The organism is Streptomyces lydicamycinicus (assembly GCF_000829715.2).
In the GTDB taxonomy this organism is placed as follows: domain Bacteria; phylum Actinomycetota; class Actinomycetes; order Streptomycetales; family Streptomycetaceae; genus Streptomyces; species Streptomyces lydicamycinicus.
In genome coordinates, this window is sequence record NZ_BBNO01000006.1 from 398,400 (window position 1) to 485,565 (window position 87,166).

Genomic DNA, 87,166 nt, shown 5'->3' on the forward strand with positions numbered 1-87,166 from the left:
ACCCGGTCCGCGCGGCGCACCTGCGGGAGCTGGGCTTCCACTCACTGATGGTGGTTCCGCTCCGGGCGCGGGGCGCCTTCCTGGGGGCGGCCGCGTTCGCCCGCTGGCAGCACACCGGGCCGTTCCAGCCCGACGACCTGGTGCTCGCCGAGGAATTCGTCACCCGCGCCGCGATCTCCATCGACAACGCCCGCAGATACACCCGCGAGCACAACACGGCCCTCACCCTCCAGCACAGCCTGCTGCCGCACGATCTGCCCGAACAGTGCGCGGTGGAGGCCGCCTACCGCTATCTGCCGGCCGATTCGCTCAGCGGCGTCGGCGGGGACTGGTTCGATGTGATCCCGCTGTCCGGCGCCCGGGTCGCGCTGGTGGTCGGCGATGTCGTCGGCCACGGGGTGCACGCCGCGGCCACCATGGGGCGGCTGCGGGCCGCGGTGCAGGCGCTCGCCGACCTGGACCTGTCCCCGGAAGAGGTGCTGGCGCACCTGGACGACATGGTCAACCGGGTCGGCCACGACACCAGCTCCGACGACGGGGTCATCGGAGCCACCTGTCTGTACGCGGTCTACGACCCGGCCGGCTGCCGCTGCACGCTGGCCCGCGCCGGTCACCCCGCACCGCTGCTCATCAGCCCCGCGGGCGAAGGGCAGCTGCTGGAGCTGCCGACCGGACCACCGCTGGGACTGGGCGGGATGCCCTTCGAATCCGTCGAACTGCCGTTGCCGGAAGGCAGTCTGCTGGCCCTCTACACCAACGGTCTGCTGCTGGGGAAGGCCCTCGATCTCGACGGCGGGATCACCAGGCTGCGTAGCGCCCTGGCCGATCCGCAGGCCCCGCTGGAGGATCTCTGCGACACGGTGATCGGCGGTCTGCCGGGCGGACGGCCGGTCGATGACGTGGCGTTGCTGCTGGCCCGCACCCGGGCCCTGGCGCCGGCCCAGCTGGCGACCTGGGAGATCCCCGCCGATCCGTCCGCGGTCGGCCAGGCCCGCCGGTCCGCCGCCGGCCGGCTGGCGGAGTGGGGGCTGGAGGACCTCGCGTTCTCCACCGAGCTGATCGTCAGCGAACTGGTCACCAACGCCATCCGGCACGCCTCCGGGCCGATCAGCCTGCGGATGATCCGGGCGCGGACGCTGATCTGCGAGGTGTCGGACAGCAGCAGCACCTCGCCGCACCTCCGCCATGCGCGCACCACCGACGAGGGCGGCCGGGGGCTGTTCCTGATCGCCCGGTACGCCGAGCGCTGGGGCACCCGGTACACCGCCCAGGGAAAGATCATCTGGGCCGAGCAGCCGCTGCGTTCGGTGGCCGGGTCCGTACCGGCGCACGACGTGGACGCGCTCCTCGACGGACTCGGCGACCTCGACGGCCCGGCCGGCGGCACCGGCACCGAAGGCCACTGAGGGCGCCTCCCGCCGGGCACAACTCCCGCTGTACGCACGGCCCGAGAGCCGCGCGCGGCACCGGCACCGGTTGCCTCCGGTACGTACCGGCCGCCGGTCCGGACGGCGCTCACCACCCGGCGATGCCCGTTTCCTCCCCGCCTGTATGAGCCCCCGCTTAGCGGCTCCTTAAAGCGACCATAAGGATCTCCAGGATCGCCCGTCAGCCCCCAAAACCGCTGTTCAGCGCGGCTAGCGTGCTTCTCGTAGGCGGGTCACGGACCGCCGGCGCCGGTCACCGGGGGCGGCGTCGCGTGCTGTGTCCCTGCCCCCCACCACTCCCCCGCCCCCCCGCTCGACGCACTTGATGAAGGAGACCCCCACCATGACCGCTCGTCGCAAGGCCACCGGCATCGCCCTGGTCGGTATCGCCCCGCTCGCGCTCACCGCACTGGCCGCGAGCCCGGCCGCCGCTCACGGTTCGATGACGGACCCGGTCAGCCGGGTGTCGGCCTGTTACGCGGAGGGCCCCGAGAGCCCGCGGTCCGCGGCGTGCAAGGCCGCCGTGCAGGCCGGCGGGGCCCAGGCGTTCTACGACTGGAACGGCGTACGGGACGGCAACGCGGGCGGCCAGTCCCGGACCCGCATCCCGGACGGCAAGCTGTGCAGCGCCAACAGCCCCGAGTTCAAGGGCCTGGACCTGCCCCGCGCCGACTGGCCGTCGTCCCCGATGAAGGCGGGCGGCCACACCTTCCGCTACAAGGCCACCGCGCCGCACAAGGGTTACTTCGAGCTGTACCTCACCAAGGCCGGCTACGACCCGAAGAAGCCGCTGAAGTGGTCCGACCTGGGGGCGAAGCCGTTCGCCAAGGTCAACGACCCGAAGCTGGTCAACGGGGAGTACGTCTTCGACGCCAAGGTGCCGGCGCGGTCCGGGCGCCACCTGATCTACAGCGTCTGGCAGCGGTCGGACAGCCCCGAGGCCTTCTACACCTGCTCCGATGTCGTCTTCGGCAAGAAGGCCGCCGGCGGCACCGTCGCCAAGTCCGCGGCGGCACCCGCACCGACTGCCTCCGCGCCGACCGACGCCCAGATCGCGGCGGGCGCCCCCAAGTCGTCGGTGGGCACGGGTCACCACCACGGCGGTGGTCACCACGGCGGCGGCCAGCACACCGGCACGGACCGGCCGGCAAAGGCCGCGGCCCCGGCGCGCGCCGACGCCGCGCAGGCCAACGCCCCGCACACCAACGGCGGTTCCCGTCCGGTCGACGGCCGGCGGCTGGCGGAGACCGGTGGCGACAGCTCCACGGCCCCGCTCGCCGTCAGCGGCGCCGCCGTGCTCGCCCTGGGTGCCGGCGTCGTGTTCACCACCACCCGCCGCAGGGCCGCCCGGCACCGCGGCTGAGTCCGGCGGCCCGGGCCACCCGGGAAGCGACGCCGCCCCCTGCTTCACCGCGGGGGCGGCGTCGCCGTATCAGGAGCCGGCCGGCGGCAGCGCCTCGATGATGTCGTTGGCGACATGCTGGTAGATGACCGAGCTCCGGCAGTCGACGACCTCCCGGCGCTTGAAGACCTGGTCCATCAGGAGCGCGTGCAGCCGGTCGACATCGGGGACGGCCACATGGACGAGGAAGTCGTCGCCGCCCGCGACGACATAGATGCTGAGCACCTCGGGCAGCGAGGTCAGAAAGGCCTTGAAGCGCTCGATGACCTCGCGGTTCATCGGGCGGATACGGACCGTGAGCAGCGCCTGCACGGGCCGGTTGAGGGCGCGCAGGTCCACGGTCGCGCGATAGCCGGTGATCACTCCCCGGGCGCGCAGGGCCCGGACCCGCTCCAGGCAGGTGGAGGGCGCGATGTTCAGCCGGCGCGCCAGGTCGCGGTTGGTCTGCCGTGCATCGCGCTGTAGTTCGCGGACAATCGCCGAATCAATGTCGTCCATGACCCCCATGGTGCCGCAGTCACCGAATTATCTTCGGCGAGAGGCCGCATTGATCAATCCAACGGTTACGTTCTGCGACTGTGACCGTACAACAAACATCCCTCCCGGCATCCGAACGACCGGATGTACGGCGGCTGGGCGTCGGCAGCGGTACCGCGCTGTGCGCCGGGGCCGTCCTCGGGCCCGGCGTCCTGACGCTGCCGTCCCTGGCCGCCGCCGCGGCCGGCCCCGCCTCGATCCTGGCCTGGGTGGTCCTGCTCGCCCTGTGCGTGCCGGTGGCCGCCTCCTTCGCGGCGCTCGGCGCGCGCTTCCCCGACGGCGGGGGCGTCGCCACCTATGTGCACCGGGCGACCGGGCCGCGGGCGGCGGCCGTGGTGGGGTGGTGGTTCTACGGGGCGGTGCCGATCGGCGTGGTCTCGGCGGCCTGGATCGGCGGGAAGTACGTGGCCGACGCGGCCGGTTGGGGCGGCACGGGCGCGGCCGTCGTGGCCGGGGCGGTGGTCGTCGTGGCGCTGGTCTCCAACGCGGTGGGGCTGCGGCTGTCGGGCCGGGTGCAGCTGCTGCTCGGCGGGCTGCTGGCGGTGGTGCTGCTGGGCACGGTGCTGGCGGCCGCCCCACAGGTGTCCGCCGCCCACTTCACCCCGTTCATGCCGGGCGGCTGGGCCTCGGTCGGGTCGGCGGCCGGGGTGCTGTTCTTCGCGTTCGCCGGCTGGGAGGCGGCCAGCCATCTGTCGGGCGAGTTCGCCGACCCGGGACGGGATCTGCCGCGGGTGACGCGCCGTACGCTCGCCGTCATCACCGTGCTCTACCTGGGGCTCGCGGTCGCCACGATCGGTGCGCTGGGGCCGGCCGCGGCCGGGACCGAGACCCCGCTGACCGAGTTGCTCGCCCGGAGCGTGGGCGGCGCCGCCCGCCCCGTGGCCGCGGTGGCGGCGCTCTTCCTGACCTTCGGCGCGGTCAACTCGTATCTGGCCGGGGCCTCCCGGCTCGGTGCGGCGCTCGCCCGGGACGGGGCGGCGCCGCGGGCGCTGGCCAAGGGCGGCGCGCCGGGCGAGGTGCCGCGGCGGTCGCTGGCGGTGCTCGGCGGGGCGGCCGTACTCGTGGGGCTGGCGGCGGGCTTCGGCGGCGCCGATCTGGATCTCCTGATGAGGGCCACCGCCACCTGTCTGGCGGCGGTGACCCTCGCCGGCCTGGCCGCCGCGCTGGTGCTGCTGCCCCGCCGCACTCCCCTGTGGTGCGGCGGATGCGTGAGCGCCCTGCTGACGGCGGCCGTGCTGGCCTTCTCCGGATGGCTGCTGCTGATCCCGGCGGGACTCGCCTGCGCAGCCGTCGGCTTTCTGACGCTGCGCCGGATCACCCGATGAGGCGGCGCAGCAGCCGCACATAGCGGCTCCAGCGGGCGGGCCGGGCGACGGTGCCCGTACAGGCCCGTTCGGCGCGGTCCAGGCTGTCCTCCAGAACGGCGTCGTGGAGGGGCCGGAAGGCCAGCGGCCAGCTGAGCCGGGCCCCGCCGCGGGCGTGCATGGCCAGGGTGTGGCGCAGCAGCGCGCGGTCCGGGCCGAGCGGGTGGACGGTGTATTCGTGGAAGCCGTGGAAGCCGCGCGGGGCGGTGAAGCGGAACCGCACCCATCGGCCCGGGACGTAGTCCGCCACGGTGTAGTGGACCGGGCCGTGGCCGCCCGCCGCGCCCGGCGCCAGCGGGCCGTCGAGCAGCATCGGGGGCCAGTCGTGGCGCGGCCAGAGCGCGTCGGCGCCGCCGGACAGGCCGTCGATCAGCAGTCCGGCCTCGGCCCCGGACACCGGCAGCTCCCGCTCGTGCACGTTGTAAACGCCCATCGCGCCCTTCCTCACCTGGTCCGCACCCGTTCTAGAGGCGCATCTCCAATATAGTGGAGAGTACCCTCTAGAACATGGCCAGGCCACCCCGGTTCGACACCGCACAGCTCCTCGACGCCGCCGTACGGCTGGCGGCCGAGTCCGGGCCCTCGGGCGTCACCATGTCCGCGGTCGCGGCCGCCGCCGGCGCCCCCAGCGGCTCGCTCTACCACCGTTTCGCCGGCCGCTCGGCGCTGCTCGCCGAGGTGTGGCTGCGTACGGTCGAGGGCTTCCAGGCGGGCTACTTCGAGGCCCTCGAATCCTCGGACGACCCGCGCGCCGGGGGCCGGGCGGCCGCCCGGCACATCGTGGCGTGGAGCCGCACCCACCCGGCGGAGGCCGCGCTGCTCCTGTACGGGGCCCAGGAGTTCGGGCGGGACGACTGGTCCGACGAGCATCTGCTGCGCGCGGAAGAGGGGAACATGCGGGTACGGGCCGCCCTGGCGGCGCTCGCGGGGGCCCTGGGGCTGCACGGCAGAGAGGGCTTCGACCGGGTGACGCTCGCCGCCGTCGACCTCCCGCTGTCGCTGGTCCGCCGCCATCTGCGCGGCGGCACCCCGCTGCCCCCGCACGCCGAGGACCTGGCGGAGCGGTGCACGGACGCCCTGCTGGCCGCCGACTGACCCTCGCGGCCGGTACGGAGCGCGGCCCGGCCGCGCGGCTGCGGGCCGGGCCGGCTCCCGGTCAGCCCGGCAGACAGGTCGTCCGGGTGGCGTGCGCCGGGTCGAGGGCGTTGGCCGTCTCGTGGAAGGCGACACGGTCGACGAGCCCGATGGCCACATGCTCGGAGAGGTCGAGCCCGCACAGGTCCTGGACCACCACATTGCGTACGTCGGGGCCGTTGAGGAAGGCGCTCCGGTAGGGAGTGACGACCTCGTCGTACTTGGTCGCGATCACCGTGTAGTGCACCCCGGGGAGCGTGTCACCGCCCTCGTTGAGGCGGTTGAGGACGTCGGAGCCGGCGATCTGGTCGGCCAGCCCGGGGGTCAGCTTGCCGATGTAGTCCTTGGCGCCGGGAAAGTGGTCGAGCAGACGGGTCAGACCGTTCAGATCGGTGCCGTGGTTGTCAGGGGCCAGCCCGACCAGCGTGTTCACCTTGTCCGCGCCGCCGTGGAACTTCAGGTACACCCGCGACATCATGCCGCCCTGTGAGTGGCCGACGAGATCGACCTTCTCGGTGCCGGTGGCGGCCAGCACCCGGTCGACGTAGGCGGCGAGCTGTCGGGCGGACGCCTCGACCGGGCCCAGCCCGTGGAAGAACGGGACACCGGGCAGCTGACCGTAGTCCAGGGAGAAGACGCAGTAGCCGCGGGCCACCAAGTAGGGCGCCAGGCCGAGCCAGTTGTCGATGGAGTTGCCGAGGGTGCCGTGCACCAGGACCACCGGCCGCGGGTGGGCGGCGGAGGGCTTGCAGGAGTAGTTGTTCCAGCCACTGGCGGCGGCCGTCCGCGCGGCGCTTCCGGCCGGGGTGGTGGCGGGCGACGGGTCGGCGGCCGCGGCGGGGACGGTGGTGACGCCGAGGGCCAGGGCGAGGGCGGGGAGGAGGGTGAGCGTTCTTGACCAGCGCAGCTTCATACGATGCTCCTTGCGGGGTGAGGGGACTCCGAAGTGCTCGGTGAGCCGTTCACCTGCGATCCGGATCGCAAGGGCCAACGCAGTTGACTGGCAAGTAAGTTACGGCTGGGTAAGCAGCGTGGGCCAGCCGTGTGACGGTGAAGGAAGCAGCACACAATCCTCACCGGACGTCCGAGGCGCAGCGGACCGTTTCCGTGCCTGTGTGACGCCCCGTCCGTCGCGACCGGCCCGGATGTCAGACCCGTCCCGTAGAGTCGTCAACCGCGTGACCAGGTACGAGACTTGACCAGGTACGAGACGTGGTCATGGACCGAGACGTGAGGGGCGACCGATGGAAACGGCCGGGACGGCGGATCTGACCGGGATCGTGGAGATCACCTCGAAGGCGGAGCTGCGCGGGCTGATCGGTGAGCCCAGCTCCCATGCGGCGCACAAGACCCGGCACCGGCTGCACGACCTCGACCGGCAGTGGCTGGCCCGCTCGCCGTTCTGCGTGATAGCCACCGCGGACGCGCAGGGCCGGTGCGACGTCTCGCCCAAGGGCGACCCCGCGGGCTTCACCCATGTCCTGGACGACACCACCCTGGTGATCCCGGACCGCCCCGGCAACAAGCGCATGGACGGCTGGATGAATGTCCTCGACAATCCGCATGTCGGGCTGAACTACCTCCTCCCCGGGCGCGGTGACACCCTGCGCATCAACGGCCGCGCCCGGCTGCTGCGCGACGCCCCGTTCTTCGACGCACTGACCGTCAAGGGCCACCGGCCGCAACTGGCGCTCCTGGTGGAGGTCGAGGAGATCTTCTACCACTGCTCCAAGGCGTTCCTCCGCTCGGACCTGTGGAAGCCGGAGACCTGGCACCCGGACGCGCTGCCCTCCCGGGCCCGCATCGTCAAGGGCCTGGAGGCCCCGGACCTCCCCCTGGAGCAGCTGGAACAGCACTACGGCCCCCGGTACGCGGAGCGGCTCTACGGCTGAGGCGGGGGCCGGGGGCCGGCCGGGCGATCCGAACGGCAGGCCGCGCCCGCCGTGCGGCCTCCGGCTCGTGCCGTGATCGCCGTAATTGAGGTGACGCGGCCGGGGAGTCCGGCCAGGCTGGTTCCATGCCGCACGACGAAGAACAGCCGCTGGCCGGCGGAAACGTCAGCGCCGGCGTCGTCCGGGTCGGGGACACCGTCCGCCGTCCCACCGGGCCGTGGACCCCCGCGGTGCACGCCCTGCTCACGCATCTGCACGAGGTGGGTTTCCGGGCCGCCCCGCGCCCCCTCGGCATCGACGAGAAGGGCCGGGAGGTACTGACCTTCATGCCGGGCCAGGTGGTCTGGCCCGACCGGTTCTCCCTGCTGGAGCCCGCTCGGCGGCTGGCCCGGGTGGCACGTCTCATCAGGGACTTCCACGACGCCGTGCAGGGCTTCACGCCACCGCCCGACCCGCACTGGCAGGTGCTCCTCCCGGCGGAGGGAAGCGAGATCATCGCCCACCAGGACCTGGCTCCCTGGAACCTCGTGGCCGGCCCGGAGGACGAATGGGCCTTCATCGACTGGGACGCGGCCGCCCCGGGGACCCGGCTGGGCGATGTCGCGTATGCCGCGCACGGCTTCCTCCCGCTGTCGGCGGATCCCGGCCGGCAGCGCGCCGATGCCGGAGACCGGCTGCGGATCTTCGCCGACGCCTACGGTCTCGACGAGGCCGAGCGGCGTCGCCTGGTCCCGCTGCTGGGACGCCGCACCCGTGCCGTGCATGACTTCCTGCGGGAGCAGGCCGCCCTGGGCACGCAGCCCTGGGCAACGCTGTGGGCGCAAGGACACGGCGAGGTCTGGCGCAGTGACGCCGCATATATCGAGCAGCGGGCGGACCAGTGGGAGAAGGCCCTGCTCACCGGCTGACCGGCTGACCGACGGCTGGCTAAGGCCGGTTGACCCCGGGGCCGAGGGGCTTCGAACCCGGGGGTGGCGGGGTCCAGCCTGTCTGGCCGAGGGTTGCGGCGGGCCGTACGCTCCCGGTGCCGAAGCGCGCCCTGGCGCGGTCGACGGCGGCCTCGATGCGGTGCGCCTTGTCGTCGGACGGGTCGAAGGTCAGCTGGCGCGCGGCGCGTTCGGCACGGCAGAGGTCCTCCGCGCGCAGTGCCACGGACCGCACCCGCGCCCGCTGAAGCCCGAGCGCGGCATGCAGCGCATAGGCCGCCTCGGTCAGCGCGGGCCCGTGCGCGGTCGGCCCGTCCAGCCGCCGGGTGCGGGTCGTGGTGGAGCGGTCGGCATAGCGGACGGTGAGGGTGAGCGCGCGGGCCACCTGCCCGCTCGCACGCATCCGGGCACCGAGTTCGTCGGCGAGCGAGAGCAGCGCCCGGCGGCGCCTTGCCGGGTCCAACTCGTCGCGGTGGAAGCGGTGTTCGGCGCCCATCGAGCGGGCCGCGGCGTTGGGCGTCACCGGCGTCGGATCGATACCGCGGGCCCGCTCGTACACGATCCGGCCCGTCCTGGCGCCGAGGATCCGCTGGAGGGTCGCGGGCGGGGCGGCGGCGATCCGGCCGACGCTGTCGAGCCCGTACGCACACAGGGCGCGCGCGGTCGCCGGGCCGACACCGTGCAGCGCCGAGACCGGCCGGCGGTCGAGGAACGCGGCGACGGCCGGGGCGCCCTCGGGGACGGCCCGGATCTCCCCGGGCGCCGCCCCCTGAGCCGCCATCCGGGCGAGCAGCGGGTTGGCGCCGATCCCGATCGTGCACCGTACGCCGTGCCAGGCCAGGGCGCGCAGCCGCACGAGTTCGGCGAGGCCCACCGCGTCCCGGTCGAAGTAGCGCAGCGCACCGCGCACGTCCACCAGCGCGGCGTCCGGCGGCAGCGCCTCGATCACCGGGGTGAACTGCGCCAGCAGCCCCAGCAGTTGCTCAAAGCACCCGGCGCTCACGGGGGTGCCGTCGACGGTCCGGAACCGTACATGGAGCATGCCCGGCTGCCGCGGGGCCCCGGACGGCTCCGGCGGCGCGGCGGGCGGCACCGAGCGGGGGGTCATCCTGCGCTCCCCGGGCTGGAGTGCCACAACTTGCGTCCGGTGGCGGCGCGTTCGCCGGGAGGCTGGAGATCGGCCCACGCGTGCAGCTCATAGCCGGTCGTCAGCCGGATGGTGCGGCCCGGGGCGGTGGCCGGCTCGGGCTCCCGGTCCGTCCCGGACTCCTTGCCCGGACCCCGGCCCGGCTCCGCCGACGGGGCGTCCGCCTCGGCCGCCCCCCTGCCCGCCTCGGCCGCGCCCCTGTCCGGCACCTCAGCGAGCCGGGCGGCGACCGCCTCCAGCCCGCCCTCACGGCGCAGTTCGGCCAGCTCGGCGAGGTTCCAGGCGGCGGCGCCGACCACGCTGAGGCTGCGCGGACCGCGCCGCTGGACCGTGCCGCGCACCAGCAGCAGCCAGGAGTGGAAGATCGTGTGCGCACAGGCCGCATGGCTGTCGTCGAAGAAGGCGCAGTCGACCAGCCCGGTGCTGTCGTCCAGGGTGGTGAAGATGACCCGGCGGCCGGAGCGGATCGGCGGCGTCTGGGTGGCCGCCTTGGCCCCGGCGACCAGCACCGTCTCACCGTGCCGGGCATCGCGCAGCAGTCGGGCCGGCAACGCGCCCAGCTCCGCGAGGAACTCCCGGTGGTCGGCCATCAGATGACGGGAGGCGTCCATACCGAGGACGCCCAGCTCGGCGCTGAGCCGTTCGACCTCGCTGAGGTCGGGCAGCCCGGCCGGCTCGACCGGATCAACCGGTTCCGTGTCCGCGCCGTCGAGGGCCCGGCCGGGCAGCGTCAGCTGGCCGCCGGGCGCCTGACGCCCGCGGTGGTGCAGCTCGGCGATGTGCAGCAGCAGGTCCCGCCGGTTCGCCCCGAAGGCGTCCAACGCGCCCACCCGGGCGAGGCGTTCGGCCACCGGGCGGCCCGGCCTGGCCCGCTGCCACAGGTCCTGTAGCGAGTGGTAGGGCTGCCCGGCCTCGATCCGCTGCGCCTCGACCTCACTCATCCCGTGCACATCGCAGAGCGCGAGCCGCAGCCCCCAGACCGCGGAGTCCCCCGGGCCGTCGCCACGGGAAGCCACACCGGACACCAGTTCGATTCGATGGGCGACCGCCGACCGGTTCACATCCAGCGGCAGCACCGGCACCCCGCGCCGCCGCGCGTCCGCGAGCAGCAGCCGCTTCGGATACATCCCCGGGTCATGGGTGAGCAGCCCGGCGTAGAAGGCCGCGGGGTGGTGCGCCTTGAGCCAGGCGGACTGGTAGGTCGGCACCGCGAAGGCCACCGCGTGCGCCTTGCAGAAGCCGTACGAACCGAAGGCCTCGACGATCTCCCAGGTACGCGCGATCACTTCGGGCGCATATCCGCGCCGCTCGGCGCGCTGCGCGAACCAGGCGCGCACCCGGCCCTGGAGCTCGGGATGCGACAGCGCCCGCCGCTTCTCGTCGCCCTCGTCCCGCCCACAGCCCGTCATGATCCGCAGCAGCTCGATGATCTGCTCGTGGAACACCACCACCCCATAGGTCTCGCGCAGCGGCTCCTCCAGGTCGGGGTGCGGATAGCGGATCGCCTTACGGCCGTGCCGGGCCTCGATGAAGGGCCGCACCATATCGGCGGCGACCGGCCCGGGACGGAACAGGGAGATATCGACGACCAGGTCGTGGAAGGTGGCGGGCTGCAACCGCCCGACCAGATCGCGCTGGCCCGGCGACTCGATCTGGAAGCAGCCGAGCGTCTCGGTCGAACGGATCAGGTCGTAGGTGGCCGGGTCCCCGGGCGGCACCTGTGCGGGGTCGTCGAGATCGAGCCGGTGCCCTGTGGCCCGGCCGATCTCGGCGACCGCATGCGCCATCGCGGACTGCATCCGCACGCCCAGCACATCGAGCTTGAGCAGGCCCATCTCCTCCACGTCGTCCTTGTCGAACTGCGACATGGCGAAGCCCTCGCCGCTGGTCGGGACGACCGGCGTACGGTCCAGCAGGGTGGCGTCGGAGAGCAGCACCCCGCACGGGTGCATGGCGATACCGCGCGGCAGCGCGTCCAGCGCCTCGACCAGCGGCCACAGCTGCTCGCCGCCGGCCTCCCGCACCCCGCGCAGCTCCGGCAGCTCGGCCAGCGCGGCCCGGGCGTCCCGGGCGCGGATGTGCGGGAAGGCCTTGGCCAGCCGGTCCACCTGCGCCGGGTCCATGCCCAGGGCGGCGCCCACGTCCCGTACGGCGTGCCGGACGCGATAGGTCTCGGGCATCGAGACCGTGGCGACCCGCTCCGCGCCGAACCGGTCGAAGATCGCGCGGTAGACCTCCAGCCGGCGGGCGGACTCGACGTCGATGTCGATGTCCGGCAGCGCCGCCCGCCGTTCGGACAGAAAACGCTCCATCAGCAGTCCGTGCTCGACCGGATCGGCGTGTGCGATGCCCAGGAGGTGGTTGACCAGGGAACCGGCGCCGGACCCACGGGCCGCGACCCGGATGCCCATCTCCCGTATGTCGTCCACCACTTGAGCGACCGTCAGGAAGTACGAGGGGTAGCCGAGCCGTTCGATCGTGCGCAGCTCGTCGTGCAGCCGCGCCCAGCGCTCACGGTCGTGGTCGTAGCCGCGCAGCACCATCCCGGCGGCGCAGCGCGAGCGCAGCACCCGGGCGGCGGTGCGGTGGCCCGCGCCGACCAGCCGCGGTTCGGGGAAGTGGATCCGGCCGAGCCCGATGTCGTCCTGCGGGTCGACCAGGCACTCCCCGGCGGTCTCCTCGGTCATGGCGAGCAGCCGGTGGGCCAGGCCGCGCCGGAAGCCGGCCGCCTCGGCGATCCGCTCGGCGGTGTGGCTCATCGTGGCGCCGTCCTTGAGCCAGCGTTCCCCGCTGTCCCGGGCCTCGGGCCGGTGCCGGTCCACCGGCACCAGACGGCGGGCGGAGTCCAGGACATCGGCGACCGGGCCCTGGCCGGGGTCGGCATAGCGGACCGCGTTGGTCAGGACGGCACGGAGGCCCTGGTCTACGGCGAAGCCGAGGGTACGGGCGGCCAGCCGCGGGGAGCCGGGGCCGCTGCCGGGCCGGCCGTGGTCGACGACCTCCAGGCGCAGCGCCTCGCCGTACAGCTCCCGCCAGGGGCCGAGGAGTCGCGCGGCGCGGTCCGGGCGGCCGGCGGCCAGCGCCCGGCCGACCTCGGAGTCCGGTCCGAGCAGCACGGTCAGTCCGTCCGTGGCGGCTTCCAGGGCACTCCACGGGAGAACGGGCTGCTCCCCTTGCCCGGCGTGGGCGGCCGAGACCAGCCGGCACAGGGCGGCCCAGCCGGCCGCACCCTCGCGGGCCAGGAAGACGGCGCGGGCGGCGGACTCGTCGAGGAAGGCACCGCCGCGCACCGGGGTGCGGCGGCGCGCGGTGGGCGTGGGTGCCGACGCGCGCTCCGCCACGGCGAGTTCACTGCCGAACAGCGGGCGGATACCGGCTTCGGCCGCGGCCTTGGCGAACCGTACGGCCCCGGAGAGCCCGTCCCGGTCGGTCAGTGCGAGGGCGTCCATGCCGCGCTCGGCGGCGCGCTCGGCGAGCCGCTCCGGATGGGAGGCGCCGTAGCGCAGGGAGAACCCCGAAGCGGTGTGCAGATGCGTGAACCCTGGCATCCGCACCTCCTGCACCTCATCCGCCCCCCGGCTGACCTTGCGTCCCCCGTTCCTCCTCTCCACCATAACCCGCGCATCGAACATTCGTACGAAGACATGCCGGGAGGCCGGCCACCGATCCGCCGATCAGCCCCACCGATCTGCACACCTCTACCGTCAACCGGAAGATAAGGGAACAAAAGCACCGGACCGGCAGCCGAAGTGTGGCGAGGAGCGAGCCATGGCCACGACGGACGACGGCACCCGCACCACCTTCCTCGGGGAGGTGAAGAGCGCGGTGACACCCCATGCCTCGCTGCTGGTGCTCGGCGTCCTGGGGCTGATGATCGCGTTCATCACGTCGTACACCGGCGCCTTCCACCACCCCGCACCGGCCGATGTACCGCTCGGCGTCGTCGCTCCCCCGCAGGTCAGGGGGCAACTGGTGGGCAAACTGGACCGGCTGCCGGGCTCTCCCCTGGACCCGCGCGCGCTGCCCTCCGAACGGGCCGCCCGGCAGCAGCTCGCGGACCGGACGATCGACGGCGCACTGATCGTCAACCCGCGCGGGAGCACCGACCGGCTGCTGGTGGCCGGCGGTGGCGGCGCCTCCCTCGCCCAGGCGGTCGAACTGGTCGTCCGCTCGGCCGAGAAGGCCGAACACCGCACCGTACGCACGGTCGAGGTGGCCCCCGCCGCCGCGGGCGACAGCCGCAGTCTGTCGTCCTTCTACCTCGTCGTCGGCTGGTGCGTCGGCGGCTATCTGTGTGCCGCGATCCTCGCGATCAGCGCCGGGGCGCGCCCCTCGAACGGACACCGGGCGGTCATCCGGCTGGCCGCGCTCACCGTCTACGCGCTCGCCGCCGGGCTGGCCGGCGCGATCATCGTCGGACCGGTCCTCGGCGCCCTGCCCGGCACCTTCTTCGGGCTGTGGGGGCTGGGCGCCCTGACCGTCTTCGCAGTGGGCGCCACCACCCTGGCCTGCCAGGCCCTGCTGGGCATCCTCGGCATCGGCCTGGCGATCCTGCTGATCGTCATCCTCGGCAACCCGAGTGCGGGCGGCGCCTACCCCTACCCGCTGCTGCCCCCGTTCTGGCGCGCCATCGGCCCCGCCCTCCCACCGGGCGCGGGCACCTGGACGGCACGCTCCCTCGCCTACTTCCGCGGCAACGCGATCACCGGCCCGCTCCTGGTACTCGCCGCCTGGGCTGCGGGCGGCACCCTGCTCACCCTGGCCCTGTCGATCTTCCGCAAGAAGGGCGAGACCCCCTCATGACCCTCCCCGCCGGCCGGCCGTGGTGCCGGCCATGCGGGCCTGACGGCATGGCTGCCGGAAATGACCGGGGCATACGAGGTGAACAGGCGGGAAAACAAGGAGGACCCGGGCCGGCGAGGCGACGGGGAGGGCGCCGCGACGGGCGGCCGGAGCCGGTGAGGGAGGGCACCGCGACGGGCACACCGGGCCGGTAAGGCGACCGGCGGGCGGCCGGTTCTTACCTTTACGCGCACCCAGGGCAGCACGGAGGCACCCTCCGGCCCCCCTCTTCAGCCAATCGCCGGAGATCGAACCCCGCCCGAACGACCGGTCGGCGGCCGAATCCCTTCGTTACGTGGCCGAGTGGCGCTTGCCCGGGGCATGCCAACGGTGGCATCCGCGCTGGCCGCACACCGCTTCGCCCCGGCCGTCCGGCACCGCCTCCGGCCGGTTCGCGCCATTACTCTCAGCTTTCATCTAACGACTCAAAGCGATCGCTCCTTGCCCACTCAAGATGCTTTCGAGGTGCGGTTGGGCCAGACTCCCGTCCGGTATCTGCACCTTCGAGCAAGGGAGTGTTCGTCATGCGGTACATCACTGGGGCGGTCGCGCTCGGCGCGGCACTGGTCCTGGGCACGCTCGCCACCACCGCGCAGGCCGCCGCACCGGCGCAGCCCACGCGGACCGGCGGGCTCTACGCCCCCACGGCACTGGTGCTGACGGCCGGCCAGGGCGAAAGCCGCGCGACCGCCACGGTGCAGCGCGCCGTGACGCTCAGCTGTATGCCCGGGGCGACCGGCAGCCACCCGAACCCGAAAGCCGCCTGCGCCGAACTGCGCACGGTGGCCGGTGACTTCAACGCGGTGACCACTGCCCCGTCCGACCGGCTGTGCACCAAGGAGTGGAACCCCTTCGTGGTCACCGCCGACGGCGTGTGGCAGGGCAAGCGGGTCTCGTACACCTACACCTTCGCCAACTCCTGCGCGATGGCCGACGGCATGGGCGCGGTCTTCGACTTCTGACCGCTCCCTCACACAGGAAATCCCCGGGCACCGGACAGTGGTGCCCGGGGATTTCCCGTGTGAGGGAGCGTCGACGGTCCCTACGCTCGGCGCATGGACACTTCCCCCACCGGCGCGGCCGTCGCCGTGCTCTCCGATATCCATGCCGTGCTGCCGGCGCTGGAGGCGGTGCTCGCCGAGCCGGATGTCCGTGCCGCCGACCGCATCGTGCTGACCGGTGATCTGCTCGCCGGGCCGCTCCCCCGCCAGACCCTGGCGCGGCTGCGCACCCTCGGCGACCGGGCGGTGTGGATCAGCGGCAACGCCGACCGTGAGATGGCCGCCGCCCGGCCCGGGAACGAACCGGCGGATCCGATGGATGCCTGGGCGGCGGGTCAACTCGGCCCGGAAGAGCGGGAGTTCCTGCGGTCGCTGCCCGCCACCGTGACGCTGGAGGTGGCCGGGCTCGGGCCGGTCCTCTTCTGCCACGCCACCCCGCGCGACGACACCGAGATCGCACTGGTCGACTCCCGGCCGGAGCGCTGGGCGGAGGTGCTGGAGGGGGTGCCCGAGGCCGTACGGACGGTGGTCTGCGGGCACACCCATATGCCGTTCGTGCGGTTCACCCACGGGCGACTGGTGGTCAATCCGGGCAGCGTCGGCATGCCGTACGGCCGGCCGGGCGCCCACTGGGCGCTGCTGGGGCCGGGCGGCGGAGCGGTCACACTGCGGCATACGGCCTTCGATCACGAGGCGGCCTGCGCCCGGATCGCCCGGGAATCGGACTCTCCGTCGGCGGCCGCGTGGGCGGATACCTATGTCCGGGCCCGGCATTCCGCCGAGGAGGCACTGGCGGCGTTCGGGCCGGGCGACGGCCGGAACGCGGCCCCGGGCACGGACGGCTGAGCGCCGCGGGACGGTGCCGGCCCCCGGAGGACGAGCGGATCCGGGGCCCGGCACCGTGCGCCGAGCTGCGCGGGGTGTGCCGTGGGTCAGCCGATTTCCGCGCCGTAGGCCTTCAGGGCCTCGGTGACCGGCTGGAAGAAGGTTTCGCCGCCGTTGGTGCAGTCGCCGCTGCCGCCGGAGGTGAGACCGAGGGCGGACTCGCCGTCGAAGAGCGCGCCACCGCTGTCACCGGGCTCGGCGCAGACATCGGTCTGGATCAGACCCTCGACCGTGCCCTCCTGGTAGTTGACGCTGGCGTTCAGCGCCTTGACCGTGCCGTCGTGCACCTGCGTGGTGCTGCCGCTGCGCTGCACCTTCTCGCCGACGGTGGCCTCCGCGGCCTTGGTGATCTTCTGGGTGCTGCCGTTGTAGAGGTCGACCTCGCTCGGGTGCGCGGTGTCGCCGGTGTACTTGGCGAGCGAGTAGTCGTCACCGGGGAACTTGGAGTCCTCGGTGGTGGCGATCGCCGAGCCGCCCTGCTTGTCGGACCAGCTCTTGATCTCGTTGCCGCAGTGGCCGGCCGTCAGGAAGTGCGGCTGGCCGTCCTTGACGACGTTGAAGCCGAGCGAGCAGCGGGCACCGCTCCCCCAGATCGCGTCGCCGCCGCCGATGAAGGGCTTGAACTGCCCCTTGCTGTGGCGGACCTCGACCTTGTCGCCGAGGCTCTTGGCGACCTTGGTGAGCCGGTCCAGCTTGGTGCCCTTGACCGTGCGGTCGGCGGTCACCACGACCTTGTTGCTCTGCGGGTCGATGCCCCAGGACGTGCCGGGAATGGTCGCCTTCGACTTCAGCGTCTGCCGGGCCGAGTCGAGCTGGGCGAAGGTGTGCTTGACGAGTCTGGCTTCCGCCCCCTTCGCCCGCACGGCCTTGGCCGCCGCCTGGTTCACGACGTTGACCACCAGCTTCTTGGCCTTGGCGTCATAGAACGCACCGGCGGTGTCCGTCTTGAGGTGGGAGGCGAGAGTGCTCGCCGCCGCCGAGGTCAGCTTGGCGAGCGTCGGCTTGGGCGTGGGGGCCTGGGACGCGTTGGCGTTGGCGAGGGTGACGGTGGCGGTGGCGGCGAGGGCGAGCGCACCGGCGCCCGCGATGACGGCGCGCCGGTTGGGTATGCGACGGTGCTTCAACTCAGAGCCTCCCGTGGGGGGAAGAGCCCGGAAACTGTGGGGAGTTGCCCGGGCCCGGAGAGTGAGGGATCAGGACTGGCACGGGTCCGCCCCGAGGAGCGACGGCTCGGGGAGTCGCGTCCATGCCAAGGTGCAGCCGAGTATTCCCATCCGCCTCACTCGCGCACAAGACCGAGTTCCGGTCTCACATGCGGGAGTTCACCACTTCGCCACACGAAGAGCACACCGATATCCGCGCACCTCGGCCCGAGTGCGGACATCAGCGGGCACGCGGAGCGCGCGGCGGACGGCAACGTGTGAGGACTATAGCTGGCCGGAAAACACCGGCCGGGAACCGCCCCCCGGGCCACCGAAAAGGCCGTATATACCCGCACCAAGGGGTACATACGGCATTCGGTGGCACATCAGAAAGGCAGCCGGCGCCCGCCTCAGGCCCTCATGCGCGAGGGAGGTCTACGGGAGATCCTCCACCGGCGGGAGGTCCGCCAGCTCCGGCGGCAGCGAGTCCTCCGCACCGTGCTCGACGGCCGTACGCGGCGCCCGGGGCGCCTTCGGGGCACGCCGCTGCACGCCGTCCCGCTCCGCCTCGGCGGCCGCGGTCTGCGCCTGGGCCTGGAGCCCGGAGCGCTCCAGGAACCGCAGCAGCTCGACCGGGAAAGGCAGGACAAGGGTGGAATTCTTCTCGGCGGCGACCGCCACCACGGTCTGCAGCAGTCGCAGTTGCAGCGCCGCGGGCTGGTCGGACATCGCCTCGGCCGCCTCGGCGAGCTTCCTCGACGCCTGGAGCTCGGCGTCCGCGTTGATCACCCGGGCCCGCCGGTCGCGGGTGGCCTCCGCCTGGCGGGCCATCGACCGCTTCATCGTCTCCGGCAGCGAGACATCCTTGATCTCCACCCGGTCGACGGTCACACCCCAGCCGATGGCCGGGCTGTCCATCATCAGCTCCAGCCCCTGATTGAGCTTCTCGCGGTTCGACAGCAGATCGTCCAGCTCGCTCTTGCCGATGATCGACCGCAGCGAGGTCTGCGCCATCTGGGAGACCGCGAAGCGGTAGTCCTCGACCCGGATGACCGCGTCGGCGGCGTCCACGACCTTGAAATAGACGACCGCGTCGACCCGCACCGTGACGTTGTCGCGGGTGATGCCCTCCTGCGCGGGCACCGGCATCGTGACGATCTGCATATTGACCTTGCGCATCCGGTCGATGATCGGAACGATCATGGTGAACCCGGGGCCACGCACCTCGGATGCCAGCCTCCCCAGCCGCAGCACCACACCGCGTTCGTACTGCTTGACCACCCGCGCCGCCGCCATGAGATACACCGTGCCCGTGCAGGCCAGCGCCACCCCGGCGGTCACCAGTTCTTCGACCATCACGGCTCCCTGAAGATGTGCCGCACGCGTCCGAATCGCGCTGTTTACCATGGTATGCCCGGCCCGGGAAGGCGGTCGAGGCTCATGGCGGACACGGCCGGACCCCCGTCCGCCGGCGGACGGGGGCCGTCATACCGCCGGAGCCGGCTCCGGCGTTCGTGCGGGGACCTGGCCGTACGGACCCGGGCCGCGCGATCCCGGGCCGTACGGACTCAGCCGGCCGGCGTCAGTAGACGCTCACGCCGTACGCGCTCAGCGCCTCGGTGACCGGCTGGAAGAACGTGGTGCCACCGGAGGTGCAGTCACCGCTGCCACCCGAGGTGAGGCCCAGCGCCTTGGTCCCGGAGTAGAGGGGACCGCCGCTGTCACCGGGCTCGGCGCAGACCGTGGTCTGGATGAGGCCGGAGACGATGTCGCCGCCGCCGTAGTTCACCGTGGCGTTCAGTGCGGTGACCTTGCCGCTGTGGGTGCCGGTGGTGGAGCCCCGGCGGGTGACCGACTGGCCGACGCTCGGGGTGCCGGCGCTGGTGATGTCCTGGCTGCCGACCGTGCCGGCGTGGGCCACGGAGGAGTTCGTGTACTTCACGATGCCGTAGTCGTTGCCAGGGAAGCTGGAGCCGGCGGTCGGACCGATGCTCGTGGTGTGCGAGGAGTTGGTGTACCACGGCGGGTTGCCGTCGGTGCAGTGACCGGCCGTCAGGAAGTAATAGGTGCTGCCGCTGCGGACGTTGAAGCCGAGCGAGCAGCGCCAGCTGGGTGCGTAGATGGCGTCGCCGCCGGAGATGAACTTGCGGAAGGTGCCCGCGATGCGGTCGATACGGACCGCGTCGGCGTTGCTGCCCGCGGCCCGCTCGATCTTGGCGATCTCGGCCCGGGAGACCGTGCGGTCGGCGGTGACGACCAGAGTGCCGGTCGCGCTGTCGACCCGCCAGGCGGTGCCCGGGACATCCGCGGCACGTACCGCGTTCCCGGCGGCGGAGAGCTGGGCGGCGCTGAACTTCTGTGCGGGAGCGGGGTTCTGTGCGTTGGCGGTCGGGATGGTGATGGCACCGATGGCCACCAGTCCGGACGCCACGGCGATCAGCCGGGTGCGTCTCGCCACGCCGCTGCGGGGGGTGGTGCGCTCGTTCCTCACTGATTCCTCCGAGGGGATCGGGAGCCGCCGGTGGGCGGCCGGTGAGGCGCAGCCATAGGGCACACAAGAATCCGCACGTTCATTTTCGGCGTGCCCCTGACAAGCGCTGAGCGGAGTCTCGGGCGCACCACCCCCACGGCGCAAGAGGTCCGCACCGATGTCTCACGCCCGACACACGGCCGCAATCTCACCGCCGCCCCCAACACTCCGCCCCGGCAGCCACATTGGCGGCTGCCGGGGCGGCGCTGACCCCCTCGGTCGCGGATGGGACGGATCAGCGGACGATGCGGTTCCGCCCCGCCCGCCGGACCTCTTCGCCACCAAGATCCAGGGAGGTGGCGAAACGTGGCGCGAATCATGCGCCCGACCCCCGGCCGGGGGGCGTGAAACCCACCCGGAACGCCGCACTCCGGCCGCCATCGTCGGACAATCGGCTCGCTCAACTTTCGAGGGAAGCGGGTCCGGTGGACACAGGTCGGAATCCGCCCCGGCGTCAACACCCCTCCGATGGGCCAGTCTCCCGATCATCGGGCTATCCCGGGGCCCTCCGCCGATCCCATTGGCATTTGCCCTGGTCCCGTGCACGAACCGACTCGGGAGTCCGCTCCGTTTTCTTGCCCTCACGGGCCCCACTCACCCGATAGAGTACCGACCGTGATGTTCGTCGTACTGTCAGTTTCCTTACGGGGCGCGTAAGCTGATGCTGCGCCACCCTCTTTGCACCAGATGTGTCACGAACCCCCCGTGCGGCGGCTATCCACTTGGCACACCCTCCGCCTCATGAACGACGATAGGGGCGGACACGCAGAGACCGCGGGTGAGAGGAGGCGTCAATGGGATCGGTGCGCAAGGCGAGTGCCTGGCTTGGCCTCGTCGACGACAGTGATGACGAGCGCTACTACGACGACGACTACGCCGAGGGACCCGATGCCGGTGACTCGGGCGACAGCCCCTGGGTCACCGACCCCCGGGTCCGAGTGGCCGACGAGGCCGCCCAGGACCAGGGCACCCGCATCGCCACGGTCTCCCCGGAGAGCTTCCGGGACGCCCGTGGCATCGGCGAACTGTTCCGGGACGGCGTCCCGGTGATCGTCAATCTGACGGCCATGGAGCCCTCCGACGCCAAGCGGGTGGTGGACTTCGCGGCCGGCCTGACGTTCGGTCTGCGCGGTTCGATCGAGCGGGTCGCCACCCGTGTGTTCCTGCTGACCCCCGCCGACTACAAGGTGGTCAGCGGGGAGGCCCGCGGCCACCGCAACGGCGGTTTCTTCAACCAGAGTTGAGCCCGGCCCTCGGGTGTCCGGCCGGAGGTCCGGGGGCCCGCGGCGGCAGCCACCGGCGCGCCGGCCCCCGGCTGAGGCATCGCCCCGTTCAACGGGCGAGGCCGCTCACCGGAAGGCGTCCAGGCCGGTGAGCGCCTTGCCCAGCACCAGCTGGTGCATCTCGACGGTGCCCTCGTAGGTGAGCACCGATTCGAGATTCGTCGCATGCCGCATGACGGGGTACTCCAGCGAGATCCCGTTGGCACCGAGAATCGTCCGGGCCGTGCGGCAGATCTCGATCGCCTCCCGTACGTTGTTCAGCTTGCCGAAGCTGATCTGCTCGGGGCGCAGTCGCCCCGCGTCCATCCGCTGCCCCAGATGATGGGCCAGCAGGATCCCCTTGTGCAGTTCGACCGCCATGTCGGCGAGCTTGGCCTGGGTGAGCTGGAAGCCGCCGATCGGCTTGCCGAACTGTTCCCGTGTCTTCGCGTAGTCCAGTGCCGCCTCGAAGCTGACGCGCGCGGCTCCCATGGAGCCCCAGACGATGCCGTAGCGGGCGTGGCTGAGGCAGCCGAGGGGGCCGCGCAGCCCGGTGACCTCCGGGAGCACCGCGTCGGCCGGCAGCCGTACGTCGTCCATGACGAGTTCGCTGGTCACCGAGGCACGCAGGGACCACTTATGGGTGATCTCGGGGGCCGAGAAACCGGGGCTGCCGGTGGGGACCACGAAGCCGCGGATGCCCTCTTCCGTCTGCGCCCAGACGACCGCGACACCGGCGACCGAGCCATTGGTGATCCACATCTTGCGCCCGTTGAGCACCCAGTCCCCGCCGTCGCGCTTGGCGTACGTCCGCATCGCCGCGGGGTCGGAGCCGTGGTCGGGTTCGGTCAGGCCGAAGCAGCCGATGATCTCGCCGGCCGCCATCCGGGGCAGCCACTGCTGCTTCTGCTCCTCGGAGCCGAAGCGCCAGATCGCGTACATGGCGAGCGAGCCCTGGACGGAGACCAGCGAGCGGATACCGGAGTCGGCGGCCTCCAGCTCCAGACAGGCCAGGCCGTACTGGACGGCGGAGGCGCCCGCGCAGCCGTAGCCGGTCAGGGACATTCCGAGCGCGCCGAGGGAGCCGAGCTCACGGGCAAGTTCGCGGATGCCGGGCAGTTCGCCGCGCTCGTACCAGTCGGCGATCTGCGGCAGCACCCGGTCGGCGGCCCACCGGCGGACGGTGTCCCGTACGGCGCGGTCCTCATCGGTCAGCAGATCGTCGAGGCCCAGGGGGTCGCTGGGGTCGAACGGCGGAAGCGTCGAGGACGGCGGTGCGGACATGGCGGGGCCTCCGGCGGATCGGCGCGAAAAACTAGCAGTGGTAGTTATTTGCGCTTCCGACGGTACGGGCCGCGGTGCCGCGCGGCAAGGGTCACCGCCGCGCGGCGGGGCAGGGACGCCCGGGAGGAGAGCCGGGGGTCAGCGGCCGGAGCTCGCCGGGGCGGGCTCGCTGCTGCCGCGGCCGGCGCCCTCGCCCGGGGCGGGCTCGCCGTCCGCCTCCGCCCGCTCCGTGGAGTCCGCCGCCCGGCGCGGCAGCCGCAGCGCGATCCCGGCGCCGACCAGCAGCAGCACGGCGCTGGCGACGAGGGTGACATGCAGCCCGCGGACGAAGGAGTCCCGGGCGGCCTCCCGCAGGGCGGCGCGGGCGGCTCCGCCCAGGCCGGCGGCGACCTTGTAGGCCTCGCCGAGGGAGTGCGCCGCCGACGCGGAGGCCCGCGCGGGGACGCCGTCGACGTGGTTCAGGCCCGGGGCGTAGGCGGCGTTCATGACGCTGCCGAGCAGGGCGACACCGATACCGGCGCCGAGCTGGTAGGAGGTCTCCCCGATCGCGGCGGCGCCGCCGGACTGCTCGGCGGGCGCCTCGCTGAGCATCGACTCGTAGGCACCGAACAGCGTGGACTGGAAACCGAAGCCGAGCAGCACAAAGCCCAGGGACAGCAGCCAGGGGCGGTCCTGACTGCTCATCGCGGTCAGACAGAGCACCGCGACGGCGGTCAGCACGAAGCCGAGGGAGACCATCGCGCGCGGCCCCAGGGCCTGGAGCATCTTCGAGCCGGTGAGGCCGGCGGCCATCGCGGCGAAGACCAGCGGCAGCATCCGCAGCCCGGTCTCCAGCGGGCTCAGCCCGAGGACCAGCTGGAGGTACTGCACGGCGATCAGCTGAAGGCCCACCAGGGCGAGCATGGCCAGCACGATGCAGCCGACGGAGGTGCCGAACGCGGGCCGGGCGAACAGCCGCATGTCGATCAGCGGGGCCTTGAGGCGGTGCTGGCGGCGGACGAAGAGGATCAGCAGCAGGACACCGAGGACGATGGGCAGCAGCGTGGTCGGGCCGACCACGGCCGCACCACTGCCGATCCGCTTCACACCGAGGACGATCCCCAGCACACCGAGCGCCGCGACGATCGCACCGATCACGTCCCAGGGGCCGTTGCGCTCACCGCGCGACTCCGGCAGCAGCCACCGTCCTATCAGCAGCATCGCGGCCATCATCGGGATGTTGATGAGGAAGACCGAGCCCCACCAGAAGTTCTCGACGAGGAAGCCGCCGAGGACCGGGCCGACCGCGGCACCGACCGCGGCCACCGCGCTCCACACGCCGATGGCGACCGCGCGCTCGCGCCGGTCGGGGAAGACCTGCCGCAGGATCGACAGCGTGGCCGGCATGATCATGGCGCCGCCAATGCCGAGCAGGGCGCGGGCGACCATCAGGATCTGCGGATTGGGCGCGAGTGCGGCGGCGGCCGAGGCCAGGCCGAAGAGGCCGTAGCCGAGGAGGAGGACGCGGCGGCGCCCGACGCGGTCGCCGAGGGTGCCGAAGAGGATCAGCAGGGAGGCCGCGATCAGCGGATAGACGTCGACGATCCAGAGGAGCTCCACGGGCCCCGGCCGCAGGTCCTCGGTGACCGAGGGCACGGCGACGTACAGGATCGTGGTGTCCAGCGCGACGAAGAGCAGGCTGACGCAGAGCACGATCAGCACGGTCCAGCGGTTCGCACCACCACGTGAAAGCCGGGGAACACCAGCCGTCCGTCCACTGCCGGACGCGGTCGTCCCGGACATGCAGCACCTCCAGTCATGCTCTCGCGGCCACGGAACAGGGCGCGAAAACGCCCCGGGGCGAACCGGCGGCACGGGCGAGTTGAGACGCTCAGACTACGCGAGTCCCGTGGCGTGCCGCGTGGCTCACCTCACGATGAGACGCTCATCGCAGCGCCATGCGTTCCCCCACCCGCCGTCGGCAGTCGTTCTTCGGCCACCTGGATAATCGTCCCGATGAACGATCTTGCCTCCGCCGCCGTTCCCGGCCGGACCCCGTACGACGGATCCGTCGTACGGGCCGCGCTGCGCCGGGCCGCGCCCGCGCTGCTGGCGTACGCGGCGATCCGGCTGCTGGGCATCGTGACCCTCGCCCTCTGGTCGACGGCCGACGGCAAGAACTGGCACACCCTGCTGGCCGCCCGCTGGGACGCGCTCTGGTACACCCGGGTCGCCGAGCAGGGCTACGGCTACACCGTCGCGCTGCCCAACGGCGAGGTGCACTCCAACCTGGCCTTCTTCCCGCTGCTCCCCTGGCTGGAGCGCGGACTGTCGGCGCTCACGACGCTGTCGCCCGCCGACGCGGGACTGCTGGTGGCCTGGCTGACGTCGCTGGGTGCGGCCTGGGCGCTGTACGCGACCGGGGAGCGGCTGCACGGGCCGCGGGCCGGGGTCGCGCTCGCGGCGCTGTGGGCCGCGCTGCCCGTCGGGATCGTGCAGTCGATGGCGTACTCGGAGGCGCTGTTCACCGCGCTCGCGGCCTGGAGTCTGTACGCCGTGCTGGCCGGGCGCTGGCTGTGGGCGGGGGTGCCGGCCTCGCTGGCCGGGCTGACCCGGCCGGTGGGCGCGGCGGTGGTGGCGGCCGTGTGGCTCACCGCGGCGGTGACGCTGTGGCGGGAGCGGGCCGGCGGGGCAGGGCTGTGCGCGGGGCTGCGCCGGCACCCGGGGATGCTGTCCGGTGTGCTGCTCGCACCGCTCGGCTGGTGCGGCTTCTTCCTGTGGGTCGGGGCGCGGCAGGGCTCGTTCACCGGCTATCTGGACGTCCAGGAAGGCTGGGGCAACGGCTTCGACGGGGGGATCGCGTTCGGCTCCTTCGTCTGGCACCAGTTGTCGGGGCCCACGTTCGCGGCCGGACTCGCACTGGTCGTCGGCGTCGGGCTGGTGATCTGGCTCCACGTGCACGGGGTGCGGCAGGGGCAGCCGCTGCCGCTGGCCGTCTACGGCGGGGCGGTGCTGCTGCTCGCGCTGACCGCCAAGGGGTACTTCGGGTCCAAGCCCCGGCTGATGCTGCCGGCCTATCCGCTGCTGCTGCCCCTGGCGGTGGCGCTGACGCGCGGGCGTCCGGTGTGGACCTGGCTGGTCGTCGGGGCGGCGGCGGTGGGCTCCGCGGTCTACGGGGCGTTCTGGCTGAACGGCTCGGGCCCGCCCTGACCTCGCGGTCGGCACTCCACGTGACCGATCGAGCCCGCTGCGTGAGCACCGTCGCGAGGAAACGTCACGCTACCCGTGAGCGAATAGCCGATAAACCCCGGAGGGGAAAAGAAGATAAGGCGCTCAGGGTGACGACACGCGCATGCGGGGGGCCGATTGAGAATCGCTGGGAATTCGCTTCCAAATCCCTGCGGCGAAGCCTCGATTGAGACACATTCCACATCACATCGTCATTACAAAGCGCACAGTTTGACCAAGCACCTACATCACACGCGGTAACGTCGATTGAGTGCGTACCGATGACAAGCTCGACCAGATGGAGGAGCGCCCCACCGATCGCGTCCGACCGCCCAGCATGACCCCGACCCGTATGTGGCTGTTCTGGGGCACCCTGGCGGTCTATTTCGCGATCGTGGCCGGGGTGCTGGCCACTTCATGGCTGGTCACGTTCGACTGGCAGGTCATGTTCTTCCGGCCCTACAAGCAGTGGCCGGAGATCCATGCCTTCCTCGACTACTTCGTGGTGCTGGGGCAGCGCGGACCGACCGCGGTGGCGGTGGCCGCCTGGCTGGGCTGGCGCTGCTGGCGGCAGCGCAACCTCCACCCGCTGCTGGTGCTCGGCGCCTCACTGCTGCTACTGAACATCACCGTGGGCGCCGCCAAGCTCGGCATGGGCCGGCTCGGCCCGCATTACGCGACCGTGGTCGGCGCCAACGAGATGTGGCTCGACGGCGACATATTCCCCTCGGGTCACACCGCGAACGCCGTGGTCACCTGGGGTGTGCTGGCCTACCTGGCGACCACCTCGCTGCGCCGCCGCACGCTGTCGGTGATCGCCGCGCTGGGCGCGCTGGGCGTCGGCATGACCACCGTCTACCTCGGGACGCACTGGGTCAGCGATGTGCTGCTCGGCTGGGCCGCGGGGCTGCTGGTGCTGCTGGCGATGCCCTGGCTGGAGCCCGCGATCACCTGGTTCGAGGACCGTCTGATGGGCATCCTGCTGCGGCTGTGGCTGCGACTGCGCCCCGATTCGCTGCGCGGCCCGCTGCCGGCCGGCGCGCCGGCGCCGGGAGTCTCCCGGCAGCGCCTCGCCTCCGACGGCGAGGTCCTCGTACGCGAGACGATCTCCGCCGGGACGGGCGGCCGCTCGGCCACCGGGCACACCCCGGACGGCTGGCCACACCACCCCTCGCGCCCGTATTCCATCCGCTCGGAGCGCACGCCTGCCACTCCGGCGGGCAGCCGGCGGCCGCCGCACGCGGACCGCGTCCCGCGCACCACGCCGCTGAGCCCGACGTCCGGGCGCGGCCGCAACGGGAGCGGCTGACCGCCCCACGAGCCGCGGGGCCGGTACGCACACACCCTCACCCCGCACCGAAGGCCCCGGCCGCTCTGAGAGCGGCCGGGGCCTTCGTCGTCGACAGTGGCGGTCAGCCCTGCCAGCTGCGGTGCACCTCACCGTCCTTGACCTCGAAGTTGAGCCGGCCGGCCAGGTACTCCATGGTGATGATCGCGCCCGGCGGCAGCGAGCGGACGGTGGTCCAGCCACGCGCTCTCGCCTGCTCCTCGGCGTCCTGCTGCGCGAGACCGACATACGCCTCGATGTCGTCCTGGGGGTTGTCGGGGAGGTTCGGTACGTCCATGACAGCCACCGTAGGCGCCCGCGACGGCCCGTGGAAGGCCCGCCCTCGCATGCCCCGGTGACTTCCCTGTCCGGCATTGGTCACACTTGTGTCACAGCGAACGTGCGCGCGTTTGCCGGAACTTCCGTCACCCGTACGCGCCGCGTGACGGCGCAACCGGGTGGAAAATTAATCGGCCGGAATTCCGCCTTGATCGAAGACGGAACGGACGCAGTCGGTCCGGTCAACGCGACGCGCCGTCCGAAAACAATCCCCTGTCAGTTCCGGATTCGCATTACCCGACGCCCTTTATCGGCCGACCGGAAATTGGCCAACGAGACACACTCCACACACATTTTCCGCACATCGCCCATCACCCCGCTTACCGGGCCCCGCGCCTCCCGGCCCCGGCGTCCACCGCCCCGCCGGATGCCACCGGAACGGACCGGAGCGCCCTCTCGCCCTGCGTCCCCCGCGCGAGCATCATGTCCCGGGCCCCAGTCCACCTTCGACGAACGAGGTGCAGCGGATGGTTACGGAGACCGACCGGGCGCACATCCCGCCCCCCGGGGCGCGGCACCCCGGCTCGGTGCTGGTGGACTGGCTGACCACCACCGACCACAAGAAGATCGGGCACCTCTACCTGATCACCGCGTTCGGGTTCTTCCTGGTGGGCGGTCTGCTGGCGCTGGTGATGCGCGCCGAGCTGGCCCGTCCCGGGCTCCAGATCATCAACGCCGAGCAGTTCAACCAGGCGGTGACGATGCACGGCACGATCATGCTGCTGCTGTTCGCCACCCCCGCGTTCGCCGGTTTCGCGAACGAGATCATGCCGCTTCAGATCGGCTCGCCCGATGTGGCCTTCCCGCGGCTGAACATGCTCTCGTACTGGCTCTTCCTCTTCGGCGGGCTGATCGTGCTGGGCAGCTTCCTCACGCCGTTCGGCGGTCCGGCCTTCGGGTGGACGGCCTACGCCCCGCTCAACTCGATGGTCCGCTCCCCCGGCATCGGCGCCGATATGTGGATCATGGGGCTGGCGCTCGCCGGATTCGGCACGATTCTCGGTGCCGTCAACTTCATCACCACGGTCATCGTGCTGCGGGCGCCCGGCATGACGATGTTCCGGATGCCGGTGTTCACCTGGAACGTGCTCTTCACGTCGATCCTGGTGCTGATGGCCTTCCCCGTGCTGGCGGCCGCGCTGCTGGTGCTGGAGGCGGACCGGCAGTTCGGGGCGGTGGTCTTCGACGCGCAGTGGGGCGGGGCGCTGCTGTGGCAGCACCTGTTCTGGTTCTTCGGCCATCCCGAGGTCTACATCATCGCGCTGCCGTTCTTCGGCATCATCACGGAGATCATCCCGGTCTTCTCCCGCAAGCCGATCTTCGGCTACGTCATGCTGATCGGCGCGACGATGGCCATCACGGCGCTGTCGGTGATGGTCTGGGCGCACCACATGTTCGTGACCGGGGCGGTGCTGCTGCCGTTCTTCTCCATCATGTCGTTCCTGATCGCGGCGCCGACCGGGGTGAAGTTCTTCAACTGGATCGGCACGATGTGGCACGGCTCGGTGTCGTTCGAGACGCCGATGCTCTGGTCGATCGGGTTCCTGGTGAGCTTTCTGTTCGGCGGGCTGACCGGCGTCATCCTGGCCTCACCGCCGCTGGACTTCCACGTCACCGACTCGTACTTCGTGGTCGGCCACTTCCACTACGTCGTCTTCGGGACGGTCGTCTTCGCCACCTACGCGGGCTTCTACTTCTGGTGGCCGAAATTCACCGGCAAGATGCTCGACGAGCGCCTGGGAAAGATCCATTTCTGGACGCTGTTCGTCGGCTTTCACACCACCTTCCTCGTCCAGCACTGGCTGGGCGTGGAGGGCATGCCCCGGCGGTACGCCGACTATCTGGCCGCCGACGGCTTCACGGCCCTGAACACCTTCTCCACCGTCGGCTCCTTCCTGCTCGGGCTCTCCACGCTGCCCTTCCTCTACAACGTCTGGAAGACCACCCACTACGGCGCCAGGGTCACCGTGGACGACCCGTGGGGCTTCGGCCGGTCCCTGGAGTGGGCGACCTCCTCTCCGCCGCCCCGGCACAACTTCACGACCCTGCCGAGGATCCGCTCCGAGTCCCCCGCGTTCGATCTGCACCACCCGGAGGTGGGGAAACAGCCGGTGGTGGTATCAGCGCCCGATCCAGCCGGTCCCTGACCTCCCGTACCTTGCCGAGCAGCTCCGGCGGCTCACGGACCTCGAAGTCGAAGCCCGTCAGCACGATGTGCAGCACCATCAGGTCGAGGCTGTGCGCCCCGGTGCGCAGCAGACAGTGCTGCTCGTCGACCGCTTCGAGCACCCCGGCCGCCGGGCTGATGCGCGCCGCGGCCTGCTCCAGCGAGGCATGCAGCAGCACGGTGGCCCGGGTCGCGTAGGCCCGGGTGGAGATGCCCCGGGAGACATAGGCGGCCAGGTCCTCGGCCGGTGGCGTACGGGGGTCAAAGCGCGGCCCGTGCGGCGGGGTGGGGGTGATGCGGTCGGCGCGGTAGGTGCGCCAGTCGTCACGGTCCACGTCCCAGGCGACGAGGTACCAGTGGCGCCGGGCGCAGACCAGGCGGAGCGGTTCCACGGTACGGCGGGAGACCGTGCCGTCATGGGTGGTGTAGTCGAAGCGGAGCCGCCGGCTGTCCCGGCAGGCGTGCGCGAGCTCGGTGAGGGTGTGCGGGTCCACCCGGGGGCCGCCCGTGTCGAGGATCGGCACGGTGAAGGCGGTCAGCGCCCCGACCCGGCGCCGCAGCCGGTGCGGCAGCACCTGCTCCAGCTTCGCCAGCGCCCGTACGGAGGCCTCCTCGATGCCGTCGACACCACCGGCCGCTGCGGTGCGCAGCCCGACCGCGACCGCCACCGCCTCGTCGTCGTCCAGCAGCAGCGGCGGGAGTTCGGCGCCCGCGCCGAGCCGGTAGCCGCCGGCCGTCCCCGGCGCGGAGTGGACGGGGTAGCCCAGCTCGCGCAGCCGGTCGATGTCCCGGCGCACCGTGCGCGGGGTGACATCGAGCCGGTCGGCGAGCTCCGCGCCGGACCACTCACGGTGGGCCTGTAGCAGGGAGAGCAGGCGGAGCAGACGTGCCGAGGTCTCCAACATGGCCCGAGTTTCGCAGCCTTTGCGGACAGCTGCGGTCCTCGATACCGGACCGGGACCGCAGCCGCTGCTCCGTCAGCTCCCGTCCGGCCCGGCGACCCGTAGGGCCAGGTCGTTGTCGAGCGTGTAATACGGGCCGATCCTGAGCTCTCCGGCGGCGGCCGGTACCGGCAGCGCGGGGTAGCTGAACACCTGCTTCTTGTCGGCGACATCGTCCAGGAGGCGGGCGATCCGCACCGGCCGGGCGCCGTCGGCGAGGCGCAGCCACAGGTCCCACGGCTCGCTGCCCTGCTCCCACCGGCCGGCCAGCTCCGCATAGGGCAGCGTGAAGGTGAAGTCCGCGCCCTCGACGGTCAGCGGGACGGTGACGGCGGCCGGTGCCGTCTCCGGGGACTTCGGATTGCGGCGCGCACGGGCCTCCACACGGGCGCCGGCGGCCGGGACGGCACCGTAGAGCCGGCCGGAGACCGTCATACCGTCGGGCGCGACAAGGATGTCACCGGCCTCCGCGTGCGGGCCGCGCAGCCAGCTGCGCAGGGCGAGGTTGCCGAACTTCGTCGCGTACGGGATGCGCACACCGAGCCGGCCGATGCCCGCCAGCGGCCGGCGGTCCACCAGCGACCGCAGATCGTTGACGCCGGGCAGCAGGCGCCGGGGGATCTGGCCGTCGCCGAGGTCGGCGTAGGCGTTCCAGCGGCCCTCGGCGAGCGCGACGGTGCTGGGCAGGACGGCGCGCAGCCGTCCGGCGCCGTTCGGCCCGAGCGGCAGCCGTACCTCGTCGTCCGCGCCGTCGCCGCCGCGCAGCCGCAGGACCAGCGCCGCGCTCCAGGTGATGTGGGTGTCCTGAGGGGCGTTCAGGTCGAAGGTGAGGCCGCCCGCGGAGTCCGCGATGCAGTCGGCCCGCAGCTCCACCGGAGCCGCTTCGCCGCCCCGCTCGCCCGGCCGCCCGGGGCCCTCGGGCCCGGTGCTCGCCGGAACCATGGGTTCCTGATCGATGGCGGAGGACTCCTTCGTCTCGTGTCCGGTCACGGTCAACTGGCTCGACGCCGTCATACCGTCCGCACCCCTCTCATGGCGGCGCGGGCCGCGTCCTTGGTGGCGTAAGCGCCGCTGAGCAGGGCTCCGCGGGCGCGATGCAGGCTGCTGTGCCATCGGCTGTCGCGCCTGCGGGCGAGCAGCTCCCCGAAGAGCGCCTCGTAGCGCCCGGCGACCGTGGCGGGGTCGAAGCGCGCCGACGAGGCCAGCGCGGCCACACCCATCCGCTTGCGGGCGGCGTCGTCGTTGATCAGCGTCAGCAGCGCGCCGGCCATCGCCTCCGGATTGCCCACCGGCACCAGCTTGCCGTCCACCCCGTCGTCGATGATCTCGCCCGGCCCGTGCGGGCAGTTGGTGGCAACGACCGGCAGACCGCAGCGCATGGCCTCGACGATGGTCATCCCGAAGGACTCCAGGCTGGAGGAGACCGCGGCGATCGAGCCCTTGGCCCACTCCGGCTCCAGAGGGTTGGCCGGGCCCATCAGGAAGACGTGGTTGTACAGGCCGAGTTCGTCGATCAGGGCGCGCAGCGTGGCCTTCTCGGCGCCGCCGCCGTAGATCCGCAGCCGCCAGTCGGGACGCTCGGCGGCGACCTGGGCGAAGGCGCGTATGAGCACGTCATAGCGCTTGACGCGGGCGAGCCGGCCGGCTGCGACGACCCACTTGCCGCTGCCGTCGGCAGGCGCGAGAGCGGGCGCCGGCACGCTGTTGGGCACCGCCTCGATGCGCACGCCGGGCAGCCGCAGCGCCCGGCGGTAGGCGCCGGCATCGGCCTCGGTGACGGTGGTGACCGCGTCCAGGCGCGGATAGGCGCCGCGCAGCGCCAGCTTGAGCGCCCGGTTGTGGGTGTCCAGGGTGAGGTGCTCCTGGCCTATCCGCACCGGGCCGCGGCGCGCCTGCTTGGCGATGTGCACATTGAGGCCGGGCCGGGTGCCGACCAGCACGTCCGCCTCCGTCCGGCGCAGATGCTCGGCGATCCGGCGGTCGGTGAGCTCGCTGTACTGGCCGTAGCGCCCCTCGGCGGCGGGGAAGACCTTGGCGGGACGGGCATGCTCGGGATCCGCTCCGTCGTGGCCGGGACTGCTCTCCCGGAGGTCCACGAGATGCCGCAGTGCGACCCGGGGACCCAGGTCGAAGACCGGGTCGTCGCGGTGGCGCAGCACGGACACGATCTCGACGTCATGCCGTTCGGCGAGCGTCCGGGCCAGATTGAACGTCGTGCGGATCGTCCCCCCGATACCGTAGGCATTGTGAATCAGGAATGAGATGTGCATCCGTCCCCGTGTCCCCTGGTCTTCCAGTCCTGCCTGGTCTCCCCCGGGGCCACTTCGCACTCCCCTCCTGATGGTGCGAGGCGGCCCCCTGCTCTAGGGAAGGACCGCGAAACGGGGGTCCTGGTTGGGCCTTTCGCCAACTTGTTCCACAAGAGTTAGTTCATCGGTAGCCGCCTCCTGGAACCCTTGGGCCGCAAATCCCCTCCGCCCCACAGGAGCTGGAGGCGTCCGCCGAGCGCCGCGCACCCCGGCCCGGCGCCCTCGCCCGCTCCCGCTCCCGCACCAACGGCGCACCCGGAAAATCGCTGGTAACCGCCTGTCCCTCGCGTCACGCTGGCCCCATGAACGGATCAACTATCGATGACACCGCCTTGTCCGCATTCGTGGAGCAGGGCTTTCTCCATGTGGAGGGCGCGTTCCCGCCCGAGGTCGCGGCGGAGTGCCGGAAGATCATGTGGCGGGACATCCCGGGTGAGCCCGGCGATCCGGCGACATGGAAGGACCCCGTCGTACGGCTCGGCTTCTACGGGCAGGAACCCTTCCGGGCCGCCGTCAACTCGCCCCGGCTGCACGCCGCGTACGACGCCCTCGCCGGACCGGGGCGCTGGGCACCGCGCGGCGACCTCGGCACGTTCCCGGTGCGGTTCCGCAGCGACGACGCACCGGGCGACGACGGCTGGCACATCGACGCGAGCTTCCCGGGCGACGATCCCACCGACTTCCTGTCCTACCGGGTGAACGCCGCGTCCAAGGGCCGCTGGCTGCTGATGCTGTTCCTGATGTCCGACGTGGGGGAGGACGACGCGCCCACCCGCATCCGGGTCGGCTCCCACCTGGACGTCGCCGTGCTCCTCGGACCGGAGGGCGAGGCCGGGCTGTCCTTCATGGACCTCGCAGGGCGCGCCGTGCCCGCCACCGAGCACCGGCCGCTCGCGCTGGCCACCGGCCGCGCCGGTGACGTCTACCTCTGCCACCCGTTCCTCGTGCACGCCGCACAGCCGCACCGCGGCACCGAGCCCCGCTTCATGGCCCAGCCGCCGCTGCTCCCCAGGCCGGGTGCGGACCCCAGGACCGAACGGCCCGACGGGGACTACTCACCGGTGGAGCTCGCCATTCGGCGCGGTCTCGGATACTGACGCCGTCGAGCCGGCCGCTCAGGGCTCCCCTGGGCCCGCCTAGGGCAGCCGCAGCCGGGTGCCGATCGACAGCCGGTTCGGGTTCTGGCCGATGGCCGACCGGTTGGCGTCATAGAGCGCCTGCCAGCCGCCCTTCACCCGGTACTTGCGGGCGATCTCGCCGAGCGTCTCCCCGCGCCGTACGACATGGGTCCGGCTCTTGGCGGTCAGCCCGAAACGCCGGGCGCACTCGGGCCAGGCGCCCCAGCCCTGGGCGGCCTGCACCTTCTTCGCGATCTCGATCTGCTCCTCACGGGAGGCGAGGTCGGCCCGCCGCGCGAAGGCGAGGCCGCCGAACTCCTCCCAGGTGGGCTGGTGGAACTGGAGCCCGCCGTAGAAGGAGTTACCGGTGTTGATGTGCCAGTCACCGCTGCTCTCGCACTCGGCGAGGCAGCCCCATGGCCACTGGTCATCGGCGCAGGCGTGCGAGGACTTGCCGACGCCGTCCGGCCCGTCGGCGGCGGCGCCCCCGGGCAGGCCCAGGACCAGGGCAGCGGCCGCCGCGGTGAGCAGCCCGACGGATCCCACGAGGCGCCGTGGCGCCGAAGAGTTGTCCGACATAGCCGGTGACGGTAAGCAGCCCCCCGGCGCCGGCCAGCGTGCCACGCCCTCGGCGTCCCGGTCCCACCCGGTCCGGCGTACGGAACGCCGCCGACTGCGCCAAGTTCTGCGCAAGAGTTGGCGCTACGTGACCACTTGTGGGGCGGCTTTCCGTGATTTTCCGCTGTGCGGCGATTGGTTCGATTCTGTTCCCGTCCTCGCGTGACTCCTGCCGCAGGTCACCCGTTGTCCTTGTACGAGCCGGGAGACCACCCGGCAGACGCACAGAGATCGAGGAGCCACCCGTGCCGCGCATGCTCGACGTCAGCGACGACGTTCGCGCCGAGATCGGCGACGAAGAAGCCGACCGCCTGCTGGCCGGTGGCGACGCCCCCGGCAGCTATGACTGCACCTCCTGCCGGACCCCCGGAGATAGCGACCAGGAGCGCACCAGCACCGTCCTGTTCGTGGGCGAGGAGACCGCGGTACTCGCGTTCGCCCATGCCACCTGCATTCCCTCGCAGGTCGTCCCGGTCTCGGAGGAGCAGCTCCAGGGAGCCGTGCGCTCCATCACCGGAGAGGACGCCGCCCCGCGCACGCCCGGATCGCAGCCGTCCCCGGCCGTCCCGGTTCCCACCGCGCCCCGCCAGGCGACCCTCGGGATCACCTGCGGTCTGGTGCTCGTCGAAGCCGACCTGCGCCCGGCCCTGGTGGTCGAGCCCGACGGTCCGATCGCCCGTCCCGGCTCGACCGGCCCGGACGACGACTTCCTTCCGCTGCTCCTGGAGCAGGGCTTCCACCCGGTGACGGACATGAACCAGCTCCCCGCCCCGAACCCGGGCTGGTCCGCACTGCTGGCCATGGGCAAACTGCACGCCGTCCTCCAGCCGGGCAACTCCGGCCAGCAGTCCGCCTGGTGGCAGGCCCACCAGCCGCTGGCCGTCTCGGACGGCTGGCGCGCCGCGGCCAACAAGGCGCAGTCCGTGGTGCTGTACGCCGCGCCCGCGGGCACCATCGGACACCAGCCCCGTGAGGACCTGATGCGGCAGGCCCTGGAGGACGCCGCGGCGAAGGGCGCCCTGGTCGCCGCGGAGATCCCGCTGGCCGGCACCTGATATTCCAGCAGTCCCGATCGCGGGGGCAGGACCGCCGATCCGGCCGGTCATGCCCCCGCGATCAGCCATTTCCGCAGGAAAGCCGCATCCCGCGGCCACCGGGGTCGTTGGCACATACGTGCACGCATACGACCCCTCCGTTCCCGCCCAGTACACCCACCCGATCCCCGGCATGCGCCCGTCGCGCGAACACGGCACGACGCACACCGCGGACCACGGCTCGGCCACGCCGATCTATGACGCGCTGTACGCCGAGTGGCGCCGCAGCTTCCGGGCGCTGCCCGGGGACCGTACGGACGAGCCGGAGATCCCGGAGGCGCTGCGCGGGAGCTGGAGCCGTACGCCGGGCTCCGCGGGCCACTGGGAGGTCGTGAGCCGGCAGCCCTACCACCCCCGGGGGCAGGGCCCGGCGGCGCTGCCACCCGCACAGCGGGACTCCCGGCCGCGCGGACACTGAGCCGTCCGCACGGCCGGAGGGCGCCGCTACTTCTTCTTGCTGCGCTTCTCGCGCACCCGCACGGAGATGTGGATCGGCGTCCCGTCGAAGCTGAACTCCTCCCGCAGCCGCCGCTCGACGAAGCGGCGGTAGCCGGCCTCCAGGAAGCCGGAGGCGAAGAGGACGAAGCGCGGCGGCTTGGTGCCCGCCTGGGTGCCGAAGAGGATGCGGGGCTGCTTGCCGCCGCGGATCGGGTGCGGGTGGGAGGCGACGATCTCACCGAGGAAGGCGTTCAGCCGCCCGGTGGGGATCCGGGTCTCCCAGCCGGCCAGCGCGGTCTCGATCGCCGGGACCAGCTTCTCCATGTGGCGGCCGGTGCGCGCGGAGACGTTCACCCGCATCGCCCAGGGGATCTGCACGAGGTCCCGCTCGATCTCCCGCTCCAGGTAGAAGCGGCGCTCCTCGTCGAGGGTGTCCCACTTGTTGTAGGCGATGACCAGGGCGCGTCCGGCCTCCACGGCCATCGTGATGATGCGCTGGTCCTGGACGCTGATGGACTCGGACGCGTCGATCAGGACGACGGCGACCTCGGCCTTCTCGACGGCCGCCGCGGTGCGCAGCGAGGCGTAGTAGTCGGCGCCTTCCTGGAGGTGCACCCGGCGGCGGATACCGGCGGTGTCCACGAACTTCCAGGTCTTGCCGGCCAGTTCGATGATCTCGTCGACCGGGTCACGGGTGGTGCCGGCCTGCTCGTTGACGACCACCCGCTCCTCGCCGGCGACCTTGTTCAGCAGCGACGACTTGCCGACGTTCGGCCGGCCGATCAGCGCGATCCGGCGGGGGCCGCCGAGGGCCGTGCCGAAGGTCTGCGCGGGGGCCTCGGGCAGCGCCTCCAGCGCGGCGTCGAGCATGTCGCCGGTGCCCCGGCCGTGCAGCGCGGAGACCGGGTGCGGCTCACCGAGGCCCAGCGACCACAGCATGGCGGCGTCGGCCTCACCGGACGGGCCGTCGACCTTGTTGGCGACCAGGACGACGGGCTTGCCGGCGCGGCGCAGCAGCTTGACGACGGCCTCGTCGGTGTCGGTCGCGCCGACCTTGGCGTCGACGACGAAGACGACCGCGTCCGCGGCCTCGATGGCGAACTCGGCCTGCATCGCCACGGAGGCGTCGATGCCGAGGACGTCCTGCTCCCAGCCGCCGGTGTCGACGACCTTGAAGCGGCGGCCGTTCCAGTCGGCCTCGTAGGTGACCCGGTCGCGGGTGACGCCCGGCTTGTCCTCGACGACCGCTTCCCGGCGGCCGATGATGCGGTTCACCAGGGTCGACTTGCCGACATTGGGGCGGCCGATGACGGCGAGGACGGGCAGCGGACCATGGCCGGCCGCGGCGATGTCACCCTCGACCTCCTCGAGATCGAAGCCCTCCTCCGCGGCGAGCTCCATGAACTCCGCGTACTCGGCGTCGCCAAGCGCACCGTGCTCGTCGCCGGTAGGGGTCTGGTCGTTCATGAAGTCCGTTCCTCGTTCATCATCGGTGGGCCGCTCGTCCGCGGCCCACTACTCAAGTGTGGTTCAGCGCCCGGTCAGGCGCCTGGCCTCTGCCAGGTGGGCGGTCAGCCGCTCCTGGATCCGTACGGTCGCCTCGTCGAGCGCCTTACGGGTGCGCCGCCCGCTTCCGTCGCCCGCCTCGAAGGCGTCCCCGAAAACGACATCGACCCGGGAGCGCAGCGCCGGTACGGCCGACGACAGCCGGCTGTGCCGGTCCTTGCCGCCGAGCACCGCCACCGGCACGACCGGGGCCCCGGAGCGCACCGCGAAGTACGCCAGGCCCGCCCGCAGGGAGGCGAAGTCGCCCTCGCCGCGGGTGCCTTCGGGGAAGATCCCCAGCACGCCGCCGTCCGCCAGCACCCCGAGGGCGTCGGTGATCGCCTTGCGGTCGGTGGTGTCGCGGTCCACCTTCAGCTGCCCGATGCCCCGCAGGAACGGGTCCAGCGGGCCGACGAAGGCTTCCTTCTTGATCAGGAAGTGCACCGGCCGCGGCGCGGTGCCCATCAGCATCGGGCCGTCGATACCGTGCGAGTGGTTGACGGCCAGGATCACCGGGCCGGCGGACGGCACCCGCCAGGCACCCAGCACCCGCGGCCGCCACAGCCCGTACATCAGGCCGATGCCGATCCGGCGGCCGACCGCGGCACCCGCCGCGCTCGGCGCCCTGCCGCTTTCGGTCACCGGGCGGCCCGCCCTGCCTTTTCGGCGCCGGCGCCCTCGATGAGAGTGACCACACACTCGATGACCTGCTCCAGGGTCAGGTCGGTGGTGTCCACCTCGACGGCGTCGTCCGCCTTGGCCAGCGGGGAGGTCTTGCGGGCGGAGTCGGCGGCGTCGCGCTTGATCAGCGCCTCGCGGGTGGCGGCCAGGTCACCGGCCTCCTTGCCCTTGAGCTCGCCGCTGCGGCGGGCCGCCCGCGCCTCGGGGGAGGCGGTGAGGAAGACCTTGAGGTCGGCGTCGGGCAGGACGGTGATGCCGATGTCCCGGCCCTCGACCACGATGCCGTTCGGCGCCTCGGCGGCGATGCTGCGCTGGAGGTCGGTGATCAGGGTCCGGACCTCGGGGACAGCGCTGACGGCGCTGACCGCGGCGGTGACCTCCTGGGTGCGGATCGGGCCCGCGGCGTCCAGGCCGTCGACGGTGATGGTCGGGGCGGCCGGGTCGGTGCCGGAGACGATCACGGGCTTGGCGGCGGCGTCGGCCACCGCGGTCGCGTCATTGACGTCGATGCCGTTGCTCAGCATCCACCAGGTGATCGCGCGGTACTGGGCGCCGGTGTCGAGGTAGCCGAGGCCCAGCTTGGCAGCGACGGCCTTGGACGTGCTGGACTTGCCCGTGCCTGCGGGGCCGTCGATGGCGACAATCACTGCTGCCGGGGCGGTCCGAGCGGCGGTTTCCACGGTGACGAACACCTTTCTTGTACACGGGGCGGGGGTCCAAGGGCCATAAGGGCCTCGGACAAGGTTACTGGCTCACCCGTACGGTGCCGTCCACGGTGTCACTGCCGGATCGACCAGCCCCGCTCCCGCAGCTCCGCGGTGAGCACCGGCACCGCCTGCGGCTCGACCATGAGCTGGATGAAGCCCGCCTGCTGGCCGGTGGCGTGCTCGATGCGGACATCCTCGATATTGACCCCCGCCCGGCCGGCGTCGGCGAAGATACGGGCCAGCTCACCGGGCTGGTCACCGATGTAGACGGCGACGATCTCGTAGGTTGCCGGGGCGGCACCGTGCTTGCCCGGCACCCGCTCCCGCCCGGCGTTGCCCCGGCGGAGCACGTCCTCGATGCCGCCGGCGCCGCTGCCGCGCTTGTCCTCGTCGGCGGACTCCAGAGCGCGCAGGGAACGCACCGTCTCGTCGAGATCGGCGGCGATCTCGGACAGCACATCGGCGACCGGGCCCGGGTTCGCGGACAGGATGTCGATCCACATCGCCGGATCGGAGGCCGCGATCCGTGTCACATCCCGGATGCCCTGGCCGCAGAGGCGTACGGCGGTCTCGTCCGCGCCCTTGAGACGGGCGGCGACGAGGCTGGAGAGCAGCTGCGGGGTGTGCGAGACGAGGGCGACCGCGCGGTCGTGCGCATCCGCGTCCATCACCACCGGGACGGCCCGGCACAGCGCGACCAGCTCCAGCGCGAGATTGAGCACCTCGGTGTCGCCGTCGCGGGTCGGGGTCAGCACCCAGGGGCGGCCCTCGAAGAGGTCGGCGGTGGCGGCCAGCGGGCCGGAGCGCTCCTTGCCGGCCATCGGGTGCGTGCCGAGGTAGCCGGTCAGATCGCGGCCCATCGCCTCCAGCTCACGGCGCGGGCCGCCCTTGACGCTGGCGACATCGATGTAGGCCCGGGCCACCCCGCGCCGCATCGCGTCCGCCAGCGCCGTGGCGACATGGGCCGGCGGCACGGCCACGATGGCCAGATCGACCGGTCCCGGCGGCGCCTCGGCGGTGCCCGCACCGAGCGCGGCGGCCGTCAGGGCCTGGGCCTGGTCGTGGTCCTCCAGGAACACCTGGACACCCCGCGCGTTGAGCGCGAGCGCGGCCGAGGTGCCGATCAGGCCCGTACCGATGACGAGTGCGGTCCTCACTGCGCGATGTCCTTCCGCAGCGCCCCGGCCGCACCGAGGTAGACATGGGCGATCCCGGCCCTGGACAGATCGGTCTCGACATGGGCGAGCACCCGCACCACGCGCTCCATGGCGCCGGTGATGTCCAGCTCCTGGGCGCAGATCAGCGGGACGTCCGTGATGCCCAGGGCCCGCGCGGCGGCGGCCGGGAAGTCGCTGTGCAGATCGGGGGTGGCGGTGAACCACACGCTGATCAGGTCGTCCGCGCGCAGCTCGTTGCGCTCCAGAATGGCGGTGAGCAGCGCGCCGACCTGCTCCTGCATGTGCTCCGCGTCGTCCCGCTCCAGCTGGACGGCCCCGCGGACCGCTCGTACCGCCACGTCACTGCTCCCCTGCGTTATGTGCCGCGTCACGCACCTGTGCGCGCACTGATCAGCGTAACCAGCCGCACGGACAATCCGTACGGCGGCGGCAGGACCGGCGGCGCGGGACGGCGGTCCGCGCGCCCCGCGACCGCCCGTGCACCGACGGTGGCCGAGCCCCCGGGCGGCCGGTAAACGGTCCGCCGAAACCTGGTGACATCGCCCCCGCCCGCCAGCGACAATCGCCGCCATGCCCGAAGCCGCCGCAGATCACTCCCTGGTCACCGAGCACACCGTCTACGCCTGTGTGATGGGCTCGCGCGCTTTCGGTCTGGCCACGGAGACCAGCGACACCGACCGCCGCGGGGTGTTTCTCGCCCCCACCCCGCTCTTCTGGGGCTTCGAGAAGCCGCCGACCCATGTGGAGGGACCGCGCGAGGAGGAGTTCTCCTGGGAGCTGGAGCGGTTCTGCCAGCTGGCGCTGCGTGCCAACCCCACCGTCCTGGAATGCCTGCACTCCCCCCTCGTGGAGCGGATCGACGCCACCGGCCGGGAACTGCTCACGCTGCGCGAGGCGTTCCTGTCCCGGCAGGTCCACCAGACCTTCGCCGGCTACGCAGGCAGCCAGCTGAAACAGCTGCGCGCCGACGTACGGCAGCACGGCGCGCCCCGCTGGAAGCACGCCATGCATCTGCTGCGAATACTGGCCTGCTCCCGCGATCTGCTCCGCACGGGCAGGCTCACCCTCGACGTCGGCCCGGACCGGGAGAACCTGCTGGCGGTCCGCCGCGGCGAGGTGCCCTGGAACACGGTGGAGCGCCGGATGGCCCGCCTCTCCGAAGAGGCCGAAGCCGCGGTCTCCGGCTCCCCCCTGCCGCCCACCCCGGACCGGGCCCGGGTGGCCGACTTCTTGTACCGAGCGCGGCGCTCAGCGCTTGGCTGACCTCCCACGTTTTTGACTGTCCCGCCGTGGTTGTTGGTCGCCGTTGCGCCTGCGGCGGGCGGGGTGGTTTGTGGGTGCGGTGACGGACCTCCGGGGCCGGTGTGTGGGACTGCTTCGCTTTACGTCCCACACACCGGCCCCTCCGGCCCGTCCCCTCCCGTTGGGGGAGTGAGTGACGGTGGGTGGGGGCTGGCCACCCATGCTCGTGCCCGTGACCATGCCTGTGCCCGCGCCCATTGCTGTGATCGACAAGCCGCACCGGACCACTACGGGTCCACCCACCAAGGTTTCCCCACCCCTCAACGGGAGGGGACGGGCCGGAGCGGGTGGGGGTGTCCGGACGTAAAGCGAAGCAGTCCGGACACCCCCACCCGCGCAGACCCGTCACCGCACCCAACAGCCCCGCGCAGCGGCACCGCCCGCCGCAGGCGCAACGGCGAGAAAGCCAAAAGCGTCGGCCGAGGCAAAGCGCAGCGGAACGGCGGGAAAGCCAAAAACGTGGGCTACAGCTCAACCTCGCGCATCAGCATGCCGACCTCCGTGTTCGTCATCCGGCGGAGCCAGCCCGACTTCTGGTCGCCGAGGGCGATGGGGCCGAAGCTCGTGCGGACGAGCTTGTCGACCGGGAAGCCGGCCTCGGAGAGCATCCGGCGCACGATGTGCTTGCGGCCTTCGTGGAGGGTGACCTCGACGAGGTAGTTCTTGCCGGTGTTCTCCACGACCCGGAAGTGGTCCGCGCGGGCGTAGCCGTCCTCCAGCTGGATGCCGTCCTTGAGCTGCTTGCCCAGGTCGCGCGGGAGCGGGCCCTGGATCGCGGCCAGGTAGGTCTTCTTGACGCCGTAGCGCGGGTGCGTCAGGCGGTGGGCCAGCTCACCGTGGTTGGTGAGCAGGATGATGCCCTCGGTCTCGGTGTCGAGGCGGCCGACGTGGAAGAGCCGGGTCTCGCGGTTGGTGACGTAGTCGCCGAGGCACTGGCGGCCGTCGGGGTCCTCCATCGTGGAGACGACGCCGGCCGGCTTGTTCAGCGCGAAGAAGAGGTACGACTGGGTGGCGACCGTCAGGCCGTCGACCTTGATCTCGTCCTTCTCCGGGTCGACCCGGACGCCCTGCTCCATGACGATCTGGCCGTTGACCTCGACCCGCGCCTGGTCGATCAGCTCCTCGCAGGCCCGGCGCGAGCCCATTCCGGCCCTGGCCAGCACCTTCTGGAGCCGCTCGCCGTCCTGGTCGCCGAACGTCTTGGGGGTCTTGATCTGCGGCTTGTTGTGGCGGGCGCGGTTGCGCTCCTCTACCTGGGCGTCGTACTCACGGGGCCGCGCGGGCGCCTGTCCACGGCCGCGCTGCGGGCCGCCCTTGGGACCGCCCTTGGCACCGGGACCGGACTTGGCACCGGTACGGGGGCCGCCCTTGGCGCCGCCACGGGCCGCCGCGCCCCGGCTGCCCGTGCTCTTGGCACCGCCGCTCTTGGGACCGCCGCTCTTGGCCCCGCCGCGCTCGTCCTTGCCGCCCGGGCCACCGGTTCCGCCCACGTCGTAGCGGCGCTCCTCGGGACGGGGACGGCCGGCCCGCTGCTGCTTGTCGTCCCTCTTTCCCCCAGCCTTCGGCTGGGAGGGGCCCCCACCCGCGCCGCGGTAGTTGCCCCGCCCGCTGTCGTTGTTCCTGCCGCTGCTTCGCATCAATGATCCGTCTGAGAGTCGCCGCTGTCGTCTACGTCGAACGACGGGATACCTTCCGGGGAATCGCCCTCGACCGCGTCCGCCTCCGGGAGGAACGGTGCGAGCTCAGGGAGCTCGTCGAGGCCGCGCAGGCCCATCCGCTCCAGAAAGTAATTCGTCGTCCTGTACAGGATCGCACCTGTTTCAGGTTCCGTCCCCGCCTCCTCCACCAGGCCGCGCTGGAGGAGCGTGCGCATCACACCGTCACAGTTCACGCCGCGTACGGCCGAGACACGGGAACGGCTGACCGGCTGACGGTACGCGACCACGGCCAGAGTCTCCAAAGCCGCCTGCGTGAGGCGGGCCTGCTGCCCGTCCAGGACGAAGCTCTCCACCGCGTCCGCGTACGCGGCACGGGAGTAGAAGCGCCAGCCTCCGGCCACCAGGCGCAGATCGAAACCGCGCCCCTGGCGGGTGTAGTCGTCGGAGAGTTCGCGCAGCGCCAGCGCGACCGCACGGCGGGGCCGCTGCAACACCCTGGCCAGGTGTTCCTCGGTCGCGGGCTCGTCGACGACCATGAGGACGGCCTCCAGCGCGGGCTTCAGCTCCAGCTCGGCGACGACCGGCGCCCCGGCCGGCGCCCCGGGCCGCTCTCCCGGGGTGCCGCCCGTACCGGTATCCGTGATGTCGTACGCCTCGCCACCGGCCGCGCCGCTCATGCCCGCTCCTCTCCTGCTCGCTCTGCCCGCGCCGCCACGGCGGCGCGCTGTGCCGGTTCCTGGTCGAACTCGTCGGTGACCACCGGCTCGGCCCCCTCCGCGCCCGTCCAGCGGACCGTCAGCGCCCCCAGGGCCTCGTCCTGGTCCAGGACGACCACCCGCTCCCGGTAGAGCTCCAGCAGGGCCAGGAAGCGCGCCACGACGGTGAGGGTGTCCGGTGCGTCCGCGCACAGCTCCTGGAAGCTGCTCTCGCCCGCCTCCCGCAGCCGCGCCATCACCACCTCGGCCTGCTCCCGCACGCTCACCAGCGGCGCATGGATGTGATCGACATAGACCTGCGGCCGCGCCTTGGGCTGCATCGCCTTCACCGCGAGCTTGGCGAAGCCCTCCGCCCCGGTGCTGATGACGACCTCGGGCAGCAGCTCGGCCAGCTGCGGCTCCAGGCCGACCGTACGCGGATGGCACCGGGCCTCGTCCGCCAGCCGGCCGCTGAAGATGTCCGCGATCCGTTTGTAGGCGCGGTACTGGAGCAACCGGGCGAAGAGCAGATCACGGGCTTCCAGGAGCGCGAGGTCCGCCTCGTCCTCCACTTCGGCCGCGGGCAGCAGCCGGGCCGCCTTCAGATCCAGCAGCGTCGCCGCCACGACCAGGAACTCCGTGGTCTGGTCCAGGTCCCAGTCCGGCCCCATGGCACGGATGTGCGCCATGAACTCGTCGGTCACCTTCGACAGCGCGACCTCGGTGACGTCCAGCTTGTGCTTCGAGATCAACTGGAGGAGGAGATCAAAGGGGCCCTCGAAGTTGTCGAGGTGGAGGGTGAAGCGACCGTCGGTACCTTCGGAGTGCTCGGGGTTCTCGGCGCTCTCGCTGCCATCGGCGCTCTCGGTACCCTCGCCGCTCTCGGGCGCGGTCTCGGTGGGAGCGGTACCGGGGGCCGTCGCGGGGTCCTCCCCGGCGACGGCCGCCACCGCCGCAGCGGAAGCCTCCGGCATCTCGGTCGGCGCGGACTCGTCCGGCACCTCGGCCGCCGCGGGCCCCTCCGGCCCCTCGGAGCCCCCCGCTTGCCCCGGCACCTCCTGCGCCGAAGGCGACGCGGGCGCCTGGGGCCCGTCCGGCGCCACCGCCTCCCCCGGCGCCACCAGCCCCGCACCCGCCCCGCGGCCGAGGGGTCTGCGGGCGCGGGGCGCGGGGGATTCGTCGTTGGTCGTCGGCATCGCGGTCCATGGTGCTGCGGTCCCGTGCCGGGGGCGACGGGCTGGTCACGGGCGGGAGACCCCGCCGAGGAGGCAGGCTATCCCGGCCCACCCGGCGTGACGTTTCCGCACCGCGGCGGCCGGCGCAGGAATTCTCGGCCGTCCTCCGCGGGCGGCCACGACGGCGGCCCCGACGGTGCCGACCGGCCGGGCACGGGCCGACGGGAGGCGGGCGTCAGCGGCCCCGCAGCCGCCGCACCAGGATGCTGGCGTCGCCACGGGACTCCAGGTCGGCGAGGACGACGGCGACCGCCTCGCGGACGATCCGGCCGCGGTCGACGGCGAGGCCGTGTTCGCCGCGCAGCACCAGCCGCGCATGTTCGAGGTCCATGAGCTCCTCGGCGGAGACATAGACGGTGATCTTCTCGTCGTGCCGTTCCCGGCCGCTGGGGCGGCGGTTGGCGCCGCGGGAGCCTCCGCGGCGGCGGCCCTGGCCACCGGCCTGCCCGGTGGCGGCGGCCGGCTCGGAACCGGCCTGGCCGCCCTTGGCCGCCTTGGCCCGGTGCCCCTTGGCGGTCTCGCCGTCCGTCTCGCGGCCACTGTGCTCGGCCGGGGCGCCGACGGCGGGCACCCGGGGCGGAGTGGCCGGTCCGCCGTCACCGGCCGTCGCCGCCGGGGTGTCCGAGCCGCCGGTCCCGGGCCGACGCTGCCGTACCGCGGTGGCCGCCTCCGGCCCGTCCGCCGCCGGATCGGGCTCGCCGGCCGGTGCGGGTACCCGGGGGGCCTCGCCGCCGGCCGGGGAGCCGTTCGCCGATCGGCGGGGGCTGGAGGGCTGTAGCCCCACTCCCCCGGTGGTACGGAACAGTTCGTCGGCTCCCGGCAGACTCACTCGGCGTGACACCGGGCGAGCACCTCCCTGGCGAGCTGACGATAGGCGGCGGCACCAACGGAGTTGGAGGCGTACGTGGTGATCGGCTCACCGGCGACGGTGGTCTCCGGGAAGCGCACCGTGCGGCCGATGACGGTGTGGTAGACGTGGTCGTCGAAGGCCTCGACGACCCGCGCCAGGACCTCACGGCTGTGCACGGTGCGGGAGTCGTACATCGTCGCCAGGATGCCGTCCAGCTCCAGCTCGGGGTTGAGCCGCTCCTGAACTTTCTCGATCGTCTCGGTGAGCAGCGCGACACCGCGCAGCGCGAAGAACTCGCACTCCAGCGGCACGATGACCTTGTGAGCCGCCGTCAGGGCATTGACGGTGAGCAGGCCGAGGGAGGGCTGACAGTCGATGACGATGTAGTCGTAGTCGGCCAGCAGAGGCTTCAGGGCACGCTGCAGCGTCGACTCGCGCGCGACCTCACTGACCAACTGCACCTCTGCCGCAGACAAATCGATATTGCTGGGCAGCAGGTCCATGTTGGGGACCGCGGTCTTCAGCAGCACCTCGTCGGCCGACATACCCCGCTCCATGAGCAGGTTGTAGACCGTCAGGTCGAGCTCCATCGGATTGACGCCGAGTCCGACGGACAGGGCGCCCTGCGGGTCGAAGTCGACGAGCAGCACCCGTCGTCCGTATTCGGCGAGCGCGGCGCCCAGGTTGATGGTCGAGGTGGTCTTGCCGACCCCGCCCTTCTGGTTGCACATCGCGATGATTTTGGCGGGGCCGTGGTCCGACAGCGGTCCCGGGATGGGGAAGTAAGGGAGCGGGCGTCCGGTCGGGCCGACGCGTTCGCGGCGCTGGCGCGCGGCGTCCGGCGCGAGCGTCGCGGCGTATTCGGGGTCCGGCTCGTACTCCGCGTCCGGATCGTAGAAGTGCCCCTCGGGCAGGTCGTCGTAGTCGGCGAGACGGGCGGGTTCTCCACTGCCCCGGTCGCCGGCCATGGCGTTCACGTGATGGCCGTCCATGCTCTGGTGGGCTGTCGTGGAAATACTCTGATGGGCTGCGAAGGTATGGATCGCAACGGAGCCGACAGCCTCGCGCCCCGAGGGACCCTGGTCCCGTGCAACCACTCCTGGTTGACCGCCTCCGGGAGTAAATGTCGACTCATTCACAAGTCGTCTTACCTCCTTGGACGTGACCAGGAAACTTTATCGATAGGTCAGCGTGGCACCATGCCGACGGTTGGCGACTCTATGGCGTGTCGGGCGTCCGCAGCAACACAATCCACCGGACCCGGCACGATGTGTCGGTAACCGGACCCCCCGATGTCAAGGGCGCAAGCAGTATCGGACCGATGTTTCAGGGGTACGCGAATCGGTTAAAGGGTTACGTTCGCGGCGAGTTGAGTGCCGGCGGCCCGGAGGGCGGCGCGCCGAGGGTCGCACACGCGACCGGCCGGGCCTTGTCGACAAGGCCCGGCCGGTGGTGCGGCGTTGACGTCCGCGGTTGACGCCTCAGCCGAGGAGGGTGCGCAGTTCGACGTGCTCCAGGCCGTGCGCCTCGGCGACGGGGCCGTAGACGACCTTGCCGTCGTGCGTGTTCAGACCCTTGGCCAGCGCCGGGTCACGGCGCAGCGCCTCGACCCAGCCGCGGTTCGCCAGCTCCACGATGTAGGGCAGCGTGGCGTTGGTGAGCGCGTGGGTGGAGGTGTTGGGCACCGCGCCGGGCATGTTGGCGACGCAGTAGAAGACCGAGTTGTGGACCGGGAAGGTCGGCTCGGCGTGCGTGGTGGGACGGGAGTCCTCGAAGCAGCCGCCCTGGTCGATCGCGATGTCGACAAGAACACTTCCGGGCTTCATCTTGGCGACGAGCTCGTTGGTGACCAGCTTCGGCGCCTTGGCGCCGGGGATCAGGACGGCACCGACGACGAGGTCGGCGTCGACGACGGCCTTCTCCAGCTCGTAGGCGTTGGAGACGATCGTCTGCACCTTGGTGCCGAAGATCTTGTCGGCCTCGCGGAGCTTGTTGATGTCCTTGTCGAGCAGGGTGACGTGGAAGCCGAGGCCCACGGCGATCTGGAGCGCGTTCCAGCCGGAGACGCCACCGCCGATGATGACGGCCTTGCCCGCGTGGACACCGGGGACGCCACCGGGCAGCACACCGCGGCCGCCGGCCTGGCGCATCAGGTGGTAGGCGCCGACCTGCGGGGCGATACGGCCCGCGACCTCGGACATCGGGGCGAGCAGCGGCAGCTGGCGGCCGGCCGTCTCGACGGTCTCGTAGGCAATGGCGGTGGTGCCGGACTCCAGCAGGGCGTCCGTGCACTCCTTGGACGCGGCCAGGTGCAGGTAGGTGAAGAGCGTCTGGTCCTTGCGGAGGCGGTGGTACTCCTCCGCAATCGGCTCCTTGACCTTCAGCAGCAGGTCAGCGGTGCCCCAGACCTCATCGGCGGTGTCCAGGATGGAGGCACCGGCGGAGACGTACTCCTCATTCGTGATGGACGAGCCGAGACCGGCGTCCTTCTCGATGAAGACCTGGTGGCCGTGGCGGACGAGCTCGTGGACTCCGGCGGGCGTGATGGCCACACGGAACTCGTTGTTCTTGACCTCGCGGGGGATACCGACCTTCACGTCGATCACGGTCCTTGAAAGAGAGGGTGCAGGAGGAATTATCCCCTCATGCGTTGCATGACGGAACTGACCGCGCCGAACGCGGCCCAGCCAGTCTATTGAAGGAGCTCTTCTTGTCTAGCCTTGCAAAGCATTAATTCTTGCGAGAAGCACTACCGATTTCGTAGGTCACTCGGGATGATCTCCAAGGAGTCGCTCTCCAGCGGCACGATGGAGCCGTGCCGCGGCCGGATCTCCGAGCCGGTCGAGGGTGTCCGCAATCCGCAGCTGAAGGGCCGCCTCCAGTCGGCCGTCACCCGCCTTACGGGCGGTGTCCAGGGCTTCGAGGCAGGTCCGCAGCGCTTCCTCGGGCCGCCCCGCGTACTCCTGCACCCGGGCCACCTCACCGGTCGCCCGCGCCTGGCCGGCCACGTCGCCGAGCCTCCGGCAGGCCCCGACCGCGGCCCGCCACGCCTTGAGCGCCTCGCCCCACCGGCCCGCATGGGTGAGCACGCCGCCGATCCGGCCGTGCAGCCGCGCCGCGTCCGCGCCCTCACCCCGGGCGAGCCGCAGCTCCAGGGCCCGGCCGTACCAGTCGGCGGCCCGCTGCCAGTCGCCCAGCTCGGTGTACGCGCCGCCCAGCGACTCCAGCGCCCGGCCGGTGGCCATCGGGTCCTTCACCGAGCGTGCCGCCTCCAGCGCACCCCGGTAGCGGGTGGCCGCCTGGGCGGTCCGGCCCGCCTGGCCGTCCAGGTCCCCGAGGTTCAGGAGGGCGGCGGCCCGCTCCCGTGGCAGCCCGCGCCGCTCGGCGACCCGCAGGACGAGCCCGTGCAGCGCGTAGAGGTCCGGCGCGGCGGCCTCGGCGCCCTGGTGGGCCAGCAGCGTCCGGGTCAGCGCGGCCATCAACCGCCGGTCCAGGGTGTCGAGTTCACCGTCCGCGACGGCGATCCGGGCGGCGTCGAGCAGGGCGCCGCGGCGACTGCGCAGCCAGTGCGCGGCGGCGGCCCGGGAGCCGAAGCGCAGCGAACGCGGCAGCCCCGCGGTCTTCTGCCGGGCCGGGGAATCGGCCGGCTCGCCCATCGCCCGGCAGGACTGAAGCAGCCGTACGGTCCGCTCCAGCATCCGGGCGCGGGCCAGCTGGACCTCGGCCGGGCGCTCGTGCTCCGCCAGCAGATCGCGCACCAGCGGGCCGAGGCAGCCGGGAAGGCGGTACGGGAGATACAGGGCGGCGTCGGGCGCGCGGGCGCCGGGGACCTCGTCGTCCTCCGCGGTGACCGGCCGCAGCAGCCCGAGCGCGGCGAATTCGCCCAGTGTCGTGGCGGCCACCGCCACCGAGCAGCCGGCCAGCGCGGAGGCGATGTGCGCGTCCACCAGACCGCCCGGCGCCAGGGTGATCAGCCGCAGCATCCGGGCGGCGGGCGCCGGCAGCGCGTCATGGGCGAGGCGGAAGGCGCGGAACAGCGGCCGGGCCCCGGTGGGCAGGTCAGGCGGCAGCGGAACGGCGTGCAGCGCCTGGCACAGATCGGCGACCGAGGACATCGGGCGGGCGGCGAGCCAGGCACCGGCCAGCACCAGGGCGGCCGGCTGGCCGCCGCACTCCTCCACGACGCGGTCGGCGGTCCGCGGGTCGACGGTGATCCGGGTCGGCCCGGCGTACCGGCTGAGAACGGCGACCCCGGCCGCGCTGTCGAGGCCGCCCAGGGCGCACGGCCGGACGTCCGGAATCCCGGTCAGCGGCCCCTGCGAGACCACCACGACCAGGCAGTCCGGGGCGTCCGGCAGCAGCGGTTCGACCTGGTCGGCGCCCGGTGCGTCGTCCAGGAAGAGCAGTGCCCGGCGCCCGGCGAGCGCCTCGCGCAGCCGCTCGGTCAGCTCGTCCTCGGGGGCGCCGGGCGGGGCGCCGGTGCCGAGCGCGGCCAGCAGCTCCCGTGCGGTGTGGCCGGTGTCGGCCGGTTCGCCGCCCGGTCCGGTCAGGGTGGCCCGCAGCACCCCGTCGGGATGGTCGCCGGCCAGTTCCCGCAGCAGCTCCTCGGCCAGGGCCGTACGGCCGGAACCGGGACGCCCGGCGATCAGCAGCACCCGGCTGCGGGCGCCCTTGCGGCCGGAGAGGGTGTCCAGGCCGGCGCGGGCGATATCGGCGTGCAGCTCCTTGAGCTCGCGGCGCCGCCCGGTGAAGCCGCCGGGGGCAGGGGCGGCGGCGGTCGCGGGAACGGTGGGGCGGGCGGTGGCACCGTCCTGGCGGGGTGTCCCCCGCGGTCCGGGCGCTGTCGTGGCAGGCGCTCTCGCCGCCTCCGGCGGGAGGTGCCCCCCGCCCACCGCCTGGTCCGTCACCGGCTCACGCTCCCGTCCACCTGCGCGTACGAATCCGCCGCTGGGGCGGACGCTGCCGAGCGTAGTTCACGGCACGTCACGTCTCGCGCAGCGCAGGGCGGTTACGTCACCCGATCGGATCGGCGGATCATCCGACGGGCGCGTCGTACGGCGGGGACGGGCCCGTCGGTCAGGCCTCGAAGGGGCGGGCCGGCCACGGCGCGTCGGCCGGGCGCAGCGCGTCCAGACCCGCACCGGCCTGGGCCGCGGTGAGTGCCAGCACCCCCACGACGAGGCAGTTGTTGTGCAGCTCACCGGCGAGCGCGCCACGGACCAGCTCGTCCTGCGGCACCCGCGCCAGCTCCATGTCGGCCTCCTCCTCGGAGACCTCGAAGCGCTCGCCCTCGGCCTCGGACAGATCGCGGGCGAGGAAGATCCGCACGGCCTCGTCACAGCCGCCGGGCGTGGTGTAGACATCGGTCAGCACCCGCCAGTCCTCGGCCTTGACGTGCGCCTCCTCGTACAGCTCGCGCTGCGCGGCGTGCAGCGGGTTCTCCCCGGGGATGTCGAGCAGCCCGGCGGGGATCTCCCACAGCTTCTGGCGTACGGGGTGGCGGTACTGGCGCAGCACCAGCACCCGGCCCTCCTCGTCGAGCGCGAGGACGGCCACGGAACCGGGGTGGACCTGGTAGTCGCGGGTGACGGTGGTGCCGTCCGGCATGACGACCTCATCGGTGCGCACGCTGGTCTTGTTTCCGGTGAACGGCGTCGTGGTCGCGGTGACCGTCCACTCCTCCGGGGTGTCCTTGATCGCCATGGCGCGTCCTCCTGTGTGTGCCTGTACCAACGCAGAAACCGGGGCACGACCTGCGGGAGGCCGTACCCCGGCAACCGTATCCGCCGTGGTGTCCGCTACTTCGCGGCGCCCGTCTTGCGCGCGACCGCGGCCTTCACCAGTCCGGCGAAGAGCGGGTGCGGACGGGTCGGGCGGGAGCGCAGCTCCGGGTGCGCCTGGGTGGCCACCAGGTAGGGGTGGATCTCGCGCGGGTACTCGACGTACTCGACGAGCTTGTTGTCCGGGGAGGTGCCGGAGAACAGCAGCCCGGCCTTCTTCTCCAGCTCACCGCGGTAGGCGTTGTTGACCTCGTAGCGGTGGCGGTGGCGCTCCTCGACGTAGGGCTGGTCGTCGTAGACCTCGCGGACGATCGAGCCCTCGGCGAGCTTGGCGGGGTACATACCCAGCCGCATCGTGCCGCCCATATCGCCCTCACCTGCGACGATGTCCATCTGCTCGGCCATCGTGGAGATGACCGGGTCGGCCGCGGCCGGGTCGAACTCGGTGGAGTTCGCGCCCTGGATGCCGGCCAGGTTGCGGGCCGCCTCGATGACCACGCACTGGAGGCCCAGGCACAGGCCGAGCAGCGGGAGCTTGTTCTCCCGGGCGTAGGTGATCGCGCCGACCTTGCCGTCCACGCCCCGGTCGCCGAAGCCGCCGGGGATGCAGACCGCGTCACAGTCCGCGAGCTGCTCGGCGGCCCCGGCCGGGGTCTTGCAGTCGTCGGAGGTGACCCACTTCACCTTCACCCGGGCCTTGTTCGCGAAGCCGCCGGCCCGCAGCGCCTCGGTGACCGAGAGGTAGGCGTCGGGGAGGTCGATGTACTTGCCGACCAGCGCGACCTTGACCTCGTGGTCGGGGTTGTGGACGCGGTCGAGCAGGTCCTCCCACTGGGTCCAGTTCACGTCCCGGAAGGGCAGGTCCAGCTTGCGCACCACATAGGCGTCCAGGCCCTCGGTGTGCAGGACCTTGGGGATGTCGTAGATCGACGGGGCGTCGATCGCGGCGACCACCGCGGCCTCGTCGACATCGCACATCAGCGAGATCTTGCGCTTGATGGCGGTCGGCACCTCGCGGTCGGCGCGCAGCACGATCGCGTCGGGCTGGATACCGATGTTGCGCAGCGCGGCGACGGAGTGCTGGGTCGGCTTGGTCTTCAGCTCACCGGACGGGCCGATGTAGGGGAGCAGCGAGATGTGCACGACGAAGACGTTGTCCCGGCCGACCTCGTGGCGGACCTGGCGGACGGTCTCCAGGAACGGCAGCGACTCGATGTCACCGACGGTGCCGCCGACCTCGGTGATGACGACATCGACGTCCTCGGTCGCCATCCGCCGGATGCGGTGCTTGATCTCGTTGGTGATGTGCGGGATGACCTGCACGGTGTCACCGAGGTACTCGCCGCGCCGCTCCTTGGCGATCACGGTGTTGTAGACCTGGCCGGTGGTGACGTTCGCGGAGCCGTCGAGGTCGACGTCCAGGAAGCGCTCGTAGTGGCCGATGTCCAGGTCGGTCTCGGCGCCGTCGTTGGTGACGAAGACCTCACCGTGCTGGAACGGGTTCATCGTTCCGGGGTCGACGTTCAGATACGGGTCGAGCTTCTGCATCGTGACCCGCAGGCCGCGCGCCTTGAGGAGAGCACCCAGGCTGGAGGCGGTGAGCCCCTTGCCCAGCGAGGAGGCGACGCCCCCGGTGACGAAGAGGTGCTTGGTCGTCGGAGATTTGGGCGGCATGGCCAAGAGGGAGCTCCCGTGGTCGCGAGGTGGAGAGGTGCGAAGCGGCGCCGTCCGGAGTTTTCAGGGGTGCCGTCGCTGCGGTTCGGGGGTTCTCGTGACCACCGGTCCACGGGGTACCAGGCTATCAGCGACCGGGCGTGGTCGCGTCCGGCCACACAGGGCGACCGTGCGGTCACGGCCGACGTGACAGTGTCACGTGACGGAGGCCACCCGTTCGGAGCACTTCAGTCCTTGCGAGCGTCACGCGGATCACCCACCTGCGTCGTATCCTGCTCGGACACTCGCTACGAGCCGTCCGGGAAGGCACCACCCCCGCCCGATTTCCGGTCCCGCTGCTCGGCGACGTTTCATGGGCAGGACGGACCAATACATACGTCCCATGGGGGGCGTGACTCCAGTTCGACGGGAGATGCACGTGGCCGGGCGCATCGAGGACTACGCACTTATCGGCGATATGCAAACCGCCGCTCTAGTGTGCCGGGACGGCACGGTGGACTGGCTGTGCCTGCCCCGCTTCGACTCGCCGGCGGTCTTTGCGGGGCTGCTGGGCACGGAGGAGCACGGATTCTGGCGGCTGGGGCCGGTCAACGGTCCCGGGGGGCGGCCCGCACCGGCCGACCGCCGGCGCTACCGGGGCGATTCGCTCGTCCTGGAATCGGAGTGGGACACCCCGCGCGGCACGGTCCGCGTGATCGACTTCATGCCGCCCCGTGACGGGGCGCCGCAGCTGATCCGCATCGTGGAGGGCGTCAGCGGGCGGGTCCCGATGCGTTCGGAGCTGCGGATGCGGTTCTCCTACGGCTGGGTCGTGCCGTGGGTGCACAAGATCGACGACCGTACGGTGGCGGTGGCCGGGCCCGATTCGGTGTGGCTGGACACCGAGGCGGAGACCTACGGCAAGGACCTGACGACGTTCTCCGACTTCACCGTTTCTCCGGGTGAGCGGATCGCGTTCACGATCAGCTGGGAGCCCTCGCACAAGCAGCCGCCGGCCGTCGCCGACCCGGAGGGGTCGCTGGAGGCCACCGAGGAGTTCTGGCGCGAGTGGGTCGAGCACTGCACGTACCACGGGCCCTACCGGGACGCGGTGGTGCGCTCGCTGATCACGCTGAAGGCGCTGACCTATGCGCCGACCGGCGGGATCGTGGCGGCGCCGACGACCTCGCTGCCGGAGTGCCTGGGCGGAGTCCGTAACTGGGACTACCGCTTCACCTGGCTGCGGGACGCGGCGATCACCCTGTCCTCCCTGCTGCGCACCGGCTACCGCGAAGAGGCGCGGGCCTGGCGGGAGTGGCTGCTGCGGGCGGTGGCCGGCGACCCGGACAACCTCCAGATCATGTACGGCATCGCCGGTGAGCGGGAGCTCGGCGAGAACGAGCTCCACTGGCTTCCCGGGTACGAGAACTCCCGTCCCGTACGGGTCGGCAACGGCGCCGCCGGACAGCTCCAGCTCGATGTCTACGGCGAGGTCACCGAGGCGCTGCATCTGGCGCACATGACGGGGCTGGCCCGTAACGACTACGCCTCGCTGCTCCAGATCAAGCTGATCCAGTGGGTGGAGAAGCACTGGGACGAGCCGGACGAGGGCATCTGGGAGGTCCGCGGCCCGCGCCGGCACTTCGTGCACTCCAAGGTCATGACCTGGGTCGCGGTGGACCGCACGGTCAAGCTGATCGAGTCCGGGGATGTCGACGGACCGCTGGAGCGCTGGAAGGACCTGCGCGAGACGATCCACCGGGACGTCTGCGAGAAGGGTTACGACAAGGAGCGCAACACCTTCACCCAGTCCTACGGCTCGCAGGAGCTGGACGCCTCGCTGCTGCTGATCCCGCAGATGGGCTTCCTGCCGCCGGACGACAAGCGCGTCATCGGCACCATCGAGGCGATCCAGCGGGAACTGTCCACCGAGGACGGCTTCGTGCTGCGCTACCCGACGTCGGGTGCGCACGATCTCGGAGTGGACGGCCTGGAGGGCGAGGAAGGTGCCTTCCTGGCGTGCTCGTTCTGGCTCGCGGACGACCTCGCGATGATCGGCCGGGTCGACGAGGCCCGCAAGCTCTTCGAGAAGCTGCTCTCGCTCCGCAACGACCTGGGCCTGCTCGCGGAGGAGTGGGACCCCAAGGCCCAGCGGCAGGTGGGCAATTTCCCGCAGGCATTCAGCCATGTTCCGCTGATCGACACGGCGCTGCGGCTGACGGCCAGTGGGGCTTACGGGGGTTAGCGCCCCCTTCGGGGCGCCGACCCCCGGAGTTCTGTGGTGCCGCCCGGTTTTCGGGCGGCACCACTTTTGTGTCAGAAGGGGGTCAGGGTGAGGGTGATCTCCTTCGGGGCGGGGTCCTCGATGTAGGAGGCGAAACCGGCGACGTCGTCGAAGGCGAAGCCGTAGGCCCGGCCGTCCCGGGTCGCGGCGTGCATGGCCTTGGCGTAGTGGTTGGTCAGCCGCTCCCGGTAGAAGGTGGCCGGGTCGGTGGTGGGCTGGGCGGCGTGCGCGGTGAGGGTGGAGCGGTTGAGGGCGGCGCCCAGGACGGCGGCGATCGGGCCGAGGGTTCCGTCGTTGGGGGCGGCGAGGGTGCCGTCGCAGAAGAGGACATCGCGGGTGGACGGCTTGTCGAAGGAGACCGTTCCGGTGGGGGCGGCCGCACCCCGGCGGATGCCCTGGGGGACGGTGAAGACGAGCTTGCCGTCGCGGACCCGGCCGGTGAAGGTGCCTGCGTTCGTGGTGACGGACAGGTCCTTGGCCGCGTAGGCGGACCAGGCCTCGTCGATGGCGGGGGCGAGGTAGTCGGGGGCGAACAGTCCGCTGTCCAGGCCGTGACCAGGGGCGATCACCCGCCGGTCGCCGATGACCAGCCGGTCGAAGCCGTCGGCGGCCCGGACGTCGGCGAAGACCTTGGCGCGGGCGCCGTCCTTGAGCGTGCCCGTGGTCTGGTCCTTGGCCCCGGTGAGCTTGATCGCGAGAGGCACGCTGAACATGTCGACCATGGTGGTGTTGCAGTACATCCCGCCGGCGTTGTACGTGAACTCGGCGCAGTCGTGCAGCACGTCGTAGTTGGGGTCGCCGGCGACCCAGCCCGCCGGGTAGGCGAGCGCGGCCTTGCCGTTGCCGTCCTCGACCGCCTTGAACTTCAGCTTGCCGCCCAGTGCGGTGTAGATCCGGCCGGACATCCGGGGCAGCTGGAGGGTCGTGGTGCCGCTCCCCGCGAGCGGTATGGCGTAGTCGGTGAAGCCGTCCGGCCCGTTGTCGGCCGTCGCCACGGGCTTGAGCTCACCGTCCGGGGTGACGTGCACCTGCTGGGTGCCGTCAGTGCCGACGATGTAGATCCAGACCGAGGAGTTGGCGTAGGCGCCGGAGTTGTTGACGAGGTGCAGGGACATTCCGGCGGCGGACCGGGCGGGCCCGCGGGGTGCTGTGGCCGGGGCGGGCGCGCCGTTCGCACGGCCGGCCAGGGCGATTCCGGAGGCGGCGGCGCCGGCGGCGAGACCGCCGAGCAGACTGCGGCGAGTGATCACGAGGTGGCTCCTTGCGGGGCGGTGTGCCGATCGGTGGGGGTGACGTTCCGGCTGGTACCGGCCCCGGCGGGCTGCGGGACGGTGACCGTCCGGCATCCGGGTCCGACTCTCATGCTCATGACATTCTCTCCTCGGCACGGTGGGGGGATCGTGAGGAGTTCTGGGGTTATCGGGACTGAGAGCGCTCTCATATCGTGCGCTGTGCACCCTGCCGATTCCATGGCAGGCCGTCAAGTCATCGCAGAGAAAAAGGAGTTGAATGGTGTCCGAGCCGAACGGTCCGCGACCGACGCTGGAGGCGGTCGCGGCCCGCGCCGGGGTCTCCCGCGCCACGGTGTCCCGCGTGGTCAACGGCGGTGCGGGCGTCCGGGCCGCGGTCCAGGAACGGGTGCGCCAGGCGGTCACCGAGCTGGGCTACGTACCGAACAGCGCGGCCCGCTCCCTGGTCACCCGCCGCACCGGCGCGGTCGCCGTGGTCATCGCGGAACCGGAGACCCGGGTCTTCAGCGATCCGTTCTTCGGACGCCAACTGCGCGGCATCAGCCGGGAACTGGCCGCCGCCGACACCCAGCTGCTGTTGATGTTCGTCGAGCACCGCGCCGACTACGACCGCATCGGCCGCTATCTGTCGGCCGGGCATGTCGACGGCGCGCTGATGTTCTCGCTGCACCGCGACGACCCGCTGCCCGCGATGGCCGAGCGCGCCGGGCTGCCCACCGTCTACGGCGGCCGGCCCGGCTGGGCGAGCGCCGGCCGGGGGCCGCGGCCGCTGTATGTCGACACCGACAACCGCGGGGGCGCCCGGCAGGCCGTACGCCATCTCCTCGGCCGCGGCCGCCGCCGGATCGCCGTGATCACCGGACCGCTCGACCAGACCTCCGCGGTGGACCGTCTCGACGGCTACCGCGAGGCGCTGGGCACGGCCGAGCCGGACCCGCGCCTGATCGCGGACGGTGGGTTCACGGCCGCCGGCGGCGAGCGGGCCATGACCGAACTCCTGGACGCCGCACCGGACCTGGACGCCGTCTTCGTCTGCTCCGACCTGATGGCGAACGGTGCGCTGCGCACCCTGCGGGCACGCGGGCGACGGGTGCCGGAGGAGGTGGCGGTGGTCGGCTATGACGATCTGGAACCGGCGGCCTGGGCGGATCCGCCGCTGACCACGGTGCGGCAGGACGTGGAGGAGATGGGGCGGCTGATGGCCCGGCTGCTGCTGCGGCTGCTGGATCCGGGCAAGGCGGCGGAGGCGGACGCGGTGGAGCTCGCCCCGGTGATCACGGAGGCGCGGCTGGTGGTGCGGGAGTCGGGGTGAGCGGGCGGTGGCGCCGGGAGGTGCGCGCCTCCTCCCGGTGCCCCACCGGACGGCGATCCGGACCGGGAAGCTCCGGATAGCGGACTACGGGTACCGTCCTCGCCATGGGGCAGGAAGCGAAGATCGAAGCCGAGGTCACGGTACGCAGGGCACTGGAGCTGCCCGCGCTGCGGCGCGGTCTGCCGGAGGTGCTGGCCGGCGGGGACCGCCTGGACCGCGCGGTCCGCTGGGTGCACGCGGGCGAGGTCCCGCATATCGCCTCACTGCTCAAGGGCGGCGAGCTGCTGCTGACCACCGGCCTGGGGCTGGGGGCCCGGCCCTCGGAGCAACGTGCCTTCATCCGTAAGCTCGCGGACCGCGAGATCGCCGCGCTCGTCGTGGAGCTGGGCTCCCGGTTCGCCTCCCTGCCCGTCGCGCTGGTCGATGCCGCACGGGACTGCGGGCTGCCGCTGATCCAGCTGCACCGCGAGGTCCCGTACGTCACGGTCACCGAGGCGATCCACACCGAGATCATCAACAGGCACTACGCGCTGCTGCGGCGCGCCGACGAGATCCTGCGGCGCTGCACGGACGTGCTGCTGCGCGGCGGTGGCGTCCCCGAGGTGCTCCGGCTGCTGGCCGTCTTCACCGGCAACCCGCTCTGTCTGGAGGCCCCCGACGGCAGCCCGCTCTACGCGGCGGGCCCGGACGGCGAGGACGACGGTCCCGCGGAGGCCGACCCGCTGCTGGCCTGGGAGGGCCTGCGCGAGACCGGTCTGCGGGTCGATGTGCCCGGCGGCGGCCACGGCCCCGATGCGGTCCGTGCCCGCCTCGTCCTGCTGCCCGTCAACGCCCCCCTGGCGCCGGTGCACCGGATCGCCGCCGAACGCGCCGCCGATCTGCTCGCCGTCGTCATGCTCCAGTCCCGCCAGGAGGAGGTGCTCGCCGCCCGGGGGCGCGGCGACTTCCTGGCCGACCTCTCGGAGGGCCGGATCTCCGCGGCCGAGGCGCCCGCCCAGGCCCGCCTGCTGGGCTTCCGCCCCGGCTCCGAACCGGTGTTCCCGGTGGTGATGCGGCTGCCGGCGGGGCTCCCCTCCCCCGGCAGCTGGGCGCTGCTCGCCCAGGCCCTGCGTGAGGAACTCGCCGCCCCCGGGGTGCCCGTACTGCTCGGCGTCCGCCCCGTGGAGGGCCGGGTGCCGATACTGGTGGCGCTGCGCGCGGGCCAGGACCGGGACGCGCTGGCCGGCCGGATCGCCGAGGCGCTGCGCGCCGGGGTCGTCCGCGCGGGCCTGGACCGGCCGGCCGCGCACCGCCCGGTGGTCGTCGTCGGGACGCCCGGTGACTGGGCGGCGGCGGGCCCCGGTCTCCAGCACGCGTCGGAGGCCGCGGCCGCGGCCCAGGGTTTGCCGGAACAGCCCTGGTACGACGCCCGCCGGCTGGATATCGAGCTGCTGCTGTGGCGGATGCGCGAACACGGCGAGCAGGGTGTGCTCACCGATTTCGTGGAGCGCGCCATCGGGCCGCTGCTGGCCCATGACCGGACCGCCCGTCAGCCGCTGCTGCCGACGCTGGAGGCCTATCTGGCCAGCGCGGGCCGCAAGGCCGAGACCGCCCGCGATCTGAATGTGAACCGGCAGACGCTGTACGACCGGCTGGCCCGCATCGCCCAGCTGCTCGGCACGGACCTGGACGATCCGCAGACCGTCCTGGGCCTGCGGCTGGCACTGCGCGCCCGGCGCCACACGGACAAGCCGTAACGGGCGACGGCCACCGGGGCGGCGGGTTACCCCGCGACCGTCTCGGCCGCCGTCCCCATACCGAGCGCGATCAGCACCCCGCCCGTGGTGCGCTCCAGATTGCGGTGCACCCGGGGACGCCGCAGACGGCGCAGCAGCCGTCCGGCGCAGACCACGACCAGCAGCAGCCAGCCCGCGGCGATCACCGCGTCGACCGCCCCGAGCAGCAGCGTCGTGCCCAGCACCGAGTGCCCCTCGGGGAGGAACTGCGGCACCACGGCCACGAAGAAGATCCCGACCTTGGGGTTGAGCAGACAGCTCAGCAGCCCCTGCCGGAAGGCGCGCGGGGGCGCGAAGGGCGCGTCGGCGCGGCCGTCCGGCTCCGGGGCGTCGAAGGGATCCGGAGCGGCCGCGGGCGTCGCCGCCGCCGCGGACCGGCGGTGCGCCCAGAGCGCCTGGCCGCCGAGCAGCACCAAGTAGGCGGCGCCGGCCAGCCGTACGACCGTGAACGCCGCGTCCCAGCGCTGTAGCGCCGCGGCCAGCCCGACCGCGGCGGCCACCGCCCAGGCGAGCGAACCGGCGGCGGCGCCGATGGCCGTGGCGGCCCCCGTACGCCGCCCGCCGCGCACACAGTTGCGCAACACCAGCAGGGTGTCCGGGCCGGGAGCCATCGTCACCAGCAGGGCGAACAACGCGAAGCCCGCTACCGCAGCCGTCACGGCGCTCTCCTCTCGTACCTGTGGCCCGGGGTGCGGCAAAGGAAGACACATGGGCCGTACATGAATCGAATGCGGGGAGCTTATCGGTGGGGGCGGCGGCGGGGGGGTTGCCGGGCGGGTGGCCGATGGGCCGGCCCACCGTAGTGGCCGGCCCGCTGTACCGGCGGCCCGGCCGTCTCTTGGCCTGCCGGCCGTTGGCTGAATCGGCTAGGCCGGCTGAATGGGCTGGGTCAACTCGTCGTAGACGCTGAGGACCTGGGTGACGGTGTCGTTCTCGCTGGGCCAGCCGGCCGCCTGAGCGCGGCCCGCCCGGGCGAGCGCGTCCCGCCGCGCGGGGTCGGCGAGGAGCGCGAGAACGGTACGGGCCAGGGCGGCGGCATCCCCGTAGCGGACCAGCTCGGCGGCCCGGCCGACCAGTTCGCGGGTGCCTCCGGTGTCGGTGGCGACCAGCGGCACCCCGGCGCGCAGCGCCTCCTGGGCGATCAGCGAGCGCGCCTCCCACCGGCTGGGCAGCACCACCAGGTCGGCGGCGGCGAGGAGTTCGGGCACGTCGTCACGGCGCCCGAGCAGCTGGACGGGCAGCTGCTCGCTGTCGATCCGCCGCTGGAGCGCACTCCGCTGGTCGCCCTCCCCCGCGATGGCGACCAGCGGCTGCGGGTCGAGCGCGCACCAGGCATGCGCCGCGTCCAGCAGCAGGTCGTGGCCCTGGTTCGGATCGAGGCGGCCCACCGCGAGCAGCAACGGGCGGTCCACCGCGCCCAGTTCGGCCCGTTCCTTGTGACGCGTCCGGTCGTGCTCCTCCAGCGCGTCCGGCGTACCACCGGACCGGGGGCGCGGAATCGCGACCGGCGCAAGCCGCGCATCACGGGCGCCGCGCTCACGCGCCCGGTCCACGAGATCGGAACAAGCCCCCAGAACCACGGCGGCCGCCCGTGCCACCCGTCGCTCCATCAGATGCACCACCCCGGCTCGCGCACCCTCGATGTGCGCCTTGGTGTGCCAGGTGATGACCAGCGGGACCCGCCGCCCGCCCCGTGGGCCGCGCAGTCCGCGCAACGCCATCGAGGCCCGCATCCCGGCCCGCAGGCCGTGCGCATGGACGAGGTCGGCGTCCCAGCAGGCGCTGCGCAGGACGGCCACGCTCGCCGGATCCATCCGCGGCGGGACCTGCACGAACCGCGCGCCCGCCCCGGTGAAGTCGTAGGCCTCCTCGGTTTCCGGCGTGGCACAGACGGAGACCCGTACGCCGCGTGCGACCAGCCCTTCGGCCAGTGACCGGACATGCGCCGCGCTGCCGGCGCTGCCGTGCCCGAGCACCTGGACCGTGCGCAGCGGCGACAGCCCGTGCGCCGAGGTCGGGGTGCTGATCACGTGGTCGGACTCCTGGGTCGGGGGCGGGCGGGCCGTACCGGCGGGATCGGTCCGCTGAGCTGCGGCGCACGGCCGGCGGCCACTTGCCTGCCCGGCGAGGGGTCAGGACGCGGACAGCGGGCCCGGGACTGCGCACCGCGCCCAGGATGCCAGCCCGGCAGGGTCAAATCGGCACCGTCCGGCCGCCGTTCCGGTGGGAAGTCTCACCTCAGCGCCCACCAGATCACCCACATGGGCGACAAACCGCCCGCGCGGATCAATGGCTCTTGAGGGTGACCCCACTCCCCGGAGTGCGCCTCGCGCCGTGCCACAGGGCGCATGCGCCGTTGCTGGGAGCACGGCCGGTGTTTGGCCGAATAAGGAGTTGCCGCGGAAGGCGTGATGTCGGGAATTACCGGTCTGGCCGCGTATGGCTCGTGGCAGCGCCTGTGGGGAGGGCGCCGTCCCGGCGGCACTCCGGTGGGGCCGCGCTCGCTCACTGATCTTGGAGAGCCTCGCCCGGTCTCGCCCCGCCCCGCGCCGTGGACCCGGACACCGCGAGGCGGCTCCCCCGGGTTCCTCCACCCGGGCCAAAAAACTTCGGGCGGCGATGTCGAGAACCCAAGACCGGCTCCGTCCCCGGGGTGAACGCGACCACAATGGGACGCACCAGCACCGAGGAGAACACCATGGCCAAGTACCTGCTGCTCAAGCACTACCGAGGCGCTCCGGCCGCGGTCAACGACGTGCCCATGGACCAGTGGACGCCGGAGGAGATCTCGGCGCACATGGCGTACATGCAGGACTTCGCGGACCGGCTGGAGAAGACCGGCGAGTTCGTCGACGGTCAGGCGCTCGCCCCCGAGGGCACCTGGGTCCGGTACGACGGTGAGGGGCGCCCGCCGGTCACCGACGGCCCGTTCGCCGAGACCAAGGACCTCATCGCCGGCTGGATGGTGATCGACGTCGACAGCCACGAGCGCGCCGTCGAACTGGCCGGGGAGCTGTCGGCCGCCCCCGGGGCGGGCGGGAAGCCGATTCACGAGTGGCTGGAGGTGCGCCCGTTCCTGACCGCGCCGCCCACCGTCACGGAGTGAGCGCACCGATGGACGAGGCCCTGCTCCGGAGCCTCATACCGAGCGTCCTCGCGATCCTCGTCCGCCGCGGAGCCGACTTCGCGGCGGCCGAGGACGCCGTGCAGGACGCGCTGGTCGAGGCGGTCCGCGTCTGGCCGGCCGAGCCCCCGCGGGACCCCAAGGGCTGGCTGGTCACCGTGGCCTGGCGCCGGTTCCTCGACGCGACCCGGGCGGACACCGCCCGCCGCCGGCGTGAGGACCTCGTCGACGAGGAGCCGGCGCCGGGCCCCGCGCCCGCGGTGGACGACACGCTCCAGCTCTACTTCCTGTGCGCCCACCCGTCGCTGACGCCGTCGTCCGCGGTGGCGCTCACCCTGCGCGCCGTCGGCGGGCTCACCACCCGCCAGATCGCCCAGGCCTACCTGGTGCCCGAGGCGACCATGGCGCAGCGCATCAGCCGTGCCAAGCGCACCGTCTCCGGCGTGGGGTTCGACCGGCCCGGCGACGTCGCCACCGTGCTGCGCGTCCTCTACCTGGTCTTCAACGAGGGCTACTCCGGCGACGTCGACCTCGCTGCCGAGGCCATCCGGCTCACCCGGCAGCTCGCGGCCGCGATCGACCACCCCGAGGTGGCGGGGCTGCTCGCCCTCATGCTGCTCCACCACGCCCGGCGCGCCACCCGGACCGCGGCCGACGGCAGCCTGGTGCCGCTCGCCGAGCAGGACCGCGGCCGGTGGGACACCGCGTCGATCGCCGAGGGCGTCGAGATCCTGCAGACGGCCCTCGCCCGCGACCGGCTGGGCGAGTTCCAGGCCCAGGCCGCCATCGCGGCGCTCCACGCCGACGCGCCCACCGCCGAGGAGACCGACTGGGTGCAGATCGTCGAGTGGTACGACGAGCTCGCGCGCCTCACCGACAGCCCGGTCGTCCGGCTGAACCGCGCGGTGGCCGTCGGTGAGGCCGACGGACCGCGCGCCGGCCTGGCGGCGCTCGCGGCCCTGAATGACTCCCTGCCCCGCCACACCGCGGTGGCGGCGTACCTCCACGAGCGTGACGGGGACCTGACGACGGCGGCCCGGCTGTACGCCGAGGCGGCCCGGAGAGCGCCCAACCTCGCCGAGCGCGACTATCTGACGCGCCAGGCCGCCCGGCTCAACTCCGGGCGGGGCCGGTGACGGGCGGTGCTCCCTCGCGGGGTGCTTCCCCGTAGGAGCGGCGATTGGGCAGGCCGTCAGCAGCCTCAGAGCGCTGCCGCCGCCCGGCTGACGCGGTCCCCCGCGGCCGCGGCGGCGATCAGTCCGGCGGCGTGCACGGCCAGGCCACGACGGCCGTTGCCCGTGACGATGGCGAGGCCGAGCGCCGCGCCGAGGGCGTGCGCCCCGGCGTCCCCGATCATCGTGCGCTCCCCGAGGTCGTCGCCGAGGACGGCGGCCGCGGCCCCCATGGGCGCGGCGGACAGCGTGCCCGCCGGGCCGTGGCGCAGCAGCCCGGGGGCGCCGACGGCCAGGACGGCGCCGGCCGCCCGGCCCGGCCGGACGTCCAGGAGGTTCACCAGATGCGCCGAGCCCGCGATCACCACGCCTGCCAGCATTTTGTCGGCCGGCCGCTCCTTGAGGAGGGCGCCGGCCGCGAGCCCGGCGGCGCCGATCCCGAACAGCTTCACCGCCCCACTGGTGACCTCTTTCTGCCGGAGCGCCGAGAGGTGCGCCCGGAATCCGCGGCGCGGATCACTGGCGCCGAACACGTCGTCGTACGCGCCACAGCCCCCGGCGGCCAGTACGGCCAGCGCCCCGGCAGCTCGGGTCCGGGCGGGCAGTCCCGGTGCGGTGACGGCGGCGAGGGCGGTACCGGTGGCCGTGGCGAGACCCGCATGCAGGTTCACGAGCCGGCCGGCGTAGTTCTTCCGCTCCCACAGGACGGCACCGCCCGGCGGGCGCTTCCTGAGCGCCGTGTAGACGGCCCGGGTCGCCCCTGCCGCCCCCAGGAGCGCCGAGATCCGCCCCGACACCCTGCCGCCCGCCACCGCCGCCATGTCACGCCCCTCACCCGGCACCCTGCTGTGCTCGCTTCCCGTCACCCTAGGGGCGAGCGCCGCCCGGTCACACGGGAACGACGTGCCCGGCGACCGGGGGCCGGTGGCCGGTGGCCAATGGCCGCTGGCTGGTGCCCGAGGTCCGGTAGCCGGTGGCCGGTGGCCGGTGAGAGAGCTGAAGCGCCAGGGCACGAGCCGCTGCTAGTTGCCCGTGCGCGCCGTCTCCAGCAGTTCCTCGGCATGCGCGCGGGCCGTTTCGGAGTCCTCCTGGCCGGCCAGCATCCGGGAGAGTTCGCGGACCCTCTCCTCGCCTTCCAGGACCGTGACACCGCTCCTGGTGACCGAGCCGTCGTTCGTCTTCGCCACCAGCAGCTGGCGGTCCGCGAACGCCGCGACCTGCGGGAGGTGCGTGACGACCACGACCTGCGCCGACTTCGCGAGCCTGGCCAGCCGCCGGCCGACCTCGACGGCCGCCTTGCCGCCGACGCCCGCGTCGACCTCGTCGAAGAGGTAGGTCGGTACGGGGGCGGAGCCGGCGAAGACCACCTCCACGGCGAGCATCACCCGGGAGAGCTCACCGCCGGACGCCCCCTTGGCGATGGGCCGGGGCGGTGCGCCCGGATGCGGCGCCAGGAGAAGTTCGACCTCATCGGCGCCGGCCGGTCCATAGGCCACCGTACGGCCGCCGACCTCGATGCCGTCGGCGTCCTCGGCGACCTCGGTCTGGCGGATCTCGACGATCACCCGGGCGTGCGGCATGGCGAGTTCGGCCAGTTCGGCGGTGACCGCGTCGGCGAAACGCTTCGCCGACTCCGTACGGGCATCGGTCAACGTTTGCGCCAATTCGCCCAGTTCGGTGCGGAGTGCGTCCCGCTCGGCGGTCAGCTCGCCGATGCGGTCGTCATCGCCGTCCAGTTCGGCGAGCCGGGCGGCGCTCTCCTCCGCCCAGGCGAGCACCGCCGCGATGTCCTGGCCGTACTTGCGGGTCAGATGGTTCAGCGCGGCACGACGCTCCTCGACCGCGGCGAGCCGCAACGGGTCGGCGTCCAGGCCGTCCGCGTAGCCGGCCAGCTCGCCCGCCACATCCGCCATCAGGATGCCGATCTCGCCGATCCGCTCGGCGAGCCCGGCGAGCTCCCGGTCATGGCTGCGTACGGCCTCCAGCGCGCGATGGGCGCCGGCGACCAGGGTGGTGGCGTCGACGCCCTCGGGGTCCTCGGGATTGCCGGCCAGCGCGGCGTGCGCCAGGGTCGCGGCGGAGGCCAGTGCCTCGGCGTGGCCGAGCCGCTCCGCCTCGGCGGCGAGTTCGGTGTCCTCACCGGGCTGCGGCTCGGCCGCCGCGATCTCGTCCAGGCCGAAGCGCAGCAGATCGGCTTCCTGTGAGCGCTCGCGGGCCCGCGTGGTCAGCTCGTCCAGCTCGGTGGCGACGGCGCGCAGCCGGCGGTGGGCGGCGGTGTACTTGGCCAGCGGGACCGCGACCGTGTCTCCGGCGTAGCGGTCCAGGGCCTGGCGCTGGCGGGCCGGCCGCAGCAGGCCCTGCTGGTCGGTCTGGCCGTGTACGGCGACCAGGTCGTCGGCCAACTCCGCCAGGAGGCCGACAGGTACGGAACGCCCTCCCACGTGGGCGCGCGAGCGGCCCTCCGCGGAGAGCGTGCGGCTGATCAGCAGCGCACCGTCGTCCAGCTCCGCACCGGCCTCCTCGGCCCGTACCGCGGCGGGAGCCTGGGGGCCGACGCTGATCCTGCCCTCCACGACCGCCGATTTGGCGCCGATCCGCACCAGGGCGGGGTCGGCGCGCCCGCCGAGCAGCAGGCCGAGGCTGGTGACGACCATGGTCTTGCCCGCGCCCGTCTCGCCGGTCACCGCCGTGAAGCCGGGGGACAGCTCGACAACGGCGTCGTCAATGACACCCAGGGACCGGATCCGCATCTCCTCCAACACGGATACGACCTTACGAGGTCCCGGGGCGGCCCCGCGACGGCCTCCCCTCACTCCTGCCCCCGCCCCTGCGGAAAACCGCATCGAAAGACGGGGGAATTCCGCATGGTGCGTGATCACGCTCAGCCGTCAAGCTGATCACAGTCCGGAACGAAAGGTGTGGTCATGTCCAGCGGATCGACGTACCCGACGACGTATGCGGGGTGGTGCGGTCACCGCGCCGCGGCCGGCAGGACAGCGGTGGTCACGCGGGGTGCGGTGGCGATTGCCGGCGCCTCGATGAGGTGGCCCATCGCGTCGGTGAAGCGGCTCATCGAGGCCGGCGCGGAGGCCCTGCCGTCCGCCGCGGGCCGGGCGACGACGGCCGACGGCGCCGCGTCGGGCACGGCCGTCACTCCGCTCCGCGACTGGATCCACATGTCGATATTCGCGAGCTTCTCCACGAGCGGCCGGGCCCTCTCCCGGCTGCGCCGCGGATGCGTGACGCTCCGCGCGACCGGCGCCCGCTGCCGTCGGAACCGACGGCAGCGGGAACGCACCGGAGACCCCTTAGTGCGGCGCCCCCCGCCACCCCGCCACGGGGAGGGCGAACTTGGCGACCAGGCGGTCCGTGAAGGAGGCATGGTGCAGACGGGCCAGGCGTACGGGTACGGCGCCGCGGCGGACCTCGACGCGGGCGCCGGCGGGGAGTTCGACACTGCGGCGGCCGTCGCACCAGAGAATGCCGTGCGGCGTTTTGGGCTGGACCTCCACCGCGAGCACCGAACGCGGCGAGGTGACCAGCGGCTTGGCGAACAGGGCGTGGGCGCTGATGGGGACCATCAGCAGGGCCTCGACCTCGGGCCAGACCACCGGCCCGCCGGCCGAGAAGGCGTATGCGGTCGAACCGGTCGGGGTCGCACAGACCACGCCGTCGCCGCCGAAGCGCGAGACGGGCCGGCCGTCGACCTCGGTCACCACCTCCAGCATCCGCTCCCGTGCGGCCTTCTCCACCGAGGCCTCGTTCAGGGCCCAATCGGTGTGTACGACATTGCCGTTGTTGCGTACGAGGACATCGAGGGTCATCCGCTCCTCGACCTCGTACGCCCGGGTGACGACCCGGTCGACGACCTTGTCGAGGTCGTCGCGCTCGGCCTCCGCGAGGAAGCCGACCCGGCCGAGGTTGACGCCGAGCATCGGGACCCCGGACGTCCGGGCGAAGTCCGCGCCGCGCAGCAGCGTGCCGTCCCCGCCCAGCACCACCAGGAGTTCGCAGCCCTCGGCGGCGCATACCTCGGAGTCGACGCGCTGGACCGACGACGGCAGCGGCAGATCCGCCGCCTCCTCCGCCAGCACACGCACCCCGATGCCGCTGCGCAGCAGCCCCTGGACAACGAGTTCGGCACTGCGGATGGCCGCGGGGCGGCCCGTGTGTGCGAGCAGGAACACCGTCCGCCCGGCTCCGGTGTTCTCGTGTGCTGCGCTGCCTTCAACTGCATGGGTAGTGGTCAACGAGGCCCCTCCGCCACTGCACGGTCGACGTCCGCCGGGTCGAGTGCAGGCGCCCCGGCGCGCAGCCACAGAAAGTACTCGACATTCCCGGAAGGTCCAGGCAGTGGGCTCGCAGTTACGCCAACTACGCCAAATTCCAGTTCGGCGGCCCGGCTCGCGACCGCGCGGACGGCCTCGGCCCGCAGCTCCGCGCTGCGCACCACCCCGCCGCTGCCCAGCCGCTCCTTGCCGACCTCGAACTGCGGCTTGACCATCAGCACCAGATCCGCGTCGGGCGCCGCACAGCGGGCCAGCGCGGGCAGTACGAGCCCCAGCGGGATGAAGGAGAGATCACCGACGACGAGGTCGACGGGCTCCGAGTCGATCTGCTCCAGGGTCAATTCGCGTACGTTGGTGCGGTCCTTCACGGTGACCCGTTCGTCGCTCTGGAGCGACCAGGCGAGCTGTCCGTATCCGACGTCGACGGCGACGACATGACGTGCGCCGGCCCGCAGCAGGACATCGGTGAAGCCACCGGTCGAGGCACCCGCGTCCAGCGCCCGGCGGCCCTCGATCTTCAGGCCGAGGGGGACGAAGGCGGCGAACGCCCCGGCGAGCTTGTGCCCGCCGCGCGAGACATAGTCGGGGTCGCTCTCGTCCTCGCGGACGACCACGGCCGCGCTGGTCTCCACCTGGGTGGCCGGTTTGGTCGCGGTCGCCCCGCCGACGGTCACCCGGCCCGCGGCGATCAGCTGGCTCGCGTGCTCGCGGGAACGGGCCAGCTTGCGGCGCACCAGCTCCGCATCGAGTCGGCGTCGTGCCACTCCTGCCACCTGTGGTTCAGCTCCTGTTGTCGTGCGTCGTCGAGGAAGGGGCGGGCGGCCCGGGGTGCTGGTCGAGACCGGCCAGCACATCGCGCAGCCCACGATGCACATCCTCGTACACCTGGAGGTGTTCGCTCGCGGGGAGGTGGTCGGCGTCGGCGAGGCGCCGCAGCCGGGCATCGACCGCGGCCTCACCGGTCGGTGTCACGTCCACCCCGATCGGCTGCGGCTCAGCGGGCCCCTCCGGCTCGCCCGCGGCGCCCGGCCGGCCCCCTCCGCCCGGCTCAGCGGCCTCGACCCGCTCGGCACCGCTGCCCGCCCCATCGGCACCCTCCGACTCAGCGGCACCGCCCCGCTCGGCGCCGCCGCGCGGCTCAGCGACATCGTCCGGCCCTGCCGCGCCGTCCGACCCGACGAGACCGGCCGGCACTCCACCCGCGGTGCTCACGGCTCCGCTGCCCTCGCGCTGCCAGGGCTCCTTCGGTTCCACGGGCTCTGTGGGGTCCCCTGGCGCGGCTTGCGCGGGCGCCTCCGGCTCCGGGCCGGACGTCGGCTCTTCCATGCCCCCGACGCTACCTCGGCGAAGCCGGTCGAGGAGGAACGAGCCGTCCCCGACCTGGCGTATCGTCGATCACGATGGCAACCCTCGACCAGTGCCGCGCCGCTCTCGACCGGCTGGCCCAGAACCTGTCCTCGGCCGACGGCAGCGTCCGCCAGGCCGCCACGTTCGACCGCTCACTCAGCTGCCGCATCACGGACCTCGATGTGACCTTCCTCGGGCGGCTGGCCGACGGCACCATCCAGGAGGTGACCAACGTCCCGGGCCCGCCCCCGCAAAAGGCCGACATCAGGCTGTCCATGGCGGGCGACGACCTGGTGGCCCTGGTGGACGGAGAGCTGAACTTCGCCAAGGCCTGGGGCAGCGGCCGCGTCAAGCTGGAGGCCGGCCTACGCGACCTGCTCCGCCTCAGGACACTGCTGTAACAGCAGCCCGTCCCGCTGTACCAGCAGCCCATCCCGTCGCGCCTGGCCACGCGCAGCCCGCTCGTCACACGCGCTCATCACAGGCGCAGCCCCGCTCGTCACACCCGGTCGCGCCCCGCCGGCCGCCGCCCGGGGCGTCGCGGCCGCCCGGCCGCTGCCCCGGGCCGTCGCACACTCGCCGGCCACAGCTCCGCTCGGCGCGCTCCCGGTCAGCCGCAACCCCGCTCGTCGCACCCACGTGCGCCGGAGCCGGACCACCGCCCGTCACGCCCCCTCAGCCGTGTCCCCCGAGCGCCCCACCGACCACGCCCTGACGCATCACGCCCCGCGCGGCCCCGCGCGGCCAAGCCGACCGGCCATGGCCCCACGACGCGCCCTCACCCCCACCCCTCCCCTACCGACCGCTCCCCCGCCCAACCCCCGCCGAAGCCTCCCCAGCCCCCGCAGGCTCCTGCACCCCCGAAGCCTCCCCCGCCCCCGCAGCCTTCTCCGCTGCCGAAGCCTCCTCCGCTGCCGAAGGCGCCTTCTCGCCCGCGGACGACTGCTTCTCCCCCGCGGACGACTGCTTCTCCGCCGTCCGACCCCCGCGCGCACCCCCCTTACGCGGCTTGCGTGCCGCCGGCACCACCAACGGAGTGCCGCTCTCCGGGTCCTCGATGATCTGGCAGCCGAGGCCGAAGACCTGCTCCACCAGTTCCGCCGTGACGATGTCGGCCGGGGCGCCCTCGGCGATGACCTCGCCGTCCTTCATGGCGATGAGGTGTGTCGCGTAACGGGCCGCGTGATTGAGGTCGTGCAGCACCGCGACCAGCGTGCGTCCCTGCTCCTCGTGGAGCTCGGCGCACAGGTCCAGCACCTCGATCTGATGCTGGATGTCCAGATACGTCGTCGGCTCGTCCAGCAGGAACAGCGGGGTCTGCTGGGCGAGCGCCATCGCGATCCACACCCGCTGCCGCTGCCCGCCGGACAGCTCGTCGACATAGCGGTCGGCCAGCTCGCCGACGCCGGTGGCCGCCATCGACTCCTCGACGATCCGCTCGTCCTCGGGCGACCACTGCCGCAGCAGCCCCTGGTGCGGATAGCGGCCGCGGGCCACCAGGTCCGACACGGTGATCCCGTCCGGGGCGATCGAGGACTGCGGCAGCAGCCCGAGCGTCCTGGCGACCTTCTTGGCCGGCAGCGAGGAGATCGCCGCGCCGTCCAGCAGGACCGATCCGCCGGCCGGTTTGAGCATCCGCGAGAGCGCGCGCAGCAGCGTGGACTTACCGCAGGCGTTGGGGCCGACGATGACCGTGAAGGAGTGGTCGGGGATGGCGACCGAGAGGTTCTCGGCGATGACCCGCTGGTCGTAGGCGAGGGTGACGTTCTCGGCCGAGAGACGGCTCACTTCGGAACTCCTGGGGTTGTCGTGTCACTGCTGTGGGCCGGCCCGGTGCCGGCCGCACCGTCGCCGGCCAGGGGCCGCACCGTCGCCCGGCCCGCGCGGGGTTGTGGCCCGGCGGCAGCCGCGCCGCCCTCCGGCACCCGCCTCCTGGCCGGTCCTTCCACCGGCGCCCGGCCGCTCACACCCGTCCCGCCTTGCGTTCCGTGGCCAGCAGCCACAGCAGATAGCCGCCGCCGAGGACACCGGTGAGCACCCCCACCGGCAGCTGGTCGGCGCCGAAGAGCCGCTGGGACGCCCAGTCGGCGGCGACCAGCAGCACGGCACCCATGAGGCCGGAGAGCACCAGATTGGGACCGGGCATCGGGGCGCTGCCTCCCCCGCCCCTGAGCCGGCGCGGAAGGGTCAGCCGGCGGGCCAGCTGGGGTGCGGTGAGCGCCACGAAGGAGATCGGCCCGGCCGCCGCGGTGGCGGCCGCGACGAGCACCACCGCCGCCAGCAGCACGACGACACGGACCCGGTCGACCCGTACGCCGAGCGCGGACGCGGCGTCATCGCCCATCTCCAGCATGCGCAGCGGCCGTCCGAAGAACAGCAGCAGCGGCACGAGGACGGCGCAGACCGCGGCCAGCGGCTGGACCTGGTCCCAGTCACGGCCGTTGAGGGAACCGGTCATCCAGGTGGTGGCCCGGGTCGCCTCGACGATGTTCGCCTTGGTCATGAGGAAGAGCACCATCGCGTAGAGCATGGCGCTCGCTCCGATACCGACGAGCACGAAGCGGTAGCCGTGGATGCCGCGCTTCCAGGCGAGCAGGAAGATGGCGAGCCCGGTGCCCACCCCGCCGGCCACCGCTCCGGCCGCGACCCCGAAGGCATCGGCCTGGAAGTAGACGATGGCGGCCAGGGCACCGACGGACGAGCCCTGGGCGAAGCCCAGGACGTCCGGGCTGCCCAGCGGGTTGCGGGAGACGGTCTGGAAGACCGCCCCGGAGACCCCGAACGCCACACCGACCAACAGCCCCACCAGCACCCGCGGCAGCCGCAGGTCGTGCACGATGTACTGCTGGCCGGCGTCCCCGCCGCCGGTCAGGGCGGCGAGCACCTCGGCCGGGGTCATCGGGTAGTCGCCGGAGCCGATCAGGGCGACGGCGGCGGCCAGTGCGACGGCCAGCAGCAGCAGTCCGACGGCCGTGGCGCGTACGTCCAGGCGCACCGACAGGCCGCCCTTGGTGCGTATCGCCCTCACCCGCCGGGCCCCCGTCGCCCGGGTCTTCCCGGCCCCGGGCCCCACCGCCTCACCGGACTTCACGGTCGCGCTCACAGCTGGGCCATCCTCCGACGTCGTACGAGATAGATGAAGACCGGTCCGCCGAGGACGGCCGTGACGATGCCGACCTGGAGTTCACCGGGCCGGGCCACGACCCGGCCGAGGACATCCGCGCCGAGCAGCAGGACCGGTGAGAGCACCGCGGAGTACGGCAGGATCCAGCGCATATCGGGCCCGGTGACGGCCCGTACGGCATGCGGAACCATCAGGCCCACATAGACGATCGGGCCGCAGGCGGCGGTCGCCCCGCCGCACAGCAGGGTGACGGCGAGCATCGCCAGCACCCGGGTGCGGGTCAGCCGGGCGCCCAGCGCCCGCGCCTGGTCGTCGCCGAGCGCGATGGCGTTCAGCGGCCGGGCGATCAGCAGCGCGAGGACGCCCCCCACCGCCAGGAACGGCGCGATCGCGGTGACCGTCGGCAGAGTGGCCGAGGCCAGCGAACCCACCGTCCAGAAGCGCATCTTGTCCAGCGCCGCGGTGTCCATCAGATTGACGGCGTTGATGTAGCCGATGAGGACGGCGGTCAGCGCGGTGCCGGCCAGGGCGAGCCGTACGGGCGTGGCACCCCGGGTGCCGCCGAGAACGTACACCGCGACATTGACCACCGCGGCGCCGGCGAACGCGAACCACACATAGCCGGTCAGCGAGGTGACGCCGAAGAAGCTGACGGCGGTGACGACCGCGGCCGAGGCACCGGCGTTGATGCCGAGAACTCCGGGGTCCGCCAGGGGATTTCGGGTCAGCCCCTGCATGACCGTGCCGGCCAGGCCGAGCGCGGCGCCGACGAGCAGGCCGAGCAGGGTGCGCGGGAAGCGGACATCGCGGATGACGACGTCGGTGTCGGAGCCGGAGTAGTGGAACACCCCGTGCCACACCTGGTCGAGGGGGATCTGCTTGGCGCCGACGGCGATGCCGAGGACGACGATGACGGCCAATACGGCCACCGAGACCACCAGCCCCGCGGAGCGCAGGAGGGGGCGCCGACGAGGAGTCACGGGGTCCGGAGCCGTTGCCGCTTCGGGGGGACTGTCAACCAACACGATGGTTAGGTTAGCCTACCCTCACATTCGACTCGCAGTCCCTCCCAGAGAGAAGTGCGCCCATGAGCACCTCCCCAAACGTCACTCTGTCCCGTCGCGGCATCCTGGCCGCGGGGGGCGCCGTCGGTATCGGCGCCCTGCTGGCCGCATGCGGCGGGGGCAAGGGCTCGGGGGGTGCCAACAAGGGCGCCGGCACCGGCCCGTGGTCCTTCACCGACGACCGCAAGCAGAAGGTCTCGCTGAAGAACTCCCCGCAGCGCATCGTCGCCTTCACCGGCACCGCGGCCGCGCTGCACGACTTCGGGATCGACGACCGGATCGTCGGTGTCTTCGGCCCCACCAAGCTCAAGAACGGCAAGCCCGATCCGCAGGCCGGCGACCTGGATGTCGACAAGGTCACCATCATCGGCAACGCCTACAACCAGTTCAACGTCGAGAAGTACGCGTCCCTGCGCCCCGATCTGCTGGTCACGAACATGTACGAGCCGGGCGCCCTGTGGTTCGTACCGGACGACAGCAAGGACAAGATCACCCCGCTGGCGAAGACCGTCGCCATCACCTCGGCCCGGGTCCCGCTCGTCAAGATCATCGAACGCTACGCCGACCTGGCCGAGTCACTCGGCGCCGACCTCCGGGCGAAGAAGGTCACCGACGCCAAGGCCCGCTTCGAGCACGCCTCCGAGCGGCTGCGCAAGGCCGCCAAGGCCCACCCGGTCAAGGTGCTCGCCTGCTCCGGCAGCCCGGACCTCTTCTACGCCTCCAACCCCGGCATCAACGCCGACCTCATGTACTACAAGTCCCTCGGTGTCGATCTGATCGTCCCCGACCACCTGGACAAGGGCGGCTACTTCGAGAGCCTGAGCTGGGAGAACGCCGACAAGTACAAGGCGGATCTGCTCCTGCTGGACAACCGGACCGCCACCCTCCAGCCCAAGGACCTGACGGCCAAGCCCTCCTGGGCCAAGCTGCCCGCCGTCAAGGCCGGCCAGATCACCCCGTGGTCGAGCGAGCCGCGCTTCTCCTACGCGGGCGCCGCCCCGCTCATCGAGTCGCTCGCCAAGGCCATCGAGGTCACCAAGAAGGCCAACTGACGTACGGCCGCGGTGGATCGCCGGTCCCCGGCCGCAGCACCTCCCGGCCGCCACGGTCCACCGCGGCACCCACGCACCTCAGCGCCTCGGCGTCTCCGCGCCCGACGCCACCGCACCACCCGAGAGCCACCGCACCACCACACCGCACAGTCCGCGCCCCGTCCCGGGAGGTCCCCCACATGACCACGACCGCCGCACCCGCCACCGCACCGTTCCGCTTCTTCGACGTGCATGTCGTACGGACCCGACGGCTGAGCCCCTCCGTGGTGCGGGTCACCTTCGGCGGTGAACGGCTGGCCGAACTGGCCTCCGGCGGTCGTGACCAGCGCTTCAAGCTCTTCCTCCCGCAGCCCCACCAGGACCGGCCGGTCTTCCACGACACCGGCGACGGCTGGTACACCGCCTGGCGGGCGCAGGACCCGGCCGAGCGGCCGGTGATGCGCTCGTACACCATCCGCGAACAGCGCCATGAACCACGGGAGTTCGATGTCGACTTCGCGCTGCACGGTGCCGGGCCGGGAGCCTCGCCGCTGGCCGGCGGCCCCGCCTCCCGCTGGGCCGCCCACGCCCGGCCCGGCGACCGGCTGACCGTCCTCGCCCCGGCCGTGGAGGACAACGGCGGTGTCGACTTCCGGCCGCCGGCCGGCACCGACTGGATCCTGATCACCGGCGACGAGACGGCACTGCCCGCGATCGCCGGCATCCTGTCCTGGCTCTCCCCCGGCACCCGCGCCAAGGTCTGGATCGAGATCGCGCACGAGGACGACCGGCAGCAGCTGCCGTCCTTCGCCGACACCGACATCACCTGGCTCGTCCGTAACGAGGCGACCGCCGCAGGGCACGAGCCGGTGCTCGACGCCCTGCGCGCCGCCGAGCTTCCCGAGGGCACCCCGTACGCCTGGATCGCCGGCGAGTCCGGCACCGTCAAGGCGGTGCGCAGGCATCTCGTCCGCGAGCGCGGCATCGACCGCAGGGCCGTCAAGTTCACCGGCTACTGGCGCCGTGGCGCCTCCGAGGAAGAGCTGCTCGCGGAGCTGACGGCCGGTGCCCCGGCACCCGAGGAGGACTGATCCCCGCGCGCCGGGACACCGTCTCACCTGCCGATCCGCGCCAGCGCCGGCCCCGTGTCCGCCGCGTAACTGCCGTCCCCCGCCGCCGTCCAGGCCGCCGCGCACAGCGCCCGCAGCCCGTCGACCGGTGTGCCCTCGCCGGCCACCCGCAGGGTGTCGCCGGCCGCCTCGGCCCACCAGCCACCGCACCGGAAACCGCCGTCGGCCGCGGTCACCTCCGGCTGCGGGGTCAGCAGCCCGCGCAGATCCTCGTCCACATAGGCGGGGCGGTGCTGCGGCGGGGCCGCCAGCAGCGCGGCCGGTGTGGTGACGCCGGTGAGCACCAGCAGCGAGTCGACCTCACCGTTGCTGGCCCCCTCGATGTCGGTGTCGAGCCGGTCGCCGATCACCAGCGGCCGCCGCGCCCCGGTCCGCAGCACCGTCTCCCGGTGCATCGGCGGCTGCGGCTTGCCCGCCACCTGCGGGCTGCCGCCCGCGGCGATCCGGACCACCTCCACCAACGCACCGTTGCCGGGCGCGATCCCGCGCTCCTTGGGGATCGTCAGATCCGTGTTGGACGCGAACCAAGGCACCCCGCGCTGCACCGCGTACGCGGCCTCCGCCAGCCGCTCCCAGTCCAGCGAGGGGTCGTAGCCCTGCACCACGGCCGCCGGGTCGTCGTCCGCGGAGCCGACCGGGACGAGACCGCGCTCGCGCAGCGCCACCCGCAGCCCCTCGCCGCCGATGGCCAGCACCCGCGAGCCCGACGGCACCTGCTCGGAGATCAGCCGCGCCACCGCCTGCGCCGAGGTGATCACATCGTCCGGACCGGTCGGCAGACCAAAACCGGACAGCTGGTCGGCGACGGCCTGCGGGGTCCGGGCGGCGTTGTTGGTCACATAGGCGAGGTGCATTCCGCCCTTGCGGGCGCGGGTCAGCGACTCCACGGCGTGCTCGATGGCCTGTCCGCCGGCGTAGACCACCCCGTCCAGATCCAGCAGCGCGGTGTCATATGCCTCGCTCAGCGCCTGCCGGGACCCGTCGGGCCGCCTGCGAACCTGCTCGTTCATGCCGTCTCGCTCCTCGCTCCACACATCGCGCCGGGGATCCGCCGCCCCCGGGGGCGCACTCACCGCACCGTGGGGACGCTCGCCCTCCACTTCGCGCATACCGATATTTCCAGCCACCCACGGGCTGTCCCCCGATCTTCCCTCATCCGTCCGGCGGCATAGCATTCTTCAATGACCAGTACCGACGGCCTCCGCCTCCTCCCGTTCCGCGGGCTGCGTTACGCCCCGGAGCGGGTCAGCAGCCTGACCGCTGTGATGTCCCCGCCGTACGACGTGGTGGTCCGGCCGGACGGCGTGCGCCATTTGGAGACCGCCGATCCGTACAACATCGTCCGGCTGATCCTCCCGCACGCCGCGGACCCCACCACCCGCCACCGCCAGGCCGCCGACACCCTGCACCGCTGGCGCAGCGAGGGCGTGCTGACGCAGGACACCGAGCCCGCGCTGTACGTCTACGAGCAGCGCGCCGGTGAGGTGCTCCAGCGCGGGCTGATCGGGGCGCTGCGCCTGGACGGTCCGGTGCTGCCGCACGAGGGCGTCATCCCCGAGGTGGTCGAGGACCGGGCCGCCCTGATGCGGGCGGCGGCCGCGAACTTCGAACCGCTGCTGCTCTCCTACCGCGGTGAGGGCACCGCGACCGGCGCCGCCGCGGTCATCGAGCGCGTGGTGGAGCGGGAGCCCTTGCTCGCCACCACTACGGAGGACGGCTTCGCGCACCGCCTGTGGGCGGTCACCGACCCGGCCGACCTCACCGCCATCGACGACGACCTCACCCGCCGGCAGGCCCTGATCGCCGACGGCCACCACCGCTGGGCGACCTACCAGCGGCTGTACGAGCAGCGGCCCGGCGCCACCGCCGGCTCACCCTGGGCCTCCGGTCTGGTGCTGCTGGTGGACACCGCCCGTTACCCGCTCCAGGTCCGCGCGATCCACCGGGTACTGCCGCATCTGCCGCCCGCCAAGGCGCTGGCGGACCTGGCCGGCGCCTTCCGTGCCCGTACCCTCCCCGGCGAGCTGTCCGCCGCCATGGAGGCCCTGGAGGAGACGCCCGGCACCGCCTTCGTGCTCGCCGGCGGTCCGGACTCCTTCCATCTCCTGGACCGTCCCGACCCCGGTCTGCTGGACCGGACGATCCGCCGGGACCGGCCCGAGGCCTGGCGGCAGCTGGACGCCACCGTGCTGCACTCCGTCCTGCTGGACGAGGTCTGGCACATTCCTGACCACCCGTCGGACATCGGCTATCTGCATCACACCGAAGCCGCCGTCGAGCAGGCCGCCCGGCACGGCGGGACGGCCGTGCTGATGCGTGCCACCTCCGAGGAGACGGTCCGTCAGCTCGCCGAGCACGGGGTGACGATGCCGCGGAAGTCCACCTCCTTCGGCCCCAAGCCCGCCACGGGCCTGGTCCTGCGCACCCTGGACGGCGACGAGAACTGACCTTCAGGGCGCCGTCACGGTCCCTCAACCCCGCCCCGCGACTAGTTAGGTTAGGCTAACCTCACTACGTCGCCGGGCGGGGTCTCCCTGCCCCTGCGCACACCCCGTCCTGCGCAGGACGTGGTCAACTCCGCACCAGGGAGGACACCTTCATGAGTCTCCTCGCGCATTCCGCCGAGGACCCGGCCGACCACCGGGCGTATCTGCTCAACAACGGCACCGCCCGCCACTACCACAGCGCGGTCACCGAGAGCGTCACGCGGATCAGCGCCAAAATCGCCGGCACCGCCCAGCCGTTCACCGGCATCACCGTCGACGGCCTCACCCCCACCATCGCCGGCGTCGACCTCGACAGCCCGCTGCACGACGCGGCCGCCGCGCTCGACGAACTCGAAGAGGTCTACCTCCGCGACGCCGTCTACTTCCACCACCCGCGCTACCTCGCGCACCTCAACTGCCCCGTGGTGATCCCCGCCCTCGTCGGCGAGGCCGTGCTCTCCGCCGTCAACTCCTCCCTGGACACCTGGGACCAGAGCGCGGGCGGCACGCTCATCGAGCGCCGGCTGATCGACTGGACGGCCGAGCGGATCGGCCTGGGCGAGGCGGCCGACGGCATCTTCACCAGCGGCGGCAGCCAGTCCAACCTCCAGGCCATGCTGCTCGCCCGCGACGAGGCCTGCCGCCGGGAACTGAGCCGCGAGGGTACGACGGATGCCCGGCTCACCGACGTACTGCCCCGGCTGCGCATCCTCACCTCCGAATGCAGCCACTTCAGCATCCGCAAGTCGGCCACCCTGCTCGGCATGGGCGCCGAAGCCGTCATCGCCGTCCCCAGCGACGACAGCAAGCGCATGCGCACCGACGCGCTCGCCGCCGAACTGGCCCGCTGCCGGCGTGACGGCCTGATACCCATGGCCGTCGTTGCCACCGCCGGCACCACCGACTTCGGCTCCATCGACCCGCTTCCCGAGATCGCCGGCCTGTGCGCCGGGTACGGCACCTGGATGCATGTCGACGCCGCCTACGGCTGCGGACTGCTGGTCTCCCGCCGCCGCGCCCTGCTGACCGGCATCGAACGCGCCGCCTCGGTGACCGTGGACTACCACAAGTCCTTCTTCCAGCCGGTCAGTTCGAGCGCCCTCCTGGTCCGCGATCGCGCCACCCTGCGACATGTCACCTACCACGCGGACTATCTCAACCCCCGCCGCATGGTGGAGCAGCGCATCCCCAACCAGGTCGACAAGTCGATCCAGACCACCCGCCGCTTCGACGCCCTCAAGCTCTGGCTCACCCTGCGCATCATGGGCGCCCAGGCCGTCGGCGAACTCTTCGACGAGGTCATCGACCGGGCCGCGGACGCCTGGAAACTGCTGCACGACGACCCCCGCTTCGAGGTCGTCGTCGAGCCCCGGCTGAGCACCCTGGTCTTCCGCTACGTCCCCTCCACCGACCGGGACCCCGAGCTCAGCGACCGGGTCAATCTGCACGCCAGGGAGGCGCTGTTCGCCTCCGGCGCGGCGATCGTCGCGGGCACCGTCGTCGACGGCCGCCACTACCTCAAGTTCACCCTGCTCAACCCGGAGACCACGCTCGAGGACATCGCCACCGTCCTCGACCTGATCGCCGAGCACGCCGGCAGCTTCCTCGCCGAGCAGCCCCGGCCGGCCCTCAGCGCGCGCTGACCCTCCCCGCCAACAGTCCCCATCGGAGACCCGTGTGTCCGCCCCTTATGACTTCATCGCCATCGGCCTCGGCCCGTTCAACCTGGGCCTGGCCTGCCTGACCGAGCCGATCGACGGACTCGACGGCCTGTTCCTGGACGACAAGGCGTCCTTCGACTGGCACCCCGGCATGATGCTGGACAGCAGCCACCTCCAGGTGCCGTTCCTGGCCGACCTGGTCACCCTCGCCGACCCCAGCTCCCCCTTCTCGTTCCTGAACTACCTCAAGGAATCGGGGCGGCTGTACTCGTTCTACATCCGCGAGAACTTCTATCCGCTGCGCGCCGAGTTCAACGACTACTGCCGCTGGGCGGCCGGCAAACTCGACTCCGTCCGCTTCGCCCACCGGGTCACCACCGTCGAATACGACGCACGCGAAGAGCTCTACACCGTCCACGCCGAGCAGCCCACCGGCGAACGTCACACCTTCCGCGCCCGCAGGCTCGTCCTGGGCACCGGCACCCCGCCGTATGTCCCCGACGCCTGCCGGGACCTGGGCGGTGATCTGCTGCACAACGCCGGGTACCTCGACGCCAAGGCCGCCCTCCAGGCCAAGGACAGCATCACCCTCATCGGCAGCGGCCAGAGCGCGGCCGAGATCTACTACGACCTCCTCCAGGACATCGACAGCCACGGCTACCACCTGACCTGGGCCACCCGCTCCCCGCGCTTCTTCCCCCTCGAATACACCAAGCTCACGCTGGAGATGACCTCCCCGGAGTACGTGGACTACTTCCACGCCCTCCCGCCGGCCACCCGCGACCGCCTCAACGCCACCCAGAAGCACCTCTACAAGGGCATCGACTCCGAGCTGATCAACGACATCTTCGATCTGCTCTACCAGAAGAACCTGGCCGGCCCCGTCCCCACCCGGCTCCTGACCAACACCGCCCTGCACCAGGCGAGTTACGACGAGACGTCCGGCACCTACACCCTGGGCCTGCGCCAGGAGGAACAGGGCACGGACTTCGCCCTCGACACCCAGGGCCTGATCCTCGCCACCGGCTACCGCTACCGCGTACCGGACTTCCTCTCCCCCGTCCGCGACCGCATCGTCTGGGACGACGCCGGCCGCTACGACGTCGCGCGCAACTACAGCATCGACACCACCGGCCAGGGCATCTTCGTGCAGAACGCCGAGCTGCACACCCATGGCTTCGTCACCCCCGACCTCGGCATGGCCGCCTACCGCAACGCGTGCATCATCCGCGAGCTGCTCGGCCGCGAGTACTACCCGGTCGAAAAGGCCATCGCCTTCCAGGAGTTCGCCGCCCCGGCCGGCCCGCACCACCCCATGGAGCTCCCGGCATGACCACCCCCCTCTTCACCCGCACCGACGCCGCGCTCGGGGAGTTCTCGCTCCGCCCGGTCGACCCGTACGGCGACGCCGAACTGCTGCACCGCTGGGTCACCCACCCCAAGGCCGCCTTCTGGCTGATGCAGGACTGCGACCTCGCCGCCGTCGAGAAGGAATTCGCGCGCATATCCGCCGACCCCTTCCACGACGCCTTCCTCGGCCTGCACAACGGCACCCCGGCCTTCCTCATGGAGCGCTACGACCCCGCACACCGCGAACTCGTCGGCATCCACGCCGCCGAACCCGGCGACGTCGGCATGCACTTCCTGTCGGCGCCCACCGACACCCCCGTGCACGGCTTCACCCTCGCCGTGATCACCACCGTCATGGAGATGCTCTTCGCCGACCCGGACGCCCGCCGCGTCGTCGTCGAGCCCGACGCGCGCAACACCGCCGTCCACGCCCTCAACAAGGCCGTCGGCTTCGAGGTCCTGCGCACCGTCTCGCTCCCCTCCAAAGACGCCTACCTCAGCACCTGCACCCGCGACCAGTTCCTGGCCACCCGAGGAGACCACCGATGACCGCCCCCTCCGACGGCACCCCGCACCTGTCCGCCCGGGACGCCGTCGCCCACCTCACTCCCGGTCTGTGGGCCCGCGCCAACCGGCTGCTGATCCGCAAGGGCCTCGCCGAGTTCGCCCATGAGCGGCTGCTCACCCCCCGGCGCCTCCCGCAGGACGGCCACTACGCCGTACGCAGCGACGACGGCGCCACCGAGTACCGCTTCGCCGCCCGCAGACGAGCCCTGGACCACTGGCAGATCGACGCCGACAGCATCACCCGGCACCGCGACCACGACGAACTCCCCTTGGACGCCCTGGCGTTCTTCCTCGAACTCCGTGACTCCCTGGGCCTCGGCGAGGCGATCCTCCCGGTCTACCTGGAGGAGATCAGCTCCACCCTCTCCGGCACCGCCTACAAACTCGCCGCCGGCCGGCCCTCCGCCGCGGAGCTCGCGAAGGCGGACTTCCAGGCCGTCGAGACCGGCATGACCGAGGGCCACCCCTGCTTCGTCGCCAACAACGGCCGGCTCGGCTTCGGCATCCACGAGTACCACGCCTACGCCCCGGAGACCGCGGCCCCGCTCCGGCTGATCTGGCTCGCCGCCCACCGCGACCATGCCACCTTCACCGCCGGCGCCGGCCTCGACTACGACGCCCTGATCCGCGACGAACTCCCCGACACCACCCGCGCCCGCTTCACCGCCACCCTCACCACCCTCGGCCTCGACCCCGCCGACTACTACTTCTTCCCCACCCACCCCTGGCAGTGGTGGAACAAGCTCTCCGTCACCTTCGCCGCCGAAGTCGCCCGGCAGCGCCTGGTGTGCCTGGGCCCCGGTGACGACGACTACCTGGCCCAGCAGTCGATCCGCACCTTCTTCAACACCACCAGCCCCACCAAGCACTACGTCAAAACGGCCCTCTCCGTCCTCAACATGGGCTTCATGCGCGGTCTGTCCGCGTCCTACATGGAGGCCACCCCGGCCATCAACGACTGGCTGGCCCGCCTCATCGACGCCGATGACACCTTCCGGGCCGCCCGCTTCTCGATCATCCGGGAGCGCGCCGCCCTCGGCTACCACCACCGGCAGTACGAGGCCGCCACGGCCAAGGGCTCCCCGTACCGGAAGATGCTCGCCGCCCTGTGGCGCGAGAGCCCCGTCCCCACCATCGAACCGGGTCAGCGCCTGGCCACCATGGCCTCCCTCCTGCACACCGACGAGGACGGCGGCTCCCTCGCCGCCGCCCTCATCGAGGAGTCCGGCCTGGAACCCGCCGTCTGGCTCCGCCGCTACCTGGACGCCTACCTCACGCCCGTACTCCACGCCTTCTACGCCTACGACCTGGTCTTCATGCCGCACGGCGAGAACGCCATCCTGGTCATCGAGGACGGCGCCGTGGCCCGCGTGATCTTCAAGGACATCGCCGAGGAGATCGCCGTCATGGACCCCGACGCGGTGCTGCCGCCCGCCGTCGAACGCATCCGCGCCGATGTCCCCGAGGACAAGAAACTCCTGTCCGTCTTCACCGACGTCTTCGACTGCTTCTTCCGCTTCCTCAGCAGCATCCTCGACGACCACGGCATCCTCGACGAGGACACCTTCTGGCGCACGGTCGCCGCCTGCGTCACCGACTACCAGGCGGCCACCCCCCAGCTCGCCGACAAGTTCGAGCGCTACGACCTCTTCACCGACGAGTTCGCGCTCTCCTGCCTCAACCGCCTCCAGCTGCGCAACAACCAGGAGATGGTCGACCTCCAGGACCCGGCGGGCGCCCTCCAGCTCATCGGCACCCTCCGCAACCCCCTCGCCCCCTACGCTCCGGCCTCCTGACCGCACCCCCACACGCCGAAGGGCGGGACCCCTCCCCGGGGTCCCGCCCTTCCTCATGCGTCACATCGGCTCAGCCGACGGCCGGCTCAGTCCTTCGCGGAACCGGCCTCGCCCTGGGCGCCGTCGTCCTCGGCCGCGTCCGCCTCGTCGGCCTCGTCGGCCTCTTCCAGCGCGTCGGTGAACTCCACACCGTCCAGCTCCGCGAGCCGGTCCGAGGCGTCCGTCGTACCGCCCTGGTCGGCCTCCAGCGCCCTGGCGAACCAGTCGCGCGCCTCGTCCTCACGCCCGACCGCCAGCAGGGCATCCGCGTACGCGTAGCGCAGCCGCGCCGTCCACGGGTGCACCGCACTCGACGCGAGTTCCGGGCTCTGGAGGGTCACCACCGCGGCGTCCGCCTGGCCCATGTCCCGCCGGGCACCCGCCGCGACCAGCCGCATCTCGACCTGGCCGGCCTTGTCGAGCTTCTGCACCTCGGGCTCACCGGCCATGGCCATCGCCTTCTCCGGACGGCCGAGACCACGCTCGCAGTCCGCCATGACGGGCCACAGCTCCACGCTGCCGGTCATCCGCCGCGCCGCCCGGAACTCCGCCAGCGCCTCGCTGTACTTGCCGACCGCGTACGCCGCGAAGCCCGCGGCCTCACGCACCGCCGCGACCCTGGACGCCAGCCGCAGCGCCACCCGCGAGTAGCCGTAGGCCTGCTCCGGGTCCTCGTCCAGCAGCTTCGCCACCATCACCAGGTTCTTGGCGACATCATCAGCCAGCGTCTTCGGCAGGCTCAGCAGCTCCTGACGCACATCCTTGTCGATCTCGTCCCCGGTGACATCCTCCGGAATCGGCAGCCGCTTGATCGGCTCCCGATCCCGGTCCCGCCGGTCATCACGGCGATCGTCCCGGCGGTCATCCCGCCCCCGGCCACCGCCGTACGGCCGACGCCCCCCACGCTCGTCATCCCGCCGGAACCCCCCACGGTCATCGCGCCGCGGCCCACGGTCGTCCCTACGGAACCCACCCCGGTCACCACCGCGGTCGTCCCGACGGTCGCCACCGCGGTCATCGCGCCGGTCACCGCCACGGACCCCCCCACGGTCGCCACCCGACGGCCGGTCGTCCCGCCGGAAGCCACCACGGTCCCCGCCGCGATCATCGCGCCGGTCACCACCGCGGTATCCACCACGGTCGTCCCGCCGGAAGCCGGGACGGTCCCCACCGCGGTCGTCCCGCCGGAAGCCGGGACGGTCCCCACCGCGGTCGTCGCGCCGGAACCCGCCACCACGCTCATCATCCCGCCGCGGCCCACGGTCATCCCTACGGAAGCCACCACGGTCCCCGCCGCGGTCGTCCCGCCGGTCGCCACCACGGAACCCACCACGGTCGCCACCCGACGGCCGGTCATCACGACGGAACCCACCCCGATCGCCACCACGGTCATCACGACGGAAGCCGCCGCGGTCCCCACCACGGTCATCGCGACGGTCACCACCGCGGTAACCACCACGGTCGCCACCGGACGGCCGGTCATCACGACGGAACCCACCGCGGTCATCACGACGGTCGTCACGGCGGTCGTCACGGCGGAAGCCACCACGGTCGCCACCGGACGGCCGGTCATCACGGCGGAATCCCCCACGGTCACCACCATGGGAACGGTCGTCCCTACGGAAACCGCCGCGGTCTCCACCGCGGTCATCGCGACGGTCGCCACCGCGGTAACCACCGCGATCGCCACCGGACGGCCGGTCATCACGACGGAACCCACCGCGATCATCCCGCCGGTCGCCGCCGTACGAACGGTCATCCCGCCGCGGCCCGCGGTCATCCCTACGGAAGCCGCCACGGTCCCCACCGCGGTCGTCCCGCCGGTCGCCACCGCGGTATCCACCACGGTCGCCACCCGAGGGGCGGTCATCACGTCGGTAACCTCCGCGGTCACCACCACGGTTGTCGCCACGCGACCCGCGGTCGTCACGCCGGAAACCACCGCGGTCGCCGTCGTCGCGCCGCTGCGGCCGGCGCTCCGAACGATCGTCGGAAGAATTGGTGGACATCGACGTGACTCCTGTCTTCGGTACTGCATTCATTCTCGCGCACCGACCAGTTCGGCGCGCTTCGGAAAAACAAAAAGGACCCTTGGTCCCAGCGTGAACGCTGGGACCAAGGGTCCTGAAAGATTGTTCGGCGGCGTCCTACTCTCCCACAGGGTCCCCCCTGCAGTACCATCGGCGCGGAAAGGCTTAGCTTCCGGGTTCGGAATGTAACCGGGCGTTTCCCTAACGCTATGACCACCGAAACCCTATCGGGTTCTAGCGAACAAGCACACTTTTTAGTTAAAGAGTGAAACTTGGTTCAACCAGCGATTGCGACTGTTCGCAACCCGGGAACCACACAGTGGACGCGAGCAACTGAGGACAAGCCCTCGGCCTATTAGTACCAGTCAACTCCACCCGTTACCGGGCTTCCATATCTGGCCTATCAACCCAGTCGTCTACTGGGAGCCTTAACCAATCAAGTTGGTGGGAGCCCTCATCTCGAAGCAGGCTTCCCGCTTAGATGCTTTCAGCGGTTATCCTTTCCGAACGTAGCCAACCAGCCATGCCCTTGGCAGGACAACTGGCACACCAGAGGTTCGTCCGTCCCGGTCCTCTCGTACTAGGGACAGCCCTTCTCAAGACTCCTACGCGCACAGCGGATAGGGACCGAACTGTCTCACGACGTTCTAAACCCAGCTCGCGTACCGCTTTAATGGGCGAACAGCCCAACCCTTGGGACCGACTCCAGCCCCAGGAT

The 87,166-nt window shown here is 72.2% G+C and carries 75 protein-coding genes and 2 rRNA genes (1 of these 77 running past the window's edge); 30 read left to right on the forward strand and 47 right to left on the reverse strand.

Annotated elements, in window-relative coordinates; translation table 11 throughout:
- Both TU31_RS22180 and TU31_RS22185 read left to right on the forward strand, forming a co-directional pair.
- Positions 1-1,406 carry the 3' portion of a SpoIIE family protein phosphatase gene (locus TU31_RS22180; protein WP_042157392.1) on the forward strand. 1,120 nt of this gene lie to the left of the window's left edge, so 1,406 of the gene's 2,526 nt are visible here — the last part of the coding sequence; its start codon lies off the left edge, out of view; it ends in the stop codon at positions 1,404-1,406.
- Positions 1,407-1,770: 364 nt separating this feature from the next.
- The gene (locus tag TU31_RS22185) at positions 1,771-2,790 is read left to right on the forward strand and encodes a lytic polysaccharide monooxygenase auxiliary activity family 9 protein (RefSeq protein WP_042157397.1); all 1,020 of its coding nucleotides are present in this window, start codon (positions 1,771-1,773) and stop codon (positions 2,788-2,790) included.
- Between the two features lie 69 nt (positions 2,791-2,859).
- Here TU31_RS22185 and TU31_RS22190 read toward each other — a convergent pair whose 3' ends face one another.
- Positions 2,860-3,327 carry an Lrp/AsnC family transcriptional regulator gene (locus TU31_RS22190; protein ID WP_042157643.1) on the reverse strand — a complete coding sequence of 156 codons (468 nt, stop codon included), beginning with the start codon at positions 3,325-3,327 and terminating at the stop codon, positions 2,860-2,862.
- An 80-nt stretch (positions 3,328-3,407) separates the two neighbouring features.
- On the opposite strand from TU31_RS22190, the gene TU31_RS22195 reads away from it, so the two are divergent.
- Complete coding sequence (locus tag TU31_RS22195) at positions 3,408-4,691, forward strand: APC family permease (protein WP_245698630.1); 1,284 nt, start codon at positions 3,408-3,410, stop codon at positions 4,689-4,691.
- On the opposite strand, the gene TU31_RS22200 is transcribed toward TU31_RS22195, so the two are convergent.
- Positions 4,681-5,163 (reverse strand): hypothetical protein, encoded by a 483-nt coding sequence (locus tag TU31_RS22200; protein ID WP_042157399.1) that lies wholly within the window; start codon positions 5,161-5,163, stop codon positions 4,681-4,683. The genes TU31_RS22195 and TU31_RS22200 overlap by 11 nt on opposite strands.
- A 74-nt stretch (positions 5,164-5,237) precedes the next feature.
- Here TU31_RS22200 and TU31_RS22205 point away from each other — a divergent pair, with 74 nt between their 5' ends.
- Complete coding sequence (locus tag TU31_RS22205; protein ID WP_042157401.1) at positions 5,238-5,825, forward strand: TetR/AcrR family transcriptional regulator; 588 nt, start codon at positions 5,238-5,240, stop codon at positions 5,823-5,825.
- Positions 5,826-5,886: 61 nt separating this feature from the next.
- Here TU31_RS22205 and TU31_RS22210 read toward each other — a convergent pair whose 3' ends face one another.
- Positions 5,887-6,777, reverse strand: a complete 891-nt coding sequence (locus TU31_RS22210) for an esterase/lipase family protein (protein WP_042157404.1) — start codon at positions 6,775-6,777, stop codon at positions 5,887-5,889.
- A 331-nt stretch (positions 6,778-7,108) separates the two neighbouring features.
- Between TU31_RS22210 and TU31_RS22215 the strand changes: the two genes are divergently transcribed.
- Together TU31_RS22215 and TU31_RS22220 are read left to right on the forward strand one after the other, a co-directional pair.
- Positions 7,109-7,756 carry a pyridoxamine 5'-phosphate oxidase family protein gene (locus tag TU31_RS22215; RefSeq protein ID WP_042157406.1) on the forward strand — a complete coding sequence of 216 codons (648 nt, stop codon included), beginning with the start codon at positions 7,109-7,111 and terminating at the stop codon, positions 7,754-7,756.
- A gap of 125 nt (positions 7,757-7,881) precedes the next feature.
- Complete coding sequence (locus TU31_RS22220) at positions 7,882-8,664, forward strand: phosphotransferase (RefSeq protein WP_042157410.1); 783 nt, start codon at positions 7,882-7,884, stop codon at positions 8,662-8,664.
- Between the two features lie 19 nt (positions 8,665-8,683).
- On the opposite strand, the gene TU31_RS22225 is transcribed toward TU31_RS22220, so the two are convergent.
- Together TU31_RS22225 and TU31_RS22230 are read right to left on the reverse strand one after the other, a co-directional pair.
- The gene (locus TU31_RS22225) at positions 8,684-9,790 is read right to left on the reverse strand and encodes a DNA polymerase Y family protein (RefSeq protein ID WP_042157412.1); all 1,107 of its coding nucleotides are present in this window, start codon (positions 9,788-9,790) and stop codon (positions 8,684-8,686) included.
- Positions 9,787-13,377 (reverse strand): DNA polymerase III subunit alpha, encoded by a 3,591-nt coding sequence (locus TU31_RS22230; RefSeq protein ID WP_042157647.1) that lies wholly within the window; start codon positions 13,375-13,377, stop codon positions 9,787-9,789. Before TU31_RS22230 ends, TU31_RS22225 begins: the two co-directional genes overlap by 4 nt.
- 220 nt (positions 13,378-13,597) lie before the next feature.
- On the opposite strand from TU31_RS22230, the gene TU31_RS22235 reads away from it, so the two are divergent.
- The 3 genes from TU31_RS22235 (at position 13,598) to TU31_RS22245 (ending at position 16,518) form a co-directional block, all read left to right on the forward strand.
- Complete coding sequence (locus tag TU31_RS22235; protein ID WP_042157414.1) at positions 13,598-14,632, forward strand: membrane protein; 1,035 nt, start codon at positions 13,598-13,600, stop codon at positions 14,630-14,632.
- A 563-nt stretch (positions 14,633-15,195) separates the two neighbouring features.
- Positions 15,196-15,633 carry a subtilase-type protease inhibitor gene (locus TU31_RS22240; protein ID WP_042157417.1) on the forward strand — a complete coding sequence of 146 codons (438 nt, stop codon included), beginning with the start codon at positions 15,196-15,198 and terminating at the stop codon, positions 15,631-15,633.
- A 93-nt stretch (positions 15,634-15,726) separates the two neighbouring features.
- Positions 15,727-16,518 carry a metallophosphoesterase family protein gene (locus TU31_RS22245; protein WP_042157419.1) on the forward strand — a complete coding sequence of 264 codons (792 nt, stop codon included), beginning with the start codon at positions 15,727-15,729 and terminating at the stop codon, positions 16,516-16,518.
- A gap of 86 nt (positions 16,519-16,604) precedes the next feature.
- Here TU31_RS22245 and TU31_RS22250 read toward each other — a convergent pair whose 3' ends face one another.
- From TU31_RS22250 to TU31_RS22260, 3 genes are all read right to left on the reverse strand, one after another.
- Complete coding sequence (locus tag TU31_RS22250) at positions 16,605-17,681, reverse strand: S1 family peptidase (RefSeq protein WP_042157422.1); 1,077 nt, start codon at positions 17,679-17,681, stop codon at positions 16,605-16,607.
- Positions 17,682-18,134: 453 nt separating this feature from the next.
- On the reverse strand, positions 18,135-19,055 hold the full coding sequence (locus TU31_RS22255) for a slipin family protein (protein ID WP_042157425.1): 921 nt from the start codon (positions 19,053-19,055) through the stop codon (positions 18,135-18,137).
- Positions 19,056-19,281: 226 nt separating this feature from the next.
- Positions 19,282-20,190 (reverse strand): S1 family peptidase, encoded by a 909-nt coding sequence (locus TU31_RS22260; RefSeq protein ID WP_042157427.1) that lies wholly within the window; start codon positions 20,188-20,190, stop codon positions 19,282-19,284.
- Between the two features lie 833 nt (positions 20,191-21,023).
- Here TU31_RS22260 and TU31_RS22265 point away from each other — a divergent pair.
- Positions 21,024-21,473 carry a cell division protein SepF gene (locus tag TU31_RS22265; RefSeq protein WP_042157429.1) on the forward strand — a complete coding sequence of 150 codons (450 nt, stop codon included), beginning with the start codon at positions 21,024-21,026 and terminating at the stop codon, positions 21,471-21,473.
- A 105-nt stretch (positions 21,474-21,578) separates the two neighbouring features.
- Here the strand turns inward: TU31_RS22265 and TU31_RS22270 are convergent, their stop codons facing one another.
- A complete protein-coding gene (locus tag TU31_RS22270; RefSeq protein WP_042157431.1) occupies positions 21,579-22,775 on the reverse strand; it encodes an acyl-CoA dehydrogenase family protein in 1,197 nt (398 codons plus the stop codon).
- Between the two features lie 138 nt (positions 22,776-22,913).
- Positions 22,914-24,557: an MFS transporter gene (locus tag TU31_RS22275; RefSeq protein ID WP_042157433.1), complete on the reverse strand. Its 1,644-nt coding sequence runs from the start codon at positions 24,555-24,557 to the stop codon at positions 22,914-22,916.
- 213 nt (positions 24,558-24,770) lie between these two features.
- Here TU31_RS22275 and TU31_RS22280 point away from each other — a divergent pair, with 213 nt between their 5' ends.
- On the forward strand, positions 24,771-25,964 hold the full coding sequence (locus tag TU31_RS22280) for a putative hexosyltransferase (RefSeq protein ID WP_042157435.1): 1,194 nt from the start codon (positions 24,771-24,773) through the stop codon (positions 25,962-25,964).
- Positions 25,965-26,253: 289 nt separating this feature from the next.
- On the forward strand, positions 26,254-27,291 hold the full coding sequence (locus TU31_RS22285; protein ID WP_181018641.1) for a phosphatase PAP2 family protein: 1,038 nt from the start codon (positions 26,254-26,256) through the stop codon (positions 27,289-27,291).
- A gap of 103 nt (positions 27,292-27,394) precedes the next feature.
- On the opposite strand, the gene TU31_RS22290 is transcribed toward TU31_RS22285, so the two are convergent.
- Entirely contained in the window at positions 27,395-27,607 is a 213-nt protein-coding gene (locus TU31_RS22290; RefSeq protein ID WP_042157438.1) for an I78 family peptidase inhibitor, read from the reverse strand.
- 508 nt (positions 27,608-28,115) lie between these two features.
- Between TU31_RS22290 and ctaD the strand changes: the two genes are divergently transcribed.
- On the forward strand, positions 28,116-29,795 hold the full coding sequence (gene ctaD, locus TU31_RS22295; RefSeq protein ID WP_042157440.1) for an aa3-type cytochrome oxidase subunit I: 1,680 nt from the start codon (positions 28,116-28,118) through the stop codon (positions 29,793-29,795).
- On the opposite strand, the gene TU31_RS22300 is transcribed toward ctaD, so the two are convergent.
- The 3 genes from TU31_RS22300 to TU31_RS22310 form a co-directional block, all read right to left on the reverse strand.
- Entirely contained in the window at positions 29,686-30,720 is a 1,035-nt protein-coding gene (locus TU31_RS22300; RefSeq protein ID WP_042157442.1) for a helix-turn-helix transcriptional regulator, read from the reverse strand. The two genes, ctaD and TU31_RS22300, sit on opposite strands and share 110 nt — an antisense overlap.
- Positions 30,721-30,792: 72 nt before the next feature.
- Complete coding sequence (locus TU31_RS22305; RefSeq protein WP_042157444.1) at positions 30,793-31,770, reverse strand: hypothetical protein; 978 nt, start codon at positions 31,768-31,770, stop codon at positions 30,793-30,795.
- Entirely contained in the window at positions 31,767-33,026 is a 1,260-nt protein-coding gene (locus tag TU31_RS22310) for a glycosyltransferase family 4 protein (RefSeq protein WP_042157446.1), read from the reverse strand. Before TU31_RS22310 ends, TU31_RS22305 begins: the two co-directional genes overlap by 4 nt.
- Before the next feature lie 341 nt (positions 33,027-33,367).
- Here TU31_RS22310 and TU31_RS22315 point away from each other — a divergent pair, with 341 nt between their 5' ends.
- Positions 33,368-34,162, forward strand: a complete 795-nt coding sequence (locus TU31_RS22315; RefSeq protein WP_042157448.1) for a phytanoyl-CoA dioxygenase family protein — start codon at positions 33,368-33,370, stop codon at positions 34,160-34,162.
- A 39-nt stretch (positions 34,163-34,201) separates the two neighbouring features.
- On the opposite strand, the gene TU31_RS22320 is transcribed toward TU31_RS22315, so the two are convergent.
- Positions 34,202-34,762 carry a LysM peptidoglycan-binding domain-containing protein gene (locus TU31_RS22320; RefSeq protein WP_042157450.1) on the reverse strand — a complete coding sequence of 187 codons (561 nt, stop codon included), beginning with the start codon at positions 34,760-34,762 and terminating at the stop codon, positions 34,202-34,204.
- A 284-nt stretch (positions 34,763-35,046) separates the two neighbouring features.
- Between TU31_RS22320 and TU31_RS22325 the strand changes: the two genes are divergently transcribed.
- Positions 35,047-35,856 (forward strand): DUF8842 C-terminal domain-containing protein, encoded by an 810-nt coding sequence (locus tag TU31_RS22325; RefSeq protein ID WP_042157452.1) that lies wholly within the window; start codon positions 35,047-35,049, stop codon positions 35,854-35,856.
- A 118-nt stretch (positions 35,857-35,974) separates the two neighbouring features.
- A complete protein-coding gene (locus TU31_RS22330; protein ID WP_052719006.1) occupies positions 35,975-36,313 on the forward strand; it encodes a hypothetical protein in 339 nt (112 codons plus the stop codon).
- Positions 36,314-36,339: 26 nt separating this feature from the next.
- Here the strand turns inward: TU31_RS22330 and der are convergent, their stop codons facing one another.
- The 5 genes from der to aroH form a co-directional block, all read right to left on the reverse strand.
- Positions 36,340-37,800, reverse strand: a complete 1,461-nt coding sequence (gene der / locus TU31_RS22335; RefSeq protein ID WP_042157456.1) for a ribosome biogenesis GTPase Der — start codon at positions 37,798-37,800, stop codon at positions 36,340-36,342.
- Positions 37,801-37,863: 63 nt separating this feature from the next.
- Positions 37,864-38,520, reverse strand: a complete 657-nt coding sequence (locus TU31_RS22340) for a lysophospholipid acyltransferase family protein (RefSeq protein ID WP_042157458.1) — start codon at positions 38,518-38,520, stop codon at positions 37,864-37,866.
- A complete protein-coding gene (gene cmk / locus TU31_RS22345; protein ID WP_042157460.1) occupies positions 38,517-39,251 on the reverse strand; it encodes a (d)CMP kinase in 735 nt (244 codons plus the stop codon). Before cmk ends, TU31_RS22340 begins: the two co-directional genes overlap by 4 nt.
- Before the next feature lie 86 nt (positions 39,252-39,337).
- Positions 39,338-40,423, reverse strand: a complete 1,086-nt coding sequence (locus tag TU31_RS22350; RefSeq protein ID WP_042157462.1) for a prephenate dehydrogenase — start codon at positions 40,421-40,423, stop codon at positions 39,338-39,340.
- Positions 40,420-40,782 (reverse strand): chorismate mutase, encoded by a 363-nt coding sequence (aroH, locus tag TU31_RS22355; RefSeq protein WP_042157464.1) that lies wholly within the window; start codon positions 40,780-40,782, stop codon positions 40,420-40,422. The genes TU31_RS22350 and aroH overlap by 4 nt, the downstream gene beginning before the upstream one ends.
- A 232-nt stretch (positions 40,783-41,014) precedes the next feature.
- On the opposite strand from aroH, the gene TU31_RS22360 reads away from it, so the two are divergent.
- Positions 41,015-41,707 (forward strand): nucleotidyltransferase domain-containing protein, encoded by a 693-nt coding sequence (locus TU31_RS22360; RefSeq protein WP_042157466.1) that lies wholly within the window; start codon positions 41,015-41,017, stop codon positions 41,705-41,707.
- Between the two features lie 503 nt (positions 41,708-42,210).
- Here TU31_RS22360 and TU31_RS22365 read toward each other — a convergent pair.
- The 9 genes from TU31_RS22365 to pyrG all read right to left on the reverse strand — a co-directional run bounded on the left by TU31_RS22365 (position 42,211) and on the right by pyrG (position 53,638).
- Positions 42,211-43,383 (reverse strand): pseudouridine synthase, encoded by a 1,173-nt coding sequence (locus TU31_RS22365; protein WP_042157468.1) that lies wholly within the window; start codon positions 43,381-43,383, stop codon positions 42,211-42,213.
- Positions 43,383-44,081, reverse strand: coding sequence for an SMC-Scp complex subunit ScpB (scpB, locus tag TU31_RS22370; RefSeq protein ID WP_042157470.1), 699 nt, complete (start codon positions 44,079-44,081; stop codon positions 43,383-43,385). Before scpB ends, TU31_RS22365 begins: the two co-directional genes overlap by 1 nt.
- A complete protein-coding gene (locus tag TU31_RS22375; RefSeq protein ID WP_042157473.1) occupies positions 44,078-45,295 on the reverse strand; it encodes a segregation and condensation protein A in 1,218 nt (405 codons plus the stop codon). The genes scpB and TU31_RS22375 overlap by 4 nt, the downstream gene beginning before the upstream one ends.
- Positions 45,296-45,509: 214 nt before the next feature.
- Positions 45,510-46,175, reverse strand: coding sequence for a hypothetical protein (locus TU31_RS22380; protein ID WP_245698631.1), 666 nt, complete (start codon positions 46,173-46,175; stop codon positions 45,510-45,512).
- On the reverse strand, positions 46,160-47,176 hold the full coding sequence (locus TU31_RS22385) for a ParA family protein (protein ID WP_018087947.1): 1,017 nt from the start codon (positions 47,174-47,176) through the stop codon (positions 46,160-46,162). Before TU31_RS22385 ends, TU31_RS22380 begins: the two co-directional genes overlap by 16 nt.
- Before the next feature lie 489 nt (positions 47,177-47,665).
- On the reverse strand, positions 47,666-48,781 hold the full coding sequence (ald, locus tag TU31_RS22390; protein ID WP_042157652.1) for an alanine dehydrogenase: 1,116 nt from the start codon (positions 48,779-48,781) through the stop codon (positions 47,666-47,668).
- Positions 48,782-48,949: 168 nt separating this feature from the next.
- Positions 48,950-51,091, reverse strand: a complete 2,142-nt coding sequence (locus tag TU31_RS22395) for a tetratricopeptide repeat protein (RefSeq protein WP_042157480.1) — start codon at positions 51,089-51,091, stop codon at positions 48,950-48,952.
- Positions 51,092-51,260: 169 nt separating this feature from the next.
- Entirely contained in the window at positions 51,261-51,887 is a 627-nt protein-coding gene (locus tag TU31_RS22400; RefSeq protein ID WP_042157481.1) for an NUDIX domain-containing protein, read from the reverse strand.
- A gap of 95 nt (positions 51,888-51,982) precedes the next feature.
- Positions 51,983-53,638, reverse strand: coding sequence for a CTP synthase (gene pyrG, locus TU31_RS22405; protein WP_042157483.1), 1,656 nt, complete (start codon positions 53,636-53,638; stop codon positions 51,983-51,985).
- Positions 53,639-54,050: 412 nt separating this feature from the next.
- On the opposite strand from pyrG, the gene TU31_RS22410 reads away from it, so the two are divergent.
- Positions 54,051-55,862, forward strand: a complete 1,812-nt coding sequence (locus TU31_RS22410; RefSeq protein ID WP_042157485.1) for a glycoside hydrolase family 15 protein — start codon at positions 54,051-54,053, stop codon at positions 55,860-55,862.
- Between the two features lie 71 nt (positions 55,863-55,933).
- On the opposite strand, the gene TU31_RS22415 is transcribed toward TU31_RS22410, so the two are convergent.
- Positions 55,934-57,151 (reverse strand): beta-1,3-glucanase family protein, encoded by a 1,218-nt coding sequence (locus tag TU31_RS22415; RefSeq protein WP_042157488.1) that lies wholly within the window; start codon positions 57,149-57,151, stop codon positions 55,934-55,936.
- Positions 57,148-57,270, reverse strand: coding sequence for a hypothetical protein (locus TU31_RS40295; protein WP_275451847.1), 123 nt, complete (start codon positions 57,268-57,270; stop codon positions 57,148-57,150). Before TU31_RS40295 ends, TU31_RS22415 begins: the two co-directional genes overlap by 4 nt.
- A 140-nt stretch (positions 57,271-57,410) precedes the next feature.
- Here TU31_RS40295 and TU31_RS22420 point away from each other — a divergent pair, with 140 nt between their 5' ends.
- Together TU31_RS22420 and TU31_RS22425 are read left to right on the forward strand one after the other, a co-directional pair.
- Positions 57,411-58,463 (forward strand): LacI family DNA-binding transcriptional regulator, encoded by a 1,053-nt coding sequence (locus TU31_RS22420; RefSeq protein ID WP_042157489.1) that lies wholly within the window; start codon positions 57,411-57,413, stop codon positions 58,461-58,463.
- A gap of 104 nt (positions 58,464-58,567) precedes the next feature.
- Positions 58,568-60,199 (forward strand): PucR family transcriptional regulator, encoded by a 1,632-nt coding sequence (locus tag TU31_RS22425; RefSeq protein ID WP_042157491.1) that lies wholly within the window; start codon positions 58,568-58,570, stop codon positions 60,197-60,199.
- Positions 60,200-60,225: 26 nt separating this feature from the next.
- Here TU31_RS22425 and TU31_RS22430 read toward each other — a convergent pair whose 3' ends face one another.
- Positions 60,226-60,897, reverse strand: a complete 672-nt coding sequence (locus TU31_RS22430) for a LysE family translocator (protein ID WP_042157493.1) — start codon at positions 60,895-60,897, stop codon at positions 60,226-60,228.
- Positions 60,898-61,104: 207 nt separating this feature from the next.
- The gene (locus TU31_RS22435; protein WP_042157495.1) at positions 61,105-62,268 is read right to left on the reverse strand and encodes a glycosyltransferase family 4 protein; all 1,164 of its coding nucleotides are present in this window, start codon (positions 62,266-62,268) and stop codon (positions 61,105-61,107) included.
- 668 nt (positions 62,269-62,936) lie between these two features.
- Here TU31_RS22435 and TU31_RS22440 point away from each other — a divergent pair.
- Together TU31_RS22440 and TU31_RS22445 are read left to right on the forward strand one after the other, a co-directional pair.
- Positions 62,937-63,344: a YciI family protein gene (locus TU31_RS22440; RefSeq protein WP_042157655.1), complete on the forward strand. Its 408-nt coding sequence runs from the start codon at positions 62,937-62,939 to the stop codon at positions 63,342-63,344.
- 8 nt (positions 63,345-63,352) lie between these two features.
- The gene (locus tag TU31_RS22445) at positions 63,353-64,498 is read left to right on the forward strand and encodes an RNA polymerase sigma factor (protein WP_042157496.1); all 1,146 of its coding nucleotides are present in this window, start codon (positions 63,353-63,355) and stop codon (positions 64,496-64,498) included.
- A gap of 65 nt (positions 64,499-64,563) precedes the next feature.
- On the opposite strand, the gene TU31_RS22450 is transcribed toward TU31_RS22445, so the two are convergent.
- The 6 genes from TU31_RS22450 to TU31_RS40630 all read right to left on the reverse strand — a co-directional run bounded on the left by TU31_RS22450 (position 64,564) and on the right by TU31_RS40630 (position 70,017).
- Positions 64,564-65,355, reverse strand: coding sequence for a hypothetical protein (locus tag TU31_RS22450; protein ID WP_042157499.1), 792 nt, complete (start codon positions 65,353-65,355; stop codon positions 64,564-64,566).
- A 201-nt stretch (positions 65,356-65,556) separates the two neighbouring features.
- Complete coding sequence (gene recN / locus TU31_RS22455) at positions 65,557-67,284, reverse strand: DNA repair protein RecN (RefSeq protein ID WP_042157501.1); 1,728 nt, start codon at positions 67,282-67,284, stop codon at positions 65,557-65,559.
- Positions 67,285-67,505: 221 nt separating this feature from the next.
- Positions 67,506-67,736 (reverse strand): hypothetical protein, encoded by a 231-nt coding sequence (locus TU31_RS22460; RefSeq protein ID WP_042157503.1) that lies wholly within the window; start codon positions 67,734-67,736, stop codon positions 67,506-67,508.
- A 106-nt stretch (positions 67,737-67,842) separates the two neighbouring features.
- Positions 67,843-68,784, reverse strand: a complete 942-nt coding sequence (locus TU31_RS22465) for an NAD kinase (RefSeq protein WP_245698632.1) — start codon at positions 68,782-68,784, stop codon at positions 67,843-67,845.
- Positions 68,781-69,596 (reverse strand): TlyA family RNA methyltransferase, encoded by an 816-nt coding sequence (locus TU31_RS22470; protein ID WP_042157507.1) that lies wholly within the window; start codon positions 69,594-69,596, stop codon positions 68,781-68,783. The genes TU31_RS22465 and TU31_RS22470 overlap by 4 nt, the downstream gene beginning before the upstream one ends.
- A 7-nt stretch (positions 69,597-69,603) precedes the next feature.
- Entirely contained in the window at positions 69,604-70,017 is a 414-nt protein-coding gene (locus tag TU31_RS40630; protein ID WP_370682751.1) for a hypothetical protein, read from the reverse strand.
- A 206-nt stretch (positions 70,018-70,223) separates the two neighbouring features.
- Here TU31_RS40630 and TU31_RS22480 point away from each other — a divergent pair, with 206 nt between their 5' ends.
- Positions 70,224-70,571, forward strand: coding sequence for an SCP2 sterol-binding domain-containing protein (locus tag TU31_RS22480; protein ID WP_042157509.1), 348 nt, complete (start codon positions 70,224-70,226; stop codon positions 70,569-70,571).
- Positions 70,572-70,965: 394 nt separating this feature from the next.
- Here the strand turns inward: TU31_RS22480 and TU31_RS22485 are convergent, their stop codons facing one another.
- The 3 genes from TU31_RS22485 to TU31_RS22495 all read right to left on the reverse strand — a co-directional run bounded on the left by TU31_RS22485 (position 70,966) and on the right by TU31_RS22495 (position 74,274).
- Positions 70,966-71,958: an ABC transporter ATP-binding protein gene (locus TU31_RS22485; RefSeq protein WP_042157511.1), complete on the reverse strand. Its 993-nt coding sequence runs from the start codon at positions 71,956-71,958 to the stop codon at positions 70,966-70,968.
- A 175-nt stretch (positions 71,959-72,133) separates the two neighbouring features.
- Positions 72,134-73,273, reverse strand: coding sequence for a FecCD family ABC transporter permease (locus TU31_RS22490; RefSeq protein WP_107070729.1), 1,140 nt, complete (start codon positions 73,271-73,273; stop codon positions 72,134-72,136).
- Positions 73,270-74,274 (reverse strand): FecCD family ABC transporter permease, encoded by a 1,005-nt coding sequence (locus tag TU31_RS22495; RefSeq protein ID WP_042157513.1) that lies wholly within the window; start codon positions 74,272-74,274, stop codon positions 73,270-73,272. The genes TU31_RS22490 and TU31_RS22495 overlap by 4 nt, the downstream gene beginning before the upstream one ends.
- Before the next feature lie 107 nt (positions 74,275-74,381).
- Here TU31_RS22495 and TU31_RS22500 point away from each other — a divergent pair, with 107 nt between their 5' ends.
- Both TU31_RS22500 and TU31_RS22505 read left to right on the forward strand, forming a co-directional pair.
- Positions 74,382-75,410 (forward strand): ABC transporter substrate-binding protein, encoded by a 1,029-nt coding sequence (locus TU31_RS22500; protein ID WP_042157514.1) that lies wholly within the window; start codon positions 74,382-74,384, stop codon positions 75,408-75,410.
- A 179-nt stretch (positions 75,411-75,589) separates the two neighbouring features.
- Positions 75,590-76,480, forward strand: coding sequence for a siderophore-interacting protein (locus TU31_RS22505; RefSeq protein ID WP_042157516.1), 891 nt, complete (start codon positions 75,590-75,592; stop codon positions 76,478-76,480).
- A gap of 23 nt (positions 76,481-76,503) precedes the next feature.
- Here TU31_RS22505 and TU31_RS22510 read toward each other — a convergent pair whose 3' ends face one another.
- Positions 76,504-77,529 (reverse strand): HAD-IIA family hydrolase, encoded by a 1,026-nt coding sequence (locus TU31_RS22510; RefSeq protein WP_042157518.1) that lies wholly within the window; start codon positions 77,527-77,529, stop codon positions 76,504-76,506.
- Between the two features lie 171 nt (positions 77,530-77,700).
- Here TU31_RS22510 and TU31_RS22515 point away from each other — a divergent pair, with 171 nt between their 5' ends.
- The 5 genes from TU31_RS22515 to TU31_RS22535 all read left to right on the forward strand — a co-directional run bounded on the left by TU31_RS22515 (position 77,701) and on the right by TU31_RS22535 (position 84,379).
- The gene (locus TU31_RS22515) at positions 77,701-78,966 is read left to right on the forward strand and encodes a DUF1015 family protein (RefSeq protein ID WP_042157519.1); all 1,266 of its coding nucleotides are present in this window, start codon (positions 77,701-77,703) and stop codon (positions 78,964-78,966) included.
- Positions 78,967-79,118: 152 nt separating this feature from the next.
- Positions 79,119-80,648 (forward strand): pyridoxal phosphate-dependent decarboxylase family protein, encoded by a 1,530-nt coding sequence (locus tag TU31_RS22520; RefSeq protein WP_042157521.1) that lies wholly within the window; start codon positions 79,119-79,121, stop codon positions 80,646-80,648.
- Between the two features lie 34 nt (positions 80,649-80,682).
- Entirely contained in the window at positions 80,683-81,999 is a 1,317-nt protein-coding gene (locus TU31_RS22525) for a lysine N(6)-hydroxylase/L-ornithine N(5)-oxygenase family protein (RefSeq protein WP_042157523.1), read from the forward strand.
- A complete protein-coding gene (locus TU31_RS22530; RefSeq protein ID WP_042157525.1) occupies positions 81,996-82,565 on the forward strand; it encodes a GNAT family N-acetyltransferase in 570 nt (189 codons plus the stop codon). The genes TU31_RS22525 and TU31_RS22530 overlap by 4 nt, the downstream gene beginning before the upstream one ends.
- Complete coding sequence (locus TU31_RS22535) at positions 82,562-84,379, forward strand: IucA/IucC family protein (RefSeq protein WP_042157527.1); 1,818 nt, start codon at positions 82,562-82,564, stop codon at positions 84,377-84,379. Before TU31_RS22530 ends, TU31_RS22535 begins: the two co-directional genes overlap by 4 nt.
- Positions 84,380-84,465: 86 nt before the next feature.
- Here TU31_RS22535 and TU31_RS39390 read toward each other — a convergent pair whose 3' ends face one another.
- From TU31_RS39390 to TU31_RS22555, 4 genes are all read right to left on the reverse strand, one after another.
- Positions 84,466-85,230 (reverse strand): tetratricopeptide repeat protein, encoded by a 765-nt coding sequence (locus tag TU31_RS39390; protein WP_370682752.1) that lies wholly within the window; start codon positions 85,228-85,230, stop codon positions 84,466-84,468.
- Entirely contained in the window at positions 85,158-86,291 is a 1,134-nt protein-coding gene (locus tag TU31_RS39395; protein WP_219819213.1) for a TrbL/VirB6 family protein, read from the reverse strand. Before TU31_RS39395 ends, TU31_RS39390 begins: the two co-directional genes overlap by 73 nt.
- Before the next feature lie 261 nt (positions 86,292-86,552).
- A 5S ribosomal RNA gene (gene rrf / locus TU31_RS22550) occupies positions 86,553-86,669 on the reverse strand.
- Between the two features lie 114 nt (positions 86,670-86,783).
- Positions 86,784-87,166 (reverse strand): 23S ribosomal RNA (locus TU31_RS22555); the annotation flags it as partial.

Excerpts from the sequence above, each read along its gene's own strand:
- TU31_RS22185 (WP_042157397.1), top strand. The coding sequence starts at position 1,771 with ATGACCGCTCGTCGCAAGGCCACCGGCATCGCCCTGGTCGGTATCGCC.
- TU31_RS22190 (WP_042157643.1), bottom strand. The coding sequence starts at position 3,327 with ATGGACGACATTGATTCGGCGATTGTCCGCGAACTACAGCGCGATGCA.
- TU31_RS22200 (WP_042157399.1), bottom strand. The coding sequence starts at position 5,163 with ATGGGCGTTTACAACGTGCACGAGCGGGAGCTGCCGGTGTCCGGGGCC.
- TU31_RS22205 (WP_042157401.1), top strand. The coding sequence starts at position 5,238 with ATGGCCAGGCCACCCCGGTTCGACACCGCACAGCTCCTCGACGCCGCC.
- TU31_RS22210 (WP_042157404.1), bottom strand. The coding sequence starts at position 6,777 with ATGAAGCTGCGCTGGTCAAGAACGCTCACCCTCCTCCCCGCCCTCGCC.
- TU31_RS22215 (WP_042157406.1), top strand. The coding sequence starts at position 7,109 with ATGGAAACGGCCGGGACGGCGGATCTGACCGGGATCGTGGAGATCACC.
- TU31_RS22220 (WP_042157410.1), top strand. The coding sequence starts at position 7,882 with ATGCCGCACGACGAAGAACAGCCGCTGGCCGGCGGAAACGTCAGCGCC.
- TU31_RS22225 (WP_042157412.1), bottom strand. The coding sequence starts at position 9,790 with ATGACCCCCCGCTCGGTGCCGCCCGCCGCGCCGCCGGAGCCGTCCGGG.
- TU31_RS22230 (WP_042157647.1), bottom strand. The coding sequence starts at position 13,377 with ATGCCAGGGTTCACGCATCTGCACACCGCTTCGGGGTTCTCCCTGCGC.
- TU31_RS22235 (WP_042157414.1), top strand. The coding sequence starts at position 13,598 with ATGGCCACGACGGACGACGGCACCCGCACCACCTTCCTCGGGGAGGTG.
- TU31_RS22240 (WP_042157417.1), top strand. The coding sequence starts at position 15,196 with ATGCGGTACATCACTGGGGCGGTCGCGCTCGGCGCGGCACTGGTCCTG.
- TU31_RS22245 (WP_042157419.1), top strand. The coding sequence starts at position 15,727 with ATGGACACTTCCCCCACCGGCGCGGCCGTCGCCGTGCTCTCCGATATC.
- TU31_RS22255 (WP_042157425.1), bottom strand. The coding sequence starts at position 19,055 with ATGGTCGAAGAACTGGTGACCGCCGGGGTGGCGCTGGCCTGCACGGGC.
- TU31_RS22265 (WP_042157429.1), top strand. The coding sequence starts at position 21,024 with ATGGGATCGGTGCGCAAGGCGAGTGCCTGGCTTGGCCTCGTCGACGAC.
- TU31_RS22270 (WP_042157431.1), bottom strand. The coding sequence starts at position 22,775 with ATGTCCGCACCGCCGTCCTCGACGCTTCCGCCGTTCGACCCCAGCGAC.
- TU31_RS22275 (WP_042157433.1), bottom strand. The coding sequence starts at position 24,557 with ATGTCCGGGACGACCGCGTCCGGCAGTGGACGGACGGCTGGTGTTCCC.
- TU31_RS22280 (WP_042157435.1), top strand. The coding sequence starts at position 24,771 with ATGAACGATCTTGCCTCCGCCGCCGTTCCCGGCCGGACCCCGTACGAC.
- TU31_RS22290 (WP_042157438.1), bottom strand. The coding sequence starts at position 27,607 with ATGGACGTACCGAACCTCCCCGACAACCCCCAGGACGACATCGAGGCG.
- ctaD (WP_042157440.1), top strand. The coding sequence starts at position 28,116 with ATGGTTACGGAGACCGACCGGGCGCACATCCCGCCCCCCGGGGCGCGG.
- TU31_RS22300 (WP_042157442.1), bottom strand. The coding sequence starts at position 30,720 with ATGTTGGAGACCTCGGCACGTCTGCTCCGCCTGCTCTCCCTGCTACAG.
- TU31_RS22305 (WP_042157444.1), bottom strand. The coding sequence starts at position 31,770 with ATGACGGCGTCGAGCCAGTTGACCGTGACCGGACACGAGACGAAGGAG.
- TU31_RS22310 (WP_042157446.1), bottom strand. The coding sequence starts at position 33,026 with ATGCACATCTCATTCCTGATTCACAATGCCTACGGTATCGGGGGGACG.
- TU31_RS22315 (WP_042157448.1), top strand. The coding sequence starts at position 33,368 with ATGAACGGATCAACTATCGATGACACCGCCTTGTCCGCATTCGTGGAG.
- TU31_RS22320 (WP_042157450.1), bottom strand. The coding sequence starts at position 34,762 with ATGTCGGACAACTCTTCGGCGCCACGGCGCCTCGTGGGATCCGTCGGG.
- der (WP_042157456.1), bottom strand. The coding sequence starts at position 37,800 with ATGAACGACCAGACCCCTACCGGCGACGAGCACGGTGCGCTTGGCGAC.
- TU31_RS22360 (WP_042157466.1), top strand. The coding sequence starts at position 41,015 with ATGCCCGAAGCCGCCGCAGATCACTCCCTGGTCACCGAGCACACCGTC.
- TU31_RS22365 (WP_042157468.1), bottom strand. The coding sequence starts at position 43,383 with ATGCGAAGCAGCGGCAGGAACAACGACAGCGGGCGGGGCAACTACCGC.
- scpB (WP_042157470.1), bottom strand. The coding sequence starts at position 44,081 with ATGAGCGGCGCGGCCGGTGGCGAGGCGTACGACATCACGGATACCGGT.
- TU31_RS22375 (WP_042157473.1), bottom strand. The coding sequence starts at position 45,295 with ATGCCGACGACCAACGACGAATCCCCCGCGCCCCGCGCCCGCAGACCC.
- TU31_RS22385 (WP_018087947.1), bottom strand. The coding sequence starts at position 47,176 with ATGGACGGCCATCACGTGAACGCCATGGCCGGCGACCGGGGCAGTGGA.
- TU31_RS22400 (WP_042157481.1), bottom strand. The coding sequence starts at position 51,887 with ATGGCGATCAAGGACACCCCGGAGGAGTGGACGGTCACCGCGACCACG.
- pyrG (WP_042157483.1), bottom strand. The coding sequence starts at position 53,638 with ATGCCGCCCAAATCTCCGACGACCAAGCACCTCTTCGTCACCGGGGGC.
- TU31_RS22410 (WP_042157485.1), top strand. The coding sequence starts at position 54,051 with ATGCACGTGGCCGGGCGCATCGAGGACTACGCACTTATCGGCGATATG.
- TU31_RS40295 (WP_275451847.1), bottom strand. The coding sequence starts at position 57,270 with ATGAGCATGAGAGTCGGACCCGGATGCCGGACGGTCACCGTCCCGCAG.
- TU31_RS22420 (WP_042157489.1), top strand. The coding sequence starts at position 57,411 with ATGGTGTCCGAGCCGAACGGTCCGCGACCGACGCTGGAGGCGGTCGCG.
- TU31_RS22425 (WP_042157491.1), top strand. The coding sequence starts at position 58,568 with ATGGGGCAGGAAGCGAAGATCGAAGCCGAGGTCACGGTACGCAGGGCA.
- TU31_RS22440 (WP_042157655.1), top strand. The coding sequence starts at position 62,937 with ATGGCCAAGTACCTGCTGCTCAAGCACTACCGAGGCGCTCCGGCCGCG.
- TU31_RS22445 (WP_042157496.1), top strand. The coding sequence starts at position 63,353 with ATGGACGAGGCCCTGCTCCGGAGCCTCATACCGAGCGTCCTCGCGATC.
- TU31_RS22450 (WP_042157499.1), bottom strand. The coding sequence starts at position 65,355 with ATGGCGGCGGTGGCGGGCGGCAGGGTGTCGGGGCGGATCTCGGCGCTC.
- recN (WP_042157501.1), bottom strand. The coding sequence starts at position 67,284 with ATGCGGATCCGGTCCCTGGGTGTCATTGACGACGCCGTTGTCGAGCTG.
- TU31_RS22480 (WP_042157509.1), top strand. The coding sequence starts at position 70,224 with ATGGCAACCCTCGACCAGTGCCGCGCCGCTCTCGACCGGCTGGCCCAG.
- TU31_RS22500 (WP_042157514.1), top strand. The coding sequence starts at position 74,382 with ATGAGCACCTCCCCAAACGTCACTCTGTCCCGTCGCGGCATCCTGGCC.
- TU31_RS22505 (WP_042157516.1), top strand. The coding sequence starts at position 75,590 with ATGACCACGACCGCCGCACCCGCCACCGCACCGTTCCGCTTCTTCGAC.
- TU31_RS22510 (WP_042157518.1), bottom strand. The coding sequence starts at position 77,529 with ATGAACGAGCAGGTTCGCAGGCGGCCCGACGGGTCCCGGCAGGCGCTG.
- TU31_RS22515 (WP_042157519.1), top strand. The coding sequence starts at position 77,701 with ATGACCAGTACCGACGGCCTCCGCCTCCTCCCGTTCCGCGGGCTGCGT.
- TU31_RS22520 (WP_042157521.1), top strand. The coding sequence starts at position 79,119 with ATGAGTCTCCTCGCGCATTCCGCCGAGGACCCGGCCGACCACCGGGCG.
- TU31_RS22530 (WP_042157525.1), top strand. The coding sequence starts at position 81,996 with ATGACCACCCCCCTCTTCACCCGCACCGACGCCGCGCTCGGGGAGTTC.
- TU31_RS22535 (WP_042157527.1), top strand. The coding sequence starts at position 82,562 with ATGACCGCCCCCTCCGACGGCACCCCGCACCTGTCCGCCCGGGACGCC.